This is a genomic window from Flavobacterium sp. 38-13 (assembly GCF_001899155.1).
In the GTDB taxonomy this organism is placed as follows: domain Bacteria; phylum Bacteroidota; class Bacteroidia; order Flavobacteriales; family Flavobacteriaceae; genus Flavobacterium; species Flavobacterium lindanitolerans.
In genome coordinates this window covers 115,343-230,685 of sequence record NZ_MKVG01000016.1, presented here as the reverse complement: position 1 = coordinate 230,685, position 115,343 = coordinate 115,343, and the positions used below count along the sequence as shown (strand labels likewise).

102 protein-coding genes and 3 tRNA genes (2 of these 105 running past the window's edge) are annotated in these 115,343 nt (G+C 37.5%); 51 read left to right on the top strand and 54 right to left on the bottom strand.

Annotated features, from left to right (window positions below; all coding sequences use genetic code 11):
• The 9 genes from BGO88_RS11560 to BGO88_RS11525 all read right to left on the bottom strand — a co-directional run.
• Positions 1-186 carry the beginning of a 3-coathanger stack domain-containing protein gene (locus BGO88_RS11560; RefSeq protein WP_286706982.1) on the bottom strand. The gene continues 1,125 nt to the left of window position 1, outside the view, so the window shows 186 of its 1,311 coding nt (coding positions 1-186); the start codon lies at positions 184-186; the stop codon falls past the left edge of the window.
• Position 187: 1 nt separating this feature from the next.
• Entirely contained in the window at positions 188-1,183 is a 996-nt protein-coding gene (locus BGO88_RS11555; protein ID WP_286706981.1) for a hypothetical protein, read from the bottom strand.
• Positions 1,184-1,202: 19 nt separating this feature from the next.
• Positions 1,203-2,156 (bottom strand): ATP synthase subunit B family protein, encoded by a 954-nt coding sequence (locus BGO88_RS11550; protein WP_286706980.1) that lies wholly within the window; start codon positions 2,154-2,156, stop codon positions 1,203-1,205.
• 150 nt (positions 2,157-2,306) lie between these two features.
• Complete coding sequence (locus BGO88_RS17405) at positions 2,307-2,399, bottom strand: T9SS type A sorting domain-containing protein (protein WP_353743406.1); 93 nt, start codon at positions 2,397-2,399, stop codon at positions 2,307-2,309.
• Position 2,400: 1 nt separating this feature from the next.
• On the bottom strand, positions 2,401-3,117 hold the full coding sequence (locus tag BGO88_RS11545) for a hypothetical protein (RefSeq protein WP_286706979.1): 717 nt from the start codon (positions 3,115-3,117) through the stop codon (positions 2,401-2,403).
• Positions 3,118-3,205: 88 nt separating this feature from the next.
• Positions 3,206-4,219, bottom strand: coding sequence for a T9SS type A sorting domain-containing protein (locus tag BGO88_RS11540; RefSeq protein ID WP_286706978.1), 1,014 nt, complete (start codon positions 4,217-4,219; stop codon positions 3,206-3,208).
• A gap of 112 nt (positions 4,220-4,331) precedes the next feature.
• Entirely contained in the window at positions 4,332-4,673 is a 342-nt protein-coding gene (locus tag BGO88_RS11535; protein ID WP_286706977.1) for a T9SS type A sorting domain-containing protein, read from the bottom strand.
• A gap of 103 nt (positions 4,674-4,776) precedes the next feature.
• Positions 4,777-5,952 carry a beta-helix domain-containing protein gene (locus BGO88_RS11530; protein ID WP_286706976.1) on the bottom strand — a complete coding sequence of 392 codons (1,176 nt, stop codon included), beginning with the start codon at positions 5,950-5,952 and terminating at the stop codon, positions 4,777-4,779.
• Positions 5,953-6,165: 213 nt separating this feature from the next.
• The gene (locus tag BGO88_RS11525; RefSeq protein WP_286706975.1) at positions 6,166-8,898 is read right to left on the bottom strand and encodes a TonB-dependent receptor; all 2,733 of its coding nucleotides are present in this window, start codon (positions 8,896-8,898) and stop codon (positions 6,166-6,168) included.
• Between the two features lie 183 nt (positions 8,899-9,081).
• Between BGO88_RS11525 and BGO88_RS11520 the strand changes: the two genes are divergently transcribed.
• Complete coding sequence (locus BGO88_RS11520; RefSeq protein WP_286706974.1) at positions 9,082-9,765, top strand: response regulator transcription factor; 684 nt, start codon at positions 9,082-9,084, stop codon at positions 9,763-9,765.
• Positions 9,765-10,808, top strand: coding sequence for a sensor histidine kinase (locus BGO88_RS11515; protein WP_056071946.1), 1,044 nt, complete (start codon positions 9,765-9,767; stop codon positions 10,806-10,808). Before BGO88_RS11520 ends, BGO88_RS11515 begins: the two co-directional genes overlap by 1 nt.
• Here BGO88_RS11515 and BGO88_RS11510 read toward each other — a convergent pair.
• A complete protein-coding gene (locus tag BGO88_RS11510; protein ID WP_286706973.1) occupies positions 10,782-11,840 on the bottom strand; it encodes a glycosyltransferase in 1,059 nt (352 codons plus the stop codon). The genes BGO88_RS11515 and BGO88_RS11510 overlap by 27 nt on opposite strands.
• Positions 11,841-12,067: 227 nt before the next feature.
• Here BGO88_RS11510 and trmB point away from each other — a divergent pair, with 227 nt between their 5' ends.
• From trmB to BGO88_RS11495, 3 genes are read left to right on the top strand one after another with little or no spacing between them, the layout of a single operon-like run.
• Positions 12,068-12,742: a tRNA (guanosine(46)-N7)-methyltransferase TrmB gene (trmB, locus tag BGO88_RS11505; RefSeq protein WP_273238055.1), complete on the top strand. Its 675-nt coding sequence runs from the start codon at positions 12,068-12,070 to the stop codon at positions 12,740-12,742.
• Position 12,743: 1 nt separating this feature from the next.
• Positions 12,744-13,370, top strand: a complete 627-nt coding sequence (locus BGO88_RS11500) for a LysE family transporter (protein ID WP_056071955.1) — start codon at positions 12,744-12,746, stop codon at positions 13,368-13,370.
• A gap of 11 nt (positions 13,371-13,381) precedes the next feature.
• Positions 13,382-13,711 (top strand): MGMT family protein, encoded by a 330-nt coding sequence (locus BGO88_RS11495; RefSeq protein ID WP_286706972.1) that lies wholly within the window; start codon positions 13,382-13,384, stop codon positions 13,709-13,711.
• Between the two features lie 32 nt (positions 13,712-13,743).
• On the opposite strand, the gene aqpZ is transcribed toward BGO88_RS11495, so the two are convergent.
• The 3 genes from aqpZ to BGO88_RS11480 form a co-directional block, all read right to left on the bottom strand.
• On the bottom strand, positions 13,744-14,451 hold the full coding sequence (gene aqpZ, locus BGO88_RS11490; RefSeq protein WP_056071958.1) for an aquaporin Z: 708 nt from the start codon (positions 14,449-14,451) through the stop codon (positions 13,744-13,746).
• Positions 14,452-14,547: 96 nt separating this feature from the next.
• Positions 14,548-15,870: a sensor histidine kinase gene (locus BGO88_RS11485; RefSeq protein ID WP_286706971.1), complete on the bottom strand. Its 1,323-nt coding sequence runs from the start codon at positions 15,868-15,870 to the stop codon at positions 14,548-14,550.
• The gene (locus tag BGO88_RS11480) at positions 15,857-17,215 is read right to left on the bottom strand and encodes a sigma-54-dependent transcriptional regulator (protein WP_286706970.1); all 1,359 of its coding nucleotides are present in this window, start codon (positions 17,213-17,215) and stop codon (positions 15,857-15,859) included. The genes BGO88_RS11485 and BGO88_RS11480 overlap by 14 nt, the downstream gene beginning before the upstream one ends.
• A 142-nt stretch (positions 17,216-17,357) precedes the next feature.
• Between BGO88_RS11480 and BGO88_RS11475 the strand changes: the two genes are divergently transcribed.
• From BGO88_RS11475 to BGO88_RS11435, 9 genes are all read left to right on the top strand, one after another.
• A complete protein-coding gene (locus tag BGO88_RS11475) occupies positions 17,358-18,596 on the top strand; it encodes an efflux RND transporter periplasmic adaptor subunit (protein WP_286706969.1) in 1,239 nt (412 codons plus the stop codon).
• Between the two features lie 2 nt (positions 18,597-18,598).
• Positions 18,599-19,036, top strand: a complete 438-nt coding sequence (locus BGO88_RS11470; protein ID WP_056071968.1) for a hypothetical protein — start codon at positions 18,599-18,601, stop codon at positions 19,034-19,036.
• Between the two features lie 54 nt (positions 19,037-19,090).
• Positions 19,091-19,789: an ABC transporter ATP-binding protein gene (locus tag BGO88_RS11465; protein ID WP_286706968.1), complete on the top strand. Its 699-nt coding sequence runs from the start codon at positions 19,091-19,093 to the stop codon at positions 19,787-19,789.
• 53 nt (positions 19,790-19,842) lie between these two features.
• Complete coding sequence (locus BGO88_RS11460) at positions 19,843-22,275, top strand: ABC transporter permease (RefSeq protein ID WP_286706967.1); 2,433 nt, start codon at positions 19,843-19,845, stop codon at positions 22,273-22,275.
• Positions 22,268-23,572: a TolC family protein gene (locus tag BGO88_RS11455; protein WP_286706966.1), complete on the top strand. Its 1,305-nt coding sequence runs from the start codon at positions 22,268-22,270 to the stop codon at positions 23,570-23,572. Before BGO88_RS11460 ends, BGO88_RS11455 begins: the two co-directional genes overlap by 8 nt.
• 154 nt (positions 23,573-23,726) lie before the next feature.
• The gene (locus tag BGO88_RS11450) at positions 23,727-24,854 is read left to right on the top strand and encodes an Mrp/NBP35 family ATP-binding protein (RefSeq protein ID WP_273238042.1); all 1,128 of its coding nucleotides are present in this window, start codon (positions 23,727-23,729) and stop codon (positions 24,852-24,854) included.
• Between the two features lie 77 nt (positions 24,855-24,931).
• The gene (locus BGO88_RS11445; RefSeq protein WP_056071984.1) at positions 24,932-25,171 is read left to right on the top strand and encodes a NifU family protein; all 240 of its coding nucleotides are present in this window, start codon (positions 24,932-24,934) and stop codon (positions 25,169-25,171) included.
• Positions 25,172-25,376: 205 nt separating this feature from the next.
• Positions 25,377-26,429 carry an NAD(P)/FAD-dependent oxidoreductase gene (locus BGO88_RS11440; RefSeq protein ID WP_286706965.1) on the top strand — a complete coding sequence of 351 codons (1,053 nt, stop codon included), beginning with the start codon at positions 25,377-25,379 and terminating at the stop codon, positions 26,427-26,429.
• A gap of 24 nt (positions 26,430-26,453) precedes the next feature.
• Entirely contained in the window at positions 26,454-26,780 is a 327-nt protein-coding gene (locus BGO88_RS11435) for a 2Fe-2S iron-sulfur cluster-binding family protein (RefSeq protein ID WP_286706964.1), read from the top strand.
• 51 nt (positions 26,781-26,831) lie between these two features.
• Here BGO88_RS11435 and BGO88_RS11430 read toward each other — a convergent pair whose 3' ends face one another.
• The 3 genes from BGO88_RS11430 to BGO88_RS11420 all read right to left on the bottom strand — a co-directional run bounded on the left by BGO88_RS11430 (position 26,832) and on the right by BGO88_RS11420 (position 30,461).
• A complete protein-coding gene (locus BGO88_RS11430) occupies positions 26,832-28,196 on the bottom strand; it encodes a T9SS type A sorting domain-containing protein (protein ID WP_286706963.1) in 1,365 nt (454 codons plus the stop codon).
• Between the two features lie 227 nt (positions 28,197-28,423).
• The gene (locus BGO88_RS11425; RefSeq protein WP_286706962.1) at positions 28,424-29,206 is read right to left on the bottom strand and encodes a DUF3050 domain-containing protein; all 783 of its coding nucleotides are present in this window, start codon (positions 29,204-29,206) and stop codon (positions 28,424-28,426) included.
• A 76-nt stretch (positions 29,207-29,282) separates the two neighbouring features.
• On the bottom strand, positions 29,283-30,461 hold the full coding sequence (locus BGO88_RS11420; protein ID WP_286706961.1) for an acyl-CoA dehydrogenase family protein: 1,179 nt from the start codon (positions 30,459-30,461) through the stop codon (positions 29,283-29,285).
• Between the two features lie 338 nt (positions 30,462-30,799).
• Here BGO88_RS11420 and BGO88_RS11415 point away from each other — a divergent pair, with 338 nt between their 5' ends.
• The gene (locus tag BGO88_RS11415; RefSeq protein ID WP_056072002.1) at positions 30,800-31,000 is read left to right on the top strand and encodes a hypothetical protein; all 201 of its coding nucleotides are present in this window, start codon (positions 30,800-30,802) and stop codon (positions 30,998-31,000) included.
• A gap of 84 nt (positions 31,001-31,084) precedes the next feature.
• On the opposite strand, the gene BGO88_RS11410 is transcribed toward BGO88_RS11415, so the two are convergent.
• The 3 genes from BGO88_RS11410 to BGO88_RS11400 form a co-directional block, all read right to left on the bottom strand.
• Positions 31,085-31,747, bottom strand: a complete 663-nt coding sequence (locus BGO88_RS11410) for a tRNA1(Val) (adenine(37)-N6)-methyltransferase (RefSeq protein ID WP_286706960.1) — start codon at positions 31,745-31,747, stop codon at positions 31,085-31,087.
• A 78-nt stretch (positions 31,748-31,825) separates the two neighbouring features.
• A complete protein-coding gene (gene rimM, locus BGO88_RS11405) occupies positions 31,826-32,350 on the bottom strand; it encodes a ribosome maturation factor RimM (protein ID WP_286706959.1) in 525 nt (174 codons plus the stop codon).
• Positions 32,351-32,363: 13 nt separating this feature from the next.
• Positions 32,364-32,936, bottom strand: a complete 573-nt coding sequence (locus tag BGO88_RS11400; RefSeq protein WP_286706958.1) for a 30S ribosomal protein S16 — start codon at positions 32,934-32,936, stop codon at positions 32,364-32,366.
• Positions 32,937-33,165: 229 nt separating this feature from the next.
• Here BGO88_RS11400 and BGO88_RS11395 point away from each other — a divergent pair, with 229 nt between their 5' ends.
• From BGO88_RS11395 to trxA, 3 genes are all read left to right on the top strand, one after another.
• A complete protein-coding gene (locus tag BGO88_RS11395) occupies positions 33,166-33,633 on the top strand; it encodes a DUF6252 domain-containing protein (RefSeq protein ID WP_286706957.1) in 468 nt (155 codons plus the stop codon).
• 166 nt (positions 33,634-33,799) lie between these two features.
• A complete protein-coding gene (gene dnaE / locus BGO88_RS11390) occupies positions 33,800-38,299 on the top strand; it encodes a DNA polymerase III subunit alpha (protein ID WP_286706956.1) in 4,500 nt (1,499 codons plus the stop codon).
• A 113-nt stretch (positions 38,300-38,412) separates the two neighbouring features.
• Positions 38,413-38,730, top strand: a complete 318-nt coding sequence (gene trxA / locus BGO88_RS11385) for a thioredoxin (protein WP_056072021.1) — start codon at positions 38,413-38,415, stop codon at positions 38,728-38,730.
• 58 nt (positions 38,731-38,788) lie between these two features.
• Here the strand turns inward: trxA and BGO88_RS11380 are convergent, their stop codons facing one another.
• Together BGO88_RS11380 and BGO88_RS11375 are read right to left on the bottom strand one after the other, a co-directional pair.
• Complete coding sequence (locus BGO88_RS11380; protein ID WP_286706955.1) at positions 38,789-40,777, bottom strand: tetratricopeptide repeat-containing sensor histidine kinase; 1,989 nt, start codon at positions 40,775-40,777, stop codon at positions 38,789-38,791.
• Positions 40,774-41,481, bottom strand: coding sequence for a LytR/AlgR family response regulator transcription factor (locus tag BGO88_RS11375; protein WP_286706954.1), 708 nt, complete (start codon positions 41,479-41,481; stop codon positions 40,774-40,776). The genes BGO88_RS11380 and BGO88_RS11375 overlap by 4 nt, the downstream gene beginning before the upstream one ends.
• Positions 41,482-41,649: 168 nt before the next feature.
• Here BGO88_RS11375 and BGO88_RS11370 point away from each other — a divergent pair, with 168 nt between their 5' ends.
• From BGO88_RS11370 to BGO88_RS11360, 3 genes are all read left to right on the top strand, one after another.
• On the top strand, positions 41,650-42,228 hold the full coding sequence (locus BGO88_RS11370) for a hypothetical protein (RefSeq protein ID WP_286706953.1): 579 nt from the start codon (positions 41,650-41,652) through the stop codon (positions 42,226-42,228).
• A 218-nt stretch (positions 42,229-42,446) separates the two neighbouring features.
• Positions 42,447-43,373 carry a DUF58 domain-containing protein gene (locus BGO88_RS11365; RefSeq protein WP_286706952.1) on the top strand — a complete coding sequence of 309 codons (927 nt, stop codon included), beginning with the start codon at positions 42,447-42,449 and terminating at the stop codon, positions 43,371-43,373.
• A gap of 86 nt (positions 43,374-43,459) precedes the next feature.
• Positions 43,460-43,533, top strand: a tRNA-Asp gene (locus BGO88_RS11360).
• Positions 43,534-43,701: 168 nt separating this feature from the next.
• On the opposite strand, the gene BGO88_RS11355 is transcribed toward BGO88_RS11360, so the two are convergent.
• Positions 43,702-44,202: a DUF456 domain-containing protein gene (locus BGO88_RS11355; RefSeq protein WP_286706951.1), complete on the bottom strand. Its 501-nt coding sequence runs from the start codon at positions 44,200-44,202 to the stop codon at positions 43,702-43,704.
• 58 nt (positions 44,203-44,260) lie between these two features.
• Between BGO88_RS11355 and BGO88_RS11350 the strand changes: the two genes are divergently transcribed.
• Positions 44,261-44,737 (top strand): hypothetical protein, encoded by a 477-nt coding sequence (locus tag BGO88_RS11350; RefSeq protein WP_056072527.1) that lies wholly within the window; start codon positions 44,261-44,263, stop codon positions 44,735-44,737.
• Positions 44,738-44,742: 5 nt separating this feature from the next.
• Here BGO88_RS11350 and BGO88_RS11345 read toward each other — a convergent pair whose 3' ends face one another.
• Both BGO88_RS11345 and BGO88_RS11340 read right to left on the bottom strand, forming a co-directional pair.
• Positions 44,743-45,864, bottom strand: a complete 1,122-nt coding sequence (locus BGO88_RS11345; RefSeq protein ID WP_286706950.1) for a glycosyltransferase family 2 protein — start codon at positions 45,862-45,864, stop codon at positions 44,743-44,745.
• A complete protein-coding gene (locus BGO88_RS11340; RefSeq protein WP_286706949.1) occupies positions 45,852-46,796 on the bottom strand; it encodes a lysylphosphatidylglycerol synthase domain-containing protein in 945 nt (314 codons plus the stop codon). Before BGO88_RS11340 ends, BGO88_RS11345 begins: the two co-directional genes overlap by 13 nt.
• A gap of 22 nt (positions 46,797-46,818) precedes the next feature.
• Between BGO88_RS11340 and ruvC the strand changes: the two genes are divergently transcribed.
• Genes ruvC through BGO88_RS11305 form a run of 7 tightly spaced genes read left to right on the top strand, consistent with a single transcriptional unit; the run spans position 46,819 to position 51,333 of the window.
• Positions 46,819-47,373 (top strand): crossover junction endodeoxyribonuclease RuvC, encoded by a 555-nt coding sequence (gene ruvC / locus BGO88_RS11335; RefSeq protein WP_056072040.1) that lies wholly within the window; start codon positions 46,819-46,821, stop codon positions 47,371-47,373.
• A 24-nt stretch (positions 47,374-47,397) separates the two neighbouring features.
• Positions 47,398-48,534 (top strand): radical SAM family heme chaperone HemW, encoded by a 1,137-nt coding sequence (gene hemW / locus BGO88_RS11330; RefSeq protein ID WP_286706948.1) that lies wholly within the window; start codon positions 47,398-47,400, stop codon positions 48,532-48,534.
• Between the two features lie 44 nt (positions 48,535-48,578).
• Entirely contained in the window at positions 48,579-49,343 is a 765-nt protein-coding gene (locus BGO88_RS11325) for a cyclase family protein (RefSeq protein WP_286706947.1), read from the top strand.
• A complete protein-coding gene (locus BGO88_RS11320) occupies positions 49,340-49,741 on the top strand; it encodes a GNAT family N-acetyltransferase (protein ID WP_286706946.1) in 402 nt (133 codons plus the stop codon). Before BGO88_RS11325 ends, BGO88_RS11320 begins: the two co-directional genes overlap by 4 nt.
• Positions 49,741-50,112, top strand: coding sequence for an MmcQ/YjbR family DNA-binding protein (locus BGO88_RS11315; protein WP_056072056.1), 372 nt, complete (start codon positions 49,741-49,743; stop codon positions 50,110-50,112). The genes BGO88_RS11320 and BGO88_RS11315 overlap by 1 nt, the downstream gene beginning before the upstream one ends.
• A gap of 45 nt (positions 50,113-50,157) precedes the next feature.
• Positions 50,158-50,904: a PH domain-containing protein gene (locus BGO88_RS11310; RefSeq protein WP_286706945.1), complete on the top strand. Its 747-nt coding sequence runs from the start codon at positions 50,158-50,160 to the stop codon at positions 50,902-50,904.
• A gap of 6 nt (positions 50,905-50,910) precedes the next feature.
• A complete protein-coding gene (locus BGO88_RS11305) occupies positions 50,911-51,333 on the top strand; it encodes a 3-hydroxyacyl-ACP dehydratase FabZ family protein (protein ID WP_056072062.1) in 423 nt (140 codons plus the stop codon).
• 74 nt (positions 51,334-51,407) lie between these two features.
• Here BGO88_RS11305 and BGO88_RS11300 read toward each other — a convergent pair whose 3' ends face one another.
• From BGO88_RS11300 to BGO88_RS11270, 7 genes are all read right to left on the bottom strand, one after another.
• A complete protein-coding gene (locus tag BGO88_RS11300; RefSeq protein ID WP_286706944.1) occupies positions 51,408-52,508 on the bottom strand; it encodes a DUF4407 domain-containing protein in 1,101 nt (366 codons plus the stop codon).
• Between the two features lie 214 nt (positions 52,509-52,722).
• The gene (locus tag BGO88_RS11295) at positions 52,723-54,186 is read right to left on the bottom strand and encodes a M56 family metallopeptidase (RefSeq protein WP_286706943.1); all 1,464 of its coding nucleotides are present in this window, start codon (positions 54,184-54,186) and stop codon (positions 52,723-52,725) included.
• 25 nt (positions 54,187-54,211) lie between these two features.
• Complete coding sequence (locus BGO88_RS11290; RefSeq protein ID WP_286706942.1) at positions 54,212-55,474, bottom strand: M56 family metallopeptidase; 1,263 nt, start codon at positions 55,472-55,474, stop codon at positions 54,212-54,214.
• Entirely contained in the window at positions 55,471-55,842 is a 372-nt protein-coding gene (locus BGO88_RS11285) for a BlaI/MecI/CopY family transcriptional regulator (RefSeq protein ID WP_056072074.1), read from the bottom strand. Before BGO88_RS11285 ends, BGO88_RS11290 begins: the two co-directional genes overlap by 4 nt.
• Before the next feature lie 6 nt (positions 55,843-55,848).
• Positions 55,849-56,229: a toxin-antitoxin system YwqK family antitoxin gene (locus tag BGO88_RS11280; protein ID WP_286706941.1), complete on the bottom strand. Its 381-nt coding sequence runs from the start codon at positions 56,227-56,229 to the stop codon at positions 55,849-55,851.
• Between the two features lie 178 nt (positions 56,230-56,407).
• Positions 56,408-56,836: an energy transducer TonB gene (locus BGO88_RS11275; RefSeq protein WP_286706940.1), complete on the bottom strand. Its 429-nt coding sequence runs from the start codon at positions 56,834-56,836 to the stop codon at positions 56,408-56,410.
• A gap of 4 nt (positions 56,837-56,840) precedes the next feature.
• Positions 56,841-58,229 carry a dipeptidase gene (locus BGO88_RS11270; RefSeq protein ID WP_101470753.1) on the bottom strand — a complete coding sequence of 463 codons (1,389 nt, stop codon included), beginning with the start codon at positions 58,227-58,229 and terminating at the stop codon, positions 56,841-56,843.
• A gap of 139 nt (positions 58,230-58,368) precedes the next feature.
• On the opposite strand from BGO88_RS11270, the gene BGO88_RS11265 reads away from it, so the two are divergent.
• Positions 58,369-58,450: transfer RNA gene (locus BGO88_RS11265), tRNA-Leu, on the top strand.
• A 185-nt stretch (positions 58,451-58,635) separates the two neighbouring features.
• Positions 58,636-60,777, top strand: coding sequence for a M3 family metallopeptidase (locus BGO88_RS11260; RefSeq protein WP_286706939.1), 2,142 nt, complete (start codon positions 58,636-58,638; stop codon positions 60,775-60,777).
• Positions 60,778-60,815: 38 nt separating this feature from the next.
• On the opposite strand, the gene BGO88_RS11255 is transcribed toward BGO88_RS11260, so the two are convergent.
• From BGO88_RS11255 to BGO88_RS11235, 5 genes are all read right to left on the bottom strand, one after another.
• Complete coding sequence (locus BGO88_RS11255) at positions 60,816-61,178, bottom strand: nuclear transport factor 2 family protein (protein WP_056072088.1); 363 nt, start codon at positions 61,176-61,178, stop codon at positions 60,816-60,818.
• Between the two features lie 71 nt (positions 61,179-61,249).
• Positions 61,250-62,161, bottom strand: a complete 912-nt coding sequence (locus BGO88_RS11250) for a pseudouridine synthase (protein WP_101470750.1) — start codon at positions 62,159-62,161, stop codon at positions 61,250-61,252.
• A gap of 62 nt (positions 62,162-62,223) precedes the next feature.
• Positions 62,224-63,183, bottom strand: a complete 960-nt coding sequence (locus BGO88_RS11245) for a geranylgeranylglycerol-phosphate geranylgeranyltransferase (RefSeq protein WP_101470749.1) — start codon at positions 63,181-63,183, stop codon at positions 62,224-62,226.
• Between the two features lie 89 nt (positions 63,184-63,272).
• Entirely contained in the window at positions 63,273-64,211 is a 939-nt protein-coding gene (locus tag BGO88_RS11240) for a mevalonate kinase family protein (RefSeq protein ID WP_101470748.1), read from the bottom strand.
• A 24-nt stretch (positions 64,212-64,235) separates the two neighbouring features.
• Positions 64,236-65,318 carry a diphosphomevalonate decarboxylase gene (locus BGO88_RS11235; protein WP_286706938.1) on the bottom strand — a complete coding sequence of 361 codons (1,083 nt, stop codon included), beginning with the start codon at positions 65,316-65,318 and terminating at the stop codon, positions 64,236-64,238.
• A 97-nt stretch (positions 65,319-65,415) separates the two neighbouring features.
• Between BGO88_RS11235 and BGO88_RS11230 the strand changes: the two genes are divergently transcribed.
• Positions 65,416-65,895 carry a TspO/MBR family protein gene (locus BGO88_RS11230; RefSeq protein ID WP_286706937.1) on the top strand — a complete coding sequence of 160 codons (480 nt, stop codon included), beginning with the start codon at positions 65,416-65,418 and terminating at the stop codon, positions 65,893-65,895.
• A 17-nt stretch (positions 65,896-65,912) separates the two neighbouring features.
• Here BGO88_RS11230 and BGO88_RS11225 read toward each other — a convergent pair whose 3' ends face one another.
• From BGO88_RS11225 to BGO88_RS11180, 10 genes are all read right to left on the bottom strand, one after another.
• Positions 65,913-67,139, bottom strand: a complete 1,227-nt coding sequence (locus BGO88_RS11225; RefSeq protein ID WP_286706936.1) for a BaiN/RdsA family NAD(P)/FAD-dependent oxidoreductase — start codon at positions 67,137-67,139, stop codon at positions 65,913-65,915.
• Positions 67,136-67,822: a glycerophosphodiester phosphodiesterase gene (locus BGO88_RS11220; RefSeq protein ID WP_286706935.1), complete on the bottom strand. Its 687-nt coding sequence runs from the start codon at positions 67,820-67,822 to the stop codon at positions 67,136-67,138. Before BGO88_RS11220 ends, BGO88_RS11225 begins: the two co-directional genes overlap by 4 nt.
• Positions 67,823-68,058: 236 nt before the next feature.
• On the bottom strand, positions 68,059-68,925 hold the full coding sequence (locus BGO88_RS11215; RefSeq protein ID WP_056072108.1) for a cupin-like domain-containing protein: 867 nt from the start codon (positions 68,923-68,925) through the stop codon (positions 68,059-68,061).
• Between the two features lie 78 nt (positions 68,926-69,003).
• Positions 69,004-70,440, bottom strand: a complete 1,437-nt coding sequence (locus BGO88_RS11210) for an alpha-amylase family glycosyl hydrolase (RefSeq protein WP_286706934.1) — start codon at positions 70,438-70,440, stop codon at positions 69,004-69,006.
• A 42-nt stretch (positions 70,441-70,482) separates the two neighbouring features.
• Positions 70,483-70,860 (bottom strand): GxxExxY protein, encoded by a 378-nt coding sequence (locus BGO88_RS11205; RefSeq protein WP_273238008.1) that lies wholly within the window; start codon positions 70,858-70,860, stop codon positions 70,483-70,485.
• A gap of 162 nt (positions 70,861-71,022) precedes the next feature.
• Positions 71,023-72,867: a glycoside hydrolase family 13 protein gene (locus BGO88_RS11200; RefSeq protein WP_286706933.1), complete on the bottom strand. Its 1,845-nt coding sequence runs from the start codon at positions 72,865-72,867 to the stop codon at positions 71,023-71,025.
• A 60-nt stretch (positions 72,868-72,927) separates the two neighbouring features.
• Complete coding sequence (gene mdxK, locus BGO88_RS11195; protein ID WP_286706932.1) at positions 72,928-75,237, bottom strand: maltose phosphorylase MdxK; 2,310 nt, start codon at positions 75,235-75,237, stop codon at positions 72,928-72,930.
• 1 nt (position 75,238) lies between these two features.
• A complete protein-coding gene (pgmB, locus tag BGO88_RS11190) occupies positions 75,239-75,895 on the bottom strand; it encodes a beta-phosphoglucomutase (protein ID WP_286706931.1) in 657 nt (218 codons plus the stop codon).
• A gap of 4 nt (positions 75,896-75,899) precedes the next feature.
• Positions 75,900-77,246 carry an MFS transporter gene (locus tag BGO88_RS11185; protein WP_286706930.1) on the bottom strand — a complete coding sequence of 449 codons (1,347 nt, stop codon included), beginning with the start codon at positions 77,244-77,246 and terminating at the stop codon, positions 75,900-75,902.
• A gap of 204 nt (positions 77,247-77,450) precedes the next feature.
• The gene (locus tag BGO88_RS11180) at positions 77,451-78,476 is read right to left on the bottom strand and encodes a LacI family DNA-binding transcriptional regulator (RefSeq protein WP_056072130.1); all 1,026 of its coding nucleotides are present in this window, start codon (positions 78,474-78,476) and stop codon (positions 77,451-77,453) included.
• A 226-nt stretch (positions 78,477-78,702) separates the two neighbouring features.
• On the opposite strand from BGO88_RS11180, the gene BGO88_RS11175 reads away from it, so the two are divergent.
• From BGO88_RS11175 to BGO88_RS11155, 5 genes are all read left to right on the top strand, one after another.
• Positions 78,703-81,651 (top strand): SusC/RagA family TonB-linked outer membrane protein, encoded by a 2,949-nt coding sequence (locus tag BGO88_RS11175; RefSeq protein ID WP_056072132.1) that lies wholly within the window; start codon positions 78,703-78,705, stop codon positions 81,649-81,651.
• Positions 81,652-81,663: 12 nt separating this feature from the next.
• Entirely contained in the window at positions 81,664-83,265 is a 1,602-nt protein-coding gene (locus BGO88_RS11170) for a RagB/SusD family nutrient uptake outer membrane protein (protein ID WP_056072537.1), read from the top strand.
• A gap of 22 nt (positions 83,266-83,287) precedes the next feature.
• Positions 83,288-84,388, top strand: coding sequence for a SusE domain-containing protein (locus tag BGO88_RS11165; RefSeq protein WP_286706929.1), 1,101 nt, complete (start codon positions 83,288-83,290; stop codon positions 84,386-84,388).
• A 53-nt stretch (positions 84,389-84,441) separates the two neighbouring features.
• Positions 84,442-87,345 (top strand): alpha-amylase family glycosyl hydrolase, encoded by a 2,904-nt coding sequence (locus tag BGO88_RS11160; protein ID WP_286706928.1) that lies wholly within the window; start codon positions 84,442-84,444, stop codon positions 87,343-87,345.
• 125 nt (positions 87,346-87,470) lie between these two features.
• Positions 87,471-90,227 carry an AsmA-like C-terminal region-containing protein gene (locus BGO88_RS11155; RefSeq protein WP_286706927.1) on the top strand — a complete coding sequence of 919 codons (2,757 nt, stop codon included), beginning with the start codon at positions 87,471-87,473 and terminating at the stop codon, positions 90,225-90,227.
• A gap of 117 nt (positions 90,228-90,344) precedes the next feature.
• On the opposite strand, the gene BGO88_RS11150 is transcribed toward BGO88_RS11155, so the two are convergent.
• Entirely contained in the window at positions 90,345-91,907 is a 1,563-nt protein-coding gene (locus BGO88_RS11150; RefSeq protein ID WP_286706926.1) for an AsmA family protein, read from the bottom strand.
• A gap of 492 nt (positions 91,908-92,399) precedes the next feature.
• Between BGO88_RS11150 and BGO88_RS11145 the strand changes: the two genes are divergently transcribed.
• The 3 genes from BGO88_RS11145 to BGO88_RS11135 are packed head-to-tail and all read left to right on the top strand — an operon-like array spanning position 92,400 to position 93,818.
• Complete coding sequence (locus BGO88_RS11145; protein ID WP_286706925.1) at positions 92,400-92,789, top strand: hypothetical protein; 390 nt, start codon at positions 92,400-92,402, stop codon at positions 92,787-92,789.
• Positions 92,789-93,427, top strand: coding sequence for a hypothetical protein (locus tag BGO88_RS11140; protein ID WP_286706924.1), 639 nt, complete (start codon positions 92,789-92,791; stop codon positions 93,425-93,427). The genes BGO88_RS11145 and BGO88_RS11140 overlap by 1 nt, the downstream gene beginning before the upstream one ends.
• The gene (locus BGO88_RS11135) at positions 93,396-93,818 is read left to right on the top strand and encodes a hypothetical protein (RefSeq protein ID WP_286706923.1); all 423 of its coding nucleotides are present in this window, start codon (positions 93,396-93,398) and stop codon (positions 93,816-93,818) included. Before BGO88_RS11140 ends, BGO88_RS11135 begins: the two co-directional genes overlap by 32 nt.
• 105 nt (positions 93,819-93,923) lie before the next feature.
• On the opposite strand, the gene BGO88_RS11130 is transcribed toward BGO88_RS11135, so the two are convergent.
• The 4 genes from BGO88_RS11130 to BGO88_RS11115 all read right to left on the bottom strand — a co-directional run bounded on the left by BGO88_RS11130 (position 93,924) and on the right by BGO88_RS11115 (position 97,314).
• Positions 93,924-94,829, bottom strand: a complete 906-nt coding sequence (locus tag BGO88_RS11130) for a hypothetical protein (protein WP_286706922.1) — start codon at positions 94,827-94,829, stop codon at positions 93,924-93,926.
• Positions 94,816-95,913: an RNA polymerase sigma factor gene (locus BGO88_RS11125; protein WP_286706921.1), complete on the bottom strand. Its 1,098-nt coding sequence runs from the start codon at positions 95,911-95,913 to the stop codon at positions 94,816-94,818. Before BGO88_RS11125 ends, BGO88_RS11130 begins: the two co-directional genes overlap by 14 nt.
• A 3-nt stretch (positions 95,914-95,916) precedes the next feature.
• Positions 95,917-96,918, bottom strand: coding sequence for a hypothetical protein (locus BGO88_RS11120; protein WP_286706920.1), 1,002 nt, complete (start codon positions 96,916-96,918; stop codon positions 95,917-95,919).
• 323 nt (positions 96,919-97,241) lie between these two features.
• Positions 97,242-97,314: transfer RNA gene (locus BGO88_RS11115), tRNA-Phe, on the bottom strand.
• A gap of 99 nt (positions 97,315-97,413) precedes the next feature.
• Here BGO88_RS11115 and BGO88_RS11110 point away from each other — a divergent pair.
• The 6 genes from BGO88_RS11110 (at position 97,414) to BGO88_RS11085 (ending at position 103,784) form a co-directional block, all read left to right on the top strand.
• The gene (locus tag BGO88_RS11110) at positions 97,414-98,148 is read left to right on the top strand and encodes a type III pantothenate kinase (RefSeq protein WP_286706919.1); all 735 of its coding nucleotides are present in this window, start codon (positions 97,414-97,416) and stop codon (positions 98,146-98,148) included.
• Positions 98,141-99,382, top strand: coding sequence for a BamG family beta-barrel-assembly machinery protein (bamG, locus tag BGO88_RS11105; protein WP_056072166.1), 1,242 nt, complete (start codon positions 98,141-98,143; stop codon positions 99,380-99,382). The genes BGO88_RS11110 and bamG overlap by 8 nt, the downstream gene beginning before the upstream one ends.
• Positions 99,375-100,766, top strand: a complete 1,392-nt coding sequence (locus tag BGO88_RS11100) for a hypothetical protein (protein WP_286706918.1) — start codon at positions 99,375-99,377, stop codon at positions 100,764-100,766. The genes bamG and BGO88_RS11100 overlap by 8 nt, the downstream gene beginning before the upstream one ends.
• Before the next feature lies 1 nt (position 100,767).
• The gene (lptC, locus tag BGO88_RS11095; protein ID WP_286706917.1) at positions 100,768-101,325 is read left to right on the top strand and encodes an LPS export ABC transporter periplasmic protein LptC; all 558 of its coding nucleotides are present in this window, start codon (positions 100,768-100,770) and stop codon (positions 101,323-101,325) included.
• Positions 101,326-101,342: 17 nt separating this feature from the next.
• Positions 101,343-101,537: a hypothetical protein gene (locus BGO88_RS11090; RefSeq protein WP_056072173.1), complete on the top strand. Its 195-nt coding sequence runs from the start codon at positions 101,343-101,345 to the stop codon at positions 101,535-101,537.
• A gap of 153 nt (positions 101,538-101,690) precedes the next feature.
• Positions 101,691-103,784, top strand: coding sequence for a peptidylprolyl isomerase (locus tag BGO88_RS11085; protein ID WP_286706916.1), 2,094 nt, complete (start codon positions 101,691-101,693; stop codon positions 103,782-103,784).
• Positions 103,785-103,829: 45 nt separating this feature from the next.
• Here the strand turns inward: BGO88_RS11085 and BGO88_RS11080 are convergent, their stop codons facing one another.
• The 3 genes from BGO88_RS11080 to BGO88_RS11070 all read right to left on the bottom strand — a co-directional run bounded on the left by BGO88_RS11080 (position 103,830) and on the right by BGO88_RS11070 (position 107,256).
• Positions 103,830-104,744, bottom strand: a complete 915-nt coding sequence (locus tag BGO88_RS11080; protein ID WP_056072179.1) for a GYDIA family GHMP kinase — start codon at positions 104,742-104,744, stop codon at positions 103,830-103,832.
• 6 nt (positions 104,745-104,750) lie between these two features.
• Positions 104,751-106,073 (bottom strand): hydroxymethylglutaryl-CoA reductase, degradative, encoded by a 1,323-nt coding sequence (locus tag BGO88_RS11075; protein ID WP_286706915.1) that lies wholly within the window; start codon positions 106,071-106,073, stop codon positions 104,751-104,753.
• A 229-nt stretch (positions 106,074-106,302) separates the two neighbouring features.
• On the bottom strand, positions 106,303-107,256 hold the full coding sequence (locus BGO88_RS11070) for a YARHG domain-containing protein (protein ID WP_286706914.1): 954 nt from the start codon (positions 107,254-107,256) through the stop codon (positions 106,303-106,305).
• Between the two features lie 201 nt (positions 107,257-107,457).
• Between BGO88_RS11070 and BGO88_RS11065 the strand changes: the two genes are divergently transcribed.
• The 5 genes in view from BGO88_RS11065 to BGO88_RS11045 are tightly spaced (at most 43 nt apart) and all read left to right on the top strand, a layout consistent with a single transcriptional unit that may run on beyond the window.
• The gene (locus BGO88_RS11065; RefSeq protein ID WP_286707070.1) at positions 107,458-109,626 is read left to right on the top strand and encodes a S9 family peptidase; all 2,169 of its coding nucleotides are present in this window, start codon (positions 107,458-107,460) and stop codon (positions 109,624-109,626) included.
• 7 nt (positions 109,627-109,633) lie between these two features.
• The gene (locus BGO88_RS11060) at positions 109,634-111,334 is read left to right on the top strand and encodes a peptide MFS transporter (RefSeq protein WP_056072187.1); all 1,701 of its coding nucleotides are present in this window, start codon (positions 109,634-109,636) and stop codon (positions 111,332-111,334) included.
• Positions 111,335-111,358: 24 nt separating this feature from the next.
• Positions 111,359-113,506, top strand: coding sequence for a peptide MFS transporter (locus BGO88_RS11055; RefSeq protein WP_286706913.1), 2,148 nt, complete (start codon positions 111,359-111,361; stop codon positions 113,504-113,506).
• Between the two features lie 25 nt (positions 113,507-113,531).
• Complete coding sequence (locus BGO88_RS11050; RefSeq protein WP_056072194.1) at positions 113,532-115,247, top strand: peptide MFS transporter; 1,716 nt, start codon at positions 113,532-113,534, stop codon at positions 115,245-115,247.
• 43 nt (positions 115,248-115,290) lie between these two features.
• Positions 115,291-115,343: the beginning of a thioredoxin family protein gene (locus BGO88_RS11045; RefSeq protein WP_056072197.1), read on the top strand. The gene runs 409 nt beyond the window's last position; 53 of the gene's 462 nt are visible here — the first part of the coding sequence; its start codon is at positions 115,291-115,293; its stop codon lies off the right edge, out of view.

Below are 115,343 nucleotides of genomic sequence, written 5' to 3'. Positions count from 1 at the left end.
TATTCTGTTTTCAGGACTGCATGAAAGGACTTTTTGGATAAGACTTTCTACAGATACTTTTATTTCGCTATATTCACCATTAGAGATTGAACCGCTATTGTCAATCCAGAAGATGACATCTGTTCCTTGTGCAAAGCTTTTAAGGCCACATATAAAGAACAAAATAAGGATATATAGTTTTTTCATATTATTTTTCTATCAATTGTTTTACCAGTTCTTTTAGCTCTTTTATTTCTTCACTCTGTTTTTCGATTGTTTTATTTTGCTCGATCATATGAAGTGTCAGTTCCTCAATTTTTTCCTGCTGCATTTTTGCAATCTGCCCTAATTCGATTCCTTTTTCTTTTACCTGTTTTGCAGAAGGCATATTAGGCAAATGGCCATTTTCTTTGATGAATATTTCTATCTTTTGAAGAGGCATTAATTCATAATCTTTACTGAATACATAGTCGGCCCAATCTCCTTGTAGATTAACACGAACTTCTTCCGTCAAAATGCCGCCTTTTACAAAGAGATTGTAATTAGAAACATTTACTGAACCTGCTGTTGTAGGAAAGTTTCCGAATCCATATCCAATGCCTACTTTTCCGTTAAATTTTAATTGATCTTGGGCAAAATCACCCCAGATTAAAGGCATGATAGTATTTGTGTTGTCAATAAATAATTTATTGTCATTAGAGATTTCAGAGCCAACGTGGTTACCTATATATACATTTCCAGAACCTTGTGCTTCTGTTCCTGTTCCTGATCCTAAAAAAGTATTATTGTTTCCACTACTTCCGACGCCAGAGGCTGTGCCAATTAAAGTATTGTTATTACCGATATATGTGTCACCAGAAGATGCTCCAAGAAATGTATTGTCATTTCCATTATTTCCATTACCTGATGCATTTCCTATATAAGTGTTTGCTCTTCCTAGGGAATTGCTTGTGCCTGCTTCAGTGCCTACAAATGTATTGTCGTATCCAGTAGTATTAAGTTTTCCAGATAAGTTACCTAAAAATGTGTTTTTATTTCCTGTGTTAACTTTACCTGCTTCAGATCCATAGAATGCATTTTGAGTTCCTGAGGTTCCGGCATTTAAGCCTCCACTGGTCAAAGTAGCGGTCGAGGCTACATTTTGTGAAAAAGCAGTAATAGCGCAGAATAAAATTCCTAGATTTAAAAATTTTGATAGTTTCATAATCCTAAAAGTTAAGCAGTTAATTTTTGATATTTGAATCGTTTATTTTTTCTTCTAATTCCAGCAGTTTTTTCTGCAGCACCTTATTCTCTTTGTTTAATTCGATAAGATAGAGCGTGAGTTCCTCGATTTTTTCTTGTTGGATTTTTGTTATTTCTCCTAATTCAATCCCTTCTTCTTTTACCTGTTTTGCAGAAGGCATATTTGGTAAATGCTTGTTTTGGCTGATAAAAGTTTCTACTTCTTCAAGTGATTTTAGATTATAGTTTTTATCAAAAACATAATCAGCCCAGTCGCTTTGAAGATTGACGCGTACTTCTTCAGTCAATATACCGCCTTTTACAAATAGATTATAAGCAGCAACATTTACAGAGCCTGCTGTTGTAGGAAAGTTTCCGAACCCGTATCCAATGCCTACTTTTCCATTAAATTTTAATTGGTCCTGAGCAAAATCTCCCCAGATTAGTGGATTAACAGATTGGCCATTATTTTCGATTACAAGTCTATTATTTGTAATCTGTCCAAAGCCTACACTATTACCAATAAAAATGTTATTACTCCCAGCTCCCGCATGTCCGGTATCTGTGCCAATAAATACGTTTTCGTTGCCTTCATAACCACCACCTGCACCACTTCCAATAAAGGTGTTGTGGTTTCCATTATTTGAATCTCCGGCAGTTGCTCCAATATATGTGTTGTTAGATCCTGAAACGTTTGCAGCTCCGGAAGAACTACCGTTAAATAGATTTGCGTCTCCTGTGGTATTTAAAGAGCCACTCTTATCCCCTATGAATGTGTTGTTACTTGATAGATTATTTTTTCCAGCCTGATATCCATAGAACGTATTTTGAGTTCCACTTGTTCCCGCGTTTAAGCCTCCACTCGTTAATGTTGCTGTTGAAGACACATTTTGTGAAAATGATGAAATGCAATACAATAAGAATGATGTGTTTAAAAAGTTTTTAAGTTTCATAATTAAAATTTTAAGGTTGTTGAGTTGTAAAGTTATTTAAAAAAATAGCAGAATTTACTTCATAAAATGACTTTTGTATTTATAAATGACTGAAAATCAAAAAGCCCCAATACTATTGGGGCTTTGTTTAAATGATTATATTTTTAGGATTTATTTAATGAGTAGTTTTCTAGTGGCCGTTTTTCCTTCTTCTGTTATTTTAACGATATAAACACCGTCTTTTAGATTAGAAACATTTACAATATCAGTAGCAGTAGTGTTTACTACTTATTTTCCTAAAACATTGTAGATAGTAACTTTTTTTTTCAATGTTAGTATCTGAAACGATGTAAAGTTTTCCATTTGTTACAGGGTTTGGATAAAGTTTAAGCCCAGCGATGTTGCTTTCTTTAACTCCTAAAGAGTTTCCAGTTAACTTGATATCGTCAATTCTGAATGCTGAAACGGTTGAGGGAGGGTTTTTAAAACGGATTCTTAAATTTTGTGTTGCTGGGATTGCACCAGTTGTAGTAATCAACGACCATGTAGTTAAACTGCCAATAATTCCTGTGTAAGTTAATGGGGCCCAAACAGTACCATCAGGACTTGTTTCAATTATTATAGTATTTGAATTTTGAGAATTTCCTTTTAATTGCCCAAATGAAAGTGTGATGTTTGAATAATTTGAAGTATTTATGCCTTCAATCATAAAAGTCTTGTCTGTTGCAAAAATAGCAGTACAGCCACCGCCTGAAGCTCCTTCATAACCAGAGGAGGGCATTGCGATATCCGGATTGTTTGGCAATACCATTACTGCATCGCCTGTAAAAATAATGGGATTACTATTTTGGAAAGTATGACTGGCAATAGGAGTCTGTGCAGGATTAGTAGGTGGGGTACCCATATTCTCTGAAAAAATGACAGTTTGGGAGTAGCTATTTCCAAAAGAAACTGCTAGTAATAAAATGTAAAATTTCCTCATATTTTTGTTATATTTTTTGATTAGAAAACAATAATACAAAAAAAAAGCATCCCTATTGGGATGCTTATATTATTTTGAAAGAAAGGAATTACTTGATAACTAATTTTCTAGTAGCTGTTTTTCCTTCTTCAGTGATTTTAACGATATAAACACCACCTTTTAGGTTAGAAACGTTTACGAATTCTGTAGCAGTTGTATTTACTACTTGTTTTCCTAATACATCATAGATAGCAACTGTTTTTTCAACGTTAGCATCTGTAGTGATGAATAATTTTCCGTTTGTTACCGGGTTTGGATAAACTTTAAGTCCAGCGATGTTGTTTTCTTTAACACTAAGGTTTGCTGGAGTTACGCTAGCCCAAGTTGAGCCAAGTCTGATTTCGTCAATTTCGATATTTCCAGTAGTTCCAGCGCTAGAAGCCAAAGATCCTTGTCTGATTGCCACGCCAAGAACTGATGCAGGCGCTGCAGTAGTTCCGGTAGCATTTGTGGCGCCAGCTGCAGATTCTGAACTGCCAGGAGTTGGATTTGCCCAAATACTTGCAGTATTACTTGCTATATCATATTTTACAACAACAAAAATAGTTGTATTGATTGGAAAATCAGCGGTTAAGAATGAAGGTGCGGCAGTTCCACCACTATTATTTAAAACACCTAAATTTACTGTATTTTCAGCTACTCCCTGCTTAACATATATACGTCCTTGAAAAGCTGTTGATGCAGCACCTACTGTAGAAGTTGCTGCTAAGAAATAATCTCCAGAAGCATGAGAATTTACAGCCATTCCAGTAGTATTTTGTACTTTTATTAAGGCTGAAAAATATGCTGTTGTAGTAATAGGAGCACTACTTGCTTTGTTTAAATCTTCTGAATTTCCAGAAACGATTGCTACACGGTTTCCTGAAGAAGCAGCTAAACCTGCAAAAGATAAGCTATTTCCACTGTCGCTAGCTGTGCTTAAAATTTGTACTTGTCCAGCAGTACCACTGTGATTAGTCCATCCATTAGCATTTAATGCACCTGTTCCCGAGAACGGCTCTGTGAATTGTCCGAAGGCAAGAGTACCAGTCAATAATAATGATAAAGCGTAAAGTTTTTTCATGTTAACTTGTTTTTTGTTATAAAAATGTACTGCAAAGATAGAAACAATTTGTCAGAGACAAAAATATCTGTGTAAATTTATAGTTAAATGTATTTAGAGGATTTAATTACAACTATTTGACTATTAGCTTTCTAGTGGCAGTTGCTTCGCCTTCCTTAATTTTTATAATATAAACACCCGGCGAAAGTGAAGAAACATTAAGCTCTTTTGAAGTCACAACAGACTGCAAAACCTTTTTGCCAAGTACATCATAAATGGCAATTTCTTTGTCTAAAGTTGATTTTGATGTAATATAAATCTTACCATTACTAACGGGATTTGGATAGAAACTCAAACCTTCGATGGTGCTTTCCTGTGTTTTTCCATTAGCCGCCGGCCTTGACTCTTGAGCCGAAACTCTTGCAGAGAAAAGGAACAGGAAGAAGAATATAATATAAAAGTATTTTTTAGCCATAGCGTGGATTTGGTATTGTAAATATATAAAACATATTTCAATTATTATACCAAAAAAAATGCCTTTCATTTTGAAAGGCATTTTGTCATATTAATTTAGGTTATTATAGACCAACAGTCCAACCTTGAGCCCATGATGGAGTCGCAGTTCCGTTTCCGGCACCTGTAGCAGTTGTAGATTCTGTATAGATTGCAGCTACGTTTACTGTTTCGCCGGCTGTATTTTTACCTGCAGATTTTGTAGTGATGTTGTCAAATCTAACATTAGTAGCTTTTAATGTACCGTCAGCTACATATCCAATGCTTTCGTTGTGTTGAACGTCGAATCCTGTAACGAAATTGCTCAATACCAGGTTGTCAAATTTACCTTTAGTACCTACTCTTAATTTCAATGCCTGAGATTCGCTTCCTTGTGCACCAAGTCCAATAAGTGTAAGGTTTTTGATGTTTGGATTAGCAATTGGAGTTGCAAGGTGATTGTTAGAGTTGTTATCAGCTTCGATACCTCTGTTTCCTCTTCCAAGACCTAATTTCCCATACCAGTTTTCGTTAGTTCCGTTCCAACCTTCAGTCCAGTCGAAAGAATCGTCTTCATTTGAAGTAGAGATCAAATATTTAGTGTTTACTGTACCTCCGAAAAACTCAATGCCGTCGTCAGCACCTTCGTGTACTTGTACATACTCGATAGTCGTTCCACTACCAACACCAAATAATGAAAGTCCATTGAATTCTTTTTCACTGTTATAAGCATATCCTGAATACTCAATTCTTAAGTATCTGATTGATCCTGAATTGTCGTTAGCCAATGTACCACCGTAAGTCAAATCAGAAACCTCTGCAGATGCTGTAGCACCTTTGTTGATTGGAGCTTTACCACAGATTACCAAACCTCCCCATTTTCCTGGAGATTTTACAGAACTTGTCATCACTACAGGATTAGTAGCAGTACCGTTTACGAAAATTTGGCCTCCTTGTGCAACAGCAATATATCTGATGTCTTCTGTTGAATTGTCAGGTCTTGCTGTAGCTTCAATAATAGCTCCAGGCTCGATTGTTAATTTAGCTCCGTTTGCAACAACTAATTTACCGCTCAATTTATAAGTAACACCTGTTTTTAGTACTACTTCTCCATCATTAATTGTTCCTTTGAAATTGTTAGCATCAAGAACGAAAGTTGAAGAAGGTCCGTTGTTGTTTCCATCATCACTTGAACATGATGTTAATACAGCTGCAGATGCAAGAAGTGCCATGCTGAAAGCTTTAAAAAGAGATTTTTTCATTTGTGTTGTTTTTTATTAATTTTCTAATGCAAAAGTGGAGATTAGGCTTTAGTTTGCGGTTAAAAGAATGTGATGATATCGTTATATTAGTTTTTATTATTTGTAAATAAAACGTTATCAACTCAAAGCAAATGTTAACTGAAAAACAGTGGCTGCAAACAAAGAAAAATGGCCGCGTTAGCAGCCATTTTTAGATTCTTAAATATTGTTTTTTTAGAACTGATAGGTCAATCCAAGGTTTAAACCAACACCTTTTTTATAGGAAAGAACCGTAATGTCTTCCGTTCTGTTTTCCTGAACTCTTTTAACTTTTGGGTCTAAGATGTTTCTGGCCGTAAAGTTGATTCCTAGACTTTTGTTCAGTTTGGTTTTTAATATAAAATCAAGAGAACCAATTGCTTTGTCAACCAGATTTCCTTTAGTTTCTACTCCCAAGGCATAAAGACGGTCAGAAGAATAGGCATATGCTAATGTTGCCATAATACTGGAATCACTCTTGTCCCATTCTTTGATATAGGTAAGATCTGCGTTCATCAATAAATCTGCTGCACCAGTGAAGCTGTCTTTAGAGCTTGTAAGGTTAATGTTGTAACTAGTCTCTTTTCTTACTTTTTCTGAATCAAGATCCTGGCTTGTTTTCATATAAGAAGCATTAAAGCCGGCAGAAAGTTTGCTTCTGTTTGCCGAATCAACTTCAAAAACATTCTTTCTGATTTCAAATTCTGCTCCAACCACATATCCGGTGTCTCCTGTGTTAAGGAAAGAAATATCGTTAGTTGAAGAAGCCAGGGTGATTTCGTTGATTGGGTCAAGAATGTATTTACCAAAAGCACCTACAGAAATGATTTCTTCATTTTTTGGGAAAAATTCCCATTTTAAATCCACATTATAGTTTTGAGAAGGATAAAGGTCCGGGTTACCTACTTTAATTTCTGTTACATCTTCATAAACAAAAAGAGCTCTTTCCTTAAATTGAGGCAATGTGTAAGTCTTACTTGCTCCAAAACGCAGGTTTTGCTTGTCATTTAGCTCATATTTCAATACGATGCTTGGCAAGATTTCGTTTTTGTCAAAAGTGTTGCTTCTTCCGGAATTGTCCAACTGAGTTCTCCAGAAAACTTTTTGATATACTTTCTCGGCTCTCACTCCGATTAAAGATGTCAGTTTTTCTGAAAGCTTATATTCTAAGTTGAAATAACCGGCATGGATTTTTTGATCACCTGTGTAGATTTGTGGTGTTAGTCCACTGAACGCTTCAATTTGAAAAGCACCATTGTTGTAGGCTGTCTGATTAAAGAAAGCATCAAGATTGTAAGGATCTACAACAGTATTCATCTGGTCTGTTGCGATTCTGAAGTTAAACTGTATCGCGTCAAAGTCTCTCTTTTTGAATCTTCCGCTATATCCTACAGTCAATTTACCTTTTTGGCTTCCGTCTTCTGTTTTTCCGAATTTATAATCGGCAGAAACATTGGCTGCCAATTCATCTTCAGTCAGGTTTTGGAAATACCTGTGGTTGTCTGTTGTTGTGTTTACGCCTAATACATAACCGTTGAAATCATTAATATACTTTAAAGTGTTTTGCGTTCTGTCTGGCATTTCACTCTTAATTCTGTTGAATGAAGTTCCCCAGTTTAAGTCAATTTTGTCAGTGATTTTATGGGTTCCCAATAATTGATTAATCATCAATTTGTTTTGAGTATAGGTTCCTCTACGGATAAAACCATTGTCATCTTCTGCAAGGTCACGAATAAAACCTCTGTATTCATCATTTACTTGCGAAGAAGAGTTAACAAACAGGAAGTTATAATTGATTTTGTGGTCAGGATTTATACGGTAAGCCGCATTAAACATTCCTGTTGTATTGGTGTTATAAGAATAGGTTTTCTGGTCGAAAGATTTTAGCTTAGCTCCTTGGGCGCTCACACTTTGGTTAATTCCTTCTCTATAACTAAAACCATTAGCAAATCCGGCAGTTGCAAACAGACTTAGACGGCCTTCGTTTCCAATGTCGAATGATTTACCGGCCTTGAAGTTGGCATTTCCTCCATAGGGCGCTTCTTTTTCAGGAATCAGGCTGTTTTTAAAACTGTATGAGCCCAATGGGTTGTTTGGAAGGTCAGCATTCGAATATCCGAGCTTATTTGGTCCCTGCTGTAGTATGAAATTATCCTGTTTGATGGCATTGGTGTTTACAACAGAACCTAATTCTATTTCAAAAAGACCATTACCTTTGAAATCTTTAGAAATAATATCTACGTTACCGCCTGCAAAATCTCCAAAAATTCTAGGGTTGTAAACTTTGTCAATTGAAATATATTCTACGATATCAGTAGAAAAAAGATTCAAGGCGATGTTCTTTTTTTCCGGATCATTTGATGGAATAGGCAAACCATTCATTGATGTAGAATTGTAACGGTCACCTAAACCTCTGACAAAAATATTACCTGTACCTTCTTGTTTTGAAATTCCGGTAACTTTAGTAACTGCACCGGCCGCATCACTTACTCCTTTTCTTGAAAGTTCCTGTGCGCCAATGTTTTGCTTGATTTCAACTGCTTTTTGCTGTTCCATTAAAAGAGCGGTTTCTTTTTGTCTGCTCTGTACGGATTCAATCACTACGTCTTCCAGGGTAACGCTTCCGGAACTTAATGCCTTATTTATTGTTTTTGTTTCTCCGGCCTTAATCGTTACGGTCTCTTCCTGTGACTCATAACCTAAAAAGGCAAAAACCAGCACATGAGTTCCCGGCTTTACAGTTAAAGTATATTTCCCATCCATATCTGTTTGGGCTGCTGTGGTCGTTCCTTTAACTGTGACTGTTGCAAATGGCAACGTTTCGTTATTCAAATCCTTATCAGTAATTACTCCTGAAATCGTACTTTTGCTTTGTGCAAAACCAAGAGTGCTAAGCAATAAAGTAATGAATAATAGTTTAATTTTCATTTGTGTGTTGTTTAAATTTGCGCAAAGGAACGGTCGTTTTGTAAAGCTGATGTTAGCGACCTGTTACTTTTAAGTTTCAGGAACTTTACTAAATTGTTACGATATTAAATTACAGTTAACACATATAATCCTTTTGTTTTATATTTACATTTACAACCGCTAAACGCAAATTTTTTCCTAAAGATGAAAAAGAAAGATATTAAGATTTTATTGGTTGATGATGAGCAGGATATCCTGGAAATTGTAGGGTATAATCTTTCACAGGAAGGCTATCAGATTGTAACGGCCAGCAACGGGAAAGAGGCTATACTTAAAGCCAAAAAGGAGTTGCCGCACCTGATTATTATGGATGTGATGATGCCGGAAATGGATGGAATGGAAGCCTGTGAAAATATCAGAAAGCTGCCGGAACTGAGCAACGTAATCATTACTTTCCTGACAGCAAGAAGTGAAGACTATTCACAGGTTGCCGGGTTAGATGCCGGAGCAGATGACTATATTGCAAAACCTATCAAGCCAAAATTACTGGTGAGCAAAGTAAAATCATTGTTAAGAAGGCTAAAAGAGGAAGATCAGAATTCGGAAACCTTAAATGTAGGCGGTATCGAAATCAACAGAGAAGAATATAAGATTATCCAGGACGGAAAAGAAATCATATTGCCAAGAAAAGAATTTGAACTTTTCTATTTGTTAGCATCAAAACCTGGAAAAGTATTCAAGAGAGAGGAAATTCTGGACAAGGTTTGGGGCAACGAAGTTATCGTTGGCGGAAGAACAATTGATGTTCATATCCGTAAGTTAAGAGAGAAAATCGGAGAAGAACTGTTCAAAACCATTAAAGGAGTTGGCTATAAATTAGAAGTTTAATGTCCGTAAGTTTCAAGAGAACATACCGTTTTGCGGTAAAATCATCGCTGTATATTACTTTTTTCGCAACCGGAATGGTGGGAATACTGACCAGCGTGTTTTTTACTTTCTCTTGGAAATTCTGTCTCATTTTTGCCTTGGGCATTGCCATTTTTTCTTTCTTCGTTTTACAATACCGCGTAGAAAGATTTATTTACAGAAGAGTGAAAAAAATCTATGATGATGTTTCACTTCTTGAATCTACTAATTTCAGGTCACAGCCAATAACTACCGATATGGCTACGCTGACCAAACAGGTGAAAAAATTTGCCACCGACAAAAAACTCGAAATCGAAACCCTGAAAGTTCGTGAAGAATACCGAAGAGAATTTATCGGGAATGTTTCACATGAATTAAAAACGCCTTTGTTTACTGTTCAGGGATATCTTTCAACGCTTTTGGATGGCGGAATGAAAGACAAAACCATTCGTAAAAAATACCTTCAGCGTGCCGAGAAAGGAGTCGAAAGACTAATCTATATCGTGCAGGATTTGGATATGATTACCAAACTGGAAGCCGGTGAATTGAATTTAGTGAACACGCGATTTGATATTTTGGAAGTCATCCAGAATGTTTTCGATTTGTTGGAAATGAAAGCATCGGAGAAAAACATATTACTCATGTTCGATTTGAAATATGTGAAACCTATTTATGTATATGGCGACAAGGAAAAAATACAACAGGTAGTTACCAACCTTGTCGTCAATTCCATAAAATACGGTAAGGAAGACGGTACTACAGAAGTCAGTGTGGAAGACCTTGTCAACAATAAAGTCATTGTGCGTATTATGGATAATGGTGACGGTATTGAAAAACAGCACATTCCAAGACTTTTTGAGCGTTTTTACAGAATTGACAAAAGTGGTGCGAGAAGCGAAGGTGGCTCAGGTTTGGGACTTTCTATCGTAAAACATATTATTGAGGCCCACGACGAAAAAATCTATGTCGAGAGCCAGGTAGGCAAAGGTTCAGAATTCTCATTCACCCTCGAAAAGACAAAATAACTTATTCCAGGTTATTGCAGTCCCGAAATTTTTTAATCCTTTAAACAGGTCAATTTCCAGAAGATTTTCAATCTTGAAATCTTCTTGTCTGGCAAAAGGAACCAATCCTTCCTTCTTTAGTTTTTTGGCTAGATATTCCTGTTCGTATTGTCCGGGAGTTGGGATAAAAAAAGCTTTTTTGCCAAGCTGTGCGAGGTCCATAATTGTAGTGTAACCGGAACGGCACAGTACAATTTCACTTTCGTTAAATGTGTTTTCCAGCTGCTCCGTATTCATAAAGTTGTAATAAGTCACATTGCCTGCTTGCTCAATTTTTTGCTCAGGCTCAATTTTTCCTTTAATAAAAACTACTTTCCCTTTGAATTGTCCCATTTCCTGAGTTAGTTGGGCTTCCAGCATGCCGCGTTGCGGTTCTGGGCCGGATAGTATAACCATCAGATCGTATTTCTTATCCGTAGGCTTTCTGTGGAGCCGGCTTAAAGGACCAATGTATTTTATATTCTCTTCCGGATTCTCAAGATGGCCTAATTTTCCGGAAAGATTGGGTTTGGTTTCAACATCCGGAATCCAGCACTGGTTGAATTTTTTAATGATATGCTGATGTACCTTGCTGGAAATCCATGTCGTATTTCCCGTCAATACATTAAGCTGGTGTGTAATAAAAACAGAAGGTATTTTTTTGGAATACACCCCAAGCCTGTTGTCTGAAATGATTCCGGCAATATCATATTCATCAATCCATTGGCGGATAGTCTTTTTCTCCTGAAGAATGGCCTCAATCATTTTTGGAGAATTCTTAATCATTTTCCATTTAAAAAAAGCACCGTTCTTAGCATATTCAATGTGGTAAGATGGCAGTTCGAGGCTTTGCAGATGCGGAAACTCTTTTTGGAGCATTTGCAGCGCTACTCCATCCGAAGCTATAATCGGAGTATAACCGTTATTTTCAAGAGCTTCTATAATAGGAATGCATCTTGTGGCATGGCCCAGGCCCCAATTCAATGGAGCCACTAATATTTTTTTTGAAGACATGGCTTTTCGGTCCTGCTGTTAAAAGTTTAAAAATGGTCAATACTGTCTGGCTTCTGTATGGTAATTTTTCACCTTCTTAATTTCCTTAATCGGCAAAAAAGAACGAATTGTGATTGATAATAAAAGCCCGAATACTAGCTTCAAATCCCGAATTAAATTTCAGGCAAGATAAAAGTAATTCAGTTCATATATATTTCCTTAATTTTACCAAAATTTTAAATTAAGCCGTGGGAAGTAAAAATAAGCTAAAACGATTTAAAGAGAACGCCACTTTTGGTAATGTTTTTCAGCCAACCAGAGAAGAAGTAGTGGGTGGCGAATTTCCTTTGAAAGGAAAATGGAATACCTCTTTTTTTAAAAATGATAATCCGCTTGTTCTGGAATTAGGTTGTGGAAAGGGAGAATATTCCGTTGGATTGGCCGAAAAATATCCGAATAAAAACTTTATTGGAATCGATATCAAAGGAGCCCGTTTTTGGAGAGGTGCTAAGACTGCTGTGGAAGATGGAATGCAAAATGTGGCTTTTGTAAGGACACAGATTGAATTGATTGACCATATTTTTGGAGAAAATGAAGTAGATGAAATCTGGATTACATTCCCGGATCCGCAAATCAAATACAAGAGAACAAAGCACAGGATGACCAATTCGCAATTCCTGCAGCTTTATAAAAAAATATTAAAGCCGGATGGAGTCGTAAATCTGAAAACGGATAGTGAGTTCATGCACGGTTATACGCTTGGATTATTACATGGAGAAGGACATGAGGTTTTGTATTCGAATCATAACGTCTATAAAAACGAAGGCAGTCCGGAAGTGGTGACAAGCATCCAGACATTTTATGAGAAACAATATTTGGAAATTAATAAGGCAATTACCTATATTAGATTTAAAATAAAATAATATGGCAATTGCAATGGCGCTGTTGTGGGGGATTTTGCTATCCGCTGTTGGAATTGCTCTTCCGGGGCTGATAAACATGACGGCTGCTAAAATAAGCGTTCGTGATGGACGTACACGTGCAGTTTATTTTGCTGTGGGTGCCACAGTTGTTGTATTTTTTCAGACCTATATAGCCGTTGCATTTGCGAAATTTATAAACAGCAGACCGGATATTATTTACCTGCTTCAGGAAATAGGTCTGGTTTTGTTCGCATTGCTTACTATTTATTTTTTCTTTATTGCAAAAAAGCCAAAACTTAAAGAAGAAGATAGCAAAATAAGAACAAAAACAGGAAGGTTTTTCCTGGGAATGCTGTTGTCCGCTTTAAATTTTTTCCCAATACCGTATTATGTCTTTGTCAGTATTACTCTGGCGAATAACGGGTACTTGCAATTCACACCTACACTGATTTGGATGTTTGTACTTGGAGTTGTTGTAGGTTCCTTCTCAATTTTTTATATCTACATCGTTTTTTTTAAAAAAATAGAGCACAAGACCAATTGGATGATGGAAAATATGAATTACTTTTTAGGCTCCGTTACTGGGCTGGTTGCCATCATCAATCTGATCAAGATTTTTAGGAATTAAATTTTTCAGAAATGAAAGAAGAAAATTTTTTCCAAAAAGTGTATGAAGTCGCAAAACAAATCCCTTACGGAAGGGTTACTTCCTATGGCGCAATTGCAAAATATCTGGCTTCTTCAGGATCAGCGAGAATGGTGGGTTGGGCAATGAATGCCTCTCATAATAATGAGGATATTCCGGCACATAGGGTGGTGAACCGTGTTGGGCTTTTATCAGGAAAACATCACTTTGACGGTACCAATCTGATGCAGCAGCTTTTGGAAAATGAAGGCATTGAAGTTGTAGATAATCAAGTTGTGGATTTCGAAAAACATTTCTGGGATCCGGCAATTGAATTAAGATAAGAAAAAGGCGGGAAATTTCCCGCCTTTGTATTTTAAGATTCGTCGTTATTCTGCAACAGGAATTTATAAGCAAATCCGGCAAGAATCGCGCCCAGAATAGGAGCCGCCCAGAACAGCCATAATTGTGAAATATATTCACCTCCGGCAAAAAGAGCCTGAGAAGTTGATCTGGCCGGGTTTACAGAAGTATTCGTAATTGGAATACTGATGAGGTGAATCAGGGTGAGTCCAAGCCCGATTGCAACTCCGGCAAATTTTCCGTTTGCAAATCTATCCGTAGCACCAAGAATTATAATCAGAAAGAAAAAGGTGAGAAGAAGCTCTGCTATGAAAGCGGCTTCTAATGAATAGCCTTCAGGAGACAGGCTTCCAAAACCATTTGCTGCAAAAGCACCCGCTTTTGTTGCATCAATTGAAAAACCTTCTTTTCCGGAAGCAATTAAATATAAGACCGCTGCAGCTGCTATTCCTCCTGCTACTTGTGAAAGAATGTATGGCACCAGTTCTTTTCCTGAAAATCGGCCACCGGCCCAAAGACCAAATGAAACAGCCGGATTAAAATGTCCTCCAGAGATATGCCCAACAGCATAAGCCATTGTCAGTACTGTAAGTCCGAAAGCCAAAGCGACTCCGGCAAAACCAATTCCCAGATTTGGAATTCCCGCAGCATATAAAGCACTTCCGCATCCTCCAAAAACCAACCAAAACGTTCCAAAAAACTCAGCAAATAATTTTCTCATAAGTATAAATTATTAAGTTAATTAACACAAATTTATGATAAAAAACAAATTATTGTTAATTATTTTGAATTATTTGATTAAATTGTCGTAATAATTCTACAATAAACAAATTGTAAAGCTTGTTCGCCCATTATCATTACTATGGCTCAGGTAGCCGCCATGGGCCTCGATTATATTTTTTGATAACGTAAGACCAATACCTGCGCCTTCTTTGCGAGTTGTGAAAAAAGGGAGGAAAATTTTCTCTTCAATAGCCGGATCGACACCCGTTCCGGAATCGCATATCGTAATAAAAGTCCGGCCATTTTTTTCTTCAGAAACAATTTCAATTTCCTTTTTTTCTTTGCCTTCCAAAGCATAAATGCTGTTTGTTAGCAAGTTGATAAGAACCTGTTCGATTTGAAGCTTGTCGGCTTTAATTCGCCTGTTTGATTCAATTGTATTTTTTACGATAATATTTCCTTTCTTGAAAAGTGGCGCCATAACCTCTAAGGTGTTTTCAAGCAAAGGTTTTAGTTCTACTACTTCCTTGTCTGGTGTTGGAAGCATGGCGAGTTTGCGATAGCTTTCTACAAAATTCTGAAGGTGATCGCTTCTATGGATGATGGTCGTAACGCTCTGTCTGATGTCTTCTAAATCTTCCTTAGACAAAGATTCCTGCTGCATCAGTTCATTCAGGTTTTGTGTAAGAGAGCGGATTGGCGTGATAGAATTCATCAATTCATGCGAAATGACTTTCATCAGGTTAATCCAGGCTTCTTTTTCTTTTTTCTCAATTACTTTTTGTATGGAATCAAGCAATATAATATAATACTCTCTATCGAAAGTTTTTGTTTTGGAAGCTTGAAGGATGAAGGTTTGCGAAGCTTGTTTGCTTATACTGATTTGTAATGAGGTCTTGATTTCCTGAAAACTCCTTTCTTCAATAATGGTACAAAGCGAAGGCAACTGATTTTTTAAATAGTGCCATTTTGAAACTTTTGGTACCTGAAAATGATTCGAGAAATAATCATTCATCAAAAAAATGCTCCAGTCTTCATGTTCTTTTTCTAAAATCAATACTCCTGTTTCTATATTATTCAGGATAGAGCGATAAACCAAATCTTTAGACACCTGTTCGTTTTGTTTTACTTTCAGATTATCATAAAGTTTAAAAAGCGTTTTATAATTTTCAAAAGAAGCATGTTTTGAAAAATCGGCAGAAAAGTCATTGTTCAAAATAGCCTGTATTGTCTTGTCATAGAATAAAAATATATTTCTTATGGCAGAAAACAATTCCAATATAAGGATGAGAACCACCAAAAGCAGAAAGATTGAAGTATAAAACAGCCCTTTCTGAAATAAGAAAAAACAAATGGTGATGCCTGCCAGGATAGCGCAGAATCGCAATAATAGTGCTGTATTTCTATTCGGAGCCATTCGGATTGTCTATTTTATATTTTTCCATTCTTCTGTATAATGAGGCCCTGGAAAGGCCAAGCTCTTCGGCAGATTTGCTGATATTGAAATTGTTCTTTTGCAGTACTTTTTCAATGGCAGATTTTTCAACATCAGAAAGTTGAACGTCATCGTTACTTTCCGTTTTGGAAATAACATCCAAATCAAGATCGGAAACCGTAATCGTATTGTTTTCGCACAGGATAACAGCGCGTTCGATGCGGTTTTCCATTTCGCGTATATTTCCATTCCAGGAATGCCTTTCCATTTGTGCCAATGCGTTGTTGTCGAAAATAATTTCACTACGATCGTATTTTTCAATTATCCTGGCAAGCAGGAAATTGGCTAATGGAACAATATCGTCTTTTTGTTCGCGAAGCGGTGGCAGCGTGATTTCCATCGTATTGATCCTGTAGTAAAGGTCTTCCCTGAAATTCTTTTGGCTGACTTCCTGTTTGAGATCCATGTTGGTAGCCGTGATTATTCGAACGTCCAATTGTCTGGGTTTTGCTTCGCCCAAACGTGTCACCGATTTGTTTTGTATGACCTGCAGTAATTTTGCCTGCAATTGCAAAGGAACATTTCCTATTTCATCCAAGAAGATGGTTCCTTTTTGAGCCAGTTCGAATCTTCCGGGCGTATCATTTTTGGCATCGGTAAAAGCGCCTTTGGCATAACCAAAAAGTTCGCTTTCGAAAATATTATCGTTTAAGGAACCCAGGTCCACGTGAACAAAAGGAAGAGTATTTCGATTGGAATTTTGGTGGATATAATTCGCCAATACATACTTTCCTGTTCCGTTTTCCCCTAAAATTAAAACGTTGGCATCTGTTTTTGCTACTTTTTCCGCAAGGGAATACGCTTTCTGTATGCCGGAAGAACTTCCAATAAAAAAAGTGTCTTGTTTAGGGGCTTTTGCTGTTTTTTTCTTTTCTTTCCGGTTTTCTTCAACGGCAGCCTTTACGACCCCCAACAGTTTTTCATTGTCCCATGGTTTCAGAATATAGTCGAAAGCACCGGCTTTAAGACCTTCAACGGCCGTTTCTACCTTTCCAAAAGCAGTCATCAGAATTACTGTGGTCTGTGGTGAAAAAGTTTTGATTTCCTTTAAAAGATAAATTCCTTCCCTTCCGTCTTCAAAGCCTATTCTGTAATTCATGTCCAAAAGAATGACGTCAATTTGATTTTGGGACAGCGTATCCAATATGTTTTTAGGATTATTCAGCGTATAAATGGTTTCAAAATGCTTCTTGAGGACCATCCTCGAAGCAAATAAGATGTCTTCCTGGTCATCAATCACTAAAATTGTGGCTTGTGTTTTTTTCATCGACTGTTCGTTTTTGGACAAATAGTGTTCATTATCGGACACTTGAGATTTTGTTTAAAAAAGAAAAGCCTTATAATATAAGGTTTTGTAATTTTTAAAATTGTGGCACAAAATTGTTAGTTAGTTCCGCAAATAATTTGATATGGACACTATCGTTCCTCGTAAAAGTAGAAAAAATAAATACCTGTTAATTGGTTTGCCTCTTTTTTTATTGGCAGCCTATATTGTGTTTTCCTCTGTGACTAAAAAAAGAGGTTTGGATGTCAAAAAGGGAGAAATCACAATTAAGACAGTTGAGAATGCCAATTTTGAAGATTTTATTGTTTTTCAGGCAAAGGTAGAACCGCTCAACTCAATGTTGCTAAACGTAATTGAAGGTGGTTCTATCCAGGAAATTTTTGTAGGCAATGGCGATTTTGTACAAAAAGGACAGCCTTTGGCGCGATTGTATAACCCGAATACAGAATTAGGTTATATGACACAGGAAACATCTATGATTGAACAAATCAATAACCTCAATAAAGTAAAATTGGATTTGAGAAACCAGGAATTGAATCTTGCAAAAGACCTGGTGGCCATAGAACATGATTATCTGGATGCAAAAAGTTTGTATGAGCTGAATGAGAAACTGTTCAAAGAACAAATTCTTTCAAAAAATGAATGGGAAAAAACACAGGAAAATTTCAGGTTCCAAAAAGAACGAAAAAACATAATCCAGCAAAGTATCCAAAAAGAAAAACAGACGAACCAGATTCAGATTGCCCAGATTAACCAGTCGCAGGCAATCATACAGAAAAGCCTGAACATTCTTAGAAACAACAAAAAGAACTTTTTGGTTACGGCACCATTATCAGGGAGATTATCATCTTTTGAGCCGGTTTTGGGTAAAAATTATCTTGCCGGAGAAAGTATAGGGAAAATTGATGTCATGAAGGGATATAAATTGCTGGCAGATGTCGATGAGTTTTATCTTGAAAAAGTTTCGGAGGGCCAAAAAGGTGAAATTGAATACAAAGGAGAAATGGTTCAGGTAACGGTTTCGAAAGTAATTCCGGAGGTAAAAAACGGCCGGTTTCAGGTGGAACTTAATTTCATGAGTACGGAAAAACTGGATCTTAGGCAAGGCTTGAGTTTTGGAGTCAGACTGCTGCTTTCCGGAAAATCTAAAAGCACAGTGCTTTCAAAAGGTAGCTTTTATGAAGATACTTCAGGCAAATGGATTTTTGTTGTAGAAGGTGATAAGGCGATTCGAAAAGAAATTAGTCTGGGGAGAGAAAATCCATTATATTATGAAGTATTAGGGGGATTGAAAGCCGGTGATAAAGTGGTGACTTCATCTTACAAAGACTATAAAGAAATTGAAATTTTAAACTTTAAATAATTATGCAGAAATTTTTATTACTAGTAGCATTCCTGATCCTGAATTTTTTTCAGCTTTTTGCTCAGGAAAAAGGAACTAATAATCATATCAAGGCAGAAGGAACTCATTTTACGGAACCTGTAAAAGATAAAAAATGGGCCAATGAAAATGGAAATACTTATACAAAAGCAAGATATTCAGAATATGAAGGAGAAACTTTTGTGAAGATTACTGCCTCAAAAGATGCCAATACTTTGTTGAAATATGACATCAAAGTAAAAAAAGGAACATTGGAAATGAGGGTAGTAAATAGCCAGAATGAAGTATTGTTTCAAAAATCATTTTCTAAGGACGAAAAGGGAGAAACAGAAGTGTTGTTTCAGGAAAACCAGGAGTATAAAATCAAGTTCCTTGGGCAGCAGACAGCGGGATCGTATTTCTGCCAATGGATAGAAAAATAAATCATCATCAGTTTCAATCATCAATCAAAACGAACAATCAAAAAATCAAAAATCATGATCAAAATTCAAAACCTCTCAAAAGTATTCAGAACAGAAGAAGTAGAAACCAAAGCGCTTAATGAAATTTCATTAGAAGTAAAGCAAGGCGAATTTGTAACCATTATGGGAGCTTCAGGCTGCGGAAAATCAACATTGCTAAACATTGTCGGACTTTTAGACGATGTTACTTCAGGAAGTTATCAATTATTGGGGAAAGAAATCCGCGGGCTAAAAGAAAGTGAAAAATCAAAAATAAGAAAACAGAACATCGGTTTTGTTTTCCAGAATTTTAACCTGATTGATGAGCTTTCAGTATACGATAATATCGAATTGCCTCTGATTTACAATAATGTGAGTGCTTCGGAAAGAAAGAAAAAAGTAGAAGCGATGGCGGAACGTCTTGCCATTTCACACCGATTAAAACATTTCCCGCAACAGCTTTCAGGAGGACAACAGCAAAGGGTTGCTGTGGCAAGAGCGTTGATCAATGATCCTAAAATTATATTGGCTGATGAACCAACAGGTAACCTGGACAGTAAAAACGGAAATGAAGTGATGGAACTTCTGACCGATTTGCATGCCAATGGAGCCACGATTTTAATGGTTACCCACTCGGATTATGATGCTTCGTTTTCCCAAAAAACCATTTTGATGAAGGACGGTATAATACTTTCGGAAAAACTGAACAGCAGAAATGTGAACGTTTTACTGTAAGCAGTTTAAAATAAAGAAATAGGGTTTAATTATGAATCTCAAAAATTAGTATTATGCTAAAAAATTGGCTAAAAATATTTTTATATCAGATTAAAGACAACAAGATTTTTACAGCTCTAAATATCCTGGGGTTGAGTATGGGGATTGCAGGGTTGATTTTTGCCATTCTCTATTGGAATGATGAGCATTCCTATAACGAATGGAATCCTGATAAGGAAAGAATATTTCTTTCTATTTCTGATCTTGGCGAAGATATGCTTTGGGCTTCGAATGTAGCGGGGTTCGAACCTTATTTTAAAAATTACAAGGAACTGGAATCTTACTGCTATTTTAATACAGATTATGATGAGGATATGGTAAGCTATAAGGGGAAAAAAGAAACCCTGAAAATTACGGATGCCCAGAAAACTTTTTTCGAATTTTTTCCATTCGAATTTATAAAAGGGAGTCCTCAAAATGCTTTGGCAGACAATAACAGTGCGGCATTATCTGAAGAGGCGGCCCAAAAATTATTCAGAAATGAAGACCCAATAGGAAAAGAAGTTACCTATTCCGAAAAAAAGTATGTTGTAAGAGCAATATATAAAGTTCCGGGCAAGTCTTCCATGGCGCCGGACGTTATTATTAGCACAATCGATAGAAGATTGGAAGGAGACAGGACACAATGGGGGAATTTTAATTATGGACTGATGCTCAAATTAAAAAATCCTCAACAGACAGGGCCGGTGAAATTAAAATTAGAACAACTGCTGTATGAAAACAGGGAATTGAAATGGGCAAGAGAACAAGGAATTACTCCGGAACAATGGAGGGAGAAAAATAGAGAGGGTCATCTCTCTAAAATTATTTTGGAACCATTAACCGCAGCAAGATTACATGCCATCACAGAAAGTTATGGAGAAGGAAGGGGAAACTATCAATTCTTGTTGATAATGATGGGACTGTCTCTTTTAATCTTGACGCTTTCCATTGCAAATTATGTAAATCTGGCAACGGCAAATGCCATAAAAAGGGCAAAAGAAGTAGGTGTCCGAAAAATAATTGGAGCCACAAGAGGCAATATTGTCAAGCAATTTATTTTTGAAACAATGCTGATGGCAGGTTTTGCTATCTTGATTTCATTAGTAATTGTAGAGCTTTCCCTGCCTTATTACAATGAATTTTTGAATAAGAACCTGATTATCCATAGCGGACAGTTCTACCTGCAAATTCTTTTAATATTTGGTCTGGTGGTATTGCTGGCAGGTATCTTCCCGGCAGTATATGTCTCAAACTTTGAAACTTTAAAAGTATTGAAAGGCAATTTTGGAAGAAGCAAAAACGGAATCTGGCTCAGGAACGGCATGCTGATTCTGCAATTTGCCATCGCTTCTTTCTTTATTGTAGGGTCGTATATCGTTTACGAACAGGTTTCCTTTATGAACTCCAAAGATTTAGGATTCAAAGGAGATCAGGTTGTTCAGGTTAATTATAGAAATCCCTATGATTTTAAAGAAAAAGGATATTTGGAAAAAATAGTGCTGCGTTATGAAACAATCCGTCAGGAATTGTTGAAAATAAAAGGAGTAAGGCAGGTTTCGATTGGGTCTTTTGACTTTGGAGGTGGTGCCCAGGCTTCTTCGGGATATGAATATAACAGGAAACCTATCCAGGGCAGTAATATGGCAATCGATTTTGATTTTCTGGACATGATGAATATAAAACTGGCAAAAGGAAGAAACCTTTCTCCTTCGCTTTCAACAGATACGATAGAAAATATTCTGGTTAATGAAACCGCTTTACGCATGATGAATGAAAAGGATCCGATTGGTAAAGAAATCAATTGGAACGACAAAAAGCTAAAAATTGTGGGTATTGCAAAAGATTTCCATGTTAGTGGTCCTCAGGACCAAATTCCGCCAATGACGATTTTTCATTATAAAACCATTCCGTGGATGATTCAGAACGCACATCAGATTTTTGTAAAAATAGATGCGGAGCATATGGAAAGTGCGATGAAAGAAATTGAAAATTTCTGGATTAAGAAAGTAGATACGGAATACCCGTTTAAATATGATTTTGTAAACAAAAGTTACGCAAGGTCTTACCAGGCCTACGTGAACCAGAGAAATTTATTTTCATTGCTGAATTTTATCGTGATATTTATTGCGTTGTCCGGTTTGTTTGCCCTGGCTTCCTATTCCATCCAACGTAGAATGAAAGAAATAGCCATCCGAAAAACGCTGGGAGCAGAAACAAAGACCCTTCTGCAAGAGCTTTCCAAACAATATGTGGTTTTCTGTATTGCCGGTTTTCTGATTGCCCTGTTTCCTGTTTATTTTCTGCTAAACAAATGGCTTGAAAATTTTGCTTACCGCATTGATATTTCAATTGTTCCGTTTGTTGTAGGGTTTGTTGCGCTTTTATTGCTAATGCTGATTGTGGTATTGTCAAGAGCCTATCAGGCCACAAGAGTTAATGTCTTGAAATATCTGAAATATGAATAAGAAATTAATTTTGAGCTTGCTCCTAATTACTTCGGGCATTTTTGTTAATGGCCAGGAAAACTCCTGGTCATTGCAAAAGTGTTTTGATACGGCTTCGCAAAATAATATCGATATAAAAATCAAGCAGCTCGAAATCAACAGGGCCAAAAAGCTGTATACGCATCCGCTTTTGGAACTTTTTCCAACAGTAAATCTCGTAGGCAATCATAGTTATAATTTTGGTTCGACTATTGACCCAAGTACCAACAACAGGGTGAGTTCTGATATCCAATACGACAACATGAGTTTAGCAGCCAATGTGAACCTTTTAAATTTTGGAAATCTGGCAACTGCCCAAAGAGATAAGATAAACATAGAATTGGCCCAGGCAGACAAAGAAGTAATAGAATACGAATACAAGCTGCAATTACTGGAAAAATATTTTGATGCCTTGTTTTCACAGGAATTGGTCAAAATTCAAAAAGAGCAGATACAAAATACCACCTTTAACTTAGAGCGTATTAAAAAAGAAGTTGAAATTGGCAATAAGCCCGAAAGTGATCTGTATGATATCCAACTCAGTTTTTCGCAAGATGAAAAAGGTTTACTTGAGGCAGTGCAGTTATTTGAAACCCAAAAATTACAACTTTTTCAACTGATGAACTTTGCGATAGAAAATCTGGAAGCCGTAACTTTTGAAGTCTATCTTGCTGAAGAAACAGAACCGGTAGATAAATCGGTTTTTAAAAATCCAAAAATCGAATATGCTGAATTATCGTATAAAAGGTCCAAAAAAGAAATTTCAATATTAAGATCAGACAATCTTCCTTCCATTTCAGGATATTATAGCCTTTCGACATTTTATTCTTCGCCCATAAATCAACCCAATGAGAATATGCCAAGTTTCAAATCCCAATTTGATGATAATAAAAATCACGAAGTAGGGCTAAGACTCAATATTCCGGTATTCAACGGATTTAAGAGAAACAGGCAGATTACCGCATCAAAAATTGAAGCGGAAAAAGTCAAATTGGTTTCGGAACAGGAAAAAATCAGAATACAGCAACAGGTGGAATTGGAAACAACCCGGAAAAAACAATACATGCAGCTCGCTTCTAACCTGCAGAATACATTGAAATATGCCAAAGAATCATTCAGAACTACGCAGGCAAAATTCACCAGTGGAAAAGTAGATGCCGTGATTTATACATCGGTAAAAAACCAATTGCTGTCTTCAGAATATGATTTCCTGAAGAATAATTTACTCGTACAGTATGCTTCTCTGAAGATTAACCTAATCCAAAAAAACGAATTGTAATTACTTTTCAAAGCAATAACCCGCTTAGTCCAAATTCGTCTATCAAACCATAAACTTTTTCAATCTATTAACTTTACATTACAAAGTTTTCATGCTATCTTTGCAATTTAAAATCAGTCTAATTTAAAGGCTTGAAAAAGAGAGCTATACAAAAATGAAAATAGATAGGAAAGAAGTTCTTAAAGCATTGGAAACTATTACCATTGCTGGGGAAGGTAAAAATATGGTAGAAAGCGGAGCAGTTCAGAATGTACTTACTTTTGGAGACGAAGTAGTAGTAGAGCTTACGCTTGCGACACCGGCACTACACATTAAAAAGCGTGCAGAAGCTGACATCATCAAAACAATACATGAAAAGGTTTCTACAGAAGCCAAAGTAAAAGTCAACATCAAGGTTGAAACACCTGAAAAGCCTGAAATCAAAGGAAAATCCATTCCGGGTATCAAAAACATTATTGCCGTAGCTTCCGGTAAAGGAGGCGTTGGAAAATCAACGGTTACTGCAAACCTGGCAGTAACATTGGCAAAAATGGGCTTTAATGTAGGGGTACTTGATGCAGATATTTATGGTCCGTCAATGCCTATTATGTTTGACGTAGAATCCGAAAAACCAATTTCGGTTACCGTTGATGGAAAATCTAAAATGAAACCTATCGAAAGCTATGAAGTCAAAATTCTTTCAATCGGGTTTTTCACAGCACCAAGTCAGGCTGTAATCTGGAGAGGGCCTATGGCGTCAAAAGCGTTGAACCAGATGATTTTTGATGCGGACTGGGGAGAATTGGATTTTATGCTAATCGATTTGCCACCAGGAACAGGTGACATTCACTTATCAATCGTTCAGTCATTGCCAATAACTGGGGCAGTTGTAGTGAGTACTCCACAAGCTGTAGCATTGGCAGATGCAAAAAAAGGAGTAGCCATGTTCCAATCCGATTCAATCAATGTTCCTGTCTTGGGAATTATTGAAAATATGGCCTATTTTACACCTGAAGAACTACCTGAAAATAAATATTATATCTTTGGAAAAGAAGGAGCTAAGAATCTTGCGCAAGATTTGGAAGTTCCGTTTTTGGGAGAAGTTCCAATCGTACAGTCTATCCGCGAAGCGGGAGATTATGGACGTCCGGCTGCCTTGCAAACGGCTTCTCCTTTGGAAAAAGTTTTTGAAGATATTGCCAGAAACGTAGTTCAGGAAACAGTATATAGAAATGAAAACCTGCCACCTTCTGAAGCCGTAAAAATTACGACAATGGCGGGATGCTCGGCAGTAAAAAAATAAGACATTTAGAAGGTTTTGGATACGATTCCTAATTTGTCCGGAAACTAAAATCTAGTTTGTCCCAAAAAAACAAGATTATGACAACAGAAGAAATTAAATTAAACGTAGAGAAGGCATTGGATGAAATTCGTCCGTTTCTTGAGTCAGACGGAGGAAATATTTCACTCATTGAAATAGAAGATGACAAACATGTCAAGGTTCGTCTTGAAGGAGCCTGTGTTGGTTGCAGTGTGAACCAGATGACATTAAAGGCCGGCGTTGAAACTACTATAAAAAAATACGCTCCGCAGATTGAAACTGTGGTGAATGTAGCCTAAAATATAAACTTTGCGTCAGGGAGTATTTCCAATATTTCCTGGCTTTTTATTGTAATCTCATACAGATTGCAATACTGTCCTGCGTTTAGGACAATATGTTTCCGGTAGCTACCAGGCCACGGTGACATGATATTTATCATACAAAATGACTCTTGGTTTCCTGAATTTTGTATCAGAAACTTAGAACCCTCAGAATTTTTAAAAAATGATTGAAACAGATATACTAATAATCGGTGCCGGACCCACAGGTCTGTTTACCGTTTTTGAAGCAGGACTGCTAAAACTAAAATGCCACATTATTGATGCCCTGCCTCAGCCCGGCGGACAGTTGGCAGAACTTTATCCTAAAAAACCCATCTTCGATATTCCAGGCTATCCATCTGTATTGGCAGGTGATTTAGTTACTAACCTTATGGAGCAAATCAAACAGTTTCAACCCGGATTTACATTGAATGAAAAGGCAGAAACTATTGAAAAGCAGGAAGACGGAACTTTTATTGTAACTACAGATAAAGGAACGGCACATCATTGCAAAGCCGTTGCAATTGCCGGTGGTTTGGGAAGCTTCGAGCCTAGAAAACCTTTGATTGAAGATATTGAATTCTATGAAGATAAAGGAGTTGAATATTTTGTAAAAGACCCGGAACTGTTCAGGGACAAAAGAATAGTAATTGCCGGTGGAGGAGATTCTGCTCTGGACTGGAGTATTTTTCTGGCCAATGTTGCTTCAGAAGTTACGCTTATCCATAGAAGAAATGAGTTCCGCGGGGCATTGGATTCTGTAGAAAAAGTACAGGAACTAAAACATGCAGGGAAAATCCGTTTGATAACTCCGGCTGAAGTTACCGGATTAAACGGGGCAGAACATCTGGAATCGATTGATATTGATGAAAATGGAGCACACAGAAATATCAAAACAGACTATTTTATCCCGCTTTTTGGATTATCACCTAAATTAGGAGCGATAGCCAACTGGGGCCTTGAAATTGAAAAAAATGCTATTAAAGTAGATAACTCATTGGATTATCAAACCAATATTGAAGGAATTTATGCTATTGGTGATGTCAATACTTATCCCGGCAAATTAAAGCTGATTCTTTGCGGTTTCCATGAAGCTACGCTGATGTGCCAGAGCGTTTACAATAAATTAAATCCGGGTAAAAAATATGTACTGAAATATACGACTGTTTCTGGCGTAGACGGATTTGACGGAACAAGAAAAGAAGCTGAAAAGGCGGTCGTGAAATCGATAGATTAATCACGCGGCATTATCAAATACAAAATGGATGTTACTATCAAAATAACTGATCGGGAAGGGACTTTACACGAAGTCCAGGCACCGACAGACATGAATATGAATATTATGGAACTGGTTCGTGCTTATGAACTGGCTCCGGAAGGGACCATTGGAGTTTGCGGAGGCATGGCTATGTGTGCTTCCTGCCAGTGTTATGTCCTTAATGATGTTGCACTTCCTGAAATGGGCGATGATGAAGAAGCCATGCTTTCAGAAGCTTTTTTTGTCAGGTCCAACAGCCGTCTTGGCTGTCAGATTCACATTACGGAAGAATTGGACGGACTGGAAATAGAATTAGCTCCGGAATATTAAAATAAAAAAAAGCCTTCGGAAGAAGGCTTTTTTTATTATGAGTGAACCACATTAGTTCTTAACAAACTGTAAAGTTTTTGTTTCATTACCTTTTGTAAATCGAATCATATAAATTCCGGTAGCATAATTTGAAGTATCTACTTTTAAGTTTCCTTCGCTAACAGACGTAGTTTGTTGGATAGCTTGTCCTAGGCTATTGTAAATTGTATAGCTGTCAGGAGTTTTAGAGCTGTCAGATACTGCAATGTTTAATACATCATTAGCAGGGTTTGGATATAGTTTTATTCCCTGTAATAATTCAAATGATGGATTGCTTAATGGTGGCTGACATGCTGTTGAAGTAGTTAAGGATCTTCTTCTAGGAGAATTTTGCATTACGGCCATCATCCTAGCTTTTTGATCTAAAGTGAAGATGTTCATACAGGTATCGTTAGAATAATCCATATAGTTTTCTGTCATGTCTTTGCCTGGAGCGGCTGAGCATGTATCATAATCCTGAGAACAGTCGTAATGCTCAGTAGTGGCAGCCGGAGTGTCTGGACAATAATCTTGCCAGCTATCAGTAGCATTTACAGTGCAAGATGAGTTATCTCCCCAAATGTGTCTTAAACCTAAAAAATGCCCTGTTTCATGTGTGGTGGTTCTACCTTTGTTAATGCTTGGAAAATAAGTTCCTCCGGCTCCGGAAAAATCTGATGAACCAAAAGCTCTCCAATCAATAATTACTCCGTCCGTGTCAGCGGTATAAGGTCCTTGTAATCCCTGTAATCCTGAACTTCCAGGGAATTGAGCATAACCTAGGACACCATCTAAATCATATCCAAATTGGCATACCCAAATATTATAATATTTTGAAGAGTCCCATATAGTTTGTGGTTTTAATATGGTTTCAACACTATCTTCATCCCATTGCGAAACTCCAAGATTAACCCTATGAATACCTGTTGTAGGATTTCCATTTGGATCTACTTGCGCCATACAGAATTGAATTTCGACATCCGCTCCTATAGGATTTGTATTGTATCCCGGTGTTCCAATCATTTTTCGAAAATCCTGGTTTAGGACAGTAATTTGAGAAAGAATTCTGGCATCAGTAATATTCATCCCATTATTACTTATGTTTTGTCCGTTATGTATAACGTGGACAACAACTGGGATAGTAATTACTGCATTTGTTCCTTCAGTACCTCGTCTTGCTAATAATTTTGATTTAACAGCTTCTGCTTTAGGAGCAAGCCATTCTTCAAATTCTTGAGTTGTAGCTCTCTTACTCTCTTTTTCTTGCAGGAATGATTCGTATTCAGAAGAAACACATCTGATTATTCCCGTAGTAGGGTTAACACTTTGAACTTTTCTTCCAAAGACATGCGGTGTATTTTGTGCAAAGGCTGAAAAACCGATAAGGCCAAGGCACAAAAAATGTGTAATTTTTTTCATGGAAATATGAAAATTGGAAATTAATAATTATGTGATATTTTTTTACTTATCTTAAAGATAAACAAGCGCGCTAAGTTATAAATATCTTGGAATTTTAAAGTTAAATTTTCGAAATAATCTAAAATAAATCTAAATAATCGATAAAAAACAGATTGGGTTTTAAAGAATTATAAGAATTTACTGCAAATAGATTGTATAGCGAGTTATTAAGCTAATTCTGCTTTCATTGAAATTTGTTCTTCAATAGCATCCCAAAGACCAATTCTTTTTTCCAATGCCTGAACAGATACTTCTTCCACTTCCTGCCATCTCAATTCGTCGTTGTTGCATAGCTCTTCAATCATTTGCATGGCCATAGGACCATGCTCATCAGCATCGAGCTCAATGTGCCTTTCAAAATAATAAATCAGTTTCTGTAAGTCGGCATTTGGAAAGTTTTCCTGAAAATTCCTCAATATTTCTGTGAACATAGAAGGAATGAGGTCTTCCCTTCCAAAAGTAAAAGCGGCGGCAATCTCATGAGGCTTGCCTTCATCAATAACACGAAAGGTAAAGTCCAGGAAATTTTTGATTTTCGGATGCAGTTCGCTTTTTTTTATCGAAACAAAAATATTATGGGTTGTGATAACATTTTCTAAAAAACTCTGAATTTCCGAAATATTTGCACCGCAATCTTTCATCGCGTCAATATACATTTCGTAATGGCTCTGTCTTTTTCCGTCCAGAGTTAAATCGGTTTCTTCGGCCAAAACAATCTCGTTAATCAGGTAACGGATTTCGGGATTCCCAACAGGCAACCATGGCGTAGTTGTAGAAGTTAATTTGGACTGTAATGCTTTTAAAAGTGACATAAAATCCCAAACGGCATATACATGGCATTCCAGAAATCTTCGTAAGTCTTCCAGATTTTGTATCTTTTTATACAATGGGTGGTTTAATAAAATGTCCTTTTGTGGCTGAATGCGGGCGTTAATAGTGTCAATATTCATGATGGAGGGATTTTTACAAATGTAAAAAAGCTTCCCGTTATAGAGAAGCTTTTTAAGATACTTTAATATTTGTTTACTATTTAAATGCAGGAATTCCGGTAATGTCCATTCCTGTAATTAATAAGTGTATATCGTGGGTTCCTTCATAAGTAATAACAGATTCTAAATTCATCATGTGCCTCATAATTGAATATTCGCCTGTAATACCCATACCGCCCAGAATTTGTCTTGCTTCTCTGGCAATATTGATTGCCATGTCCACATTATTTCTTTTCGCCATAGAGATTTGCGCTGAAGTTGCTTTTCCTTCATTTCTCAAAACACCTAATCTCCAGGTTAATAATTGTGCTTTGGTAATTTCGGTAATCATTTCAGCCAGTTTCTTTTGCTGTAATTGAGTTCCGGCAATAGGTTTGTCAAACTGGATTCTTTCTTTAGCATAACGAAGGGCTGTGTCATAGCAATCCATTGCAGCGCCAATAGCGCCCCATGCAATACCGTAACGTGCAGAATCCAAACATCCTAGTGGAGCTCCAAGACCAGATTTATTAGGTAGTAAATTTTCTTTAGGAACTTTTACATTGTCAAAAATCAATTCACCTGTCGCAGAAGCACGAAGTGACCATTTGTTGTGTGTTTCAGGAGTTGTAAATCCTTCCATACCTCTTTCTACAATCAAACCGTGTATTCTTCCGGCTTCGTCTTTTGCCCAAACTACTGCGATATCAGCAAAAGGAGCATTAGAGATCCACATTTTAGCACCGTTTAATAAATAATGGTCACCCTTATCTTTGAAATTAGTAACCATTCCGCCCGGGTTTGAACCGAAATCAGGTTCCGTAAGACCGAAACATCCGATAAATTCACCGGAAGCCAGTTTTGGTAAATATTTCATTCTTTGCTCCTCATTTCCGTATTTCCAAATAGGATACATAACCAACGAAGATTGTACTGAAGCAGTAGAGCGAACACCGGAATCACCTCTTTCGATTTCCTGCATAATCAAGCCATACGAAATCTGGTCTAGGCCGGCACCACCGTATTCTTCTGGAATGTATGGACCAAAAGCACCAATTTCTGCCAAACCATTAATGATTTGGTTCGGAAATTCAGCTTTTTGAGCATACTCTTCAATGATTGGAGATACTTCACGTTTTACCCATTCGCGGGCAGCGTCGCGTACCATTTTGTGTTCGTCAGACAATAATTCGTCTAAAAGGTAATAATCTGGAGCTTGGAAAAGATCGGGTCTCATTATTTTTATCATTTCGATAGCCGGGCTATCTGTTTTTACTGTTTTTTGTTTTATTCCGAAAACGTTTGCAAACTTACATAAAGAATTGCAACAAAACAATCAGCAAATGTTAGAAAGTGTTGCTGTAATTTTTAAGAAAGCTTCAGATAATTGCGTTTTTGATAAAAAATGCGATATAAACTTAAAAGAATCTATCCGGGTTAAATTATTTTTTGCTACATTTATCTTACAGTTTTATTTTGAACATGCAGAGAATGAATATCTTAAGATAAAAGACATAAAGCCCAAATGTCTTTAAGTGATTGGGTCGATTTTCATAATTTTTAAACCTACAGATTATGTTAGAAAACATTTTGAAATTAGAAGGTGTTCACAAGTTAAGCAACGGTGAACAGAAAACCATTAAAGGTAACGGAGCAATCAGAGGAGGCGGTAATGATATTATCGCATGCGTTTGTCCGGGAACCGGAAATATAGTTGTTGGACACGCAGATAGCTGCGAGGTTTTGACAAAGCTCCTTTGCCCTCAGGATTCATAGCAAAGAAACAACAGTATACATTAGTCTATTGCTTATTTTAAGTAATAGACTTTTTTATTTTTACCGGCTTTCGAAAAGCAGGTATTACATTTTTAAATAAAAATCTTTTGTAAGATGGATGTATTCCGGAGTGTAGTTGTGGCGGGAGATTTCAATAACCAATTCGTCGGTTGGGAAATTTTCAGAATAATGCCTGCTAAAAGCCAACAGGCTTCTTTTGATTTCTGAAGTTGGTGTTCCTTTTACACGGGTAATTTTTACAGGAAATAAATCAAAATCCCTTACCAAAGCAATAAATTTTTCTTCTTCCTTATAGGGTAAGATAACGGCAAAAATTCCATTCTTGGAAAGTAAGAAACCGGCAGCTTCTGCTAAATCTTCAAAGGGAAGGGCATCGGCAAAACGTGCCAAATCACGCTGATCGTTTCCTGAAGAATAATCTTCCGTATAAAATGGCGGATTTGAAACAATCAGGTCATATTCGTCTTCCGGTTCTTCCATAAATTCGTCCAATGCGGCATGAAAACAAAACAATCGGTCGGACCAGGGAGAATTTTCGAAATTCTCTACAGCCTGTTCATAAGCATCTTCATCGATTTCAAAAGCATCGATCTGTTCAGCATGGCTTCTTTGGGCAATCATCAGGGAAATGATTCCGGTGCCTGTTCCAATATCCAAAACATTAAATGGATTGTGTTCAATGGGAGCCCATGCGCCTAGTAATACACCGTCGGTTCCTATTTTCATGGCACAATGGTCTTGCTCTACTGAAAATTGTTTGAATTGGAAAGGCATTGTGAGGAGTTAAGATATAGACCGAAATGATTAGAGATACATTTCAATTAGTCCTTCCGGCAGGTCCATAATTACTTTTTTGTTATCGCGGTCGATTGAAATCAGGAAATGGTCAATCATCGGAATCAGAATTTCTTTATCGCCATCAAGAACTTCAAATAGCGGTTGGGCTGTTGAGTCATTAATGGATTGGATTTTTCCAACAACACCTAAGCGTTTGTCTTCTATTTCAAAGCCAATCACTTCGTGGAAATAAAATTTGTTGCCTTCCAGTTTTGGCAGCATTTCTAAAGGAAGATAAATTGCATTCCCGATAAGCTCATCGGCTGCGTCTTCTGTATTGATGTCTTCAAAACGGACCCGAAGCAGGTCGTTTTTATGAAGCGAACTGTTTTCAATAAAAAAAGGAACCAGATGTTTGCCGCACTCGACAAACACTGATTCCAGATTTTCGTATAACTCAGGCTCATCAGTGTCTAAATAAACAAGGACTTCACCTTTAAAACTGAATTTTTTCGCGATTTTACCTAAATAGAAACACTCTTCTTTACGCATTATCGCATCAAAATTAAGCTTGAGTTTCTTCGTTGTTTTCTTCTGCAGCAGGAGCTTCTTCAGTTGATGCTTCAACTTCAGTAACTTCTTCTTCAACAACAGCAGCTTCCTCTTCAGCTTTAGCAGCTTCAAGTTCAGCTTGCTTTGCAGCAGCGATACGATCCTCGTTTACTTTTTTCTCAGCAGCAAGAGCTTTAGCTTTTGCATCTGCTTTAGAAGTAGAAAGGTTCTCTTTTTTCGCATTTACTTTTCCAGCTTTTTCATCTAGCCATTTAGCTAGTTTCTCATCAGCTTGCTCTTGAGTTAAAGCTCCTTTACGAACTCCTCCGTCAAGGTGGTGCTTCAATAAAGCTCCTTTGTAAGAAAGGATAGCTCTCGCAGTGTCAGTTGGCTGAGCACCATTGTGCAACCATTTAACAGCACTATCAAGATTCAAATCGATAGTTGCAGGGTTAGTAGTTGGATTGTAAGTTCCGATTTTTTCAAGGAATTTACCATCTCTTTTTGAGCGTGCATCTGCCGCTACTACCCAGTAAAAAGGTTTTCCTTTTTTACCGTGTCTTTGTAATCTAATTTTTACAGACATAATCTAAATGATTAAATTGAGGTACTCGACCTCTGTTAATTAAGGGTGCAAATATACAAAAGTTTGTGATACAAATTATTCCGCGTTTAAAATTTGTCATTTTTTATATTTTGAAATCCGGACGTTTTACGATTTTGGTGTTATTTTTTTAATTTTCATTAGCATATATGCTATAAAAAACTATTTTTGTCGATGTAAAAATGATTATCCATAGCTATCAATAATAAATATGAAAAAGATCTTATCGCTTTTAATGCTTGTGGCTGTTTTTATGTCTTGTGAAGACGATGCTACTTTCAATAATCCATCCGTTCAGGGTAAAAAAGACAATGTTAGATGGAGGGCTTCAAGTTCCTATGCAACGATTACAGGAGGAGTGTTGACCGTTTATGGAAATACACCATTTGAAACGCTAACACTTACTACGGCATCTATTGCGCCGGGAACTTATACTTTGGGAGTAAACAGTGCAAACAAAGCAACCTATACTTATGAGGCAGACGGTGTTACTTCTGTATATGCTACAGGAACAGGAGTAGGAGATGGTCAAATCAAAATTGAACAAAGTCCGGAAGGAACCGTAACGGGAACTTTTTATTTTAATGCGCCTTCTACAACGGCAGATCCTATTGGAGCGCCGGTAGTGAATTACCAGGAAGGTCATTTCTACAGAGTGCCAATCCAAACCGCACCATAAAAAATAACTTACAGAATATAAATCCTGGCCTTGGCCGGGATTTTTTGTTTTAAGTTTTTAGGAAAAGATTCATAGATAAGCACTGTTGTCCAAACCCTAAAATAACGTATTTTTGTAATCTGCGTTTTTGGGATTTTTCAAAAATATAAAACCTTAACAATTAGCCATGTACTTAATATTCGATACCGAAACAACCGGATTGCCAAAGCGTTGGGATGCTCCCATAACAGATACAAACAATTGGCCTCGCTGTATTCAGATAGCCTGGCAGTTGCATGATGAAATGGGAAATCTGATTGAAAGCCAGGATTACCTTGTGAAGCCGGAAGGTTTTAATATTCCCTATGATGCGGAAAGAATCCACGGAATTTCTACAGAACTGGCAGCGGAAAGAGGAATAGGACTTTCTGAGGTGCTTGAGAAGTTTAATATTGCGCTTTCAAAATCGAAATTTATTGTCGGGCAAAACGTTGGCTTTGATGTCAATATCATGGGTTGCGAATTTTACCGTTTTGGAGTAGCATCTAAAATGGCCGAAATGCCCGTATTAGATACCTGTACAGAATATACGGCGGAACTTTTAAAATTACCGGGAGGAAGAGGAGGAAAATTCAAACTGCCAACACTGACGGAATTGCATCAGTTTTTGTTCAATCAGCCTTTTGCTGAAGCACACAACGCAACTGCTGACGTTGAAGCGACTACACGTTGTTTCTTAGAGCTGATCAGAAGGGAAGCTTTTACCAAAGAACAGCTTGACGTACCGGCAGATTATTTTAGAAGGTTCAATGAAAACAATCCGAAAGAGATTCAGCTCATCGGATTAAAGCACATCAACCTGAAACAGGCATCTGATGAAGTGCGTGCCCGTTTGCAAAAAGCTACTGATGAGGCCCAGAAAAAGCAGACGGCAGAAAACACTATTTCTTTAACAGATGTTGATTTCGTACATCTGCACAACCATACGCAGTTTTCTGTATTACAATCCACAATTAGTATTGGCGACCTGGTTAAGGCTGCAGCTAAGCATAAAATGCCGGCCGTTGCCATGACAGACCATGCTAACCTAATGGGAGCTTTCCATTTTGTGCGTGACGTACTGAACCATAATAAAGCCGCAAAAGCAAAAAACCAATCGCTCATTGATAATGGTGAAGAACCAACAGAGGTTTTGATGAAACCAATAGTGGGTTGCGAGTTTTTTGTCTGTGAAGATCATCTCGACCGTACCCGAAAGGATAATGGCTATCAGGTCGTTTTGCTGGCAAAGAATAAAAACGGTTATCATAACCTGGCCAAAATGTCTTCGATAGCCTATACCAAAGGTTTTTATTATGTGCCAAGGATAGATAAAGAAGTCATAAAACAATACAAAGAAGATATAATTGTCTTGTCAGGTAACCTTTATGGCGAAATACCGAGCAAGATTCTGAATATTGGTGAACATCAGGCAGAGGAAGCTTTGCTTTGGTGGAAACAGGAATTTGGCGAAGACTGCTATATCGAGCTCATGCGCCACAATCAGGAAGATGAAAACCGTGTAAATACGACTTTGATTTCTTTAGCGAGAAAACACGACCTGAAATTAGTGGCAACCAATAACATTTTCTATATCGACAAGGAAGATGCCAATGCACATGATATCCTTCTTTGTGTCCGTGACGGTGAAAAACAATCCACACCGGTAGGACGTGGTCGAGGCTATCGATATGGAATGCCTAATAAAGAATATTATTTTAAGTCGGGAGAAGAAATGAAGGCGCTTTTTGCTGACCTCCCGGAAGCCATATACAATATTCAGGAAATAGTTGAGAAAATAGAAATATTCGATTTGGCACGTGAAGTATTGCTTCCAAAATTTGATATTCCTGAACAATTCATTGTTCCTGAGGATGAAATCGACGGAGGTAAAAGAGGTGAAAATCTCTATCTGAAACACCTCACTTATGAAGGAGCCAAGAGAAGATATAAAGAAATAACACCTGAAATCCAGGAGCGTCTGGATTTTGAATTGCAGACGATTGAAAAGACGGGTTATCCGGGTTACTTCCTGATTGTGCAGGATTTTATTGCCGAAGCGAGAAAGCTGGATGTTTCTGTAGGTCCTGGCCGAGGTTCGGCTGCAGGTTCTGTTGTGGCTTACTGTTTGGGAATTACCAATATCGACCCGATGCTTTATGATTTGCTTTTTGAGCGTTTTCTAAATCCGGATCGTGTGTCCATGCCCGATATCGATATCGATTTTGATGACGAAGGACGTGGTCGTGTAATGGATTATGTTATCAATAAATATGGTTCCAATCAGGTAGCGCAGATTATTACTTATGGAACCATGGCGGCAAAATCTTCAATCAGGGATACGGCCCGTGTTTTGGATTTACCGCTGTTTGAAGCGGATAAGATTGCCAAGCTTATCCCGATGAACCTCAATCTGGCGAAGATATTTACTTTTGATAACGAACAGCTTAAAAAGGCGCTTCGTGCCGAAGAATTTGATAAAGTACAGGAGCTTATAGCGCTTGCAAATGCAGGAGATTTGGGAGGAGAAGCAATTACTCAGGCAAAATTATTGGAAGGAAATCTCCGAAATACGGGAATCCATGCCTGTGGCGTTATTATCACGCCAGACGATATTACAAATTTCGTCCCGGTTTCTACGGCAAAAGATTCGGATTTGTATGTAACGCAATTTGATAACTCAGTAGTAGAAAGTGCAGGTCTGCTAAAAATGGACTTCCTGGGTCTGAAGACCCTGACACTTATAAAAGATACCGTAAAACTGGTAAAATACAGAACGGGAATTGAACTGGATCCTGATGCTTTTCCGATTGATGATGTCAAGACGTATGAGCTTTTCCAAAGAGGAGAAACGGTTGGGATTTTCCAATACGAATCGGTTGGGATGCAGAAATACATGAAAGACCTGAAGCCAACGGTTTTTGGTGATTTGATTGCAATGAACGCATTGTATCGTCCGGGACCATTGGAATATATTCCGAGTTTCGTACGAAGAAAAAACGGGGAAGAAGAAATCGTCTATGACCTTGAAGCCTGCGAAGAATACCTGAAAGATACTTACGGAATTACGGTATATCAGGAGCAGGTAATGCTTTTGTCGCAAAAGTTGGCGAATTTTTCCAAAGGTGATGCCGACGTCTTGCGTAAGGCAATGGGTAAAAAGCAGAAAGACGTTCTGGATAAGATGAAATCCAAATTCATTAACCAGGCAGTTGCTAATGGCCATCCGGCAGATAAGCTTGAAAAAATATGGAAAGATTGGGAAGCCTTTGCACAATATGCGTTTAATAAATCGCACTCCACCTGCTATGCCTGGATTGCCTACCAGACGGCTTATTTAAAAGCACATTATCCTGCAGAATATATGGCGGCGGTGCTTTCCAACAACATGAACGACATCAAACAGGTTTCGTTTTTCATGGAAGAATGTAAACGTATGGGATTGCAGGTTCTTGGACCCGATGTTAATGAATCGTTCTATAAGTTTACGGTAAATGAAAATTATGCTGTCCGTTTTGGAATGGGAGCCATCAAGGGTGTTGGAATGGGAGCCGTACAGACTATTGTAGAAAACAGAAAAGAAGGAAAATACAAATCGATTTTTGATTTGGCAAAACGTATTGATTTGCGTGCCGCCAACAAAAAAGCATTTGAAAACCTGGCTCTTGCAGGAGGATTCGATTGCTTTACGGCACATCGTGCCCAATATTTCCATGATGAAGGCGATGGAATTACGTTTTTGGAAAAGGCCATGCGCTACGGTTCAAAGTTTCAGGAAAATGAAAACTCTTCGCAAGTAAGTCTTTTTGGAGAAACAAGCGACGTGCAGATTCCGGAACCGGTCATACCTCCGTGTGAAGACTGGAGTACGATGGAAAAACTGGCAAAAGAAAAAGAAGTAGTAGGAATTTATATTTCCGGACATCCTCTTGATGATTACCGTTTTGAAATGAAATATTTCTGTAATGCCAAACTGGACGCATTGAAGAATCTGGAGGCACATGTCAATAAGAACCTGACAGTTGGAGGCATTATAACCGATGTACAGCACAGGGTTGCCAAAAACGGAAAAGGCTGGGCCTCGTTTGTATTGGAAGGCTATGATGAATCGGCAGAATTCAGAATATTTGGAGAGGAGTACCTTAAATTTCGTCATTTCCTCATACAGAATAATTTTACTTATATGAAAATTCTGGTGCGTGAAGGCTGGGCCAATGCAGAAACGGGAAAAAAAGGCGAGCCAAGAATCCAATTCATAGGAATCCAGTATCTACAGGATGTGTTGACTACTTTTGCGAAAAAGCTTATTATCCAGATGAACATCCGTGAGCTGCATTCTGAAATGATTACAAAGCTAAGTCATATTTTTCAGGCTAACAGGGGAGAAAACAATGTGACTTTTGAAGTAATGGAAACCGAAAAGATTACAAAAGAAGTGCCTGTTGCAGTAGAAACAAATGTGGATGAAGTAGAGGCAATTCCCGATATGGAAAATGCAGAAGAGATGGAATTGAGCGTTCCGGCTGTTGTAGAAGAAACCAAAGTAATTACCTATCTTTCTATGCCAAGCAGGAAATTAAAAGTGAATATTTGTGGTGAATTATTACGTGAATTAGAAAAATTACAAGTCAACTTCAAATTAAATTAACTTTTTTGAGATAGAAATTGACAATATCTTTATAACCAAAACTAATTTTCAATTAACAAAACATTACAGATAAAATAACTAATTTTGTAATGTAAAATTAAAGAACAAAAAATATGGCACAAGCAATAACTGATGCAACTTTCGAAGAAATTGTATTAAAATCAGATAAACCCGTTTTAGTAGATTTTTGGGCAGCATGGTGTGGACCTTGTAGAATGGTTGGTCCGATCATTGACCAAATCAGTACTGAATATGATGGGAAAGCTGTTGTTGGAAAAGTTGACGTAGATGCAAACCAGGAGTTTGCTGCTAAGTATGGCGTGAGAAATATTCCAACAGTATTGGTTTTCCAAAATGGTGAAGTAGTGGGAAGACAAGTAGGCGTAGCGCCGAAACAAAGCTACACAGACGCAATTGACGCATTGTTATAATCGAGAGATTATATTTTAATATGCCCTTCCAGGACCCCCAAAGTTCTGGAAGGGTTTTTTATTTTAATGTCAGTATAAAAACAGTCCCTTGATTAGGCTGTGTTTGTATGTCGATCTTGCAGTCAATGGCCTTAGCCAGGTCGCGTATCAAATGCAGGCCTAATCCCGTCTTAATTCCGACAACTTCTTTATCGTCATATAAGGCTTTAAATTGTTCCTGAGTACCACCCGGGCCGTTATCTGTTATGGAAAGGTGTTTTATCCCGTTTTCCTGCCATGCTTTCCAGATTATTTTAGCATTATTGGTTTTTTCCAAAGCTTTGATAGCATTTCCGGTCAGATTTCGGATAATTGTTTTCAGGTAATTTTCATCAGTATTTAGTACTAATCCTTGCGGGTCTTCAAACAGAATGTCAATCTTCTCTTGTCCTGAAAAATGTTTTCGTGTGTCTTCAAATAACGAACCTACACTAATGGTTTTAGGCTGAGGTTTGAAGTTTTCCATTTGGCCTTTGCTCCAAAGCAATAAGTCTTCCATGGAATTAAGCAGGTTTTCGGCAGAATTGATTGTTTTGTCTTCCATTCTTTTTTTGCTTTCAGCATCCAGCAATTCGGGACTCTCTTTTTGCAGATGGAGAAAATGAATCAGACTCGACACAGGACTTCTCAAATCGTGGTTGAGGATACTGAAAAAACGGGATTTTGTTTTATTGGCCAAATCCAATTCGTTATTCAGTTGCTGTAATTTTTCATTACTTCTTTTGCGGTTTCGGCTTTGGTAGAACAACAGTATTCCTATAATTCCCAATAGGACGAGGCCCAGTATAAAATACCATTTTTGTTTTTCCTTACTCTCAATTTTGAGCTTGTTGAACTGTATTTCCTTGTTTTTTAGTTCAATTGTGCGTTGGTCTTCCAGGTTTTTTACCGTTTCTTTTGTGTCAGTCTGATAGATAGAGTCTTTATAGGTGTTGAATTTTTTGAAATAAAGAAGTGCGTTTTTAGAATCGCCCAATTCCTCATACAACGAGGCAATCTGTTTAAAATCGGTTGAAAGTGATTTGATGTCGTTGCTTTCCTGGTCGTAAATTACCGCTTCTTTCAGCATCAGTAAAGAAGTATCTGCCACGGGTCTGCTTTTGTAAAAGGAGTTGTTTTTTGGATCTGCATACTTGTCCATGTAAATCATGGAAAGATTTTGCAGGTTGTAGGACATGACTCTGCGAATTTTTAACTCCTTGCTGATTTTTAATGCTTCCTTGATATGGCTTTCGGCCAGGTCATATTTTTTTAATTCCAAATAGGCACTTCCTAACGTCCCGAGATTTGTAGCTACAAAATTCAGGTTGTTATTTTTTCGGTTGATTTCCAATGCCTGATTAAGGTAGGAAACCGCCAGTTCATTTTTACCTTCGTTATTGTATAAAACGCCAATATTTTCAAGAATCACGGCTTTCATCGTCGGATTGTTGAACTTCTTGTTTATATCCAATGCTTTTTTGAAATATTCCAATGCCTTTTTCCGGTCTTTCAAGTCATTGTATATAAACCCGATGTTGATATAGGTTCCTGCAATTTCTTCGTTTTTGCCTAATTCCTCACTTAGTTTGAGCGATTTGAAACTGTAGTCGAGTCCGTTTTTGTAATCATTCCTATAGATATAATAAACGGCTATATTCCGGTACAAAACACTCAATACCTGCTTGTCTTTAGTTTCTTTGGCAAATGCAAGACCTTTTCGGTAAAAATTAATCGCTGTTGAGTCGGTTGTATTAATTCCCAGGCAACGGTAGCCTTCAGCCAGACCATTTTTAAAATCAATAGTTTCTGCCATTTCAATGGCGCTTTTTGCCAGTTGCTTTCCTTTTTCGGGATCCACCCTTGAATATTCCTGGCTTAGCTTGTTTTTGATAATGACAATTGTTTTTTTGTCTTTGGTGTTTTTTAGGGCTGTATCCAACGAATCAATCAGCATCTGTCCTTGCTTTTGGGCAGATAGTGCTGTAGAGAACAAGCAGAATACTAAAAATAAGAATGCCTTTTTCATGATAGCAAAATATTGATGTTTTCTTTAAAGCTCCTTCCCACAGGAATCATAGCCCCGTTGCTGAGCAGGATTTCCTGGGTGTTGATTTTTTCTATGAATTGTTTTTGTACGGCAAAACTCCTGTGTATTCTTATAAAAGACTGAAAATGGGATTCTTTAAGCAACACTCCTATGCTTGACAGTACACAATGTCTTTTTTTAGAAGTAATAATCAGCGTGTAGTCTTTTAGGGCTTCAAGATATAAGATGTCATGTAGCTTGACTTTGGTCTGGTCATGTCCTTCTTTTATATAAATCACATCACCACCTATGCTCGATTCAAATAAGGAGGCTTTATGCTTTATTTCCATGAATTCCTCAATGCGGCGCATGGTCTGGGCAAAGCGGTCAAATTTTAAAGGCTTGACGATAAAATCTAAAGTGTCAAGTTCAAAGCTTTCTACGGCAAATTCCGGGTGTGAAGTGATGAAAATACAGGCGGAAACTTCTAAAGCTTTTTTTCGCAATTCCACACCATTCATGCCGGGCATATCAATATCCAGAAACAAAATGTCCGGTTTGTTGTTTTCTATAAAAGCGAGTGCCTCGTCGGCGTTATCAAAAACGCCCAAAATGGAAAGGTTTTCAAACCGTTTCGCAAACGAAAGCACCGTAAGTCTGTCTATTTCGTCATCATCGACTATGATGCATTTTAACTTTTCCATATCCGTAGGATTTACTCAAATATAGATAAAAAATTTAACATTTATTAAGAAAAATGTTATTGGTCTATTTAAAATGTTATTGGTCTATTTCCTGTTTTTTTAGCCTGATGATGTCTGCAACTTTGTCCTAACCAAATGAGTAAAAAATAACAACAAAAAATTAGAGAAATGAAAACGATTAAAATCTTATCAGGAGTTTTATTGGCAATTTTGGCAATCTCTTGTAGTAGTGATGACAGCAAGCCTGCTCCTTCTTATCCTGTTGAAAATCCCTTAGAATCTTATTATACACAAACGGGATTTACAACTTCGTCAAACTTTATTAATTCAGGGAGCTATGAATTTGGATTGGCATTTTCTCCAAATGTCAAAGGGGTTATGAAAGCGATAACAGTAAAATTACCGGATGCAAATCCAGCATTAAGGGTTACGATTTGGGATTATACTACAAAAGAGGTTATAAAAACAGAAACTGTAAATGTGGCGAGTGCTAATACATTGGTTTCTCATCCTATTTCTGACTTGGCATTAGAAAAAGACAAAAAGTATATGATTACGATGAACTCAAATGATTGGTACAAAAGGAATAAGGCTGATAATACCAATGCAACTTATCCAGTTACAGCGGGAAATATCAATTTTTTAGAATACAGATGGCTTAGTGGAACAGCTCAAACATTTCCGACCACTGTGTCTGCAAATTACAATGCGGGTGACTTAAGTTTTGACTTCAAAAGGACAGAATAATTTCTGGGGTTAGTTAGAAAAAGACTTGGTGTTTTACGGCCAGGTCTTTTTTTACAGCAAGAAATAGATGAACAGTTGAACAATGCGGTAATGAATATATAGATGTTTTTAGGATTAGTTGAAAAAGGCTGGGGAAATAATAATCCGGGCCTTTTTTTGTTTCATCAAAGTCTTGGGATAAATTTTTAAATCAGTCAATCTTTCAATATATTTGAAGAATGAAGATTGAATCGCAAATAGAAAAAATTTCCAGTTTCCAGCATTTGGAGCTGTTAGCCAATCAGGTTGTCGAGGGTTTTATTTCGGGAATGCATAAGAGCCCGTTTCACGGTTTTTCCGCGGAATTTGCAGAACATAAGGTCTATAATTCAGGAGAAAGTACAAAACATATTGATTGGAAACTTTTCGCAAAAACAGACAGGCTCTATACCAAACGTTTTGAGGAAGAAACCAATCTCCGTTGCCACCTGATTATTGACAATTCATCTTCCATGCATTACCCAAAATTACAGGATGGGCAACAATTTTTCGAAAGCAAGATTGGATTTGCTGTTCTCGCATCGGCAGTATTGATGAATCTGCTCAAAAAACAACGGGATGCTGTCGGGTTGAGTGTCTATTCAGACAGTTATGAATATTATGCTCCGGAAAAAGGAAGCGAGCGCCATCACCGGATGCTTCTCAACAAACTGGAACAATTGCTGGCAGAACCAAAACAGTCTAAAAATACGGATACGGTTACTTTCCTGCACCAGATTGCCGAAAAGATGCACCGCCGTTCCATGATTATATTGTTTACGGACATGTTTCAACCCGGAAATGAAGAAGCGTTGCTGAATGCGTTACAGCATTTAAAACACAACAAGCATAAAGTCGTATTGTTTCATGTTATCGATAACAAAACGGAACTAAGCTTTGATTTTGACAATACGCCAAGAAAATTTATAGACCTTGAATCGGGAGAAGAGGTCAATCTTTTTGCAGATAACATAAAAGAAGAGTATGAAAAACGTGCTGAAAGCTATTTTAAGCGATTGTCATTGACCTGCGCACAGAACAGAATTAAGTATGTTCCTGTGGCGGCGGGCAAAAATTTTGAAAAAATACTCACTACATATTTGGTTGAAAAACAAATGTTTGGATAAAACGATAAAAAAAGTTTTGATTTTTTTTGCAAAAATGCTTGCAGAAGTAAAAAACTGTGGTATATTTGCACTCGCAATTAAGCGCTGGTTTGGTAGTTCAGTTGGTTAGAATACATGCCTGTCACGCATGGGGTCGCGGGTTCGAGTCCCGTCCAGACCGCTAAATTGGGGGAAGCCTTTCGAAAGAAAGGCTTTTTTGCCCAAAAAGGTTTTTAAGATTAGTTGTGTTGTTTAGGTACGAAAGTACCAGGTTTAGTAGTTAGACCAATGAAAAGCTTTCCATTTACTTGGAGGGCTTTTTTGATTTACATAACGCCTCCTTTTATCATTAAAACCATACTCCCCTAAATTCCCATACTTTATACAGAAAAAGTCCCAGGAATCCCATACACACAACAAACTTTATAAAGGTTGAAGCTAAAAATCCGATAAATGACCCGGTTGCTGCTTTTAGTGCACGGGAATGGTCTTTGGAATCGTATAACATTTCGCCAATAAAAGCACCCAGAAAAGGGCCTATAACAAATCCAAAAGGAATAGGGGCAATCAGTCCGACAACCAATCCTATGTTGGTGCCCCAGATTCCATAGGAACTGCCTCCAAAATGTTTGGTTCCCTTAGCCGGAATAATATAGTCCAGAATGCCGGAAACGATGGCTATGAACAGCGTAATGCCCAACACCCAGTATTCGGTTTCAATTCCGTCGCAAAAGTAAAGGAGCAGCAAACCTATCCAGGAAAGCGGAGCATCTGGAAGCACAGGCAGGAAGCTGCCGATGATTCCTCCAATCACGCACAAAAATCCGGCAACCAATAAAAAATATTCCATAAATTAAATTTATTATTTTTGAATTATGTAATATTACAAAATGCCTGCCAATCATCACATGAGAAAACTAACAGCAATTCTTTTTTTAGGACTTTTGTGTTCTTGCCAGAATCTTCAGAATCAGAAGATTTCTGAAGAAGAACTGCTCAAACAGGAGCTCCAGAAAGTAAACTGGAATCAGGTAGATGAATTTCCTTCTGTGGCAACTTGTGATTCCATTAAGGATGAAACGACCCGAAAGCAGTGTTTTTTTGACTTTTTAACGGTTACCATCCAACAGAAACTGGATTTGGATACGTTGTCAATATTATATCCACAGATTGATACAATACAGGTCAAAGTTACCGTATATCCGGATTCAAGAATTGAGTTCGAACCACAGTTCCCGTCCGATAGCCTGGCCTATGATAAAGTGAAAATTGACAGCATACTCCATAGCCGTCTGACCGATTTTCCAAAGATTAATCCCGCTTTGAAAAGAGGCATTCCGGTAAAGACGCAATTTATCTTGCCTGTAATTCTCAATGTAGAATAATAACCTTAGAATTTTCTGCCTTTCCATTCGTATTTTCCGAAAAGAGAATACAGGGCAACTGTTGTACTGAAAAAAGGATAAAACAGATTGCTGATTAGAAAAAACCGGACCTGTTCAGGCTTTAGAAACTTTCCGGTTGGATTTAGCAACAGGAAATCGGCAAAGATTTTTACAGCAAACAGCAGATACCAGCTCCAAAAAGAAAACAGTCCTAAAAGTGTCAAAAGCAATCCGACAACAATAGCCAGATTTCCTCCAAAAACAATAAGGGCAAGAATTTTCCCGAAAGCATTCTGATAGGATGCCGTTTTTGAAGCCCAACGTACCCGTTGATGGAAAACCGCTTTCCAGCTATCCAAAGGTTCCGTCAGGACAATATTGCTTTCAGATTTTAGGTATTGTACTTTTTCAGGATATTTCGCTACGGCTTTTTGCAATACAAAAACATCATCACCGCTGGCAAGGTCATCATTTCCTTCAAAGCCGTCAAGTTCAAAAAATAAATCCTTTTTATAAGCGAGGTTGGCTCCGTTACACATAAAAGCCTTTTGCAGTCCGAAACTTCCTATAGTGGCTCCCTGCAGGCTAATCATATCCAATTGCTGGAATTGCTGTAGGAAAGATTCATCCGCAGAAAAAGATACTGCCCCGGCAATCATTACAGGATTATGGTTTTGAATGTAGCTGTCGATTGTTTTTAGCCAGTCTGGGCTAACAAAACAGTCGGCATCAGTAGTTATAACCCATTCGTTTTCTAAGAGGTTTATTGCTGTTACAATTGCGTCTTTTTTTGGGGAAGCGGATTTTCGGACGGAGTCAATTATCCGGTAGTCGAAACTCAAAGCCTGGAAGTTCTGGATAATGTTAACGGAGTCGTCTGTTGAGACATCGTTTACAAAGATACCCTCGAATTTTGACCTTGGGTAGTCCATCTGCGAGAAAGAATACAGCAATTGGGGAAGATGTTGGGCCTCATTTCTGAAAGGAACAATAATCGAAAAGGTAGATTTTGGCTCTGAGCTGTTGTTTTTGAAAACAGCCACCTTGCGGAATCCGTAAGCCAGTCCGATGATAAAAACGGAATAGATACCCACAATTCCCAAAAACAGAAAGGCTATGATTTCCATTTCGACTTAAAATTAAAGACATAATAGCTTCCTATAACTACAGGAAGCACCACATTTAAAAACCACATCAAGGTACTGATAAAAACCACAATCCATTCGTTTACACCAAGCAATCCGAAAAAAAAGACGGCAACACTTCCTTTGACAGCAAAATCTAAAAACTGGAATGTGGGTAAGGAAGAAGCCAGGAAATAGACACTCGTAATAGTTGCCATAAGTAATACATAAGGCAGCTTGACATCAAAAGCAAGAAACAGGAAATAATACTGATGCGAAAAGATGAGGTAACGGCCAACCGCCAGAAGTATATTCTTTTGATGAATTTGCTTTGGAATCTCGTTTATCTTCTCAAATAGCAGATGAAGAGAGTAGCCTTTAACCGTAATTTTTTTCAAGCCAAAGAGTAGGACGACTATAAGCAGTACTATTCCAAAGACAAGCAAAAGGCTTTTATTGGAAACGATTGGAAATTTATAATTGAAATAAAGCAATCCGACCGTACCAAAAATGATGGTCAGAATCATTTGGATTCCGTTGCAAATCAGGTTTAGAAATACAATTCTTTTGGCTTCCTTTTTTTTGAAATATAATGTTTTGGCACCATATTCTCCAATTCCGTTTGGTGTGAAAATGGAGGCAGTCAATGCGCCTAAGACCTGCTCTGTGGCGCTGCCAATAGAAATTTTTTTAACGACCTGAGCAAGATTCTGCCATTTTAAGATTTCAAAATAGCGATTGAAAAAGCTGAATGATAGCAGGAAAATAATGCCCCAGAAAGATTTTTTCCTGTCCAGCAAATCAAGAAATTTTTGCCAATCCAACTGTTCATTATGCGCCAATTGATTCCAGATAAAATAAAATGCGCCGCCAACAATCAAAAGTTTGACCAGAAACACGAGGAATTGTTTAGCTTTGTGAGGAATTGCAATCATTCGGCAAAATAACAAATTAAAATTGGCAAACGAACGTATCATATTAGGAATTGATCCCGGAACTACCATCATGGGTTTCGGATTGATAAGAGTCATCAATAAAAAAATGGAGTTTTTACAATTGAATGAACTTATATTGAGCAAATATGATGATCATTATACCAAGCTAAAAGTCATTTTTGAAAGAACCATCGAATTAATTGAAACCCACCATCCGGATGAAATTGCCATCGAAGCGCCCTTTTTTGGAAAAAACGTACAGTCGATGCTGAAATTGGGGCGGGCTCAGGGTGTTGCCATGGCAGCAGGTCTTTCGCGACAGATTCCTATTACGGAATACGAACCTAAAAAGATAAAAATGGCCATTACAGGAAACGGTAATGCGTCTAAAGAACAGGTGGCTAAAATGCTTCAGCAACTTCTGGCATTAAAAGAATTACCAAAAAATCTCGACAGTACAGACGGTTTGGCAGCAGCAGTATGCCACTTTTTTAATTCCGGAAAAGCAACCGGTACCAAAAGCTATTCGGGTTGGGATGCTTTTGTAAAACAAAATGAAGAAAGAGTAAGGAAATAATATATTTCTGCACGATACTAAAAAATGAGCGGTATTTACATCCATATTCCTTTTTGCAAACAGGCTTGCCATTACTGCGACTTTCATTTTTCAACTTCTATGAAAAAGAAAGAAGAAATGGTACAGGCATTGGTGAAAGAAATGCAAATGCGGAAATCGGAATTTGAAAACGAAATCGTAGAAACCATTTATTTTGGAGGCGGTACACCTTCGGTTTTGTCTGATGAGGAACTGGCTTTTTTAATTGATGCCGTATATGCCAATTTTAAAGTGGCAGAAAATCCGGAAATTACTCTGGAAGCCAATCCCGATGACCTTTCAGATGAACGAATTGTTGAGTTGGCGGGCAGTCGGATTAACCGTTTAAGTATCGGTATTCAGTCTTTTTTTGAGAATGATTTGAAAATGATGAATCGCGCACATAATGCCGAAGAAGCCAAAAAATCCCTTGAAACGGCAACACGTTATTTCGACAATATTTCCATCGACCTCATTTATGGTATTCCGGGAATGACGAATGAAATGTGGAAACAGAATATAGAAACAGCCTTGAGTTTTGGCATTCCGCATATTTCAAGCTACGCCTTAACGGTAGAGCCCAAAACGGCCCTAAAGAAACTAATCCAGACCGGAAAAGTTTCCGAACCCAAAGATGAAGTGGCTCAGGAACATTTTATGATTCTGGTAGAAATGCTTCAGCAACACGGATTCATTCATTATGAACTGTCCAATTTTGGCAAGCCGGATTATTTCTCCAAAAACAATTCGGCCTATTGGCTGGGCAAAAAATATATTGGTATTGGTCCTTCTGCCCATAGTTATGACGGTATTTCCAGAAGCTGGAATATTGCCAACAATCCAATCTATCTGAAAGAAATCGAAGCCGGAAAATTACCCAGTGAAGTCGAGATTTTGACCGCAAATGACCGCTATAATGAATATATCATGACCGGTCTTCGCACTATTTGGGGCGTTTCGCTTAATCGCATTCAAAAAGAATTTGGGGAAGAAGTAGCAAGATGTCTTGAAAAGCAATCGGAAAAGTTTATTGCTGACGGATTGCTTGCCGTCGAAAAGAATATCTTGAAAACAACACCAAAAGGAAAGTTTTTGGCAGATGGAATTGCAAGTGATTTGTTTTTGATAAATTTGGATGATTAAATGCAAAAGCCAGGTGGTTTTTGTACTAATTAAAACATCTGACAATGATTGCTACAATCCAGCATAATAACCAAAATTTTGAAGTTGACTTTTCAAAACCGATAGACATTTCCATTACCCTGACAAATACTGATGAAAATCCTATTGCCTGGTATATAGAAAAACCCGTCATAGAACCCGTCCGTTTTGGTCATTGGGTAGGAAAGGTTTCTGAAGGAAGTTCTTCGACCAATTTCAATAATATCTTTTTTAATCCGCACGGACACGGGACACACACGGAATGTTTGGGGCATATTACAAAAGAATTTTACAGCATCAACCGGCATCTTAAAACCTTTTTCTTTACGGCAGAATTAATTTCTGTTGAACCGGAATTGCGTGGTGAAGACCGGGTAATCACCAAAAACCAGATAGAAAAGGCTTTGGAAGGAAAATTTACTGAAGCCATTGTCATCAGAACGTTGCCAAATCCGGAAGAAAAGCTTTCGAGAAAATATTCCGATACCAATCCGCCTTATCTGGATGAAAAAGCAGCAGTTTTTATCAGAGAAAGAGGAATCAAACACCTGCTGATTGATTTGCCAAGCGTTGATAAGGAAAGGGACCAGGGTAAATTGTTGGCTCATAAGGCGTTCTGGAATGTTAAAAACACCCATGATTTGAACGATGATGCCCGATTTGATGCCACAATTACGGAATTAATCTTTGTGCCTGACCATGTAGAAGACGGGAGTTATCTGCTTAACCTGCAAATAGCTTCTTTTGAAAATGACGCCAGTCCAAGCAAACCTGTTCTATTTAAGATATGATTAGGATTTCTACAGATAAAGACAAATTGGATATTTCGTTTATCCATAAATTCCTCACCAACACCTATTGGGCAAAAGGAAGAACTATTGAAGAAGTGAAGACGACCATTGAGAATTCTTACTGTTTTGGGATTTACAGCAATGGAAAGCAGATAGGATTTGCAAGAGTAGTGACAGATTATGTTGTTTTTGCGTATATTATGGATGTTTTTATAGTGGAAGAACAGCAAGGCAAAGGATATTCGTCACTGTTGATGGACAGATTATTAAGCGAGCCGGCTTTTAGCAAGGTAAAGACATGGCGGCTGGCAACAGCAGACGCCCACTTTTTATATGAGAAATTTGGATTTGGAGCATTGGCCAATCCGGAAAAACAAATGGAAAAAATAATAAGATAATGAATATACAAGCCTATTTTGAGTATTGCCTTTCTAAAAAAGGCGTGACAGAACATTTTCCTTTTGATGAAGACACATTGGTTTTTAAAGTTGGTGGAAAAATGTTCGCGCTTTCCTCACTTAGTGGTTGGGAAAAAGGAACACCATCTATCAATTTAAAATGTGATCCGGAGCGGGCAGAAGAGCTTCGTGCCGAGTTTGACGACATTAAGCCGGGCTATCATATGAGCAAAGTCCACTGGAATACGGTTTCTCTGCATGGTGATGTTACTGACAAGATGGTAAGGGAACTTATTGATCATTCCTATGATTTGGTTTTCAAAAGCTTAACAAAGAAAATCCAAACTGAAATTATTGAATTAAAAAATTAGGTATTACTTTTGTGGATATATGTCTACAAATTCAGCAACTGAAAGATGAAAGAACAAATTAAAAAGTTTTTAAACGAAGAACAAGACCCAAAAGCAATCGAAAAGATTACTTCAAAACTGACCGATCTGCTCATGAAAAATGAGGAAATAGGCTATATAGGAGTGCAAAAAAAACCTGCCATTACGGTTTTTCCGGACAGCATTGTGCTTACAAACAAAAGGATTATTATCTGCAAACCTAAAAATTTAGGATTGTCGATGGATTTCACAGATTATACATGGGATGATATTGCTGGGACTTTTGTAAAAGAGAATATTTTAGGTTCCGAATTTTCATTTACAACTAAAACAGACCTGACTATTTCTATCGATTATATACCAAAAACACAGGCAAGAAAAATCTATACTTTTGCTAAAGAACAACTGGATGTATTAAAAAATGGTCCGGTTTCGCCTGCTTTTGCTGAAGAACCAAAAGTAGAAGAATTCGAAGAAAAAGAAATCGCTGCAGAAACATTTGCTGAGGTAGAAGAACCGGAAGTTATTGAAGAAATGGAAACTGAAGAAGTGACTGATTTTGCTGAAATCATTCCTGTTTCCCAATCCGGATACCGAGATGAAAAACAATATCCGGACGAAAAGCCTGAAGCTGCAAAGGAAAAAACTTTAGGAGAATTGTCGCAGGACGAACTGTTTGAAAAATTACAGAATTATAAAAAGCTATTGGACAACGGACTCATTATGCAGGGAGAATATGATGCCTTGAAAAAAGAAATTTTAAGCCATATGTAAACTGCCATGAGCAAGGATATTGAAAACCTGATACCGCACAGGGCACCTTTTTTATTTGTTGACGAAATTATTTCTGTAGATAAAGAACAAATCATAGGCGTTAAGAAGTTTGACGACACGAATTTTATTTTAAAAGGTAATTTCCCGGAATTTAATTATGTTCCCGGGACTATTCTCTTAGAATCAATGGCGCAATGTGGTGGAGCCGGTGTTCGGTTATTAGGAGTTACCAACGGAATCTTTGCTCTGGCTTATATTGAAACGGCAGAATTTTTAAAAGGCGTTTTATTTGGTGAACAGGTAAAGTTTGTTATCCGGAATTTGCGACTAAGCGAAAAAATAATCAAGCAATCCGGAAAGGCTTATGTAGGTGACGACATTGTTATGGAAGGTTCCTGGATGAGTATCCGAATTGAAGAAGCGATTTAGGAATAAAACACTTTAATATAGAAAAGGCGAAGAGTAGCTGATACTCTTCGCCTTTTTATTTTTTATTATCGATATTATAAAGTACGTTTTTGCTTTTCTACAAAATTATGGGCCTGTAGCTCCAAAAGTTCTTTTGCCTTTTTGCGTTGGAGGTCAAATAATCCTTTATCAGTAGCGATGTCTTCATAAACTTTATCGTGCATTTGAGCGCTGGTTTTCACCAATAGCTCTCTCTGATATTTGTCCTGGCTGATAGTGGCTTTTAAGGCAGTTTCTATATCCTCTAACTTAAAGTCGTATTCTCCTTTTGGCGACAATAGTTTTGCAATAATTGGTGAAGTCTCAATCGCCAGAAACAATAACATGATAAAGAAAGAAGGCAGCCAAGGCAGTTTGTTCAATGCATTGATTCTTGCCATAAGTCCGTCAAATCCATCTATAATCGGCTGGGTTTCGGTTACTTTCTTATCCTGGTCGGCTTCCAGTTTTTTTGATAGTTTTTCTGTTTCGGCAATTTTGGCCAGATTGTTTTTTCTTAAAGTGTCCAGCTCTGATTTTGCCAAATCATGTTTTGCAATCTTTTCTTTAAAAACGGGACCTTTGCCAAGTTTCTTGGTTCCGGCTGTTCCTTCAGCTTCCGCAATATAAGTCTCATACAAAGTATTGACTTCTTTTTCCTTTTTCGTTATTTCAGATTTAAGACTGTCAATTTTGGCTTTGCTTTTTTCAAGATCCGATTTGAAATAGTTGGCAACCTCTTTTTTGTTATTCAACGCCATTGCGTTCTTTTCTTTCAAAAGCACGGTGTCGATTTCTTTTTCAAAGATTTTGATTTCCAAAGGTTTTGAGATTACAATGGCAATAATAATAGCCAATGCAATCCTTGGTGTTGCCTGAATAAATTCGTTAGAAAAGCTGTCTCTTTTTCGAATTGTTGAAACGATAAAACGATCCAGATTAAAAATTAATAATCCCCATACAAATCCAAAAAATACGGCAGCATAAACATTGTCAAAAACGGTATAGAGTGCATAACTGCTGGCGATAAATGCCATAACTGCTGTGAAAAATACGGTGGCTCCAATTCCGGCATATTTGTTTTGCTCGCCATTGGAGCAGCTTTCGATGATTTTTTTGTCAACTCCGGAGCAGACAATAAAGAAGTGTTTTAACATAATGATTGATGATTAGAATATTGGAAACGTGTCCAATAATATGATTGATGATGATGTCTGCAAAAGTAACGCCAAATTTCAATAAATGTTATAAAATGTTGATATGTTTTGGCTTAGGGATAAAAAAATCCGCCTTCTGGCGGATTTATAATGGAGATTATAACTAACTACAAATTTTTCCCTTTTGTATTTATGAGACTCCCATTTGTCGTATTTAATTCTTGATTATCTTATCAAAAATTTCAACCTTATCCAGCGGATATTTCTCAGGAGCCTTACCCATCTGTTTTTTGTCAAAATAATTGTGTGTATAAAAATGGAATTGAAACGGCTGCGGATGTTTTTGGGTTCTGGCGTTTTTCATAACAGAACTTCCAAGGACGTAGGCAATGTCTGACGGACTGTACTTATTCAGTTCAGTGTTCTTTACGTTTACATCGTCAATCCAAATAGCATATTTTTTTGAATCCTTGTAATCTTCTAATTCTGCCGCAGTTGGTGATTTCTTGACATGACCTTTAGGAATCCTCAGATAGGGTTTAAAGCGGTCTTTTTCTTCTGCTGTTAATTCTTCGTAGGTTTTGTCTAAAATAATGTCTTTGCCTTGCACTCTGTCCTTTGTCCAGGTTCCGGTTTTATAAATAATAAATCTTACGCCAGCGAAATATGCAGCCTCATTGGTTTGATTGTTTTCATTGGGTTGCTCTTTTTTCCAATTGGAAATTGGCTGATTCATTTCACTTTCTTTGACACGCTCCCCGTTTATCCAAACTTCCGGCTCTTTGTCTTTTGCGGCTGTTTTTTCTATGCAGGAAGCAAATACCAGTCCTGCTAAAACAGGTACTAAGGCTATTTTTTTAAGAAAAGCTCTTGATTTTGATGTGGTTTTAGTCATCATAATTAATCGTTTTTTGGTTACTGAAAAATTCAAGTTACTGGCCAGGTAAAGGTTGCTGTTCCATGATGCCTTTTCGACAAGCAGATTTTGGTAAAATGAAACATTTTTATGCGATTCTACCACGTTTTCGTCTGCCAGAAATTCGTGGTTGAGCTGTATTGCTTTTTTATAGAAGACCAGTATGGGGTTGAACCAGAACAGGGTCTTCAATATTTCGATGAATAACACATCGTAAGTATGTTTCTGTCGTACATGTGTCAATTCGTGTGTATACAGTTCTTGCTGTATGTTTTGGCTGTTAAAATCATCTTCGTTTATGAAAATGTATTGTAAGAAGGTATGCGGCAACTGTTCTTCTTTGGATAAGACCAGTGTGGAACAATTAAAAACAATCTTTCGGTTTTTTTTAGCCTTTAGAATTAAGTCATAAATATTTTTTCCAAACCGGATAACCAGAAATAATGTTGTTAGAGCATATAGACTCCAAAGTATGATTGGAATATAATTTTTGCCGCTTTTCTGGACTGTGGCAACGCCTACATCTATGGACTTGTCTTGCGCCAGAACCGGAATTGGATCTGACTGTGATAATAACAAAGGTTTTGGTAAGGATTCAACCGCTATTTCAATTGTAATAAAGGGAATTGTAAAAGAAAGTAACAGGCTGAATAAAAGGTAAAACCTATTAAACGTGTGCATTTTTTCTTTTTCCAAAAAAAGATGATAAATACCTAATAGTACAATCAGGCTAGCGGTTGATTTTAATAAATAGACTTCCATTTTTTATTGAAAAACAGATTAGTTTTTAGACTTCATTTAAATGTATTGGCACGTTGTATTTAACTCTTACTGCCTTTCCGTTTAAAGTACCAGGCTGCCATTTTGGAGAGGTTTTTAACAATCTCAAAAATTCTTCAGCTGTTCCCTTTCCTAAATCTTTTACGATTTTAATATCGGATAAGCTTCCGTCTGTTTCAACTATAAAAGAAGCAATGAGATTTCCTTTTCCTTTAAAACCGGAAGGTATCTTATATTCTTTTTTAACATATTTGGAAAAAGCTTGTAAACCGCCTGGAAATTTTGGTACTGAGAGCCCATCATCTGATTTCCCTGGCGAAGCTTCGTAAACTTTCTGCGTTTCTTGCTCTCCCATTGTTGGCTCCTCTGCTTTTATAATTTGCTTTTTAGCCACTACTTCAGTTACCTCTTTTTGATTATCTGTTTCAAAACATGAGAAGGAAATCAGGCCGGCTAAAATTGGCAGTACCGATAATTTTGTGAGCAGAGCTCTCGATTTTGATGTGGTTTTAGTCATCATAATTAATCTTTTTTTGGTTACTAAAAAATTCAAGTTACTGGCCAAGTAAGAGTTGCTGTTCCAAGATGCCTTTTCCAGAAGCAGGTTTTGGTAAAAAGGAACATTATTATAGGATTTCACGACTTTTGCATCTGCAAGAAATTCGTGGTTGAGTTGTATTGCTTTTTTGTAAAAAATCAGGATTGGATTGAACCAAAACAGGGTTTTTAAAATTTCAATTACTAAGACATCAATTGTATGTTTTTGCCGTACATGTGTTAATTCATGAGTATATAATTCTTCCTCTACATTTCGGTTTTCATAATCTTCTTTATTAATGAAGATGTAATTCAGAAAGGTGTGAGGCACTATTTTTTCTTTGACCAGAACCAAAGTTGAAATTTCAAATTTTTTCTTTGGATTGGACTGTATCTTTTTGGTAATTGACAATAGATTTTTGATAAATCGAAAAATGAAAAGTGAGGTTATGGTTCCATACAAAATCCATAAAATCCATACAGAATAATCGGATTGCTGTTCTATCGAAATAGCTTGTGCCTTTATTGTTTGAACGGCATACGGAATCAGATTTTGCTGTAATTCTTCATGTATGGGTTCAAATTGAATAAACGGGATTGCAAACGAAACCGCCAAACTGGCCAAAAGGTAAACTCTGTTGAAAACGTTCATTTTCTCTTTTTCCAGAAAGAGAATATAAACGCCCAAAAGGATAGCCAGGCAAAGTGACGATTTGATTAGAAAGCCGATCATTTTTTCTTTTTTTGAATTTCTTTGTCGATAATTTTTTGGAGTTCTTCCAGTTCTTTTTGTGTCAGATTCGTTTCTTTAGTAAAGAAAGAAGCAAATTGCGAGGCTGAATTATTGAAAAAGTTTTTAATCAGCCCGTTTACATGTTTCGAAAAATAATCCGATTTTTCAACCAAAGGATAATATTCCCTTGAGTTACCAATTTCATTATAAGCTATAAAATTTTTATCAGCCATCCTTTTTAGTAAGGTGGCAATGGTTGTTGTGGCTGGTTTTGGATCCGGATAACATTCAAGCAGGTCTTTCATAAAACCTTTTTCCAGTTTCCAAAGGTGCTGCATCAATTGTTCTTCTGAGTTGGATAGTTGCATGGTGTTTTATTGTTGTATTTCTATTTCATTAATTACATTGCCGTTTTCATAGGTCCTGATTCCTAACAGCTGCCCGTTTTCATCATAAAATTTCCAGTCGCCGTTGTAAAACCAATGGATTTCTTCATCTGTTACGACCATTTTTGTATTTCCTTCTGTCATTATCTTGCCATTATCATAATAGTATATAGTATGGCAAATGTCATTTTTATATTTTTCTTCCCGGACTAACTTTTTGTCGGAAAACTGTCGGTGGGTGCCTTTCCCTATTCCGTCGCGGAATCTTCCAACGCTTTTATATATTTTACCATCTATGGTGTCATATTCAACCCATCTTCCAACGCGTTCATTGTTTCGAATCCGATTGGTTTTGCAACCTGATAACATTAAAATGAATAATAACGCTGAAATTGAGGGTGTTATTTTTATAATCCTCATTCTATAGTTTTGTAATTACTCTACAAATGTAGAAATAAAATTTAATTCTACAAATGTAGAATGAATTTTTTTTAAATAAAAAAATCCGCTCATTTCTGGGCGGATTTTTATTTGATTTATTAATGAGTTAGTGCTGAACTGGCTGTGAGAGGTTACTCATTGTAATTTTTAGCTGATTTATAAACTCTATTGGCTCTCCCTTGGCGTTATAAGCAGGAGTCCATCGGGGCATCTTTTTTAAAAGTTTGATTGCTGATTCAGCAGATCCATAACCAAGGTCATTTATGACTCTAATATTTTTTACTTTGCCCTTGGTGTCAATTGTAAAATCTACAATCAATACTCCTTTTCCCTGGAAACCGTTAGGTATTACATAGTGTTTCATCGCATATTTATTAAGCGATAATTTATGATCACCACCTTGGAATTTAGGAAAAACCGCTACTGCATTTTCAGCAACAGATGTAGGATTTTGCACTGTTTCAGTTTCCTGAGCAATACAAGCCATTGTAAAAGCCATTGAGAAAACTACACTAAATAGAAATTTTTTAAGCATGTATTTATTTCGACAATTCTACAAAATACTTATAAAACAATGGGATTGTTTCAATTCCTTTCAAATAATTGAATACTCCAAAATGTTCGTTAGGCGAGTGGATGGCATCGCTATCCAAGCCGAATCCCATTAAAATAGTCTTGCTTTTTAATTCTTTTTCAAACAAGGCTACAATTGGAATACTTCCTCCGGAACGAACAGGAATTGGCTGTACGCCAAAACTTTCGTTATAGGCTTTTGCTGCTGCCTGATAACCAATGCTGTCAATTGGAGTCACATAACCCTGACCACCGTGATGTGGTTTCACTTTTACTTTTACGCCGCTTGGTGCAATGCTCTCAAAGTGTTTTGTGAATAGTTCAGTGATTTCATGCCAGTCCTGATTTGGAACCAGACGCATCGAAATTTTAGCATAGGCTTTGCTGGCAATAACTGTTTTTGCACCTTCACCGGTATAACCTCCCCAGATTCCATTAACATCTAAAGTAGGACGGATAGAGTTTCTTTCATTGGTTGTATAGCCTTTTTCGCCATAAATGTCGTTAAGGTCAAGCGCTTTTTTATAGTCTTCTAAAGAGAAAGGCGCTTTTGCCATTTCTGCTCTTTCGGCATCAGAAAGTTCTTCAACCTTATCATAGAATCCCGGAATCGTGATATGGTTGTTTTCATCATGAAGCGAGGCAATCATTTTGGCTAAAACATTGATAGGGTTGGCTACTGCACCACCATATAATCCGGAATGTAAATCGCGATTTGGCCCTGTAACTTCCACTTCTACATAGCTTAATCCACGTAATCCTGTTGTGATAGATGGTTGCGTATTGGAAATCATTCCTGTGTCAGAAATCAGGATTACGTCATTTTTAAGTTTTTCCTGGTTTCTTTCCACAAACCAGCTTAGACTTGCCGAACCAACTTCTTCTTCACCTTCAATCATGAATTTCACGTTACATGGCAGGTTATTGGTTTGTACCATATATTCCAATGCCTTTACGTGCATATACATCTGTCCTTTATCGTCACAGGCACCTCTGGCGAAGATAGCGCCTTCCGGATGTAACTCTGTTTTTTTGATAACAGGTTCAAAAGGAGGCGAAGTCCATAAATCCAACGGATCTGGTGGCTGTACATCATAATGCCCGTAAACCAATACTGTTGGCAGGTTTTTGTCAATTATTTTTTCTCCGTAAACGATAGGGTATCCTGGGGTGTCGCAAATTTCAACAAAATCACAGCCTGCTTTTTCGAGGCTTGCTTTGACAGCGTTAGCGGTATCGATAACATCTTGTGAATAGGCAGAATCTGCACTGACAGATGGAATCTTCAGTAAATCAATGAGTTCGTTGAGGAAACGTTCTTTGTTTTTCTGAACGTAATCTTTTAAAGTATCCATGAAAGGTAAAATTGATATGTTGTCTGCCAAAAATACAAAAAAAGAATTTTTAATTTTTTTTAATTTTTTGTTTGAAAGTTCAAAACTATGCCTATATTTGCACCTCGATTGAGACAATAGTCAAGATCAAATGTCTACTGCGGGTATGGTGAAATTGGTAGACACGCCAGACTTAGGATCTGGTGCCGCAAGGTGTGTAGGTTCGAGTCCTATTACCCGCACAAAAGTTTAGCCTGTTTACGTCAAGTAGACAGGCTTTTTTGTTTGTTTTAAACAGAAGTCTCAAATTCTTTTTGAAGGTTGTCTCTCTATAAGATAAAAAGGTATTTTTTGGGTTTAATTAACATTCTCAAGCCTGCTTAAAAAGCCATTTTGTGCTAAATTTACGCTTCAATAAATTTTTTAGATGAGAAAAAAATCCTTTTTCATTTTGTTGGCTATTGGAAATATGCTGACAATTGAAGCACAAGAAAACAAGCAAAATATGAATCCGTTTTTTCAGCCGTATAGTACGCCATACGAAGTACCTCCTTTTGATAAGATTAAAAATGAACATTTCAAACCGGCTATTTTAGAAGGAATAAAAAGGCACGAAGCCGAAATTAATGCTATTGCAAACAATACGGCTGCTCCCACTTTTGAAAATACCATATTGGCTATGGAAAATGCAGGAGAACTATTAGCGAATGTGAATATTGTATTTTCTAACCTGAACGGAGCCAATACCAACGAGGAAATGCAAAAAATAGCCAAAGAGGTTTCTCCAAATCTCGCGGCACATAATGATAATATTTACCTGAATGAAAAATTGTTTGCCAGAGTAAAGGCAATCTGGGATAAAAAAGAATCTTTAGGATTGAATCCCGAACAGGCAAAAATTCTTGAAAACCTGCATAAGGCATTTGTTAGAAGTGGAGCGAATTTAGCCACTGCCGATAAAGAAAAGCTTCGTAAGATAAACGCAGAACTTTCGATGACCTCTTTAAAATACGGACAAAATATATTGGCCGAAACTAACAAATATGAGCTGGTAATCACAGATAAAAAAGATTTGGCCGGACTGCCTCAGGAATTGATAAATACGGCGGCAGACGACGCAAAAGCAAAAGGTAAGGAGGGAAAATGGGTATTTACGCTTTCTAATTCCAGTGTGATGCCATTCCTTCAATACAGTTCGAACAGAAAGCTGCGTCAGGAAATATGGAATGCCTACCAAACGCGCGGTAATCACGATGATGCTCTCGATAACAAAGAAAACGCTGTCAAGCTGGCCAATCTTCGGGGAGAAAAGGCAAGATTGTTAGGCTATAAATCTCATGCGGCTTATGTACTGGAAGAATCAATGGCTAAAAATCCTGAGAATGTAGCCAAACTTTTGAATGATTTATGGAAACCTGCTTTAGCGATTGCTAAGACTGAAGCGTCAGATATTCAGAAAATGATGGATAAGGACGGAGTTAAAGATAAAGTAAAGCCTTACGACTGGAGATATTATACCGAAAAAATCAGAAAGCAGCGTTTTGATTTGGATGAGCAGGAACTGAAACCTTATTTTAGTCTTAATAACACCAGGAATGGTATTTTTCAGGTAACAGAAAAGCTATACGGTTTGAAGTTTAAACAACTCAATGACGTGCCAAAATACCATGATGAGGTTACGGTTTGGGAAGTTACAGAAGCAGACGGAACGCATGTGGGAATTCTGTATATGGATTTCTTTCCAAGAGCTTCGAAAAGAGGCGGTGCCTGGATGACATCCTACAGAAGCCAGAAAACGGTTGACGGGCAAAGGAAAGCTCCGGTGATTTCTATTGTATGTAATTTTACAAAACCAACAGGTGATACGCCGGCCTTGTTGACATTTGATGAGGTTACTACTTTCTTCCACGAATTTGGGCATGCGTTACACGGGTTACTTTCGAATGTTACCTATAAAAGCCTTGCCGGTACAAGCGTGCCAAGAGATTTTGTTGAGTTGCCATCACAAATTATGGAAAACTGGGCTGCCGAGCCTGAAGTTTTAAAAATGTATGCAAAGCATTATAAGACAGGAGAAGTTATTCCGGATGCGCTGATTCAGAAATTACAGAAGTCAGGAACTTTTGACCAGGGATTTGCCACAGTAGAATATCTTGCGGCTTCTTTCCTGGATATGGATTACCATACACAAACAGCTGCAATCCAGTTGGATGCCAATTCGTTTGAGAAAAATTCCATGAAGAGAATCGGACTAATCGATGCGATTATTCCAAGATACAGAAGTACGTATTTCAGCCATATTTTTTCAGGAGGTTATTCTTCGGGTTATTACAGCTATATCTGGTCGGGAGTTTTGGATACGGATGCTTTTGAAGCCTTTAAGACGACCAATCTTTTCAATCCGGAAAAGGCAAAATTATTCCGAAAAAATGTACTTGAAAAAGGAGGAACCGAAGACCCGATGGTTTTGTATAAGCGATTCCGTGGAGCCGAACCAAGTGTGGAGCCGCTGTTAAGAAAACGCGGACTTGATAAAAAAGAAGAACCTGCTAAAAAGATTAGAGGTTAATACAAAGAAAAAGCCCTTGAACAACAAGGGCTTTTTCTTTATCCGTGATAGACTCGTGAAGCGATAATCTTTCCGTTTTTTACTTCCAGGACTTCTGCTACCAGCATATCGTCTTCTCCATCGACTGTTCTTATGTATTCCATAAAAACACGGTCGTTGTTGGCTGTTAGAGAAGTAACCTTATAATGCAAAGAAGGCAGACGCTCAAAAGCATCTTTCCACCATTCGCGAAGAGCCTGTTTTCCGGTTACATATCCGTTGGTTTCTGGCTTCCTGATTTTTAACTTCGGACTGAAATGTTTTGCTTCGTCGTCATACAGGTCTAAAAGTTTTTCAAGTTGGTGTGAGTTGAACGCATCAAACCATTTAAATGCGATAGATTGCAATATTTCAGGTGTCATAGTGTTTTTTAATAGAAGAGCAAAGCTACAAAAACAAAAAGTCCCAAACTTGATTTTGGGACTTTGATGCATTATATATTTTTCAAATTGATAATTTCCTGTTCTGTCAGGAATCTCCAATTTCCTCTCGGTAGGTTTTTCTTGGTAAGTCCGGCAAATACGACACGGTCAATTCTAAGAACATCATAACCCAGGTGTTCGAAAATATGGCGTACTACTTTTACATTGGCTGTGCGTAGTTTTAGCCCGATTTCGCTTTTTGGTTCGTCGTCAATATAGCTGATTTCCTCAACATTGACACGATGGTTTTCTATCATCATGCCTTTTCCGATTTTTTCCAAATCCTCAAACTTCAGGTTTTTATCTAAGGATACCTGATAGATTTTTGACGATTTTTGATTTGGAATCGTGAATTTTCGAATCATGTCTGTATCGTTGGTAAACAATAGCAGGCCTGTTGTGTTTTTATCCATGCGGCCTACAGGCGACAAGACAGATTTTGTGGCGCCTCTAACCAGTTCCGAAACATTTCTGTGTTCAAAACCTTCGTCTAAAGAGGTTGTGAAGTTTTTCGGCTTGTTTAGGAGGATGTATTCTTTCTTTTCCGGAGTTAGTAAGGCACCGTCAAAATTTACTACATCAGTAGCTTTGACAAGATATCCCATTTCGGTAACGGTAACTCCGTTTACCTTTACGTTTCCGGATTTTATGTAGATATCAGCATCGCGACGCGAACATACTCCGGAATTGGAGATGTATTTGTTCAAGCGCATTTCATCTGATGCTTTCTGTCTTTTTGGAGCCTGATTTGGTTTCTTATCCGTTTTTTCACTTGCTGAATCAGCAGCTTTAAAAGAAGCAGGTTTATTTTTTTTAGGTCCCTGGGCTCTTTTTGGCAATGGCGGTTTTGATTTTCCAAAACTGCTTTTTCCTCCTGTTCGGTTTGAGGCATTGCGTCTGTTGCCTCCTTCATTCTTGTTCATTCGCGTCTAAATTTGTGCAAAGATAGCGAATTGGAGGCTTTAAAAGCCCATAGAAGTGAAAGTTAGCGAAAATTGATAGCCAAAAGTATTTTCTTTCCGTGCCAAAGTACGGCCGGCTCGATTAATACGATGCAAAAAACGCCTGCTACAATAATGAATTTTAATAGATTGTGGAGCTTTAAGAACTCATTACGGGTATTTGATTTCCAAAGTTTCAACAGAAAAAAAATCAGCGCCATGAGGCAGAGATAGAAATAAATAACCATATAGCCTACTTCGTAAACATCTACTAAAATATAGACGGGAATAATGGTTAGCAAGGTGAGTACGGTAATGGCTTTTTTTGATACGGATTCACCATATACTACGGGAATAGTTTTGTAATCGCTTACAAAATCGCCTTTCATGTTTTCGAGGTCCTTAACCATTTCCCGAATCAGGATTAGTAAGAACAGAAAGCTTGCGTGGCTGAATATGATTCCTATTTTCTGCCAGTCATATTCTTGATATTGTCCTTTAAAGAAATACAAAAGAATTCCGAAGAACGGAAAGATAGCCAATAGTGAGGCGGTAAGATTTCCAATTATAGGATATTTTTTCAGCTTATGGGAATAGAACCAGATCAGGAAAATATAAGACGAATAGAAAATGCTGACTCTCCAGGAAACGAAATAGGCAAGGAATACCGCCAGGAAGTTTAATCCGAAATAGACGTATAGCTTGGTTTTCTGACTTACCAATCTGTCCAGCATGGATTTGTTAGGCCTGTTGATTAAATCTTTCTGTGCATCATAAAAGTTATTGATGATATAGCCTGACGCAATACAGAAACTGGAGACCAGAACAAGGATAAAGAGGTTAAAATCCAGAATAACATCTAAGGCTCTTGTGTTTTCCGGAGCCAATATAAATATAGCTGAAAGATACTGGGCAAGAACAATGACAGGAATATTATAGCCGCGTACTACAGAAAACAAACTGATAATTTTCATTACTAGAAGTTTGTTTTTTCTGCTTAACATTTCAGGTGCGCTATTTAAGTTTAAGGTAAAAAATACTATGCCATATCCTGACGGCTTGTTTGTTTTTGCTGCTTGATTGGGAGTTTTGGTTAAAACTGATAGACTACTTCTAATTTATAATCTTTCAGTGCTTCTTTTGCTTTTTCATAATCGTGCGTAAATCCAAGGATATAGCCTCCTCCGCCTGAACCGCATAATTTCAGGTAGTAATCATTTGAATCCAATCCTTTTTGCCAGATTCCGTGGAATTGCTCCGGAATCATTGGCTTGAAATTGTTCAGGACAACTTTGGAAAGCTTTTTTGTATTGGAAAGCAATGATTTGATATCACCATGAAGGAAATCATCAATGCTGGCATCAGTGTATTTTACGAACTGGTTTTTCACCATAGCCCTAAAGCCTTTGTCTTTCAGGCTTTCCATGAAAATGCTTACCATTGGAGCAGTTTCTTTTACCATTCCGGAATCCAATAAAAATACGGCTCCTTTTCCTTCCAGACTTTGGGTAGGAATTCCGGTAGCTTCAATATTGTCGTGTGAATTGATTAATATAGGAATGCTCAAATAGCTGTTTAACGGGTCCAGTCCGGAGCTCGTACCATGGAAAAAAGATTCCATTTTTGAGAAAATCTGCTTCAGTTTCAGCAGCTTTTCACGTGTCAGGTTTTCCAGAACCGTGATTTTGTTTTCGGCATACTGGTCATAAACGGCAGCAACTAAAGCACCGCTGCTTCCGATTCCGTAACCTTGCGGAATACTGGAATCAAAATACATTCCGGCTTCAACATTGCGCTTTAGCAGTTCAATATTAAATGTCACCAATTCCGGATTTTCCTGCTGCATGGTCTCAAGATAAGCCACGAAGCGTTTCAGGCTGGCATTGGATTTTTGGGCTTCATCCGAAAGATTGTTATCTACTTTCAGTCCGCCATTGAAAAAATTATAGGGAATGGACAAACCCCGGGAACCTTTGTTAATAGCGTGTTCACCGAAGAGTAATATTTTGGAGTAAAATAATGGTCCTTTCATGTCTGCTCTTGAATTTTGTTAAAATTACAATTTTTTTGCGCCAAATCCAATTTCATCGCAAATATATTGCGAGTTTTGGCAAAAGCCAACTAATTCATTCTTAATTAATTCTAAAACTTCTTCTCTAACGTTTTCGGGATACAGAATATGGACATTGGCTCCTGCATCTAACGTAAAACAAACCGGAATATTGGTTTCATTTCTAAATTTCCAGATACGGTTTATGATTTCCAGCGTATTAGGTTTCATCAGTATATAATACGGCATAGAAGTCAGCATCATCGCATGCAAGGTTAAGGCCTCACTTTCTACTATCCGGATGAATTCCTGCAAATCGCCGGATTCCAATAGTGTTTTTATTTTAGACAGGTTTATATGTGCCTGCTCAAATCGTTTTTCGGCATACGGATGATTGTGCATCAGGTCATGCCCAACCGTGCTTGATACCTGTTTTTCACCTTTGTCAACTAATAATATAGTATCCTGATAGTTTTTAAAAATAGGATGGATATTGCGAGAGAACTCTACCCCAAATAAATCTGAACTTCCTTCGGTTTCTTTATGATTTCCCCAAATAACAATATTTCCTTTTACACTTCGGCAAGCACTACCTGAACCTAATCTTGCCAGGAAAGAAGCTTTTTGATTGAAGTAATCTTCTGTCATTTCAGGATTCAATTCCTTTTCAATACTCATCAGGTTTACAGCAAGAGCTGCCATTCCCGATGCAGAAGAAGCAATTCCTGAACTATGTGGAAACGTATTTTCTGAGTTGATAGTGAAATGATATTCTTTAAGAAACGGCAGGTAGGATTCAATTCTTTCGAAGAACTTCCGGATTTTAGGTTTGAAATCTTCTTTTGGTTTTCCTTCAAACAGTAAATCAAATGAAAAGTCTCCATCCGGCTTTCTTTTTTCAAAAGCCAGTGAGGTAATGGTTTTGCAATTGTTGAGCGTAAAACTTATTGATGGATTGGCAGGAATCTGGTTGTCCTTTTTCCCCCAATATTTTACCAGAGCGATATTGCTTGGTGCGCTCCATTTGAAATTTCCTTTTTCTATTGAACGGGTATATTCTGACGGAATAAAATCCTTTTCCGAAATCATAATTTATGAATTTGTGCAAAGATACTTTTTTTGCCCAAATCGCAGTCTGCATTAGGGCTAATCTGTGAAAATAACTAAATTTGTTAAAAAAGCAAAAATGAACAGATACACGCGAATTTTAGTTTTGACAGCAACCTGTCTCGCAGTAGGTTATTTTTCAAGTCTGGTAACAAGACCGGCAGTAGAAAGCTGGTATCCTTTGATCGAAAAACCAGTTTTTAATCCGCCCAATTGGATTTTTGCTCCTGTCTGGACTATTCTTTACGTTATAATGGGAATTGCAGGCGGACTGGTTTGGCATGAAATTGATTCTCCCCGGAAAGAAGAAGTCAAAAAGGGGATGCTGTTTTTTGCTATCCAATTAGCATTAAATGCCTTGTGGTCGTATTTGTTCTTTGGACTCAAAAATCCATTGCTTGCGTTGTTTGAAATTGTGCTGCTTTGGCTGATGATTTATGAAACCTATGCTAAATTCGCCAAAATCAACCGGTTTGCAGGCTATCTGTTTATCCCATATTTGTCTTGGGTAGGTTTTGCCATGGTGTTGAATGCCAGTATCTGGTGGCTGAACCAATAAAGGGTTGTTTTACACTGCTATTGGCTAATAGAGTTTGCTACAATAAATCCACTGGTCCAGGCATTTTGAAAATTAAATCCGCCGGTGATTGCATCAATATTGGTAATTTCTCCCGCAAAGAATAAATTGGGATAGATTTTGCTTTCCATTGTTTTGAAATTGATTTCTTTAAGGTCAATTCCTCCGGCTGTAACAAATTCTTCTTTAAAAGTACTTTTTCCATTGACCTGGAATTGTGCTTTTGTCAATTGATTGGCCAGATTCTGTAATTGGTTTTTGGATAAATCGGCCCATTTCGTCTCTTCATAAATTCCTGAAGCCAAAACCAGACTTTCCCATAAGCGGTTTGGAAAATCAAAAGGCGATTTTTTCGAGACTGCTTTTTTGGAATGTTCCAGTTTCAATTCTTTTAAAATAGATTCGGCTTCTTCAGTATCGACATCGTTAAGCCAATTGACAAAAATGGTGAACTGATAGTTTTTCTCAAATAAGATTCGTGCTCCCCAGGCTGATAGTTTTAAGATAGCAGGGCCGCTCATTCCCCAATGTGTTACGAGTAAGGGGCCTGTAGAAGTCAGTTTGGTATCTTTAACTTTTACGGAAACTTGTGCTGAAACGCCAGGCAGCTCTTTGATGCGTGGGTCTTTTATATTAAATGTAAACAGGGATGGTACCGGACTTACAATAGTATGTCCGAATTCCTGAAGCATCTCCCACATTTTTGGATTGCTTCCGGTGGCCAGTACTAATTTTTCGCAGAAATACTGTTGGTTTTGAGTTTCGATTTTCCAAAAATTCCCTTCATCTGCATTTGATTTGTAGATGGATTGTACGCTTTGCCCTGTCAAGACCTGAATTCCTAATTTTTTTGTGGCAGCCGTAAAGCAGTCGATAATAGTTTGCGAGGAATTGGAAACGGGAAACATGCGGCCGTCATCTTCAATTTTTAATTCAACACCATGCTTTTCAAACCACTCAATGGTATCACCCGAACAAAATTGGTGAAACGGACCACGAAGTTCTTTTTCACCACGCGGATAAAACTTTACCAATTCATTCGGAACAAAACAGGCGTGTGTTACATTGCATCGTCCGCCACCGGAAATACGGACTTTTGTCAGGACTTCCTTGCCGCGTTCCAATATAGCGATTTTCAATTTCGGATTTTTCTCCGCACAGTTTATGGCTGTAAAAAAACCTCCGGCTCCTCCGCCAACGATGATTATGTCGAAATTAGTGCTCATATTTTTTCCGGGAAATCGGTAATGATTCCATCAACATTATACGTTTTTACTCTCTCAATATCCTCAATTTCATTAACTGTCCAGGTGTAGACTTTGAAACCCTGTTTTTGTGCCTGCTGTACGTTTTCTTCTGTCAGGAGGCTGAAATGGGGATGTATTGCTTTGGCAGAAAAAGCAGTGGCCCATTCCAAGGCTTGTGCTACGCTTGCTTGTGACAATACACCCAAATGTATTTTCGGATTGATGATGTGCATCATTTCGAGTTCTTCCCTTTGAAAGCTGGAAATGATAAAGTTTTCGTAGCTGTAGTCATTTTCAAGAATATACTTTTCAATAAGATGCGAAATGGGTTTTGCCGTATGACGGCCTTTTAGTTCAATATTGATAAGGCAGTTTTTACCGGCTAATTCAATCACTTCTTCTAAAGTGGGGACTTCAATATGTCCGTTAATGCGCAATGCTTTTATTTCGGAAAGTGTCAACTCAGAAATGGCACCGGAACCATTAGTGGTACGGTCTGCCGTAAAATCATGGATAACGACCAGTTCACCAGTCTTGCAGCTATGGACATCCAATTCGATTCCGTCAGCATGCAGGTCGAAAGCTTTTTGGAATGAAGGAAGCGTGTTTTCAGGTTCATGGCCTTTGGCACCACGATGTCCGATATTGAGTATTTTTTTCAAGACTGACTTTTAATTGGTAAAAGTAAAGTTTTTGGATATGCCTGACAAAAGTTTAAGCCATTATAGGAAAATTTAAGTTATCTATATCCCATGCTTTGTGACTCTGCACCTTTGTGTGAAAATAATTGCTCGCAAAGGCGCAGAGCCGCAAAGTTTATAAAGGAAATTGTGCTGATTGAGAATGTATTTCCTGTGTCTTAAAAAAAGAAATGCCCTGTGTGATACAGGGCATTTTATTATTTTTTCAGCAGTTCGTTGGTTCTGCGTATTGCTTCGGCATCTTTATAATCCAGCCAGGCTTGCCCTTTGCGTTTTCGCATCCAGTTGTCATAATGACGTATGACGGCAACGTTCGCCAAACCTTTGAGCAGGTTAGTTGGTCTTCCTGCCAATGAACGCAAACTTAACGAAAAGCCAGGCGTTAGGTATTTCATATAATGCCACCAACCTTCAGGCATATAAAGCATTTCGCCATGTTGCAGATTGGTGATGTATGGCTTTACCATTTTGAGTGCCGGAAATTTTTCAAAATCGGGGTTGTCGAAATCAATATCTTCATTGCAAATCCAGGAATAAGGAAGTCTGTACATGTATTTCGTTTCTTTTGGGTCAACGAGAACGCATTGTTTTTTTCCTTCAAAATGGATATGGAAAATATTAGGGAAATCGATATCGTAATGCATAAAGACTTTGGCGTCTTCGCCTCCAAAGAAAACTAAAGGAAGGCTTTTTATCAATCGAAGTCCTAACTGGGGCCATCTCATATCCGCTTTCAAAGAAGGCACATCTTTCATCAGATTGTATAGAAAAATACGCAAATCGGTTGGGCCTTTTTCCAGAATGTCGATATATTCCGACATGGTCATTTTGAAATCCGGCTCGTTTACTTTTTTAGTATAATCCGTTTTCCTGCTGTCATAAAGAGGAACTGTCTTATCGCCGGCTACTTCTCTGAGAAATTTGAAATTCCATTTGGAAAAAGCGGGCCAGTCTTCAATCTGATTTGTAATTACTACAGGTTTTTGAGGCTTATAATAGTTTTCGATAAACTCTTTCTTTGTAAGTCTTTCAACCCTTTCTATTTCTATATATTCAAAGGCCATGTTTAAAAATGCTAAGTTGTTTCTACGGAACCACTAAATTAGCATTTTTAAACATTCTAAATAATAATTATTACTTTTTTATTTAACCAAAATATAATATTGCCAAGGCTTGAAACTGAATTTCTGGTCTTTTGCCAATGTTATTTTCTCGCCGGTCATATAATTGGTAAATGTGCCTTCAACCGGAGCCGTGAATTGCTGGTCTTTTTTAGATAGGTTTCCAATAAAGAAAACTTTCTGATTTTCTTTTTCTCTTTCAAAAGCAAGAACATTCGTATCGTTTGAAGTTGCCAAACGTTTGAAAGAAGCCGCATTTTTACCGCCATTCAAGGCAATATTGTTATTTTTTAATTCACCCAATTTTTCATAGATAGGGAACATTTTTGCCTTTATTTTAGGGATTGAGTCTTTTTCGAAGAATTTCAATCGGTGTTTCAGGTCGTATTCCTGACCTGTATAGATAAGCGGCATTCCCGGCATCAGGTAGGTTAGTGCCGTAAAAGCTTCTACGCCGTCACCCATTCTTTCATATTCGGTTCCGTTCCATGAATTTTCGTCGTGATTGGAAGTGAAGTTCATGAAAAAATCATTCTTCTCATATTCTTTAGCAATTTTATCAAATACGTTATCCAGGTCTTTGACTGTTTTTGTGCCTTTGTTAATGTCGTTCATCACGTGGTGCGCTTCCCAGCCATATCCCATATCAAAAAGTCCATCTTTTAAAAGATAATTTTTGTTGGATTCCATCAGCATGAATACAGGTTTCACTTTTCGCAGTTCAGGAATTGCTTTTTGCCAGAATTCGGCAGGAACATTGTCTGCAACATCACAACGGAAACCGTCGATGTTTTCTTCTTTTACCCAATATAACATTTCGTTTTCCATGGCTTTGTGAAGTTCCTTGTTGGCATAATTCAAATGAGCAACATCTGTCCAACCCCATGATTTTCCTGTTTCCGGATTCAGCGGATCGGTTACTTCACCTTTTGCATTTTTATGGTAGTATTCCGGATGTTCCGTAATCCATTTATGGTCCCATCCGGTGTGGTTTGCTACCCAGTCAAGAATGACATACATACCGTTTTCATGGGCTGTTTTTACCAGATTCCTGAAATCTTCTTTGGTTCCGTAATCCGGATTGATAGCCGTATAGTCTGATATGGCATAAGCACTTCCTAAGTATTTGGCCTTTTCTTTCGGGTCTTTAATGTCTTCTACAGAAAGTTCTCCGGTAGCTTTCCTGTTTTTCATCGAAATAGGATAGATAGGCATCAGCCAGATGATTTTTACACCCAATTTTTTCAATTCCGAAATGTCTTTGGTAAAAGCATTAAAAGTTCCTTCTGGTGAATATTGACGAATGTTGGCTTCATAAATAACCGCATTTTCTGCTGTTTCATCCGTTATTGGGGCAATAGTTTCTGTTTTTGCAGCGGTTGTGTTTTCCGTTTTTTTGTCGTCTTTGCAGCTGATAAAAGCCGCTAATGTTACAGCTAATAAGATTGTTTTTTTCATAGATTTCGTTTTTGTTCTCGCAAAGTCGCAGAGACGCAAAGATTATAAGTTGTTTGCTATTCTTTTGATTCCGTTTTTGATTAAGGGTTCGTTAAAGTTGACCAGCAACCCCAATTTTAATCCTGTTATTTTTAGATAGGTCAATACTTGTTTTAAATGTACCTGCGCAATCTCTGCAACAGATTTTATTTCTATGAGTACTAAATTTTCTACAATTATATCTGCTCTGAAACCAATACTCATCGTTATGTCATTCCAGATTACGGGTAGTGATTTTTGTCTTTCAACTTTCAACCCCATTTCTGTAAGTTCATAAACTAGAATTGCTTCATAGACACTTTCTAAAAGACCAGGCCCTAATTTTGTGTGTATTTCGAAGCATAAATTAACTATGATTCGAGATAATTCGTTTTCTTTCATTTTGGCAGATATTAATTATTTATGGCGTTTATTCTTTATGCAGAGATATGCAATTTATGAAATTTTGTTCTTCCGCATTTTGAAAGAGTCTTTCTTTCCTTTCGCAATACCCAAAAGCAACAAAGGGAAAACTTTGCGTCTCTGCGCCTTTGCGAGATTAATTTATTTTAACTCCAATATCAGGACTGATTTTTCTTCTATACTTATACCTTCTTTTACATTAATAGATTTTCCTGTCAGCACATCTTTTCCTGACGTAAAGTCTTTGATGTTTTCCTGAAAACGTACGGTCTTAAATGTTTTTGGCTGAGCAGCATTGTTGATGATTACCATCACGGTTTCATTGTCATTATATCTGAAATAAACATACACATTATCCTCCGGGATGTAATGTGTCATTTTACCGGAATGGATAACGGATTTCCCTTTTCTCCATTGGAATAATTTTGAAGAGAAGTCAAAAAACTTAGCTTGCTCTTCCGTTCTTCCGGCTTTGGTGAAAGCGTTGTTTTTATCACCTGTCCATCCACCCGGAAAATCCTGACGGATATCGGCATCTCCTTTTCCTTTGTCTCCCGCCATTCCTATTTCGGAACCATAATAGATTTGCGGAATTCCGCGCACGGTAGCGATTAACGCCATAGCCATCTGGTATTTCCTGAAATCGTTTTTGTAGATGTGGTTAAATCTTCCGGTATCGTGGTTTTCTACAAAAGTCAGAAGGTTGTTTACGTTAGGATATAAAAAATCATTGGCGAAATTATCGTATACCTTAATCATCCCATCATTCCACGTGGCTTTGTCTTCGTTGAAAACATTTCCAAAAGCATCGTGCAATGTAAAATCCATAACGCTTGGCAGGTAGGAGTTATAACTCTGTATGGCACTGATTGGACTGTCTTTTTGCCAATACGACATCTGAGCCTGGTCGTGCATCCAAACCTCACCTACGATATTGAAATATGGATATTCGTCGGTGATGGCTTTCGTCCATTTTGCAATCCCGATTTTGTCATTATAAGAATAGGTGTCGACTCTAAATCCGTCCAAATCAGCATATTCAATCCACCAGATAGCATTTTGTATCAGGTAATTCAAGACTAACGGATTGGATTGATTCAAATCGGGCATGGAAGGAACAAACCATCCGTCCATACAATTTTTGGCATCAATAGCAGAAGCATTGGTGTCAAATTGTGTTGTCATTCTATAATTAGATTGTGAAAACCCTGGGAATTGGTGAATCCAATCATAGGTAGGCAGGTCTTTATACATCCAGTGTTCTGCACCCCAATGGTTGGTCACATAATCCTTGATGAGTTTCATGTTGCGTTTTTTCAATTCTGCCGAAAGGCGAACATATTCTTCATTGGTTCCATAACGCGGGTCAATTTTGTACACATCAGACTGTCCGTAGGTATGGTACGAATGAACTTTATCGTTGTCCTCGCAAAGTGGTGTGCTCCAAATTGCTGTTACTCCTAATTCTTCCAAATAATCTAGGTGTTTTATGATTCCTTCGATATCTCCGCCATGACGACCTCCCGGAAGGCTGCGGTCTGCTTTTTCATTCAACGATTTATCGGTATCGTTGTTTGGATTACCATTGGCGAAACGGTCCGGCATGATAAGATAGATTAGGTCTGACGAATCAAAACTTTTTCGCTGAGCCGAATTTTTACGTCTAGCTTTCAGCGTATATTTTTTTGTAAAGGCTACCTTGTTTTTGTTTTTGAATGAAAAGACAAAATCAGAAGCAGGAATATTTTTTGTGTCGATTGTAATGAAAATGTAGTTAGGATTTTCAGTTTTTACCACGTTTTTGATAACCACATTGTTAGAAACGGAGGCTTCGTACTGTGCTATGTTTTTTCCGTAAAACATAATCTGAAGTTCAGGGTTATGCATTCCGGCGTACCAGAAAGGAGGCTCTATCTTATCAATTTGGGCGAAAGCCGAAACCGATAAAAGGAGCACTAACAGGTTTATTTTTTTTGTAAAATTCATTGTTTAGTTTTTAAGAACCCTTTCAGAGCATTTACCTCTGAAAGGGTTGGGTGGTGGTATTTATACGGTTACCAAAGTATTGGGTTCTACAAGTACTGCTTTTCCGTTGACATAAACGGTGAGTTCCTGAGTTCCTTCTAAGGTAAATTTAGTTTCGCTGGCATTTACGAAAACTTGCAATATCTGATTTCTGAAATTGATTTTGAAGGAATAGCCTTGCCATTGCTCCGGGATTTTTGGTTCAAAATGCAAGGTGTCATTTTTGACACGCAAACCTCCAAAACCTTCAACAATGCTCATCCAGGTTCCGGCCATACTTGTAATATGGCAACCTTCCTCCACTTCTTTGTTATAATCGTCAAGGTCCAGACGCGAAGTTCTTAAGTAGAACGTATAGGCCTGTTCCATGCGTCCTAAAGTGGCTGCCTGAATGGAGTGCACACAAGGAGAAAGCGAAGATTCATGTACTGTAAAAGGCTCATAAAAATCGAAATGCCTTTCCAATTGCTCTTTTGAGAAATGATCTTCAAAGAAATAAAATCCTTGTAAAACGTCAGCCTGTTTGATGTATGGAGAACGCAGGATTCTGTCCCATGACCATTTTTGGTTGATAGGCCTTTGGCTTTTATCCAAATCATGAACTTTAACCAGTTCCTTGTCCAGGAATCCGTCCTGTTGCAGATAAACGTCGTGTTCTTCAGAATATGGAAGGTACATTTTATCGGCAACTTTTTTCCAATTGATTATTTCTCCGGCTTCCAGCTTTGTTTTTGAAACAATTCGGGAATAATCAGCAGCATATTCTTTCTGTACTTTTTCAATTTGCTCTACAGCATAATCAATGCACCATTTTGCCAGATAGTTGGTATAGAAATTATTGTTTACGTTGTTTTCATATTCGTTCGGGCCGGTAACTCCCAAAATTACGAACTGGTCTTTGACGGTTGAAAGCGTTGCTCTCTGATGCCAAAAACGGGCAATAGCAATTAATACTTCCAGACCTTTTTCAGGAATATAAGTGTAATCTCCTGTAAATCTATGATAGTTGTAGATGGCAAAGGCAATAGCTCCGTTTCTGTGGATTTCCTCAAAGGTAATTTCCCATTCGTTATGGCATTCTTCTCCGTTCATGGTGACCATCGGGAAAAGGGCAGCACCGTTTGTAAAGCCTAATTTTTCGGCATTTTCGATTGCCTTATCCAGTTGGTTGTATCGGTAGGTCAGCAAATTTCGGGCAACCTGCTGGTCTTTAGTCGCCATATAAAACGGAATGCAATAGGCTTCGGTATCCCAATAGGTTGAACCTCCGTATTTTTCTCCTGTAAAGCCTTTTGGTCCTATATTCAATCGGGAATCTTTTCCGGAATAGGTTTGGTTCAGTTGGAAAATATTAAAACGAATACCTTGTTGTGCCTTTACGTCGCCATCGATAGTGATGTCTGACATTTCCCAGATTTTTGCCCAGGCTTCAATCTGTTCCTGCAATAAGGTTTCATAACCTTTTACGTTTGCCTTAGCAATGGCGTTTTGGGCAGCCGTAATTAATTGAGAGTTCTCATGGTTTAGAGAAACCGTATAGCCACCAAATTTTTGGATGGATGATTTTTCTCCTTTAGCTGCTTCTGTTTCATAGGCGAAAAGAATCTTTTCTGCAGAAGCTTCAACATTCACAGGAGTAGTGTTGAGGTTCTGGCCATTTAAAAAGATGCTGTTTGACATGTAGGTGGCCACATTAAAATGGGTCTTGAATGTTCTGGCAACAACAAAGGCTTCATTGCCGGAATGTTTTGTTTCCAGCGGTTCCCAGAATTTTTCTTCCCAGTTGGCATCCTCATTTTTTACTCCTGCGTCAATGTAAGGTTTGTAAACGATTTTTGCGTCTTTATTTAATGGTGTAATTTCATAATTAATAACACCTAATTCATCAGAATTGAGCGAAAGGAAACGACGAACATCTACTTTTATTTGGGTTCCGTTTTTTAATGTGGCTTCAAAAGAACGGTGGTACCATCCTTCTTTCATATTTAATTCGCGCTCGAAATTCCTGACTTCGGTGCAGGTATTTAAATCGAGGTTTTCACCATTAATTTCAATGTCTATTCCTATCCAGTTGGGTGCGTTGAGTACTTTGGCAAAATATTCCGGATAGCCATTTTTCCACCAACCCACTTTTGTTTTGTCCGGATAGTAGATTCCGGCAATATAGCTTCCCTGAAAAGTTTCTCCGGAATAGCTTTCTTCGAAATTGGCACGCTGTCCCATGGCACCGTTTCCAATACTAAATAAACTTTCGGAAGATTTTATTCTTTCTGCATCAAATCCTTCTTCTATGATTGACCAATTATTTGGTACTATATAATCTTGATTCATTTTATTTATTCACTAAAGTTTCTATGAAATTTGTTTCTATATGGGTAAAGTCAGGGAAAATATAATCGGCTTCGTGCAGAATTTTTGCTTCTCCGATTCCTACGCTTGTCATATTTGCAATGTTAGCGGCCTGTATGCCGGCTACAGAATCTTCAAAAACGATAGCATTTTCAGGAGCGGTTTTTAATAATTCTGCTGCCCTAAGGAAAACTTCCGGGTCGGGTTTGGCATTGGAAACATCATTGCCATCGACTATAGCATCAAAATAGTGGATAATGCCTGTTTTTTCCAGAATTGGTCTGGCATTTTTGCTGGCAGAGCCCAAAGCAATCAGTTGTTTTCTTTCTTTCAGATAATGCAGAACTGGCAGTACTCCCGCCAACAATTCGCTATCATCCATATCTACCAGATAAGACAGGTAATCCTCATTTTTTTGTGTAAGCCATTTGTCTTTGTCTTCCTGACTCGCTTCTATTTTTCCTAATTGAAGTATAAGTTCTAATGAGCGTACACGACTTACCCCTTTTAGTTCTTCATTGTGTTCCGGAGTAAATTCAATACCCAGCTGGTTAGCTATTTTTTGCCAGGCCAGATAATGATATTTGGCGGTATCGACGATTACTCCGTCTAAATCGAATATAAATGCTTTTGTTTTCAATGGTTTATTGTTTTACGGTGTCGTCAGTATCTTTTACCCGCAACACAAAAAAGGAAGCGATAATGAAAGCGACTCCGCTGGTTACAATGGCATAGATTGGGTTACCGCCATAAATGTATTTAACGATAGGTCCGCCAATGATGGCGTTGATGATTTGGGGAACTACAATGAAGAAATTAAAAATTCCCATGTAGACACCCATCTTTTTGGCCGGAATAGAGCCTGAAAGGATGGCATAAGGCATAGCAAGAATGCTTGCCCATGCAATACCAACTCCAATCATTGAGACGATTAGCCAGTTTGGGCTTGGTGCAAAATAGACTGAAATCAGCCCGATTCCTCCCACGATTAATGAAAAAGCATGTGTAGATTTTCGTCCTATTTTTTTAGCGATTGCGGGTAAAAAGAAGGCAAAGACAGCCGAAACGGCATTGTAAACCCCAAAGATGATTCCCACCCAGTCGCCAGCTTCCTGATAGGTTTTACTGTGCGTGTCTTCTAACGGAAGTCCATAGATATGGTGTGCTATTGCCGGAGTCGTAAAAACCCACATTCCAAATAACGCAAACCAGGAAAAGAATTGTACCCATCCGAGTTGTCTCATGGTTTGAGGCATGTTTCCAAAGTCACTGAAAATATTCAACAGGCTTCCTTTTTCTTCTTCCTCATGGACGATTCCTTCTGCCTTATCAAAAGCTTCCAGTTCTTCCGGCGAGTACTCTTTGGTAGTAGAAATGGTCCATAATACGGCTCCAACCAAAACGGCGGCACCAATAATAAAGGATAGGATTAAATGATAAGGAACTTCACCCGGTTGAGCTTCACTGGAAACTCCAAACCATTTGTTTAAGGCATATGGAAGCCACGAACCTATTACGGCACCAAACCCTATCAGGGCAGTTTGCACGCTAAAACCCAATGTTCTCTGGTCGGCAGGAAGCAGGTCGGCTACTAAGGCACGGAAAGGCTCCATTGCAATGTTGAATGAAGCATCCATAATCATGAGCATTCCGGCACCTACCCAAAGAGCAGGCATAAAAGCAGTGAGCAACGCAGATTGTGGCATGAGTATTAATCCCAGTGCTGCCAAAACCGAACCGATTAAAAAATAAGGTTTTCTTCTGCCAAAACGTGTCCAGGTTCTGTCGCTATAGTGGCCTATAATTGGCTGGACAATCAATCCCATTAGTGGGGCAACAATCCAAAACCATGACAGGCTGTGTACGTCGGCGCCGAAGATTTGTAGAATTCTGCTGGCATTTGCATTTTGCAGGGCAAATCCCATTTGTATTCCCAGATAGCCAAAACTCATGTTCCAGATATCCAGAAAACTTAATTTACGCTTTTTCATTATCGTAATTTATTGATTGATATACGATAAGCGTTAATGGCTTATCAAGACTTAATCTTTCGTTCGAAGTAAAAATATAAGCATTGATAATCGTTACAAATATATAATTTTTTTATACCCGAAATTAAAAATGGAATATTTAACAATCGGCAAAAGAGGAAAAATATATTTTTATTTATTTGATATTCAGTGTTTTGAGTGCAACTACAACGATGGCGTAGATTCTCGTAATACGAGGTGAGTTTCTATAACTTCCGTTCTGTAATGTTCATCTTCTTCCTGTTCTGATTCTAATCTTTCAATAAGCATCTTGGCCGCTTTGCCACCCATTTTTATTCCATTCTGGCTTACTGTAGTAATGCTTGGCGAGGAATATTTGGAAATAATGCCATCTGTGAATCCGATAACCGAAATATCTTCCGGAACTTTAAGGTTTATTTTCTTTGCGGCTTTAATGGCCGTTACGGCAAATAATTCGTTTACGGCAAAAACAGCATCGATTTCATTATTATTAATGAGTTCTTCAATTTGATGTTCGCAGATATCAATATCTTCTATTTTCAATATGAGTTTTGGGTCAACAGGGATATTGTTTGTTTTAAGTGCTTTGATGTATCCGTCTGTACGAAGCTTTCCAACGCTGACATAATCAACGGTAGTAATCAGCGCAATTTTTTTGAATCCTTTGTCGATTAAATCCTGAACCGCTTCATAGGCGGCCAGATTATCGTCAATAATAACCTTATCGCATAAAATATCGTTTGTCACACGGTCAAACATAACCACAGGCATTCCCTGATTGATAACCTCGGTAATATGGTGGAAATCTTTTTTGTGCTGGGTTTCTTTGGAAAGCGACATGATAAAACCGTCAATACTTCCGTTGGCAAGCATTTCCATGTTGATTACTTCCTTGTCAAAAGATTCGTCAGATAACGTTACGATAACATTATAGCCGTGTTCATTAGCCACATGTTCAATACCGCTAATGACTGTGGCAAAAAAGTGGTGTACAATTTCAGGAATAATGACGCCGATTGTCTTGGTTTTTTTATTTTTTAAACTTAGGGCAATCAGGTTGGGTTTGTAGTTGTATAATTTGGCAAAAGCCTGCACTTTTTGGCGGGTGTCTTCACTAATTTCAGGACTGTCTCTTAACGATTTTGAAACAGTTGAAATCGATACGTCTAATTCTTTGGCAATTTGCTTTAGCGTGACTTTTTTTCGCATAGTATTTAATGTCAGGTAAATATTTCTGAATAAAGATAAATTTAATTTTTATTAATAGCGATTTTCGGGTAAAAAATCTGAGTATTTGCTAAAGTTTTCAACACGCAAACGTTTTCGGTTGGTGCTTTTACGAAAACGATTTTTTTGTCTAAAATATTTACATAGATTTAACATTCGAAGTAAAAATATAAGGTAAACAAACTCATTTTTAACCTAAACAAAATGTATGAAAACAATTTACAAAAAGTTGTTGCTTTTATTACTGATGCTTCCGTTTAGTGTGCTGGCACAGAACACGTTAAATGGAAATGTCAGAGATGAGGTTTCAGGATTGCCCTTGCCGGGAGTCAGTGTGACTGTCCAGGGCAGTACCAATGGAGCCACAACCGATTTTGATGGAAACTTTTCGCTTTCCGGAGTAAAATCGGGGGACGTAATTACGTTCTCTTTTTTGGGCTATAAACCTACCACTATCACTTATTCTTCACAAAATACTATTAGTGTTATTTTACAGGAAGATGCTTCGCAATTGGATGAGGTTGTTGTAGTAGGATATGGTTCTGTTAAAAAGAAGGATGCTACCGGAGCCGTAGAGGTAATTTCTCAAAAAGATTTTAACCGTGGCTTAAATGCAACTGCAGAAAACCTGTTAAATGGTAGAGTAGCAGGTTTGAATATTACAACCAGCGGAGCGCCGGGTTCGGGGTCTACAATCAGAATTCGTGGAGGCTCTTCTTTGAACGCCAAAAATGATCCGTTAATTGTAATTGACGGTCTTCCTTTAGATAATGAAGCAAGTGGAGGTTCTACAAGCGTATTGGCTTCTATAAACCCGAATGACATCGAGTCTTTCTCTATTTTGAAAGATGCTTCTGCTACGGCAATCTACGGTTCCAGAGCTTCGAATGGTGTCATCATCATTACAACTAAAAAAGGAAGCCAGGGCGATATGCAGGTTAGTTTCAATTCTGTCACTACCGTAAATACATTGGCTAAAAAAGTAGACGTATTGTCTGCCGACCAATTCAGAGCATTAGTAAACCAGGTAGGTTCGCCAACACAAATAGGATTGCTTGGAAATGCAAAAACAGATTGGCAGGATGAAATTTTCCAGACCAGTATGTCTGTAGATAATAACCTATCTATCAGAGGAAACTTATTTGGGGTTATGCCAGCCAGATTGTCTGTTGGTTATACTCAAATTCCAGGTTTATTAAAAACAGGAGAATTTAAAAGGACTACAACTTCATTGGCGTTAAACCCATCATTCTTTGATGACCATTTGAAAATTAACCTGAATGCCAATATTTCATGGCAGGACAACCGTTTTGCAGATGAAGGAGCTATTGGTAATGCTTTAAGCTTTGACCCTACACAATCGGTTTATGATCCATCTTCTTATTTTGGAGGTTATTTCGAATGGCTTGAGCCAGACGGAGACAGAGTAGTTACCGGAGCACAACAGAACCCGGTATCGCTGCTAAATCAAAGAAGAAACATTACAGACAACCGTAAAATGTATGGTAATTTCCAGGTTGACTATAAACTGCATTTCTTTGAAGACATCAGAGCGGTTGTGAATGTTGGTTTTGATAAACAGGACGGTAACGGGACTAACACATTGGCGCCGTTTAGCCCTGCCGGTTTCCAAACAGGAAGCTACAGTGGCGGAACGTACCAGAATTATGGTGCCTATAGCTATTTTAATGAAAATAAAGAAAACAAATTGTTAGATGCTTACCTTGTATATTCAAAAGAAATTGGAAAATTCAATTTGGATGTAACAGGAGGTTATTCGTACCAAAACTTCAAATGGGTAGGTTTCTCAACAGGAAACGTTTATGATCCAAATGCGCAACCAGACGTATTTACAAGACCTACAGTAAACTTACAGTCCTATTTTGGAAGAATGAATTTAGGATTTGATGATAAGTATTTATTGACTTTAAACTACAGAAGAGACGGTACTTCCCGATTCTCTAAAGAAAACAGATGGGGTAACTTCCCAGGAGCTGCTTTTGCATGGAAAATATCACAAGAAGGCTTTATGAAAAATGTGAGATTTGTTTCTGATCTTAAATTAAGATTAGGATGGGGTATCACAGGACAACAGGATATTAATGACGGTTTCGCTTATATCGAAAGATATACTACAGGAACAACTCAGGCACAATACCAATTTGGAAACGTTTTTGTTCCGGTAGGAAGACCTGAAGGTTATAACAAAGGACTGAAATGGGAAGAAACCGAAACCAGAAACATTGGTATTGATTATGGCTTTTTCGACAACAGATTAAGAGGATCTTTGGATTTATATGAGAAAAAATCATCTGATTTGTTAGCGATTGTTCCTTTTCCTGACGGAGCCAACCTGGCCAACCAGGGATTCAGAAACTACGGGAACTTTACTTCTAAAGGTGTCGAATTCAGCGTAAGCTATGACATTTTCCGTGGAGAAGGATTTAACTGGACTACAACATTCAATGCAACATACAACAATCAGGAAATTACAGACATCCCGTCTGATAACCCTGTAGGTGATATTGACGGTGGTGGTGGAAACAAAATCCAAATCAACTCTGTTGGATACAGCCCTAATGCCTTTTACGTATATGAACAAGTATATGATGCAAACGGAAAACCGGTTGAAGGTGTATATGTTGACAGAAACCAGGATGGTGTTATTTCAACAGCCGACCAATACAGATACAAAAAACCAAATGCAGATTACACTTTTGGTATGATGAACAATATGAGCTATAAGCAATTTGACCTTTCATTTGCATGGAGAGCCAGCTTAGGTAACTATATGTATAATAACGTTGCTTCAAACAAAGGTGTGTTGCAGGCAGGTGTTCGTTATAATGACGTAATCAGCAACATTAATTCCGATTATTTGAACTCAGGTTTCCAATTGGAAGGAAACAACAGACTTTTCTCTGATTATTATATTCAGGATGCATCATGGTTCAAATTAGATAACATCACGTTAGGATATACCATCCAAAATCCTTTTGCTACAAAGAAATCCAAATTCAGAGTCTATGGAGCCGTTCAGAACGTATTTACAATTACGGACTATGACGGAGTAGATCCTGAAATTTATGGCGGTATTGATAAGACTATCTATCCAAGACCAAGAATGTTCATGCTAGGATTTAATATAGATTTTTAAAAAAATATGAAAATGAAAAAAATGTTAGACATACTAGGGAAGAAAGCGCTGCTATTGCTTGTCATTATGGCAATAGGCGTTTCCTGTACGGACGATTTAGATGTAATGCCACAGGATGATGATGACTTTACAGCTGAAAAATTCTACGAAAACCCTCAAGCTTACAGAATGTTTTTGGCAAAACTTTACCTTGGATTGGCAAAAGCCGGAAATGGGGAAGGTGATGGAGGTGAAGATTTGCAAGGAATCAGAAATGACTTCAGTCCTTATTTGAGAGCATTCTATACGTTGCAACAGTTACCAACGGATGAGTCGGTAATAGCGTGGCAGGATGGTAATTTGCCATCAATGAACTCTCATACATGGACAAGCAACAACGAGTTCATTTATGTAATGTATTCCAGAACCTTTTACCAAATCAGTTTGGCAAATGAGTTTCTGAGACAATCGACTCCGGATAAAGTAGGTAGCAGAAATGTTGATCCGGCTATCCTGAACGATATGAAATCGTACAGAGCAGAAGCCAGATTTTTAAGAGCATTGTCACTCTACCATGCAATGGATTTGTTTGGACGTGTGCCTATTGTTACAGAAAATGATCCTGTTGGATTCTTTTATCCGCAACAGAGAGAGAAAATCGATGTTTTCAATTACATAAAAGATGAATTGATTGCTATTGATGCTGATTTGAAAGAGTCAAGAACGAATGAATACGGAAGAGTTGACAAGATTGCTGCAAAAATGCTTTTGTCAAAACTGTATTTGAATGCTGAGGTATACATAGGGCAACCTAAATATGCGGAAGCTGCTGATGCATTACAGGCAGTTTTAAACTCAACTTACCAGATTGCCAACGTTCCTTACAAATATTTGTTTATGGCAGATAACGATGTGAATGGAGCGCAAAATGAATTTATTTTCCCGGTACGTTTTGATGGTCAATACACAACCAGTGGAGGAACCAATTATTTAGTTCACGCTTCTATTTTGAGTTCAATGAACGCGAGCGACTTTGGAGTTGATGGTGGTTGGAAAGGACTAAGAGCAAGAAGAGAATTTGTAAATAAATTTGCCGATGTAACAGGAGCCTCAGATAACAGAGCGATGTTCCATACAACAGGACAGACTTTGGATATTGCCAGTATTGCTGACGAAACGCAAGGATATGCAGTAACTAAATGGACTAACAAAAGATCCGATGGTTCTAACGGTTCAAATCCAACAGGAGCATTTGTCGATACAGACTTCCCGTTATTCCGTTTGGCTGATGCTTATCTGATGTATGCTGAATTGGCAGTCAGAGGTCAAGGTTCACTTTCACAAGCAGTAACTTATGTAAACGCTTTAAGAACCAGAGCGAATGCAGGTACTATATCTCAGGGAGATCTTAACCTGGATTTTATCCTGGCAGAAAGATCCAGAGAATTATATTGGGAATGCCACAGACGCCAGGATTTGATTCGCTTTGGAAAATTCACAGGCGGTTCTTACCTATGGCAATGGAAAGGCAACTCTGCTAACGGAGCACCAATTTCAGATCATTTGAAATTGTTCCCGATTCCGGACAGAGCAAAAGCTGCCAACCCAACTTTACAACAAAATACAGGATATTAATAAAAGTAAAAATCATATAGATATGAAAAATATAGCAAAATCATTAATTGCATTATTCGCAGTCCTGGCTGTTTCATGTAGCTCGGACGATGTTGAAGACAGACCGGTAATAACGGCTAAAGATGCACCGGTTTTAGTAGCCCCTGAAGGAGCAAATACCTATACGCTTCTTTTAGAAAACGCAGCAAATCAAGCAGAACGCTTTGTATGGACTTCTGCTAATTTTGACCAAAATGTCGCAATCAATTATGAACTTCAATTAGATGCTGTGGGCAATGAATTTGCAACTCCGCGTTCTTTAGGTTCTGTAATTGGAGCCAACCAATTGTCTGTTTCTGTTGAAACTTTGAATGGAGCTGTTCTGGGTGCAGGTGGGGAGGCTTTTGTTACCGGAAACTATGAAGTAAGAGTAAAGGCAAGTGTTAATGGTACTTTCGAACCGCTTTACAGTAATGTGGCTACAATATCAGTAACACCTTATGTGGCGCTTGATCCGGTTTTATATCTTGTAGGAGCACCTCAGGCTTATTACGGATTAAACCAATGGGATAATACAACTGCAATGCCATTGCGTTATATTGGTAATGGGACAACTAAAATTTTCGAAGGTTATGTAAAAGTAGCCGCAGGCGAAGGATTTAAGTTTATTGGAGAGCAAGGAACCTGGGATAACGGGAACTACGGTGTAATTGGTGGAGTTCAGGACGGGAATCTTAAAAATGCAGGAGATAGTGGTGATATCAAAGTGGCAGAAAATGATGGAAACGGACTTTACTACATCTGGGTTGATATTGACAACTTAAAATACAAATCAGTTAAGATGAACTGGGGTATTATAGGTTCTGCTACTGCAGGTGGTTGGGACAATGAAACAGCCATGACTTATAATTTTGCAGCAAATAAATTTACAATTTCTGCATCGTTGGCTGCTGGAGAAATGAAATTCAGAGCGGCAAACGCTGGGAATTTTATCGCTAGTAATGCCTGGAAATTCAATGTAGGAAACAGTGATCCAAAAGTGGTTTACAATCCAGATGCTCCAAACTTTGCTATTGGTGGAGGTACAGCAAACCTGGAACTGACTGTTAATTTTGACGGAACAGCAGTAGTAGGAGGCTTATAAAAAAAGACAAAAGGGCTGCCTGGTTTCAGGCGGCCTTTTTTAAATAATACAATATGAAAAAAATTACCCTATTATTTTTATTGATTGCTTCTTATGCCTGGTCGCAACAACAAACCGTAACCTATTCGGTAACGCCGGCGACTTTTGAAGAGAACCAGTCAATTACACTAACTTTCAACGGAAGCAGTATTAATGAAGCGACCTGGGGAGTTGCAGGCAATGCCCTTTATATTTGGGCATGGTCTTTCGATTTGAATGACCAAAACAATGCCGACTGCCCAACTAATGGCGATTGGGGGAACTCTAACGAAGCCAACCGCCTGACCTATAATTCTGCCAATGATACCTATTCGATAAGTTTTGTTCCAACTGCTTTTTATAATAGGACAGGAATAGGAAGAATAGGTTTTCTTATTAAGGCTAAGAATGGAAATGGAGATAAAAAATCTCAGGACATATTGCTTAGGGTTGGCACTTTTCAGGTGAACCTGACAGCACCTGCTCAAAACAGCAGCACCATGCTTGCTTCGGGTTCTAACTTTACGATAACAGCAAACAATACCGGTGGGAATGCCAGTTATGTTTTAAAATCAAATGGTTCAACCATCAACACGAATGCCAGCACTGCAACCTATTCTTATACCCACACAGGAATTACTTCAAACCAGAATTATTCGCTTGAAGTGACTCAGGGAGCAACTACAATTACAAAAAACTTTGCAGTGGTTATAAATCCGGGTGTTATTAGCGCAGCCATGCCGGCCGGAATGGGTGATGGAATCAATTACAACCCGTCAGATCCAACTAAGGCAACATTGGTGTTAAATGTACCTAATAAAGATTTTGTATATGTAGCAGGAAGCTTTAACAACTGGCAGCCTACGGGAGCCTATGCAATGAAAAAAGACCCGGCTACAGGGAAATTTTGGTTAGAACTGTCAGGATTGACTTCCGGAACAGCTTATACCTACCAATATTGGGTTTGCGACCAGACCAATCTTCCGGCTAATTCGCCTGCCTTGGTTAAAACAGCAGATCCGTTCTCCACATTGGTTTTAAGTCCGTATGACGATCCGGAAATTGCTTCATTGGGTGTTTATCCTAACTTGCCAACTTATCCGGCTGGCCAGGAAAGGGAAGTTACAGTACTTCAAACCGGACCCAACGCATTTTACAATTACAATTGGAGTGCAGCGACAACTAACTTTGTAAAACCAAGCAAAAAGGACCTTGTAATTTATGAAGTCCTGGTAAGAGATTTCGATGCGAACAGAACCTACCAGAATCTGATTGACCGTATAGATTATTTTAAAAACCTTAAAATAAATGCAATCCAGCTTATGCCGGTTATGGAATTTGAAGGCAATGAAAGCTGGGGCTACAATACCGTCTACCATTTGGCTTTAGACAAAAGATATGGCACAGAGGCAAAGCTGAAAGAATTTATCGACCTGTGCCACCAAAATGGTATTGCCGTTATTTTTGACATTGCATTAAACCACGTTTACGGTCGTTCGCCATTGGAAAGAATGTGGATGACAGATACTGATAACGACGGTTGGGCAAATGGTGTTACTACAGAAAACCCGTATTGCAATCAAAATGCAATGCACTCTTACAGTGTAGGGAGAGACCTTAATCATTTCAACGAACCGAATAACCTTACGGGTTATTATGTACAAAGAACCATACAGCGTTGGATGAACGATTTTAAAATCGATGGTTTCCGTTGGGATTTAACCAAAGGATTTACGCAAAATTGTCCTTACACAGGAAGTAGTTCTGCCCAGGAGAGTTGTACTAATAATTATCAGGCAGATCGTGTTGCCAAGCTAAAATATTATGCCGATATGCAATGGGCCATAGACCCTAATTTCTATGTGATTTTTGAACATTTAGGTGCAGGCGGTTCGTATAACGAAGAAGTAGAATGGGCAAATTACAGAAAAACAGGTGATGCTGACGGAATTTCTAAAGGTATCATGCAGTGGAGAAAAATGACAGACGCCTATGCAAACTTCTTAAAAGGGAACAGTGCCAATTTAGCAGGAGTTGCTGATGCGACAGACCGATTTATTGGTTATGCAGAAAGCCATGACGAAGAAAGAGTAATCTATAAGGCACTTACTGAATCTGGTCAGACTAATGGCAATCTTCCAAAAGCTTTGGCAAGAATGTCGGCTATGGGAGCGTTGCATTTATTGGTTCCCGGTCCAAAGATGATTTATCATTTTGGAGATTTGGGTTACAACAGTTCTATTTTTACCTGTAACAACGGAACTGTCAATACACCCAATGATGCTACTTCCGGTGACTGTAAGTTAGATACAAAACCACAACCACAATGGGCAAACAATTGGCTTGGAGATGTAGCCAGAAAAAAAATATATGACGATTGGGCCAAGATGATTGAATTCAAAAAACGTGAAAATGTTTTTGAAAACGGAACTCACGCCTGGAATTTTTCGCAAACCGGAAGACCAAGGCTCGATATCTGGACAAGCACATCACAAACGGCAGAATTGAGTTATGTTTTTGTGTTGACCAATGCTACCAATACGGTTTACAACGCTACAGCAGGTTTTCCATATACAGGAACCTGGTATAATTTGATGGACGGTACGCCAATCACCGTTACAGATGCAAACATGACTATTCCTATTGAAGTTGACGGTTTCAGGGTTTTTGGAAACAAGCAGGCGTTATTGGAAAGAAACGACTTCAATACAACGGCTATAGCCTTATATCCAAATCCGTCCAAAGGAATTTTCAATATCAGCAAGGATACCAAACAAGTCTCCATCTATTCAATTACCGGACAGCTGGTAAAAGAATTCAAAGGAGAATTTAGCAACGAACACCAATATTCAGTAGAAAATCTGAATCAGGGAATGTACATCGTTAAAGTGATAGATTCAGAAGATAAAGAAGCTACACTGAAATTGATGAAACAATAGTTTTTTGAGTTAGTTTTAAAATTAGATTTTTAAAAATGCCTTTTCGAGAAATTGAAAAGGCATTTTTGTTTGAAACAGGAAAATTCTTGTTAGGAAATAAAGTTTCATCCCATTATTTTTGCACTATGAAAACGTCGCTAAAAAAAATAGGGATTAAAGTCCTCAAAATTACAGGAGTAACCATCGCAAGCATCTTGTTGTTGATGTTTCTTTTGCCAATGCTTTTTCCGGGAAGGATTGCAGAACAGGTAAAAGCTTTTGCCAATAAAAAGCTGGATGGCGAATTGAGCTTTTCAGAATCCAACCTGTCTTTCTTTAAACACTTCCCATCTCTGACGGTAACCCTGGACGATTTCGCATTGAAAGGCTCGGCACCTTATAAAAACGATACGCTGGTAGCGGCAAAAGACGTTTCGTTTGGAATCAATCTTAAAAATCTGATTTTTGACGGTAACATAAATATTGATGAAATCTACGTTTCCAAAGGGCTTATCAATGTCAAGGTAAATGAAAAAGGACAGGCCAATTACAACGTATATATTTCAGACAAAGAAGAAACTTCAAAAGATACGACAGGAACCTCAATTCGCCTTGAAAGAATTGATATCAGGAATGTAGCGCTGAAATATGAGGATATTTCGGCAAAAGTAAATCTCCAGGCTCGGGGATTTAATTATCTGGGTAAAGGTAATCTCGACAAATCAATTTTTGACCTGTACACCGAAGCAAAAATCGAATCACTGGATTTCACTTTTGATGGTGAAAAATACCTCGAAAACAAAAAGATTGATGCCGACCTTATTACCAAAATCAATACCAACTCGCTGTCTTTTGTTTTTCAGCAAAACGACCTGAAAATTAATAAGCTTCCTATAAGTTTTATCGGGAAAATGAACTTCCTGAAAGACGGCTATGATATTGATATAAAAATTGAATCCCAAGACAGTAGGCTAAATGACCTTTTCACGGCATTGCCTCCTAAATATGTTACCTGGTTGGAAAAAACAAAAGTAAAAGGAAGAACAGACCTTTTGCTTACTTTCAAAGGAAATTACAATGCATCGCTCAACCGCAAACCTGATTTGGCATTTGGAATGAACATCAGGGAAGGAAATATTTCCTATAAAGATGCTCCGTTTGAAACCTCAAATATTTCCCTGAAGTTTTACACCAAACTACCTTCGTTAGAAACAGAACAACTGGAGGTAAAACTCGACACATTGCATTTTAATGTTGGAAACGATTATCTGAGTGCTAAAATAAATTCTAAAGGCCTTAAAAATATTGACCTGACAGCCAAAGTAAAATCAAAGTTGGATGTAGGCAAAGCCATTGGCGCTATGGGAATAAGCAATCTGGAACTGAAAGGTGTGCTTTTGGCAGATATCAATTCAAAAGGACAATACAATAGTGAGAAAAGGCTGTTCCCGATTACCGATGGAAAAATTAACCTTCAGAACGGTTTGCTGAAAACAGAATATTACCCGAACCCGATTACCGATATCAAGTTTGTTGCCGCAGTCAAAAATACAACCGGCCAATACAAAGACCTTAAAATTGACGTGGCCCCGGCTTCTTTCGTATTTGAACAAAATCCGGTTTATGTAAAAGCGCTACTGTCCAATTTTGACGATGTGAATTATGATGTCGTGGCAAAAGGAACGCTTGATATTGCAAAAATATATAAGGTTTTCAGGCAAAAAGGTCTTGATATTACCGGATATGCAAAAGCAGACCTGTCACTAAAAGGAAAACAGAGCTATGCAACAACCGGACAATACAGTAAACTAAACAATAAAGGCAGTTTATTGCTGCGTGATATAAAGACAACTTCAGAATTATTTCCGAAACCATTTTTTATCAGAGAAGGGCTCTTTACCTTCCATCAGGACAAGATGAATTTTGACAAATTCAGCGCTAACTATGGGAAATCTGATTTTGCAATGAAAGGCCGACTTGAAAACGTCATCAATTTTGTTTTTGAGAAAAATGCCACACTCAAAGGAAACTTTGAAGTAAATTCCGGATTGGTGGTTGCCGATGAGTTTATGGCTCAGGAACCGGTTGCTGAAAAAGGAAAAGGAGTTGAGAAAAAAACGGTTCAGGATACTAAAACAGCAGCAGCTTCGGGAGTAATTCTCCTGCCTGAAAACTTGAAAGTATCGCTGTTGGCGAATGTGAAAAAACTGGAATACGACGGACTCATTCTGGACAATGTTACCGGAAGTACATCTTTGGACAGGGGCAAGCTCCTTTTCCAGAAAATCGGATTTGGAATTATTGGATGCCGTGTTGGTATTAATGGTTTTTACGATGATATTACTGCTAAAAAGGCAAATTTCGATATCCACTTCGTAGCTAAAAATTTCAACGTTAAAAAAGCCTATAACGAAATTGAAATGTTTAGAAATTTGGCTACGGCGGCAGAAAAAGCAGAAGGAATCATTTCTTTGGATTATACCGTAAAAGGCCAGTTAAATGAAGAAATGAAACCGGTTTATCCTTCATTGGAAGGAAAGGGAGTGGTGTCATTGAGCAAAGTAAAAGTCAACGGACTGAAACTGTTTAACCAGCTAAGCAGTAAAACTGACTTTGAAAGCATTGACAATCCGGATTTGAGTCAGGTAGACATCAAATCAAGGATTAAAAACAATATTATTACAATAGAGCAGACTAAAATGAAAGTGGCACTTTTCAGACTGCGCCTGCAAGGAGAAACAAGCTTTGACGGAAAGCTGAATCTCAGAATACGTGTAGGATTGCCACCATTCGGATTAATCGGTATTCCTGTCGTGGTTGCCGGAACACAAGACAATCCTAAAATCAAAGTATTCAGCAAAACAGGCGAAGCAATAGAAGAAACCAAGCCGGAAGGTCAATAAGACAAGATTCAAAATAATTATTGAGTCTGCATCAAATAACTTTGCGCCTTAGCGCCTTTGCGAGAAATAGTTGCTCGCAAAGGCGCTAAGGCGCAATCAATATATCAAAAATAGAACTTATAAAAGCGTCTTTTTCAATCCTTCACCTATATTCCTCCAAAAGAAATTATAGAATGATTTTTCCGGGATTCTCTCAACTTCGACTTCTGTTTCCATAACCTTTTCATCAGAATCGTTTTTTACGAACAGATTACCCACGGCAGAAAGAAATTTGTTCTTTTTCTTCGGATTCTTTTTCTGGTAAAGAGTCACTTTTATATCGTCATATTTAATGGCAAAATCTCCTTTGGATTTTACGTCGTTCCCTGAAAAATTAAAATATACCTCATTAAGCATTCCTTCAACAGATGCGTTCATGTAAGGCTTCGTAAAAGGTTTTAGCCGGTTTGCAGGAAATTGGAATATGCTTCCTTTGATGTTGAAACCGTCAGATACATCCATTACGTTAAATCGCCAGTTTACCTTCATAGGCGAAACATTCATAAATCTGCAATTGACAGTAATTTTTACATCAGGCAGTTTTTTATGCCCATAACCGCTATTAATATCGGTTACAAACATGTTGAACTTGTTGAAAGAAAGCAATCCTGCTCCTTTTTCAAAGGTCTTTTCCTCTTCATATTCCAGCGTAGATTCGCGAATGGCAAGCGTATCCACATGAAGCGGGAATTTAATATCGCGTAGCAACTTGTTATACAAATGTTTTTTTGAAAGATCATCAGGCGGCATTTTCGGGCGATAGATATTGGCAAAAACCTTTTCCAAAAAAACATTCGTAGAATTGAAATAAAAAACACTGTCTTTAAATCCCCAGTTCATGTTATTTATTTTTATTTCCTGGGCATTGATAGTATAAATGTCTTTTTCTTTGGGAATCCTTCTCACAAATTCACCGCGGTCATATTCCGGAATCATACGGAAATCGGCTATTTTTAAGTCAGATTTGTCAGTATGTATTTTTTTAGCTGTCAGATGGTAAAACTCGTTGGCACGATAATAAATACTATCACAGTCAATTTCAAAGTTTTTATAAGTAAAAGGAATTTTCTCTTTTAATGTGGTGTCGTCCAGCAGAATGCCGTCAAGCTGCATCGATAAATTATGCACAATCAGTGACGCCTTATTATCGGTCGTGGAAATAATCTGTAGACTGGAATTTAAAAGATAGATGTCAGATACGGAAATCGTATTTTTAAAAGGAGCGACCACCTTATCCCGAATACTGTTCGGATCATTTAAAGCCCGGTCATTATCTTTAAAAAGGATAATTTCAGGCTTGTTGATGACAATCTTTTTGGCAACAATCCTTTTGCTGAACAAAATAGACCAGGCACTGATTCCTTCTATTTTTATACTTTGGATGGTAGTATAGATTCCTGCCTTAACATCTGTTTTCTTTAAGGATGATTTTGGAACAACGGTAATTTCTTTGGCAATAGCATTTCCATCAAACAGAGCAACCTCAAGAGTTTTGTAAGTAATCTGATAGGGCGAATTGTTGTTCTCGTTGATAATGACAGGTAGCTGTTTGCGTATCCAATAGTTCAGGCCAATATTCAAAATCAAGGCCAGTACTATAAGAATCCCGATTCCAATCAATGTCTTTTTCCACCAAACCATAAAGTTTTCTTTTTGTTCCGCACTTAAATATAAAAATAAAAAAGCGGGTTCAGAAACCCCAAAGGATTTATTATAAGAAAATTATGATTTTTTTAAAAGATTTTTTTAAAGCTTATAAATGTATTAACTGCTTACATAAAATTATACAATCTTTTCAAGAAAGAGAGTATCTCTACTTATGGAGAAAAGTCTAAGGAGTATGTGTTGCGAGGACATTTTTTTGTTAAATGAGGAAAACCGTTAGGAATTTATTACGGAGGTAATTATGTTTGACATTAATAGTGTTTTTGTAGATAATTTCGATATTATATCATTAGACTTTGTCTTTATTTTTATCAAAAAAATATTATATTTAGCATAGTAAGGTTTTTTTGTTAAATTTGACCGGTTAAGATATTCTTAACGATACCTTTTTTTAATTGGTAACATTTTAACAAACTATTGTTTACCTTTGTACATTATATATTGGGACACTTAAAAAATAAGTCTGAAATGAATCTCGATGCGGCTAAAATCCTCATTGATGATTATAATTATTTTGCACCTAGTGTGCATTGCTCTTATTATGGATGTTTTCAATTTATTAAATCTAAATTAAACACCATTGGGCATACATACAAAGAAATTGATGAGGCAATCGCAAGTTCTTATCCGCCTTTAAAGTTACATGCACACACTTATCCAATAAAACTCATGGACAATGCCTTAAATAAGGTGAATGACAATGGTTTTACTGCAAGGGAGTTTAGAAGTAAAATAAAAGAGCTGAAAGCATTTAGAACAATATCAGATTATCATAATGAAATTGTTGATTCTGATAAAAGCAAAGCTGCGTTGAAATTGAGCCAAGATGTTATCTCTTTAATAAAAAAGAAATTATAATGAAATCAATAGATTTTTTAACTCAAAAATTAACCGAATTGTATGTTTTACATCCTTATTTGGAAATAAAATATGAATTTAGGAATTATATTGATACGCATATAATCGAAGTTAGGCCACTATACGATTTTGAAAATGACGTTGAATTTATTAAAAAACAAATAGAATTAGAATATTTGTTTGAAGATAAATTCCCTGGTGAAGAAATAGTTTTTTTGTCGGAAAGTAAGCTTATTTCTATTGAAAATCCAATTATTTCATTAGGAGGAATCCAAGCAATATCGTGCATGAAAGTAGTTGGTTCAGAAGCTGTTGTATCCTCTCCTCAAACATCCTATGAAGAAGTCATTAAGTATTTTGCTTCAAATTTAGAATCAAATTACAACGATTATTTACAGTATTCTAATTTTAAGATACTTATAGATAATGAATTAGAGGTGTTTTCTGCTTTAAAAACAAGTAGATTAAATGTTAAAAAAGAAAAACCGATAAGTTGGTATAACATGTTAGATTTCTTAGACTTAAAAAAGGATAAGGACAAAAAAGAAGAAACAAAAAAAGACTCTGAATTATTATCAGAGTCTTTTTTTTTATTATTATTGCAATATGGTAAAAGAGGAAGCAGCAATTGCATTTAAATTTGTAAAATATAGAATTTCTGATTTTATATATCATGAAACCAAAAAGGAAAAAAGTGAATATGATATTTCCTTTTTTCCAAAGGGAGAGTATGACGAATCTTCAGGATTATATATCCTTAATTTAGCTTTCAGAGCACATGATAAAGAGAATGCAGAACATTTGGCTATTCAGGTAGAAGGCATTGCAGAATATCAATTTGATAAGAATTATAAACTGGAAGAAATTCCATCGCATTTTTTTCTAAGTGCTGTTCCAATTTTTTTTCCTTACTTAAGAGCATTTATAAGTACATTAACCTTACAAACAAATTCAACTCCCATCATACTTGGATTAATGAATTTTACAAAAATGGCTGAACCTTTGAAGAAAAATACTGTAAAAAAATAATAATTTATATTATCGTTTTTTTGGTTTTTAGATTCCAGCTTTCAGCACAAAAGCCTTTAAACATAGAGTTTTTTGTGTAAAATTAAGGAAAGATACTACACTGGTTTATAATTTATAAACCAGTTGTAGTATAAATATATTTTCCGTAAACTCATTCTTCGTCTTAAAAGACTGGTTCTTATCATCTTTATTGGTAAAAAGCAGATTATTGGCTTTTCCGGAACTAAAATGCACAGCCACAGAAAGTTGTTTTGAAATAGCATATTGCACTTCTGCCAAATAACCTATTTGTAAGGCCTCAGCCTTGAATGTCTGTGTTTCATCCAAGGTTCGGGGAAAGCTTCCGGATGAGCCCAAAAACTGCGATTTATAATTGCTGGTGCTAACAAATCCGCCTATTGAAGGCATAAACTTATTTATTTTATAATACAATTGAACGGGGATTTGCAACTGAAAATGTTTGCTTTCAAGCGACTGGAATAATTTGGGTTCGTTGTTTTTTGTAAAATAATAACCATTGAGTTCACTATCTTTTTTAGAGGCATTAAACGAGAACGGACTTGTCCAATAAAAGGCATCTATCCCGATTCCTACGGAGAAATCAGAATTGAATAATTCCTTTCGTGTCCAGATTCCCAAGCCAAATCCAATAGGGGTGGGAGCGTCGACTTTTCTAAACAGACTATTGCTGGCCAGACCAAGATGTAATTTTCCGCCAAAAAACCAACTTTGTTTTCTGTCTTTTTCAATCCTTTTTTTGTCGGTAATAAGAACAAGAGTATCCACAGGAACCTGGAACTTTTTTCCGTTCTGAGACAGTTCTAATTTGTCTTTTTTATTATTTTCAGAAGTAAAGATTGCCTTATCTATTTTGATAATAGGCTTTTCAATAAAAACGGTATCGTACACGATAACTTCCTCATAAACATAAATAGTATCTACCTTTTTTTCTTGAGAAAAGACAAATGTATAAATGAATAAAAAAGGGATTAAGATTTTATTCTGAAACATAAATGGTGTCTTTTTTTACGATTTGCCTTTTGATGATCACTACTTTCTGAGACTCGTTTTTCACAGAATCTTTTGGAATGACACTATTTGCTTCTTCTTTGATTTTTTGCTGTTCTTTCTTTGAAACAGCTATTTTTTCCTGGGCAAAAAGAGTTTTTATATTCTTTGACTCTATAGCAGGATCTGCGCTTTTTGTAGTGTCTTCAATGTTTACAACTAATTGGTCTTTTGGGGTATTGTTAGCAGAATCAAAATCCAATTTAGGTAGTTCTTTTTGTGGAATATCTTTTACGTCAAAATTGTAGGTATAAAAAGCGATTCCTAATACACATAAAAAACAGATACCTATAACTATGATTTTAGATGTAGGATTTGCTTTTGTCAAACCGATAAATTGGATAGAAAATGTTGTTTTGTTTGAACCAGGCTCAAAATCCTTTAATGGCTTTATTTCAAAATCCTGAAATGGTTTTTTGTAGAAATTAGCGAACATCTGATTTCCAAAACCTAAAAAAATCAAGAAGGCAATGCGGCGTTTCTTCTTTTCATCAACTGATTTTTCTTTTATTCTTTCCAATAGGAAAAGCTGAACTGCTTTTCGGGCTCTTGATAAATGTGATTTTGAAGTACCTATAGATATATGGAGTATCTTACTGATTTCACTATGTGAAAACTGGTCAATAACATACATGTTAAAAACGGATTTATGATGTTCCGGTAAGTGGTCAATAGCTTCTAATATATCGTCTCTTTCTAAATCGGCAGACAGGAGCATACTCTTGGCGTCAATTTCTATAGCATTCATGACGGTAGTTGAATCAACAATTTCATAATCTTGGTTCGTTGAAAAGTTTACTTTTTTTACCTCTTTCAAATGATGGATGGCCATATTTATAACAATCCGGCTTAACCAGCCTTGTAAGGCATTTTTATCTTTTAAGGTGTCTTCTTTTTGGATTGCTACTATAAAGGAATCCTGGATGATATCCTCGGCTGTAGCAGTATCTTTTATATATCTGCGACAAATCCCCAAGAGTTTTGGGGATGTCTTTGTGTAAATTTCATGCCAGTTAATGCTATTCATAATTTAGTTTTGAACTACAAAAAGCGATAAAAATGTGCCTTCAGAATCGGGTATTTGTGCTGCCTCAACCCCGTTTATCGTCAGGTGGCTAATGTATCCGGGCGCAACACCTTCCTGAATAATTTTGTAAGTATTATTATTTAAAATCTTAAAATCCATAATTCCGCCCAGCTGAGGTTGCCCCGCATCAAACATAGCCCCATTTTTATAGATGCTGGCTACATCTGTAAGATACAGGTTATTATTGTCAAAAAGCATAGAGGTAACTGTAGCTACGGTTGGAAAAGAGGTTTCTGAACCGGTAGTTATGTTTTTATAATAACCACCATTATTTGCCGTTCCATAAGTATATACTTCGTTATTGTTTACAGCCAGGCCATTAAGTGTAGAAAATGGAATCTCGTTAAAAACAGTGTTTACATAATAGCCATTAATACTCGAATCGCGATTATTAGTGCCGGTTATATAAACAGTATTGTTTACGACTTTTATTTTTGAATAGTTCTGAACATAACCGCCATAATTGTGTACTGTGGTCTTAATGCCGTTTTTCCAATAAACAAGACTGTAATCTTCAAAAGTTATGACCCTTCTTTTCGTATAACCCACAAAATAAACATCATTGCCAACCACTTCAAAATCAGTAACAGTCACAACTTCATCATCTGCAGAGCTAAGGCTTGTTTTTAAATTAGTCAAAACGCCATTTTTCCAGAACATAGGGAATGTTTCCGTAGTTGTAGTTCCAACACCAATTCCAAGAACATATACATCGTTATTTACCACCATAATCTTGTTGGCAGTAGGAGCATTTATTCCGCCGGAATTCAATAACACAAGCTGGTTGTTTTTCCAGTAACAAGCCTGGCTGTTTTTCTGGCCGGCAACATAAACATCAACAGAGTTATTAGTTGGCACATTTGACGAATCCACAACCGAATCCTCACTACAGGAAATTTGCAACAACCCGGTAAATAGAATCAGAGAAAGTAAAATCTTTTTCATAAGTAAAATAAATTGGAGTTAATATACTTTAATTTTATGATAAGAGTGAAAAAAGTAAAAGGGTTGCAGTAAAAAAGTAAAATAAATAAAAAAAATAAAATTTTTGCTTGCGATGCGATTGCTTCTAGTCAAAGGTTACTAATGAGCAAAGGCTTTGAGAGGTTAAGTCTGCGTATTTTGCAGATAATAGAAAAGAGTTATTAAAAGTGAATTTTGAGTCTCTTTATCTATATATTTCTAGATAATCAAAGATTAAAAATAAAAGATAGTAGAGAATTATAGCAATAAAAAAAGCCTAAACAAATTGATGTTTAGGCTTTCTGTGGTACCTCCAGGAATCGAACCAGGGACACATGGATTTTCAGTCCATTGCTCTACCAACTGAGCTAAGGTACCGTTGCTAATGCGGGTGCAAATATAGAACGATTTTTAATTTATCCAAAACAATTTTAAAAAAAAATCAATTCGTAACTTCGCAAAAACAAACAAAAGGATATGCTTTTAGCAATTGATGTTGGCAATACTCGAATTAAAGGTGCTGTCTTTGAGAATGATAGTCTTTTGGGGCATTTTGTTTTTCTCAAAAAAGATTTTAAAAAAAATATTGAAAAAATTTTAAAAGATTTTCCAAAAACAGCCTTTTTGGTTGTTGCTTCGGTTGGAAGTCTGGACAAAAATGATTTTTTGGACTTTGGAGAAAAGCTGAAAGTTCATTTTATATCCCATGAAGATAGTTTCCCGTTTGTTAATTTATACGAAACCCCAAAAACGCTTGGCATGGACAGAATGGTCCTGGCTGCCGGAGCGGTACTGCAATTTCCAAAGCAAAACAGGCTGGTGATTGATGCCGGAACCTGCATCACTTATGATTTTGTAGATGAAAATGACAACTACCTTGGCGGAGCGATTTCTCCTGGCTTGCGCTTGCGCTATGAAGCGTTGCATAATTTTACGGCCAGGCTTCCGTTATTAGAGTTGGACAGCCCTAAAAGTATCATTGGAAATTCGACCAGCCAATCCATACATTCCGGGGTTGTGAATGGAGCCGTTAATGAAATAGACGGTTTTATAAATGACTATAAACAGCATTATTCAAAATTTACGATAATTTTAACGGGCGGTGACGGAGATTTTTTGGCTAAACGATTAAAAAATACCATATTTGCCAATTCAAATTTCCTTTTGGAGAGCTTGAGCCATTTATTTCAATACAAAATCAAAAATGATTAAAAAAATTATAGTAAGCCTGGGTTTACTTTTTTCATTAGCGTCTGTAGCACAAGAAGGATCGGCGTCGCCTTATTCGTTTTATGGGATTGGAGATGCACGATTTAAGGGTACAACCGAAAACAGGTCGATGGGAGGCTTAAGTATCCTGCCAGACAGTATCCACATGAATTTGCAGAACCCGGCAACATTTGCGTCTTTGAAATTGACAAGCTTTACTGCCGGAGGAAGCTTTAGCGTTAGCAATCTGAAAACAAGAGAAGCTACAGCAAAAGCCCAAAGAACCACAATTGATTATCTGGCTGTTGCATTTCCGGCAGGGAAATTAGGGGTAGGATTTGGTTTGATGCCTTACACTTCTGTTGGATATAAAATAAACTCATTTTCTGATGTTGAAGGAGTTCCTGACAGGTCATACAGCGGAAAAGGTGGAATGAATAAAGTATTTCTTGGGGCAGGATATCAGATAACATCCAAGTTAAGCCTGGGTGCGGATTTTAGCTATAACTTTGGAAGTATTGAAACCAAAAGCCTTCTTTCACAGGATGTGCAATATGGTACAAGAGAAATGAATGTGTCTGACCTGAGCGGTGTTTCTTTTAATACCGGATTGGTATTTACAACAAAAATTAAAAAATTGGACTTTGTTTCCAGTGTGACGTATAGTCCTCAGGCCAATCTGAAATCAGAAAATGAAAGAAAGATTGCTACGTTGGTAGGAAGCAGCCAATCTGAAATTGTGGTAGAAGAAAAGGAAATTGAAGTGGCCGATTCTGATTTGAAATTGCCAAGCAAATTTGCTTTTGGACTCGGGTTAGGAAAAAAAGGAGAATGGTTTGTTGGAGCTGAAGTAACACTTCAGGAAAGCAGCAAATTTGGGAACAGGTACAATGACATTACCAATGTTAGCTATGAAAATGCCACAAGATACAGCTTGGGAGGTTATTTTGTTCCGGATTATGATTCTTTCACCAGCTACTGGAATAGGGTTACCTACAGAGCCGGTTTTAAATACGAAAATACAGGATTGGTTGTAGGTGATACTTCAATCAAGGACTATGGAATGACAATGGGATTAGGATTGCCAGTAGGCGGAACAATCTCAAACCTGAATATTGGCTTTGAATACGGAAGAAAAGGAACGACCCACGCAGGTCTTGTCAAAGAAACCTACGCCAATATATTTTTAAGCTTATCTTTAAATGATAGATGGTTTGTAAAAAGAAAGTATGAATAAAAAAAACTTGTTTGGTAGCAGATTGGCAGTATTGATTTTTGCCGTTCTGGGTTTTAATTTTGCAGCAAAAGCACAAAATCCGGAATGTAAGGACAAACTTATTGCATTTGAAGAATTTATTCGGGAAAATAGCTATGACCAGACAATTTACAACCGCTGGAAGGAATTAAAACAACAGTGTCCTACAGAAAGTGAAACCATCTACCTCTTAGGTGAAAAAATATTGAGTCAGAAAGTTGACCAGGCCAATACGGCTGAAGAAAAAAGTCCGTTGATTACGGAACTTTTAAATTTGTATGACGAACACGACAAAGTTTTCCCGAATAATAAAAGAGGAAACAGAATTAATAAAGCACTTCTGCTTTATGAGAACAAATCCGGTGACTCGCGTGAGGTTTTTACTTTTCTGGACAAGGCTTTCCAATTAGACAATACCGAATTTACCAATCCGGAGGTTCTGAATATTTATTCGGAATTGCTCGTGTCTCAATACGGGAAAAAAGAAATTGAGCTTACATCAGACCAGCTTTTGGCAAAACTGGACCAGATAGCTGAAAAAGTGCAGGTTGAATTAAAAAAATCAAATCAGATTAAAGACAACCTGACGTTAAAGTCGCAAACGGCAAAATTAACGGCAGAAGAACAAAACAGCCTGCAGCAATCGAAATTAAGTATCAGTGAATTGACGATTGTGGCTGAAAATGTAAATGCTGGAATAGATAAGCAGGCCAATTGCGAAGTATTGCTTTCATTCTACCAGAAAAATTTTCATAAAAATTCTGAAAATGCATTGTGGTTGGAGAGAGTTTCTGACAGGTTGGATGCTAAAAAATGTAAATCGGATTTCTTTGTAAAGGTTACCGAAAAACTTTATGCGTTAAGTCCTACCGCAAAATCAGCCTATGCTATGGGTATGATTGCCAGAAATGCCAGAAACACACCACAAACAATTGAATACTTTACCAGGTCGGCAGAATTACAGACAGATGTCAACAAAAAAGCAGAGCTTTACTATCTGATAGCAACTACTTATGGCTATCCTGAAAAGGAAAAAGCCAGAGAATTTGCAAAAAAGGCATTGGAAATAAAACCAAACTTTGGAAAATCCTATATTTTTATTTCCCAGCTTTACAGCTACAGTACCAGAGACTGCGAAAGCAATAATGCTTTTGAAAGTAAGGCACTGTTCTGGCTGGCGGCAGAAACAGCAAAAAAAGCAGGAACAGTTGACCCGTCAATGAAAAAGACTGCTGATCAGCTTGCAGCCGATTTTACCAAGAAAGCACCATCCAAACAGGAAATTTCTCAGGCTAAAAGAAAAGCAGGAGAGCAGATTTCATTCAAATGTTGGATTGGCGAATCAGTAAGCATTCCAAAATTATAATATGATTTCCAAGAGCAAGATAGTATTCCCTGCTGTGTTTGTGTTACTGGCCGGTTTTTTGTTTTCTTGTGAAAGCAATTTCAAAGGTGTCCAGAAAATCAATGTTTCTGCTTTTACGCCTGTTGGCGAAGCAGACACCATCAATTTGAAATATACAGATTCCGGCAAAGTAAAGGCAATATTGGTCAGTCCGAAAATGCTGGATTTTTCAAATGCATCATTCCCTTATACTGAATTTCCTAAAGGAGTTGATGTGACGTTATATGACAATGACGGTAAAAAAAGCTATGTTTCTTCAGATTATGCCATAACCTACAAAGGAACCGATATTATCGACTTGCAGGGAAATGTAAAAATTACTTCCGAAGACGGTAAAATATTGGAAACTACCCAATTGTATTATGACCAGAAAAGGGAATGGTTCTTTACGGAAAAGAAATGCAAGCTTACTTTAGGGCCTGGCAATGAATTCTATACGAAAGGATTTGATGCCAGCCGTGATTTTAAAGATATCAACGGTCAGGTGTTTTTTGGTGAAGGACAGGCAGACGAATTTTAAACTTCAAAACAATTATAATGGTTTACCTAAAATACATTCAGTATTTCTATCTTATTGCGGCAATTCTTTTTGCAGTTGATGGTTTTGTACAACTTAATTCAGCCGAAAGAAGTCCCTGGCTGAGTTTTTTCTTTGCAGCAATTGCGCTTTTTATGTTTTTCTTTCGCAGGAGATTTGCAAAGAAATATGAAAACCAAAACAAAAATAAATAACATTTATTTCCCTGTTTTCCTTACTTTTTGCGGATCTTTTACAGGTCATTCAAAAAAAACTTCATCTTTCTCGGAAAATATGGGTTTACTCCTTTTATTATTAAATAGATAATTGTATTTTCGCCCTCTGAATTTAAAAATTAACAATAAAAAATGGCAGTTTTATCAAAAATTAGACAACGATCATTACTTCTTATATTTGTTATTGGTTTTTGCTTATTAGCATTTGTTGTTGGTGACCTTATCAACAGCGGTGGTTTCAAGCAGACTTCAAAATACGTTGGAAGTATCAACGGAGAAGATATTTCATTTGAAGATTTTAGAAGTAAAGTCGATGCAGTTGAAAAAGGCGGTCAGGGAATCTCATCGTCTCAAGCAGCAAATCAGGTATGGGAACAGGAAGTTTCTTTAGCTTTGCTGACAGAGCAGTTTGAGAAATTAGGAATCAGAGTAGGTGAAAGCCAAATCCTGGATGTCCTTAAACAAAGTCAGGATATAGGGCAAAACCCACAATTCCAAAACGCAGCAGGCCAGTTTGATTATCAAAAATACAAAGAGTTTTTCCAGTCTAATCCGGAATTGACAACTCAATTGAGAGAAAGAGAAACCCAGGCGGCTATTAATGCAAAATATCAAATCTACAGCACTATGCTAAAAGCAGGTTTGATAACTACAGAAGCTGAAGGAAAATTACAATATGAGATGGAGTCTGATAAAGTAACTTTTGATTATGTTGCTTTCCCATTCTCAAACATAAAAGACAGCGAAGTTCCGGTTTCTAATGACGAAATCGTTGCTTACATGAGAAAGAACGAGAAAAAGTTCAAAGCTGATGAAACCCGTGAATTGCAATTTGTTGTAATTGATGACAAACCTTCTAAGGAAGACGAAGAAGAAGTGAAGAAAAACATTACTGCTTTGCTTTCTCCTAGAGTTGTTTTCAATGAAACTACAGGTAAGAATGATACCATCAAAGGTTTCAAAGACATTACAAACAACCAGGAATTTGTTGATGCAAATTCAGATGTGAAATACGATTCAACTTATGTAACTAAAAACAACCTGCCTGCACAATTCGCAGACCAGTTATACAACCTGCCAACAGGTGAAGTTTTTGGACCATACATCTATAACGGATACTATGCCATAAGCAAATCATTGGGTAAAAAAGCTGGAGCCAGCGCTAAAGCAAGCCATATTTTGGTGAGCTATGCAGGAAGCAAAATTCCTAATCCGGCGATAACAAGAACTAAAGAAGAAGCAAAAGCGAAAGCGGATGACCTATTCAAACAAATTCAGGCTAATCCGGCTATTTTGGAATCATTGGTTGCAACTAATTCTGATGACCAGGGTTCTCTTCAAACCAGAGGAGAATATGACAACATCGTTCCTGGGCAAATGGTAAAACCTTTCAACGATTTCGTATTCAACAGCCCAATCGGAAAAGTAGGTCTGGTTGAAACAGAATTTGGTTTCCACATTGTTAAAGTACTTGATAAGCGTGATGCTGTTCGTTTGGCAACAATTGCACAAAGAATCGAGCCATCTGAAGCAACCAGCGATGATATCTTCAAAAAAGCAACCAAAATTGAAATGGAAGCTAAAGACAAAGATTTTGCTACGGTAGTTAAATCTCTTGGATTGACAGTAGCTTCGGCTAATGTAAAAGCACTTGATGAAAACTTTGGAAGCTTTACAAACCAAAGACAGGTAGTAAGATGGGCCTACAATAAGGAAACTTCTGAAGGAGATGTAAAACGTTTCAACGTTCCAAACGGAAACCTAATCGTGAAACTAAAAAAGATTAACGAAGAAGGATTGATGGCTATCTCTGATGCAAAACCAATCGTTGAGCCAATCCTGAAAAATCAGAAGAAGACAGAAAAGATAAAGCAAATCATGAAAGGTGCTACTTTGGAAGAAGCAGCAAAAGCGGCAAAAGTTTCTGTTGCAAACGCTACAGACCTTACATTGCAAAATCCAAACCTTTTAGGATTTGGAGCGGAACCAAAAGTTGTAGGTACTGCTTTTGCAACTGCACCAAACAAAGTTTCTGACCTGATTGAAGGTAGAGCAGGAGTTTTCAAATTGCAAACAAAGAGTGTAGTGAAAGCACCTGCAATTAAAAACTACGATACTTACACTGCCAGACTTAAAGCTATGAGCGGAGCTTCACTTGGAAGAATTATCCCGGCTTTAAAAGATAAGGCTAAAATCAAAGATAACCGATTAGATTTCGGATTCTAAGAGATAGAGAATAATAAAAAATCCCGACTGCTAGTCGGGATTTTTTTATTTTAAAATCATTTCGTCATAAGTAAGAATAGTAGGGAATCCTTTCTCTTTAAAATAATCGGTAGGGTCATTTTTAGAAAGCGCCAGTACAAAATCACCTCCCCAGGCTCCAAGGCTTTTGACTACGCCTTTAAAATCACTGAAATAGGTTTCCTGTATGGTTTGCATTTCCAGAACATCACTTAGAATCATTTCATGCTTTTCAATCAGATAGGCAAATGTCTTTAAGTCTTCGGCTTTAAGAAGAGCTTCGGTAATCTGGTCTATTTTTCGGGATACTTCAGCAATATTATTTTGCTTGTTATAATAGGAAGCAATGGCTGCCTTGCTGCTTTGCTTTCGGTTTAAGTAAACGAAATACATGTTGCGGGTAAAATCCGGATTGAAAACGGTTTCTTCAATTCGGGGCCTGTCGTCCTGCAGCCAATACAGAATAGGAGTGTCTTTTTGGGCACACGCAATATCATAGCCGCTTCCTCCAAAACTTTTGCGAAGCAGTTCAAAGGCATCAATATCGAGCCACTGGGCAATATTATTAATCAGGGTAGAAGAAGTGCCAAGTCCCCAAAGTTTCGGAAAAGTAAGTTCGGTGGTAATGGTATAGCCTTCGGATGCTTCAATAAATTCCGGATTCAATAGATAAGCCTCGTGCAAAATTTCAATCAGCGTAGTTTTGATTTTGTCAGAACTGAAAGATTCTTTTTTGATGATGCTTTCAAAAGTAATGTTGTCTTCAAACCAAATACTTCCATCCTTATCAAAGCTTTTCCAATCCATTTGATTGTTTTTGCCGTTTTTAATGGTCAGATTCTGTCCAAATTTAGTCGGTAGGGCCAAAGCCCTGGCACCGTCCAATACGACATATTCTCCGGTGATAAGAAGTTTTCCGTTGCTATAGAATGTCTTTTTCAAGAGTATTTAGGATTTAACTTTTCTCAAATCATTTACATATTCCACAACAGCCACATGAGAAACAGGATGGTGTTCAAAATGTTTCACAATCTTAACTCTTTCTTCGTCTGTAGCTTCCAGTTGATTGATAATGTTGCCAAGGTGCATTTTCATATGGCCTTCCTGAATTCCTGTTGTTGTCAGTGAACGCAATGCGGCAAAATTTTGGGCCAGTCCAACAACAGCTACAATCTGCATCAGTTCTTGTGCAGAAGGTTTTTCAAGCATTTCCAAAGCCAGTTTTACCAGAGGATGCAAAGAGGTCAATCCGCCCACAGTACCTAAAGCAAGAGGCACTTCCAGCCAGAAATGAAAAATGCCGTTTTCAATTTTAGCATGCGAAAGACTTTGATAGCGGCCTGATTTGGAAGCATAGGCATGGACTCCGGCTTCTATGGCACGGAAATCGTTTCCGGTAGCCAATACCACGGCATCAATTCCGTTCATGATTCCTTTGTTGTGCGTAACGGCACGATAAGGTTCGACTTCTGCTATTTGTACGGCCCGAACAAATTTTTCTGCAAAATCTCCCGGATTGCTATTCTTTTCTTTTAAGTCTTCTACCTTGCAGGATACTTCGGCACGAACAATGCAGTTTGGGACGTAGTTCGACAGTATGCTCATGACAATCTGTATGCTTTTTTCCTCTTCAGAAAAAATCCCGGACGATTGGGCTTCATTTTTTAAAGTCTTGGCAAATTGTTCCAGGCAGGAATTTATAAAATTCGCTCCCATCGAGTCTTTGGTCTCAAAAGTCGCGTGGAGTTGGAAATAATCAGGAAGCAGGTCTGTTTTATCTTTGAGCACAATATCCAGGATACCGCCACCGCGTTTCTGCATATTTTTGGTAATGCTTTCTGTTTCCTCAAAAAAACGGTTTTTGATTTCTGTAAAAAACTTTTCCAGTTTTGAAGTATCACCTTTGTAAAGAAAATGAACCTGGCCGATTTTTTCGGTATTGATGACAGTAGCTTTAAATCCGCCTCTTTCCGACCAGAATTTTGCTGCTTTGGCTGCTGCCGCCACAACAGAACTTTCTTCAATTGCCATAGGAACAGTATAAAATTTTCCGTTGATTAGAAAATTAGGAGCAATTCCCAAAGGCAGGTAAAAGTTGGTAATCGTATTTTCTATAAAATCATCATGCAGTTTTTGAAGTCTGGTGTCAGAATTCCAGTAATTTTTTATAATCGCTGTAGCTTCTTCCGGATTTGAAAAATAGTTTTCGGCAATCCAGCTTATTTTTTCCTCTTTGGATAGTTTTGAAAATCCCGAAATGGTTTTGTTCATTATCTAACAGTTATGTCTTTAAATAGTACTGCAAAGATACTGTTTCAGACAGTTCTTTTTAACTGTTTAAAGTATGATTTTATGAAAGGTGTTTGAATTATTCTCTGTTGTTATTTGAAACTTTCCGCTGAAATATTTCTAATACGTTTGGTTTGCGACTCTGCGTCTTTGCGAGCAACTATTTCACGCAAAGACGCAGAGCCGCAAAAACGAAATTGCCACAGGTCAATTACTCCTTAATAAAGGTCATTTTTTTTGCCATTTTTTTCTGCCAGCCGTATGGCAGTATAGAATGGCCGTTTTCAACCATTTTGTTCATTTGGGCAACAACGGTGTCCTGTATACTTTTAGGCAGGTTGTAAAAATCAGCATCGATGCTAAAATTCCGTTCGTCATCCAATACTCCGTTCTGTATACGAATTCCGATTTTTTTTCCTTTATAATAGGTCAGTATTTTGATTCTTCCGTCGTCGTAGCCATTGAGGCCATTTGTTCCATAAAAAAGTATAGGTTCAATAATTCCGTCCAGGTCAAAATCTTCTACATAAATATATTTTGTCCAAAACCAGATGCTGTCTTCCTCGTCTTTTTTGGAGTCATTGGTTTCAAAAGTTTTGGTCCAGACATTATTATCCATCTTAAAGTTAAACGCTTTAACGGCATTATTAAAATTGCCTTCTTTTGATGTATTCATTTTGTCTTCGGTCAGAACCAAATAATATTTTCCGGTTTTGTCCTGATAATCGTAAACCTTCCAAATTGAAAAATTAATTCCTAATTCTTTCTTTTTTTCATGGGTAAAGATTTCATTTATTTTCTCCTGGGTCAGTGTTTTGTATTTGCTATTCGGTTCATTTTTGGAACCGGGTTGTGAAATCTCGTTGATTTTTTGGGCTAGAATAGCAATGTTTTTTTGTTCAATGTCAGAAAATACTATAGTGTTATTATTGGCAGAAGGTTTATACCATGAAAATTGTTTGAAATGTCGGGCATATTCTTCATTGGAAAAAGTATAACCTTTTCTTGCGTACATTTCATTTTTCAAAAGTTTCAAGGCAGGTACATTTAGATTTTGTATACTGCTTTCCCGGATTATTTCGGACGAACATTCTGAACAATCCTTCAGGTTTTGTGCATTGATTGTAAAGGGAATCAGTAAAAAATACAATAAATAATTTTTCATTCGAGGCGGGATTTGTTCAAACATAATGGTAAAATAACAATAGAAACTGGCTGATAGAAAATTTTTTATAAGTTTTATATCGGAAACATTTGAAATTTAGAGATTAATCAAAATTACAAAAATTGCATTTAACACAAAAAATCAAGGTTTATTCCGATTTTTTCACTAAAATTGACAGTTTTTTTACCTTAGCAAAATATGATGAATTCACGAAAGATTGCCGCATTGCTTTTTTTTATCGGCATGTCGGTTTTTGGCCAGCAAAAAATCACTCTCGAAGAAATATGGGGAGGTGCTTTTAGGGCCGAAGGAATGGACGAATTACAATCCTTAAAAAATACCAACCAATATACTGTATTAAATTTTGACAGGCAGTCAAGGAGCATGCAGATTGATTTGTACGATTATGCAACGCTGAAAAAGGTTGCTACGCTGATTGATACTAAAAATCACAAAGACCTGCCGATGATTGACAGCTATATTTTCAATTTGCAGGAAAATAAAATGTTGATTGCCTGCAAATCGGAGCAGATTTTCCGCCACTCTTTTGTAGCAGACTATTATTTATATGATATCCAGACAAAACAATTGACGAAATTGTTTGACTTTAAAATACAGGAGCCTACCTTTTCTCCTGATGGAAATCAGATTGCCTACGCCAAAGACAATAATTTATATGTCTACAACCTGCAATCAAAAACGACCAAACAAATTACAACCGACGGAAGCAAAAATGCCATCATCAATGGTATAACCGACTGGGTTTATGAAGAAGAATTTTCTTTTGTAAGGGCCTATGACTGGAATGCGGCAAGCGATAAGATTGCTTTTATCCGTTTTGATGAGACCGAAGTGCCGGAATTTTCGATGGATTTATACAGCGGCGGACTTTATCCAACGCAACAGGTTTTTAAATATCCAAAAGCCGGAGAAAAAAATGCTTTGGCTTCTCTGCATGTATATGACCTGAAAGCCAATGCTTCCAAACAGATTAACTTAGGCAATTATAACGATTTTTATATTCCGAGAATCAAATGGACAAACGAAGCGAATGTCCTTAGCGCGCAGGTTATCAACAGACACCAGAACAATCTCGATTTGCTTTTTGTAGACGGAACTACCGGTGCAACAAAAGTGGTTCTGAATGAAAAAGATAAAGCCTATGTAGACATTACAGACAACCTGACTTTCCTAAAAGATAACAGCTTTATATGGACCAGTGAAAAAGACGGCTACAACCACATCTATCATTATGACAAGTCAGGAAAGCTGAAAAACCAAATCACCAAAGGTGCCTGGGAAGTTACGGCCTACTATGGTCTTGACGAAAAAACAGGAACTATTTTTTACCAGTCTGTAGAAAACGGTTCCATTAACAGGGACATCTATTCAATCAAACTTAACGGAAAAGACAAGAAAAGACTTTCTTCTGCAACCGGAACCAATTCGGCTACTTTCAGCCCGAACTTCCAGTTCTATATCAACACTTTTTCAAACGTATCGACTCCGGCGCAATATTCGTTAAATGATGCCAAAACCGGTAAGGAAGTACAATCTATCAAAAAGAATGAAAAACTGCTTTCGAAATTGCAGGGGTATAATCTGCCGTCAAAAGAATTTTTTGAGTTGACTACAGAAAAAGGGCATAAGCTAAATGCCTGGATGATTAAACCGAAAGATTTTGATACTTCTAAAAAATATCCGGTTTTAATGTTTCAATATTCAGGACCGGGTTCACAGGAAGTTAAGAACAGCTGGCTCAACACAAATGATTTTTGGTATATGATGCTTACGCAGCAAGGCTATATCGTGGCTTGTGTTGACGGAAGAGGAACCGGTTACAAAGGAGCCGATTTCAAAAAAGTAACCTATAAAGAATTGGGGAAATTTGAAGTAGAAGACCAGATTGATGCGGCAAAAGTGATTGGGAAATACAATTATGTTGACAGCAGCAGAATAGGAATCTGGGGTTGGAGCTATGGAGGTTTTATGTCGTCCAACTGCATATTGAAAGGAAACGATGTTTTCAAAGCGGCAATAGCTGTTGCTCCGGTAACCAACTGGCGTTTCTATGATTCAGTCTACACGGAACGATACATGCAGACTCCACAGGAAAATGCTTCCGGATATGACGAAAACTCTCCAATCAACCATGTTGGCAAATTAAAAGGAAAATACCTGTTAGTACACGGAACGGCAGATGACAATGTTCACGTACAAAATACGATGCTGATGATTGAAGCCTTGGTTCAGGCCAACAAGCAATTTGATTGGGCAATTTACCCGGATAAAAACCATGGAATTTATGGTGGAAAAACCAGATTGCAACTCTATACAAAAATGACAAACTTTATTAAAGATAACTTATAGTACTCAGATGAATACAACAACCCCTACATTAGAAGAAATTCAAAATTTCAAAGGAAAATATCCAAAACAATTATGGTATCTGTTTTTAGTAGAAATGTGGGAGCGGTTTACGTTTTACGGAATGAGGGCGCTTTTAGCTTTGTATATTTCCCATCTGGTACTTTCTGCTGATTATAAGCCTTTAGCTCCTGCAGAATTAGAAGCGAAGAAAACCGAGTTTCTGGAAAAAAACAAAGAAGTCTTAGACAAAAGTCATCCCAGATACTACATAGAAACTTCCCAGCAAAAGGTTAAAGATGATGCGGAAAGCAAATCGAATAAGCAATACGGACTAATCCAGGCTTTTATCTATGCAATGGCATTTGTTGGAGGATTGTTTGCCGACAAAATTTTTGGATTTAGAAAATCAGTTTTCTGGGGTGGTATATTGATGGCAATCGGAACTTTTATTATGGCTGTTCCGGGTGCATTTCCTTTTTATTTAGGAATTAGTATTCTGATTGTCGGGAATGGTTTCTTTAAGCCCAACATATCCACAATGGTCGGTTCGCTATACAGGAAAGACGACTCCCGAAGAGATGCAGGGTTTTCATTATTCTATTCAGGAATCAATATTGGGGCATTATTAAGCGGTTTGACCATTGCTTACATAGGTACTTCTGTAAGCTGGTCTCTAGGTTTTGCATTGGCGGGAGTTTGTATGATTTGCGGACTGATTTTGTTTGTTTTCACGCAAAAATCATTAGGTCCAATCGGTTTACCGCCTGAACCGGAAAAATTACAGGAAAAAAAGTTTGGCATCAGTAAAAATCTTTTGGTTTACATAGGTTCCCTGTTATTTATACCTTTCTTCTTTGTGCTGGTATATTTTCCTTTTGATGTGGATTTGACTTTTATGCTCGGAGAAATAGTAAAAGCAGATGGAACAACAGCTCCAAACTTAGTACAGTTCAGTGATGTGTTTATGATTACTATTGCCGTTCTGATTCTGCTCTATTTAATCAAGACTCTATTTGATGTAACCAAAGAAGAATTTGGAAAAATGGCTGTAGCCATCATTTTGATTTTATTCTCTGTTTTGTTCTGGTCATTCTTTGAGCAGGGCGGTGGCTCATTAAACTTTTTTGCCAATGGTAATGTCGACAACAAAGGTTTCAACATGACGCAGGTTAACAACTCGGTTAATGCACTTTGGGTTGTTTTGATTGCACCAATTATAGGGATGTTCTGGATTTTCCTTAGCAAGAAAAAGGCGGAACCCAATACAGTTGTCAAATTTGGATTAGGATTTGTATTCTTAGGATTAGGATTTTTAGTGTTTTTTGCGAGCAAGTTTTTTGCTACCCCAACAGGACTAACTCCGCTTTGGATGTTTGTAGGAGCCTATCTTGTAATAACATTGGGAGAGCTTTGCCTTTCTCCAATTGGTTTGTCAATGATAACAAAATTAACTCCGGGCAGATTGCACGGTGTTATGATGGGAACATGGTTTTTGGCAAGTGCATACGGTCAATATGGTGCAGGATTAATCGGTTCGGCTTTGGCTAAAGTAGATACTTCAATAGAGAACCCAACCAATGTTGATAAATTGGTTCAATATACGAATGGTTATGCAAGTATCGGTTATGTGGCTGTAGGAGCTGGAATTGTCCTGCTATTGATATCCCCGCTATTGAAAAAATTAATGGCAGACGCTAAGGTTGCTTAAGAATAATAGAATAAAAATTAATAAATGTCAGAAATCACATCCACTAACAACGATTTTTTCAAATCAAAAGTTTTAGGCCATCCATCAGGGTTATTTGTATTGTTTTTTACCGAAATGTGGGAACGATTCTCTTTCTACGGAATGAGAGTTTTGTTAATTAACTTCCTGACCATGGCGGCTATCGGTACTAATCCGGGTTGGGAATGGTCGTCAGAAAATGCCGGTGCCTTATTTGGAACCTATGCCGGACTTTTATATTTGACCCCGATAGTTGGAGGGATTATTGCCGATAAATTTACAGGCTACCGTTGGGCAGTGGTTATTGGTGCGCTGATTATGACTTTAGGACATGCTTCCATGGCGTTTGAAACAGAATTTTCCATGTACTTTGGGTTGGGATTACTGGTAATTGGTACCGGTTTTTTTAAACCGAATATAGTGTCGATTATTTCTGAAATGTATAAAGACCTGCCAGAGAAAAAGGACGGGGCTTATACTATTTTCTATATGGGAGTTAATGCGGGTGCTTTCTTCGGAATGATGCTTTGCGGTTATTTGGGAGAAAAAATAGGATGGAGTTGGGGCTTTGGTTTGGCCGGAATCTTTATGCTTCTTGGTTCTTTGCAGTTCTGGTTGGCAAAACCTTTGTTCGGTACCATTGGTGATGTGCCTAAAAGAGATAAGGTCGTTGAAGCAATTTCACCTGATGGACAAATTGATATCACAGAACCAAAAGCAGAAGTAAAACCGGAAGACAAGCGCAATCCGTTTACAATGCTTGACAAGGTGCTGATTGTTATAACTTCTATAATTGGATTACTGTATTTAATTGATGATCCGGCTTCAAAAATTGGAAATATCCATTTATTACCTCAGGAATTTTTGGTGTCAAAAGAGGTTTTGCCTGGTGCGCTCGTAATCACGATTATCGGTTTGGTACTGTTTTTATTTTTGGTTATTTCAAGAATTTCACGTTATACAAAAGTGGTACGAGACAGAATGATTGCCGTAATTGTTTTTGCTTTCTTTACGGTTTTCTTTTGGCTGTCTTTTGAACAGGGAGCAACGTCACTTATCCTTTTTGCCAGAGATTTTACAGACAGAACTTTAATGGGGAATCAGGCTATTGTTTTTAATATTATCAATACGCTTCTTACTATTATACCGCTTGCGTTAATTTCATGGGTATTGTTTCTGTTGTTTAGGCAAACTGCTAAAAAAATAGCGACTTCAAACATTATATTGGCATTGAGTTTTTTAGGGGTTTGGGGGATTGTGGTCTGGATGCTGAATAATGATTATAATTCAAAAGCCTACGAACTGAAATACCAGGCTATCAAAACGGCCCAGATAGACAAAAAGACGAAAAAACAGGCGGTTGATGAAAATGGAGACCTTGTTTTTGATTTCAATGCAGTTACAGAGACTACGGTTTTAAAACCAACAGATGTTGTAGTTGACCAAACGGTCACTATTTCCAGTCAGGAAGTGTTGAAAGTAAATGATAAGGTGGCATTGCATAGCGAAATAGGAAATTTTGTATACCTGACAAAAGGCCTTGAAACTAAAATCAGGGATGATTATAAAAAAGCAACAAAAGATTCGCAGATTATAAAAGCAGAAGTGGTTCAGCTAAAAGAAAACCAGGTGGAAGTTACGGCTTCATGGTTTAGCATTCTGAATTCCTTTTTTATTATTGCTTTTGCGTCAATGTTCTCTAAATGGTGGGACAGCAAATACAACCCAAGTGCTGCCGTAAAATACGGACTGGGTCTAATCATCATGGGCTTAGGATTTGCGATTTTGGCTTATGGAGCAAGAGTTATTCCTTCCGGAGCTGAGGCAGGTGCGGTAAGAGTAAGCATGATTTGGCTTATATTGGCCTATCTTTTCCATACCTGGGGAGAATTATGCCTGTCACCGGTTGGCCTTTCCTATGTGAGTAAACTGGTGCCTTCAAGAATGATTGCATTTATGTTCGGGATGTGGTATCTTGCGATTGCAATTGGGAATAAACTGGCAGGTTCACTGGGAGGAATGATTGAAGGCATTACTAAAGAGTATGACATGAGTACGTTCTTCCTGATTTTTACGATAGTTCCTATTGTAGCAGGATTGATTGTAGTAGCACTAAATCCTATGCTGAAAAAATTAATGCACGGAGTAAGATAATAACACTAACCTTAAACTATAATAAATGGAAACAACAGTAAAGCGATCACACCCTAAAGGACTTTGGTACCTCTTTGGCACAGAAATGTGGGAAAGATTTGGATATTATTTGATGCTCGGGATATTCTCCCTCTACATGCTTGACGGATGGAACAACGGAGGTATGGGATTTGACCCTGCTAAAAAATCCGACATTTATGGAACATATCTGGGTCTGGTGTACTTAACTCCTTTTATTGGCGGATTGCTTGCTGACAGAGTTTTAGGATACAGAAGGTCAATCATCATGGGAGGATTGATGATGGCTGCAGGTTACTTTTTGCTGTCAATCCATAGTATAACAACTTTCTATGTTGCGTTATTCTGTATTATTTTAGGAAACGGATTCTTTAAACCGAATATCTCTACGCTTGTAGGAAACCTTTACAGTGGTGATGATATGAAAGATAAAAAAGATGCCGGATACAACATCTTTTACATGGGGATTAACGTAGGAGCATTTATCTGTAATTTCGTTGCAGCCTACATGAGAATCAACTACGGATGGGGGCATGCTTTCGCTGCTGCCGGAGTAGGAATGTTGATTGGAGTAGTTGTATTCTTAATCGGAACAAAACACATTAAACATGTTGACGTAATCAAGCCGGTAAAAGAAGGCGATATGTCAACAGGAAAAATCTTGGGATTGACAGTTCTTCCAATGTTTATTTTTGGTATAATCGGATACATGATACCAGGCAACTTCCTGGGTTCTGATACGAATGATGCCTTCATCATTGGATGTATTCCGGTAATAGGATTCTTTATTTACTTGGCGTTTAAAGCAGAAGCTAAAGAAAGCAGAGCAATTAAGGCTCTTTTGGCTGTATTTACCTGCGTTATCTTATTCTTCGCCATCTTCCACCAAAACGGTGATGCTTTAACAGTTTGGGCAGAAGACCATACAGACAGAAATATGCCAACTGCAGTTTCTAATGTAGCGGATAAATTAGGGATGGCTCAGGTGGTTGTAAACAACGATATCGTTTCTGCAGACCAGGCTACATTTGATAAGACAATCGAAGAAATGCGTGCTAAAGAAGCAGCAATGCCTGCAGTTTCTAAAGAAGAAATTGTTGCAAAAGGAAAATATTCAAGCGAAATAGGACAGCTGGAAAAATCAAGAAAATACTTTGCAACTTTGCCTGGCGACCAGATTCCGGCAAAAGGAACAAACTTAAAATTATACTCAACAGAACTTTATCAGTCTATCAACCCATTCTGGGTAGTGGTTTTGACACCATTGGTGGTAGGAGTATTCAGCTGGTTGAGAAGAAGAAAGAAAGAACCGAGCACACCTACAAAAATCTTTATCGGTTTGGTAATTACTGCCTTATCAGCTTTGGTAATGGTAGGGGCTGTTTTTGCAACGAACGACCTGACTATGAAAGCAAGTTCCTGGTGGCTAATCGCTTCTTATGGTGTAATCACGATAGGTGAGTTGTGTTTATCGCCAATGGGGCTTTCTTTGGTATCTAAATTATCGCCTCCAAGGATTACTGCTCTGATGATGGGTGGATTCTTCCTGGCTATTTCTGTTGGAAACAAACTTTCAGGAATGTTATCTTCTCTTTGGGAAGAAATGCCACAAAAAGAAAACTTCTTCTTCCTTAACTTTGGATTGGTTTTGGCGGCGGCTATTGTATTGCTATTGATGCTGAAATGGTTGAACAAGGTTATGAAAGAGAATAACGTCGCTTAAAACGGCACTATTTTTGAATCCAATATTTAAAAACTATAAAAAAATGAAAAAATTACTTTTAGCACTATTTTTAGCTGTAGGCTCTATGGCCGCAGT

What these genes read in the sequence shown, in the direction of transcription:
- BGO88_RS11555 (WP_286706981.1), bottom strand. Translation starts at nt 1,183, where the DNA reads ATGAAACTATCAAAATTTTTAAATCTAGGAATTTTATTCTGCGCTATT.
- BGO88_RS11550 (WP_286706980.1), bottom strand. Translation starts at nt 2,156, where the DNA reads ATGAAACTTAAAAACTTTTTAAACACATCATTCTTATTGTATTGCATT.
- BGO88_RS11545 (WP_286706979.1), bottom strand. Translation starts at nt 3,117, where the DNA reads ATGAGGAAATTTTACATTTTATTACTAGCAGTTTCTTTTGGAAATAGC.
- BGO88_RS11540 (WP_286706978.1), bottom strand. Translation starts at nt 4,219, where the DNA reads ATGAAAAAACTTTACGCTTTATCATTATTATTGACTGGTACTCTTGCC.
- BGO88_RS11535 (WP_286706977.1), bottom strand. Translation starts at nt 4,673, where the DNA reads ATGGCTAAAAAATACTTTTATATTATATTCTTCTTCCTGTTCCTTTTC.
- BGO88_RS11530 (WP_286706976.1), bottom strand. Translation starts at nt 5,952, where the DNA reads ATGAAAAAATCTCTTTTTAAAGCTTTCAGCATGGCACTTCTTGCATCT.
- BGO88_RS11525 (WP_286706975.1), bottom strand. Translation starts at nt 8,898, where the DNA reads ATGAAAATTAAACTATTATTCATTACTTTATTGCTTAGCACTCTTGGT.
- BGO88_RS11520 (WP_286706974.1), top strand. Translation starts at nt 9,082, where the DNA reads ATGAAAAAGAAAGATATTAAGATTTTATTGGTTGATGATGAGCAGGAT.
- BGO88_RS11515 (WP_056071946.1), top strand. Translation starts at nt 9,765, where the DNA reads ATGTCCGTAAGTTTCAAGAGAACATACCGTTTTGCGGTAAAATCATCG.
- BGO88_RS11510 (WP_286706973.1), bottom strand. Translation starts at nt 11,840, where the DNA reads ATGTCTTCAAAAAAAATATTAGTGGCTCCATTGAATTGGGGCCTGGGC.
- BGO88_RS11500 (WP_056071955.1), top strand. Translation starts at nt 12,744, where the DNA reads ATGGCAATTGCAATGGCGCTGTTGTGGGGGATTTTGCTATCCGCTGTT.
- BGO88_RS11495 (WP_286706972.1), top strand. Translation starts at nt 13,382, where the DNA reads ATGAAAGAAGAAAATTTTTTCCAAAAAGTGTATGAAGTCGCAAAACAA.
- aqpZ (WP_056071958.1), bottom strand. Translation starts at nt 14,451, where the DNA reads ATGAGAAAATTATTTGCTGAGTTTTTTGGAACGTTTTGGTTGGTTTTT.
- BGO88_RS11485 (WP_286706971.1), bottom strand. Translation starts at nt 15,870, where the DNA reads ATGGCTCCGAATAGAAATACAGCACTATTATTGCGATTCTGCGCTATC.
- BGO88_RS11480 (WP_286706970.1), bottom strand. Translation starts at nt 17,215, where the DNA reads ATGAAAAAAACACAAGCCACAATTTTAGTGATTGATGACCAGGAAGAC.
- BGO88_RS11475 (WP_286706969.1), top strand. Translation starts at nt 17,358, where the DNA reads ATGGACACTATCGTTCCTCGTAAAAGTAGAAAAAATAAATACCTGTTA.
- BGO88_RS11470 (WP_056071968.1), top strand. Translation starts at nt 18,599, where the DNA reads ATGCAGAAATTTTTATTACTAGTAGCATTCCTGATCCTGAATTTTTTT.
- BGO88_RS11465 (WP_286706968.1), top strand. Translation starts at nt 19,091, where the DNA reads ATGATCAAAATTCAAAACCTCTCAAAAGTATTCAGAACAGAAGAAGTA.
- BGO88_RS11460 (WP_286706967.1), top strand. Translation starts at nt 19,843, where the DNA reads ATGCTAAAAAATTGGCTAAAAATATTTTTATATCAGATTAAAGACAAC.
- BGO88_RS11455 (WP_286706966.1), top strand. Translation starts at nt 22,268, where the DNA reads ATGAATAAGAAATTAATTTTGAGCTTGCTCCTAATTACTTCGGGCATT.
- BGO88_RS11450 (WP_273238042.1), top strand. Translation starts at nt 23,727, where the DNA reads ATGAAAATAGATAGGAAAGAAGTTCTTAAAGCATTGGAAACTATTACC.
- BGO88_RS11445 (WP_056071984.1), top strand. Translation starts at nt 24,932, where the DNA reads ATGACAACAGAAGAAATTAAATTAAACGTAGAGAAGGCATTGGATGAA.
- BGO88_RS11440 (WP_286706965.1), top strand. Translation starts at nt 25,377, where the DNA reads ATGATTGAAACAGATATACTAATAATCGGTGCCGGACCCACAGGTCTG.
- BGO88_RS11435 (WP_286706964.1), top strand. Translation starts at nt 26,454, where the DNA reads ATGGATGTTACTATCAAAATAACTGATCGGGAAGGGACTTTACACGAA.
- BGO88_RS11425 (WP_286706962.1), bottom strand. Translation starts at nt 29,206, where the DNA reads ATGAATATTGACACTATTAACGCCCGCATTCAGCCACAAAAGGACATT.
- BGO88_RS11420 (WP_286706961.1), bottom strand. Translation starts at nt 30,461, where the DNA reads ATGAGACCCGATCTTTTCCAAGCTCCAGATTATTACCTTTTAGACGAA.
- BGO88_RS11415 (WP_056072002.1), top strand. Translation starts at nt 30,800, where the DNA reads ATGTTAGAAAACATTTTGAAATTAGAAGGTGTTCACAAGTTAAGCAAC.
- BGO88_RS11410 (WP_286706960.1), bottom strand. Translation starts at nt 31,747, where the DNA reads ATGAAAATAGGAACCGACGGTGTATTACTAGGCGCATGGGCTCCCATT.
- rimM (WP_286706959.1), bottom strand. Translation starts at nt 32,350, where the DNA reads ATGCGTAAAGAAGAGTGTTTCTATTTAGGTAAAATCGCGAAAAAATTC.
- BGO88_RS11400 (WP_286706958.1), bottom strand. Translation starts at nt 32,936, where the DNA reads ATGTCTGTAAAAATTAGATTACAAAGACACGGTAAAAAAGGAAAACCT.
- BGO88_RS11395 (WP_286706957.1), top strand. Translation starts at nt 33,166, where the DNA reads ATGAAAAAGATCTTATCGCTTTTAATGCTTGTGGCTGTTTTTATGTCT.
- dnaE (WP_286706956.1), top strand. Translation starts at nt 33,800, where the DNA reads ATGTACTTAATATTCGATACCGAAACAACCGGATTGCCAAAGCGTTGG.
- trxA (WP_056072021.1), top strand. Translation starts at nt 38,413, where the DNA reads ATGGCACAAGCAATAACTGATGCAACTTTCGAAGAAATTGTATTAAAA.
- BGO88_RS11380 (WP_286706955.1), bottom strand. Translation starts at nt 40,777, where the DNA reads ATGAAAAAGGCATTCTTATTTTTAGTATTCTGCTTGTTCTCTACAGCA.
- BGO88_RS11375 (WP_286706954.1), bottom strand. Translation starts at nt 41,481, where the DNA reads ATGGAAAAGTTAAAATGCATCATAGTCGATGATGACGAAATAGACAGA.
- BGO88_RS11370 (WP_286706953.1), top strand. Translation starts at nt 41,650, where the DNA reads ATGAAAACGATTAAAATCTTATCAGGAGTTTTATTGGCAATTTTGGCA.
- BGO88_RS11365 (WP_286706952.1), top strand. Translation starts at nt 42,447, where the DNA reads ATGAAGATTGAATCGCAAATAGAAAAAATTTCCAGTTTCCAGCATTTG.
- BGO88_RS11355 (WP_286706951.1), bottom strand. Translation starts at nt 44,202, where the DNA reads ATGGAATATTTTTTATTGGTTGCCGGATTTTTGTGCGTGATTGGAGGA.
- BGO88_RS11350 (WP_056072527.1), top strand. Translation starts at nt 44,261, where the DNA reads ATGAGAAAACTAACAGCAATTCTTTTTTTAGGACTTTTGTGTTCTTGC.
- BGO88_RS11345 (WP_286706950.1), bottom strand. Translation starts at nt 45,864, where the DNA reads ATGGAAATCATAGCCTTTCTGTTTTTGGGAATTGTGGGTATCTATTCC.
- BGO88_RS11340 (WP_286706949.1), bottom strand. Translation starts at nt 46,796, where the DNA reads ATGATTGCAATTCCTCACAAAGCTAAACAATTCCTCGTGTTTCTGGTC.
- hemW (WP_286706948.1), top strand. Translation starts at nt 47,398, where the DNA reads ATGAGCGGTATTTACATCCATATTCCTTTTTGCAAACAGGCTTGCCAT.
- BGO88_RS11325 (WP_286706947.1), top strand. Translation starts at nt 48,579, where the DNA reads ATGATTGCTACAATCCAGCATAATAACCAAAATTTTGAAGTTGACTTT.
- BGO88_RS11320 (WP_286706946.1), top strand. Translation starts at nt 49,340, where the DNA reads ATGATTAGGATTTCTACAGATAAAGACAAATTGGATATTTCGTTTATC.
- BGO88_RS11315 (WP_056072056.1), top strand. Translation starts at nt 49,741, where the DNA reads ATGAATATACAAGCCTATTTTGAGTATTGCCTTTCTAAAAAAGGCGTG.
- BGO88_RS11310 (WP_286706945.1), top strand. Translation starts at nt 50,158, where the DNA reads ATGAAAGAACAAATTAAAAAGTTTTTAAACGAAGAACAAGACCCAAAA.
- BGO88_RS11305 (WP_056072062.1), top strand. Translation starts at nt 50,911, where the DNA reads ATGAGCAAGGATATTGAAAACCTGATACCGCACAGGGCACCTTTTTTA.
- BGO88_RS11300 (WP_286706944.1), bottom strand. Translation starts at nt 52,508, where the DNA reads ATGTTAAAACACTTCTTTATTGTCTGCTCCGGAGTTGACAAAAAAATC.
- BGO88_RS11295 (WP_286706943.1), bottom strand. Translation starts at nt 54,186, where the DNA reads ATGGAAGTCTATTTATTAAAATCAACCGCTAGCCTGATTGTACTATTA.
- BGO88_RS11290 (WP_286706942.1), bottom strand. Translation starts at nt 55,474, where the DNA reads ATGATCGGCTTTCTAATCAAATCGTCACTTTGCCTGGCTATCCTTTTG.
- BGO88_RS11285 (WP_056072074.1), bottom strand. Translation starts at nt 55,842, where the DNA reads ATGCAACTATCCAACTCAGAAGAACAATTGATGCAGCACCTTTGGAAA.
- BGO88_RS11280 (WP_286706941.1), bottom strand. Translation starts at nt 56,229, where the DNA reads ATGTTATCAGGTTGCAAAACCAATCGGATTCGAAACAATGAACGCGTT.
- BGO88_RS11275 (WP_286706940.1), bottom strand. Translation starts at nt 56,836, where the DNA reads ATGCTTAAAAAATTTCTATTTAGTGTAGTTTTCTCAATGGCTTTTACA.
- BGO88_RS11270 (WP_101470753.1), bottom strand. Translation starts at nt 58,229, where the DNA reads ATGGATACTTTAAAAGATTACGTTCAGAAAAACAAAGAACGTTTCCTC.
- BGO88_RS11260 (WP_286706939.1), top strand. Translation starts at nt 58,636, where the DNA reads ATGAGAAAAAAATCCTTTTTCATTTTGTTGGCTATTGGAAATATGCTG.
- BGO88_RS11255 (WP_056072088.1), bottom strand. Translation starts at nt 61,178, where the DNA reads ATGACACCTGAAATATTGCAATCTATCGCATTTAAATGGTTTGATGCG.
- BGO88_RS11250 (WP_101470750.1), bottom strand. Translation starts at nt 62,161, where the DNA reads ATGAACAAGAATGAAGGAGGCAACAGACGCAATGCCTCAAACCGAACA.
- BGO88_RS11245 (WP_101470749.1), bottom strand. Translation starts at nt 63,183, where the DNA reads ATGTTAAGCAGAAAAAACAAACTTCTAGTAATGAAAATTATCAGTTTG.
- BGO88_RS11240 (WP_101470748.1), bottom strand. Translation starts at nt 64,211, where the DNA reads ATGAAAGGACCATTATTTTACTCCAAAATATTACTCTTCGGTGAACAC.
- BGO88_RS11235 (WP_286706938.1), bottom strand. Translation starts at nt 65,318, where the DNA reads ATGATTTCGGAAAAGGATTTTATTCCGTCAGAATATACCCGTTCAATA.
- BGO88_RS11230 (WP_286706937.1), top strand. Translation starts at nt 65,416, where the DNA reads ATGAACAGATACACGCGAATTTTAGTTTTGACAGCAACCTGTCTCGCA.
- BGO88_RS11225 (WP_286706936.1), bottom strand. Translation starts at nt 67,139, where the DNA reads ATGAGCACTAATTTCGACATAATCATCGTTGGCGGAGGAGCCGGAGGT.
- BGO88_RS11215 (WP_056072108.1), bottom strand. Translation starts at nt 68,925, where the DNA reads ATGGCCTTTGAATATATAGAAATAGAAAGGGTTGAAAGACTTACAAAG.
- BGO88_RS11210 (WP_286706934.1), bottom strand. Translation starts at nt 70,440, where the DNA reads ATGAAAAAAACAATCTTATTAGCTGTAACATTAGCGGCTTTTATCAGC.
- BGO88_RS11205 (WP_273238008.1), bottom strand. Translation starts at nt 70,860, where the DNA reads ATGAAAGAAAACGAATTATCTCGAATCATAGTTAATTTATGCTTCGAA.
- BGO88_RS11200 (WP_286706933.1), bottom strand. Translation starts at nt 72,867, where the DNA reads ATGAATTTTACAAAAAAAATAAACCTGTTAGTGCTCCTTTTATCGGTT.
- mdxK (WP_286706932.1), bottom strand. Translation starts at nt 75,237, where the DNA reads ATGAATCAAGATTATATAGTACCAAATAATTGGTCAATCATAGAAGAA.
- BGO88_RS11185 (WP_286706930.1), bottom strand. Translation starts at nt 77,246, where the DNA reads ATGAAAAAGCGTAAATTAAGTTTTCTGGATATCTGGAACATGAGTTTT.
- BGO88_RS11180 (WP_056072130.1), bottom strand. Translation starts at nt 78,476, where the DNA reads ATGCGAAAAAAAGTCACGCTAAAGCAAATTGCCAAAGAATTAGACGTA.
- BGO88_RS11175 (WP_056072132.1), top strand. Translation starts at nt 78,703, where the DNA reads ATGAAAACAATTTACAAAAAGTTGTTGCTTTTATTACTGATGCTTCCG.
- BGO88_RS11170 (WP_056072537.1), top strand. Translation starts at nt 81,664, where the DNA reads ATGAAAAAAATGTTAGACATACTAGGGAAGAAAGCGCTGCTATTGCTT.
- BGO88_RS11165 (WP_286706929.1), top strand. Translation starts at nt 83,288, where the DNA reads ATGAAAAATATAGCAAAATCATTAATTGCATTATTCGCAGTCCTGGCT.
- BGO88_RS11160 (WP_286706928.1), top strand. Translation starts at nt 84,442, where the DNA reads ATGAAAAAAATTACCCTATTATTTTTATTGATTGCTTCTTATGCCTGG.
- BGO88_RS11155 (WP_286706927.1), top strand. Translation starts at nt 87,471, where the DNA reads ATGAAAACGTCGCTAAAAAAAATAGGGATTAAAGTCCTCAAAATTACA.
- BGO88_RS11150 (WP_286706926.1), bottom strand. Translation starts at nt 91,907, where the DNA reads ATGGTTTGGTGGAAAAAGACATTGATTGGAATCGGGATTCTTATAGTA.
- BGO88_RS11145 (WP_286706925.1), top strand. Translation starts at nt 92,400, where the DNA reads ATGAATCTCGATGCGGCTAAAATCCTCATTGATGATTATAATTATTTT.
- BGO88_RS11140 (WP_286706924.1), top strand. Translation starts at nt 92,789, where the DNA reads ATGAAATCAATAGATTTTTTAACTCAAAAATTAACCGAATTGTATGTT.
- BGO88_RS11135 (WP_286706923.1), top strand. Translation starts at nt 93,396, where the DNA reads ATGGTAAAAGAGGAAGCAGCAATTGCATTTAAATTTGTAAAATATAGA.
- BGO88_RS11130 (WP_286706922.1), bottom strand. Translation starts at nt 94,829, where the DNA reads ATGTTTCAGAATAAAATCTTAATCCCTTTTTTATTCATTTATACATTT.
- BGO88_RS11125 (WP_286706921.1), bottom strand. Translation starts at nt 95,913, where the DNA reads ATGAATAGCATTAACTGGCATGAAATTTACACAAAGACATCCCCAAAA.
- BGO88_RS11120 (WP_286706920.1), bottom strand. Translation starts at nt 96,918, where the DNA reads ATGAAAAAGATTTTACTTTCTCTGATTCTATTTACCGGGTTGTTGCAA.
- BGO88_RS11110 (WP_286706919.1), top strand. Translation starts at nt 97,414, where the DNA reads ATGCTTTTAGCAATTGATGTTGGCAATACTCGAATTAAAGGTGCTGTC.
- bamG (WP_056072166.1), top strand. Translation starts at nt 98,141, where the DNA reads ATGATTAAAAAAATTATAGTAAGCCTGGGTTTACTTTTTTCATTAGCG.
- BGO88_RS11100 (WP_286706918.1), top strand. Translation starts at nt 99,375, where the DNA reads ATGAATAAAAAAAACTTGTTTGGTAGCAGATTGGCAGTATTGATTTTT.
- lptC (WP_286706917.1), top strand. Translation starts at nt 100,768, where the DNA reads ATGATTTCCAAGAGCAAGATAGTATTCCCTGCTGTGTTTGTGTTACTG.
- BGO88_RS11090 (WP_056072173.1), top strand. Translation starts at nt 101,343, where the DNA reads ATGGTTTACCTAAAATACATTCAGTATTTCTATCTTATTGCGGCAATT.
- BGO88_RS11085 (WP_286706916.1), top strand. Translation starts at nt 101,691, where the DNA reads ATGGCAGTTTTATCAAAAATTAGACAACGATCATTACTTCTTATATTT.
- BGO88_RS11075 (WP_286706915.1), bottom strand. Translation starts at nt 106,073, where the DNA reads ATGAACAAAACCATTTCGGGATTTTCAAAACTATCCAAAGAGGAAAAA.
- BGO88_RS11070 (WP_286706914.1), bottom strand. Translation starts at nt 107,256, where the DNA reads ATGAAAAATTATTTATTGTATTTTTTACTGATTCCCTTTACAATCAAT.
- BGO88_RS11065 (WP_286707070.1), top strand. Translation starts at nt 107,458, where the DNA reads ATGAATTCACGAAAGATTGCCGCATTGCTTTTTTTTATCGGCATGTCG.
- BGO88_RS11060 (WP_056072187.1), top strand. Translation starts at nt 109,634, where the DNA reads ATGAATACAACAACCCCTACATTAGAAGAAATTCAAAATTTCAAAGGA.
- BGO88_RS11055 (WP_286706913.1), top strand. Translation starts at nt 111,359, where the DNA reads ATGTCAGAAATCACATCCACTAACAACGATTTTTTCAAATCAAAAGTT.
- BGO88_RS11050 (WP_056072194.1), top strand. Translation starts at nt 113,532, where the DNA reads ATGGAAACAACAGTAAAGCGATCACACCCTAAAGGACTTTGGTACCTC.